A 115343-nucleotide genomic window follows, 5' to 3' on the forward strand; every position below is an offset into this window, starting at 1 on the left:
CAAAATCGAAAGATGACGTATACGGTGTGACGCCTGCCCGGTGCCGGAAGGTTAATTGATGTGGTTATCGCAAGAGAAGCCATTGATCGAAGCCCCGGTAAACGGCGGCCGTAACTATAACGGTCCTAAGGTAGCGAAATTCCTTGTCGGGTAAGTTCCGACCTGCACGAATGGCGTAATGATGGCCACGCTGTCTCCACCCGAGACTCAGTGAAATTGAAATCGCAGTGAAGATGCTGTGTACCCGCGGCTAGACGGAAAGACCCCGTGAACCTTTACTACAGCTTGGCACTGAACATTGAGCCTACATGTGTAGGATAGGTGGGAGGCTTTGAAACGGCGACGCCAGTTGTCGTGGAGCCAACCTTGAAATACCACCCTTGTATGTTTGATGTTCTAACTTAGCCCCCTTATCGGGGGTGAGGACAGTGCCTGGTGGGTAGTTTGACTGGGGCGGTCTCCTCCCAAAGAGTAACGGAGGAGCACGAAGGTGGGCTAATCACGGTCGGACATCGTGAGGTTAGTGCAATGGCATAAGCCCGCTTAACTGCGAGAGTGACGGCTCGAGCAGGTACGAAAGTAGGTCATAGTGATCCGGTGGTTCTGAATGGAAGGGCCATCGCTCAACGGATAAAAGGTACTCCGGGGATAACAGGCTGATACCGCCCAAGAGTTCATATCGACGGCGGTGTTTGGCACCTCGATGTCGGCTCATCACATCCTGGGGCTGAAGTCGGTCCCAAGGGTATGGCTGTTCGCCATTTAAAGTGGTACGCGAGCTGGGTTTAGAACGTCGTGAGACAGTTCGGTCCCTATCTGCCGTGGGCGTTGGATGATTGAGGGGAGCTGCTCCTAGTACGAGAGGACCGGAGTGGACGAACCGCTGGTGTTCGGGTTGTGTCGCCAGACGCATTGCCCGGTAGCTAAGTTCGGCACAGATAAGCGCTGAAAGCATCTAAGCGCGAAGCTGGCCCCGAGATGAGTCATCCCTAGAGCTTCGAGCTCTCTAAAGGGTTGTCGTAGACTACGACGTTGATAGGCAGGGTGTGTAAGCGCTGTGAGGCGTTGAGCTAACCTGTACTAATTGCCCGTGCGGCTTAACCATACAACACCCAAGAGGTTTTGGGTTGGACTCGAAATAAGCCAGTTGATTGTGGCGAGAACGAACAGCTTTCTAGATTACCGAATTTGCTTGGCGACCATAGCGCTTTGGACCCACCTGACTCCATGCCGAACTCAGTAGTGAAACGAAGCAGCGCCGATGGTAGTGTGGGGTCTCCCCATGTGAGAGTAGGACATCGCCAGGCTTTGATTATAAATTGCGCCTATTGCTTGCGATTTTTGATAGCTGCGATGCTCATGTATTGGCATACATTGTGCGTCTCGCTTCAAAACTCACTGCGCATAGCTCGCAATTTGAGCATCAAAGCTGATTGACGTAAGACTTTGATGAGAAAACACCAAGCCCTGACCTGACGGTCGGGGCTTTTTGTATTTGGAAGGTCAATCAGCGCTGTACGCCTTGCTTCAAAACGCTGCCTGCCAGTAGACACCATACCTACCTAATAATACCTAATAAAAAGCCCCGTCTTGCGACGGGGCTTTGTCTTTTCAGCTGTGTACTAGCTCGATTATTGAATTTTACTGACTCGGCTTACTCGCTCACCTGAAATGGTACGTAGCTGTACTGGAGCACTGACATGAGGGGCGTTCGCCGCATCATAACTCTGCCAGCTGGCGCCATTATCGGTTGAGTACTCAATGGTGAGCCCAGGGAATGGCGAGTTCGCTTTCAATATGCCACTTTCTATCACCCCTCCCGGAACCGGTAAGCGGAAGCCAATACCCTGTTGCTCAAGTTGTGGGAACCAGTAGTTCGCTAACTGATTGGCAAAGAGGTTGTAATCAATGTTGCGCTTGGTTTGATTCGCCTCTTGTCCGGTTTGTGTGCTCGCTTCCCACCCTGCTCGGTGCCAAGCTCGCTCTGCCATGGCGAAGAGACGAGGGAAGGTCATTGATTCAAATTGGCCATCGGAGCGAATGGTTTCACTCCAAATAGATGCCTGTAAACCGAGCACATTTTCTGGACGCGTCAGTGTTTTCACGGTTGCAGCGTCTAGTACCTCTTGTTTGGTGATAGGTGCACCATTGCGCTTTGCATCTGCATTAGCGTAGAGGTCATCGGGCATAAAGCTAAACGTCTTACGCGTATCGGTGAAACGCGGTGCCCAATAGTAGCCACGCTCACTGGGATCAGGCTCATAGGGGTGGTCAAAGTAAAGGTGTGTAGCTTGGTTATAGATAACGCCATAACCATTGTTGGCGAGGTTGTAGGCACGATCGGCAACGCCCCACTCCCAGATATTTTGCCACGCGTTGCCATAGACGTGCTCATTGGAAAGTTGTGCGCGCGGATAGACTTTATTGTTGTGCATTAGGCCATCTTCCCAACCACCGAGATCCAGCTGATGCCGTTGGGTAATATGCGAAATACGCTCAACAAAGTATTGACTCAGATCGTCGACACTGTTTACGCCTGCATCGTTGTCTGCAATAAAGGACTGACATACTGGGGAATCTTTCCAAGCACCGGCAATTTCATCCCCACCAAAGTGGAATGTATTGAGCGGCTGGATGTCTCGATGGATATCCACTAACGCGTTAACCACCGTATCGACGAAGCGATAACTGGATTCCATACAGACATTCATCGCGTTGTCGGTAAACATTTGTACGGATAGGTATTGCGTATCGTCTTCAAAGTCAGTGAGCAAGTATTCTTTGGCTTTTACTTCATCGTCTTGTGCCATGAACTTGTGGTAACGCGCTTCCATCGCTTTGATGGCAGCGTGCGCGTGACCCGGCATATCCACTTCAGGGATAACAGTGATATTGAGTGCATCCGCTTTACGTAAGATAGCTTGATAATCTTCCGTGGTGTAATACCCGTCTGATGCCTCCGTGCCGTCTGGTCCTGCACCTAAGAAGGGCAACACACAGCTCGTTTCTGACACATCATGACAGCGCTTGCTACCGATTTCGGCCAGCTCAGGGAGGGCGGGGATCTCAATACGCCATGCTTCATCATCACTGAGACGTAAATGCAGTTTGTTGAGCTTCAGTGCAGCCATTTGATCGAGTAACTTTAAGACGGCCTCTTTACTACGGAAGTTACGTGCTGCATCCACAGACAGGCCACGATAGGCAAAGCGTGGTGCGTCAGTTAGCGTTACCGCCTTGAGTGTGTTGCCAGCTTTGAGTTGCAGTAAGCTTTGTGCGGCATATAAGGCACCCGCTTCATCAGGGGCGTCAATCTCAATACGTTGTTGCGCAGGCTGGATATCTAAGCGATACGCTTCATGCCATTGGTCATTGTCCTTGAGCGTTACTTTTCCCCAGCCAACATGAATGATTTTTTGGTTGGTGGGTGCCCAGTCAGTTGCTGAGATTCCCAGTTGAGCGGCGAGCCACTGCGCTTGTGCTTGATAACCATTGTCATACACTACTGTCCACTCGCTATCGAGGGTGACATGACCATCTTTCTCCACGCGGCTGGCAGGCGTCGGCAACACCTGTCCTTGCGTATCCACCAACGACAAATCGGCGTTACGTACATAGCGCTGCTCGGCAGTGAAGGGGTCATAGTGATCGGTCAGTGCGCCGCCGTAGCGTTTCCACTGTGCGGGGGAGTCAAAGTCACCGACAAAGGTAAGCTCCTCATCCGGCTTGGTGGGTACCTGGCCATTTTTGTGGTTACTGGTACTGGCAATTAACGCGGTATGAGTACCCGATTCGTCGTCTGACGCTAAATACCAGTTGGGCATAATATCGGATTTAGCTACTTGCCAATCAGAGGCATTAAAGCCAACTACTAATTGGTCACCGGGTGCAAGCGGCACAAAGGCACCTGTGGGTTCGAGTTTAAACAGATCACCGTTAACGTGCGAGACCTTAAGTTGATCGGTGTCGATCGATTTGATCATGCGGATATGGCTGAAATAAATCGCCCAGCCCGTTTTGGGGAGTGTCTGGGCACTTTGGTTAGTAAAGGCGACGTTGCCGGTGAAAGAGCGCCAGTCATCTTGCGTATTATCAAGCACTTGGTATTGAACATCGAGACCATTACCTAGGGCATCAAGTTGAGATGGGGGCATCGCCCAGGCGGTGCTACATAACGATGCGCCGATCAAAAGACCGAGAGTTGTACGTTTGAGCATACTATCCTCCAAACTTATTTTTTATTGTAAAAATAGTTAAGGAGACATTAGAGGATAGAGGGAATTAAACCTAGTAAACTTGACGTTTAAAACGGAGAACTGTCTAGCCGATCAAGCTTATATGTCGATTTATGGGGAATGTTGCATCTAAAGATAGAGTAATATCGCAGCGAATGACTTAGTCTCGCTGCGGTGTGAATTAACGGGGCAGCAAACAGCTAAGAGCAAGTTGATTATCAACAAGTCGGATCCCTACTGCAAGCATTTCATCGCAAGCGGAAGCAATAGTATTCGGGTCAATACCTCGGCATGCAGAAAGATTAACGATTACCTCAAAGCGGCCGCGTTTTTTCAATTGAATAGCGGTGATTTTGACGCAGTAATCGGTTGCCAAGCCCCCGACAATCACGGTGTCGACCTCTTGGCTATGCAGCCACTCGATCAGCCCTGTACTCAGCTTTTCTTCAATATCATGAAAGCAGGCACCGTAAGGATGAAGATCAGGCTCAACGCCTTTCCAAACTACATAGTCGTATTCTGTGACTGAGGGCAAGTCGTCAATGGTTTCAAACCCCTTGGTGCCGGGCACAGCATGCTTGACCCAAGTGAGATCAGCGTTTTTATGTGGCAAAGGTTGCAGCATTTTAGCTGCATCATCAACAACCCAGATAGCATTCGCGGGATGAGCATCTTTTGTTAATACACGCAAATCAGCCAATGTTGCTTGCTCATTCAGTGCCGGTCCAAGGGTATCGCCCTCGGGAACCGGCAGTTCGTTGGGACACTGAGGTGTAAAGGTTCGTTGTGCGTCCACATCAATAGCTGCAATATTGGCCTGTTTCATCGCGGTCGTTACCTAGAGTATCTGATTCAGTAAGTGATCAGCCCGGACACGTTTTATACGCTTTAGCAGACGCTTTACTGGAGCCGGGTAGTCTTCCATCTTTTCGATATGCTTATAGCTACCCACTAACTGGGTATGCGCCAAAATCTTGTCCACTTCTTGCTGCTTCTGCTCTTCGAGTTGGTGGTGTTTATCATGAATTAAGATGGCATTTTCTAAGTCAAGCTTCCACGCGCGTGGGTTAAGGTTATTTCCCGTCAGCAACATATATTGACGATCGACCCAAATTCCTTTCAGGTGGAAGCTGTTGTCATCATGCTTCCAAATATGGATGTTTAACTGGCGTTTCGCAATGGCTGCTTCATTGCGCCGAGCGAAGTTACGCAGATTAACCTCATAGAGGTAAGGTAAGGCCGAAATGGTCTTAAAGGGTGCTTCTGGCGGCGAGTAAAAGTCATTCGCCGTTTTGTCACCCACGATAATACTCACCGTCACGCCACGACGAAGCGCGCGGCGGATTTGGCGAACGACACTGCGTGGTGGATTAAAATACGGGGTACAAATAACCAGTTCATCGTGGGCGCTGGCAATCAGGTGACAGATATAGCGGTTGAGTTTGTTTTTGCGTTTGCCCAATCCGACCATGGGCGTCAGTCCGACTTGGTTTTCGCTAACTGGCTCATCCTCATAGCGGTAACTGGCGCGCTGTAGCTGTCCGCGAAACTCGCGAATACTGGGTTTGAGCGCTTTACTGTTTGGACGGTCAGGTGACGTGAGGCAATTAACTGCGCTATCAGCGATCAGGGTGTTAACAATAAAATCTGCCATCGTATCGGCGAGCTTTTTATTCGCCAGTACATGATAGCGGTCGTAGCGGTATCTATCGTGCTGCGCAAGATAGACATCATTCAGGCTGGCACCGCTGTAGAGTACCTTGTTATCAAAAACAAAGCCTTTTAAGTGCAGCACACCAAAGACTTCTCGGTTTCTGACCGGTACGCCTAACACCTCTATTTTATGGGGATAGCGCTCGGCATAGGCGCGATATAATCCCGCATTGCCGTCAGATTGCTTCGCTCCAATCAAGCCTCTTTGTGCGCGATGCCAGTCGACCAAGACTTTGATATCAAGGGCTGGGTTGGCTTGTTTTGCTTCATACAGCGCATCAAGCACGCTGCGGCCAGCTTCATCATCTTGCAGGTACAGGGCAACCAGATAAATACGTGACGTGGCTTTTTTGATTTCGCTAAGGAGCCGTTCTCTAAACGAGACCGCGTCCAATAAGGTTTCGAGATTGGCTGGCTGATGCGCAATGGTGGGCAAGCGGTCAATAAGCTGCCGATTTGCGTTCGCTGAATCCATTGTTACCTCTTGTTGTTCGACGGCCAGAGTCGAGCGTTTGATGCTAAACCCTGAATTATACCAGACATTGGGTCAAGCCACGGATCTCTACGCGGCGGCTTTGTTGTCAATGTCACGCTTTAGGTGTGTCGCATCGCGACCAAGTCTTTGCCACTTTGACAGTAGCTTCGGTATCGGGAGGCCAAGTCATCAGGTAAATCGTGACTGTCGGCACAGATAAAGCCGTGCTGCGCGTACAACGTAGTCAGTGGTCGAAATGCTAAGCAAAAGCTTGGGCGCTGCGCGAGAATGGGCTGAACGGCGTCGAGAAGATGATGGCTTAACCCCGTCCCTCGCAAATGTGGGTGCAGCAACATGCCCGTGAGTAGTTGGTAGTCTTGACGCTGTTGAAAGCGTACCGCTCCACATATGCCGTTGGGTGCATCAATGACCCAAATCAGCTCGTCCTTTTTCGGTTTACCGGGCGGATAGTGGGTTTTATAAAATCGAGCGACCAGCGGAAACCGTAACGGCTCGAGCGAGTGAATGTGGTAATTATCCATAGCCTAATAGATGCGCAATACGAGCAGGACAGGTAGTATACCTATCCATGATTTTTCTGACAGCGTAATGCATTGATGAAGTGGTTATCTGATGTGTCTTTGACACCCCATCACACCTTTGGCTTACCCGCCCACGCTCATGCGATCGCGGAAGCGCACACTGTGGTGGACTTATATGCTATTTGGCAGCATCCTGACTTCCTTGCGCTCCCCAAGCTAGTGGTGGGAGAGGGCAGCAATCTGCTTTTTTGCCAAGACTTCCAGGGCGTGGTGGTGCTGAATCGCCTTACTGGCGTGTCGGTTGATGACCATGCGGATCATACGATATTACATGTCGGGGCTGGTGAGTCCTGGCACGACTTGGTCGCCTGGAGTATTGATAATGATCTGCCCGGGCTTGAAAACCTCGCACTCATCCCAGGTTGTGTGGGGGCGGCACCGATTCAAAACATCGGTGCATACGGCGTCGAGTTTTGTGAGCGTTGTGCCTATGTTGATATCCTCAACCCTGTGACACAAGAAATGCGTCGCCTGACGCGCGATGACTGCCAATTTGGCTACCGTGATTCGATCTTCAAAACCTCTGCCCTGCAAGGGTGGGTGATCACCCAAGTGGGATTTCGCTTAACCAAAGCGTGGCAGCCGATACTTAAGTATGGCGCTTTAGCGGAGTTAGAGAGCGAACACGCGACACCCCGTGCGATTTTTGATGCGGTTTGTGCCATTCGCCAAGCCAAGTTGCCTGACCCACGTGTGTGTGGTAATGCGGGCAGTTTCTTCAAAAACCCGGTGATTGAGGCGCGCCAAGCAAATGCATTGCAAACCCGTTATCCCGAGATGCCTATGTACCCGGCTGGTGAGGGGAAAGCGAAGCTTGCGGCAGGCTGGTTAATTGAACAATGTGGCTTGAAGGGGGCGAAACAAGGTGGTGCGCGTGTCCATTCTAAGCAAGCGTTAGTGCTGACTAATGCCGATCACGCAACCAGCCAAGACGTCGTTAGACTCGCAAAACGCGTGGTCAATGAAGTGCAGGCTCGGTTTGGTGTGACGTTGCACCATGAAGTGCGCTTTATGGGCGCACAGGGTGAAACTTCCTTGGAGGCGCAATGAGCAGTGCACATAGCGCAAGGTTAGCCCTTATCGGCCGTTTATCCGATGGTGAATTCCACTCAGGCGAAATGCTCGGTGAGAGTTTGGGTATGAGCCGAGCGGCGGTCAGTAAGCACATTAAAGTATTGCAATCCTGGGGGTTAGATATCTATCGGGTGCAAGGGAAAGGATACTGTCTATCGCAACCGATAGAACTCCTTGATGAAGCTTGGCTTTGCCAGCAAACGTCAGCGCCTTCACTTTCTGTGATCCCAGTGATTGACTCGACTAACCAGCATTTGATGGACAGAGTGGGGACGCTCGATGTGGGGAGTGTCTGTCTTGCTGAATACCAGCAGCAAGGACGGGGCCGCCGTGGTCGTACTTGGCAGTCTCCCTTTGGCAGTAACCTGTACCTGTCTATGTATTGGCGTTTAGATGCCGGCCCTGCGGCCGCGATGGGCCTCAGTCTTGTCGTTGGCGTGGCGATGACCCGGGCTCTGCACGAACTAGGTGCGCGGGATGTCAGAGTGAAATGGCCGAATGATCTTTATTATCAGGATAAAAAGCTCGCGGGTATTTTGGTCGAAATGACAGGTCAAACGGGTGATGCTGCTCACCTTGTGATTGGTATGGGGTTGAATATCGGCATGGGCGCACATCTGAATAGCTGTATCGATCAGCCGTGGGCCAAACTGGCAGATGCCTGTTCGCCTATGCCGTCTCGAAATACTCTCGCGGCGACCTTGATACGTTGTCTTAAAGAGGCTCTTATCGACTATGAACAGCAAGGGCTTGGGAGTATCATGGCTGACTGGCCACGGCTTGATAATTTTATCGATCGCCCTGTAAAGCTCTTAATGGGTGAGCGCCAAGTGCAAGGTATCGAACGTGGCATTGATCAGCATGGCGCGTTACTGCTTGAGGTGGATGGAAACATTACGCCCTATTTAGGGGGAGAAATCTCGCTAAGGCGCAATGATTAGGTTTATTTACGGACGCGAACACGCTGAACGGAATGGTTGGCTCCTTTTTCTAATACCAAGCTCGCTCGTTCACGGGTTGGTAAGATATTTTCAAATAAATTTTTACCGTTAATTTCATCCCAAATTGTCGCGGCTTTATCGGCCGCTTCCTCAACGGATAAACGCGTGTAATGATGAAAATAAGCTTGTGGGTCAAGGAAGGCTCCGCGCCGAAACTTCATAAAGCGCTCCATATACCAGTGCTTGAGTAGTGCAGGTTCGGCATCCACATAAATAGAGAAATCGAGGAAATCAGAGATAAACACATGGTGTGGATCGTGAGGATAGTCCATGCCACTTTGCAGCACATTCAGCCCTTCCAAGATCAAAATATCAGGCTTCTCCACGTTTTGTACTTCAGAGGTAATGTCGTAAACAAGGTGGGAGTAAATCGGGGCGGTGACACAGTCTTTGCCTGATTTGACGTCAGCCACAAACTCAACCAGCTTGCGCATGTTATAAGACTGCGGGAAGCCCTTTTTATGCATGATGCCGCGTGATTCTAGCTCAGCGTTAGGATACAAAAAGCCATCAGTGGTCACGAGTGCAACTTTAGGATGGTCAGGCCATCGTGTCAGCAGGGCTTTTAAAAGACGTGCGGTGGTGCTTTTACCCACGGCGACGCTGCCTGCGATGCCAATCACATAAGGCACATGATTGGACACTGGCTGAGAAAGAAACTCGTCAAGCACTTCTGTGCGGCTTTTGCGCGCTTTGACATAGAGATTCAGTAGCCGAGACAAGGGGAGATAGACATCTCGCACTTCGTCCATGGACAAGTGTTCGTTAAGGCCGCGTAAACGGTCAATGTCTTCTTCGGTAAGCGTCATGGGCACTGCATCCCTCAGTTCAGCCCATTGTTGACGGTCGAACGACAAATAAGGCGTTAGCGTTGCGTTCATGATCCGTGTGCCTTAAACCAGTAAAGAGAGTGACGATACCGCAAACTTACAGGAAGGAAAAGCGTTCGCCCGGCTGTAACAAGGCTAGGGTTGGTTACTTTCCCAACAATCACACGAAAAAACACCCAAAAGACGAAAAAATCACCCATTTTTTTAAAATTCCCTATTGCACCCCTCAAATCCATGACATAGAATGCGCAGCACTTGTCGCCGGCTTAGCTCAGTTGGTAGAGCAACTGACTTGTAATCAGTAGGTCGCCAGTTCGATTCCGGCAGCCGGCACCAAAATTTAGGTGGAATTCCCGAGTGGTCAAAGGGATCAGACTGTAAATCTGACGGCTCAGCCTTCGAAGGTTCGAATCCTTCTTCCACCACCATTTTCAAATTGTTTGAATAGCTCTACGAGTAACGATTGCGGGCATCGTATAATGGCTATTACCTCAGCCTTCCAAGCTGATGATGCGGGTTCGATTCCCGCTGCCCGCTCCACTCTTTATAGAGTGCTGATATAGCTCAGTCGGTAGAGCGCACCCTTGGTAAGGGTGAGGTCGGCAGTTCAAATCTGCCTATCAGCACCATCCTCTCCAAGGTAACTTCAAGCCGTTTGATATATACTCAACAAACCTGATTGTTGGTTGTGTGGTCGTAATGCCACCGAAATACCGTGCTTAGAGGGACTGTCATGTCTAAAGAAAAATTTGAACGTACGAAAACGCACGTTAACGTTGGTACTATTGGCCACGTTGACCATGGTAAAACTACGCTGACCGCTGCTATCTGTACGGTACTTGCAAAAGTACACGGCGGTGCTGCGCGTGACTTCGCGTCAATCGATAACGCACCAGAAGAGCGTGATCGTGGTATCACCATCGCGACGTCTCACGTTGAGTACGATACCCCAAACCGCCACTACGCACACGTAGATTGCCCAGGACACGCTGACTATGTGAAAAACATGATCACCGGTGCTGCGCAAATGGACGGTGGTATCCTGGTTGTTGCAGCGACTGATGGCCCAATGCCACAGACGCGTGAGCACATCCTGCTAGGCCGTCAGGTAGGCATTCCAAACATCCTCGTGTTCATGAACAAATGTGACATGGTTGATGATGAAGAGCTGCTTGAGCTGGTTGAAATGGAAGTCCGTGAGCTGCTTTCAGAGTACGACTTCCCAGGAGACGACTGCCCAGTAATTCAAGGTTCTGCACTGGGTGCATTGAACGGCGAAGAGCAGTGGGAGCAGAAGATTGTTGAGCTAGCAGAAGCCCTGGATTCTTACATTCCAGAGCCAGAGCGCGCAATCGACAAGCCGTTCATCCTGCCAATCGAAGACGTATTCTCAATCCAAGGCCGTGGTACTGTAGTAACTGGTCGTGTTGAGCAAGGCATCATCACCGTGGGTGACGACGTTGAAATCGTGGGCATGAAAGACACCACCAAGACCACTTGTACCGGTGTTGAGATGTTCCGCAAGCTTCTAGACGAAGGCCGTGCAGGTGAGAACGTTGGTGTTCTTCTGCGTGGTACTAAGCGTGACGAAGTAGAGCGTGGTCAAGTACTGGCGAAGCCTGGTTCAATCACCCCGCATACCAAGTTCGAGTCAGAAGTCTACGTACTAGGTAAAGACGAAGGTGGCCGTCATACGCCGTTCTTCAAAGGCTATCGTCCACAGTTCTACTTCCGTACAACTGACGTGACCGGTACTATCGAGCTGCCAGAAGGCGTTGAGATGGTGATGCCTGGTGACAACATCAAGATGGTTGTTACGCTCATCGCACCTATCGCGATGGACGAAGGTCTACGTTTTGCTATCCGTGAAGGTGGCCGTACTGTAGGCGCTGGTGTTGTTGCCAATATCGTTGAATAATGATTTGACGAAACACTAGTAAAAAGGGCATCATTTGATGCCCTTTTTCTGCGTTTGACGCTCCTATTGGTGTGATTTTGGCCAGCAGCAGTCAGCAAGCGCAGAGTTTAGTGATCGTATCGTGCTTGATTGCAGCGTTATGATCACCGCGTGCCTTTGCCAAACACCGAGCGTGTTCGGCTGAAAAGGCACTGCCGTCTATGTAGACTTGTTACAGGTAGAATGTATGAAAGCGAACGCTGAGACCCAATCCGGCTCGATGGACATCCTAAAATGGGGTGTTGTTTTTGTCCTATTGGCCGCAGCCGTGGTAGGGAATAGCCTGTACAGTGACGTGTCTGTGGTAGTGCGAGCTGCTGCTGTAGTGGTACTGGTTGCCGCTGCAGGTGGTGTAGCTGCACTCACGATGAAAGGAAAAGCTGCGATCACGTTTGCACGCGAATCGCGTATGGAAGTACGTAAAGTGATTTGGCCAACTCGCCAAGAAACTTTACAAACCTCTCTCATCGTTCTGGCTGTTACTGTCGTTATGGCGCTCATCTTGTGGGGCGTTGACGGGATCATGGTCCGTCTAGTCCGCCTAATCACTGGCGTGTGAGGTAAAAGTACATGAGCGAAGCTCCCAAAAAACGTTGGTATGTGGTCCAGGCTTTCTCTGGTTTTGAAAGTCGTGTCGCACAGTCATTGCGCGAACATATCAAAATGCACGAAATGGAAGACTATTTCGGGGAAGTCTTGGTGCCAACCGAAGAAGTGGTTGAAATGCGCCAGGGACAACGTCGCAAGAGCGAGCGTAAATTCTTCCCAGGTTATGTGCTCGTCCAAATGGTGATGAATGATGAATCTTGGCACTTGGTACGCGGTGTACCACGTGTAATGGGGTTCATCGGTGGCACCTCTGATCGCCCGGCACCCATTTCTGATAAAGAGGCGGATTCTATTCTCAATCGCCTTGAAAAAGCGAGTGAGTCTCCGGTTCATAAAACTGTGTTTGAAGCGGGCGAAGTGGTGCGTGTGACCGAAGGGCCATTTGCAGACTTTAACGGTGTCGTTGAGCAAGTCGACTACGACAAAAACCGAATTAAAGTCTCGGTATCGATTTTCGGTCGAGCCACTCCCGTCGAGCTAGAATTTGGCCAGGTTGAAAAAACCTGATCAAAAAAGCACCGCTAACGGTTGGCAAGGGCGCGAAATTTGACTATAATTTCGCGCCCTTTTGTTAAACGGGAAGTTTATCGAGAGATAAACGTTAGTACCCAAAGTAAGGTAATTGAATAATGGCTAAGAAAGTACAAGCTTACATCAAGCTGCAGGTTGCAGCGGGTGCAGCTAATCCATCGCCACCAGTTGGTCCTGCTCTAGGTCAACATGGTGTGAACATCATGGAGTTCTGTAAAGCGTTTAACGCGAAGACCGAGTCTATCGAGAAAGGTCTGCCGACTCCTGTTGTTATCACTGTATACAGTGACCGTTCTTTCACCTTCGTTACGAAGACGCCGCCAGCGGCGATCCTGCTCAAGAAAGCAGCAGGCGTGAAATCAGGTTCAGGTCGTCCGAACACTGAAAAAGTGGGTACCGTTACTGACGCTCAGATCCAAGAGATCGCAGAAACCAAAGCGGCAGACATGACGGGTGCGGACGTCGAAGCGATGAAACGCTCCATTGCGGGTACTGCCCGTTCAATGGGCCTGAACGTAGAGGGTTAAGACAATGGCTAAAATGACTAAGCGCATGCGCGTAATCCGCGAGAAAGTTGATGTGACCAAAGAGTACGACATCAACGAAGCCGTTGCTCTACTGAAGGAACTGGCAACTGCAAAGTTCGTTGAAAGTGTTGACGTTTCTGTCAACCTTGGCATCGACGCACGTAAATCAGACCAAAACGTTCGTGGCGCGACTGTATTGCCTAACGGTACAGGCCGCGACATCCGTGTTGCTGTGTTCACACAAGGTGCGAATGCTGAAGCAGCAAAAGAAGCTGGTGCTGATATTGTTGGTATGGAAGATCTTGCTGAGCAAGTGAAGAAAGGCGAAATGAACTTTGACGTCGTCGTTGCTTCACCAGACGCCATGCGCGTTGTAGGTCAGCTGGGTACTATCCTTGGTCCACGTGGCCTGATGCCAAACCCGAAAGTGGGTACGGTAACCCCGAACGTTGCTGAAGCGGTTAAAAACGCAAAAGCCGGTCAGGTTCGTTATCGTAATGATAAGAACGGTATCGTTCATACCACTATTGGTAAAGTAGACTTTGACGCAGACAGCCTGAAAGCAAACCTTGAAGCGCTGTTGGTTGCTCTGAAGAAGGCCAAGCCAACTTCAGCAAAAGGAACTTTCATTAAGAAAGTTAGCCTGTCTACCACTATGGGTGCTGGTGTGTCTCTAGACCAGAACTCACTGGAAGCAAGCGTTAACTAATTGCGACAAGCGAGTGAGTAGTTTATACTTGCTCGCTTGACAATTTTATGGCTGAGTTTGTTTCGGCAAACTTCGTCCAAGACCGTAGGCGCTCATAACGAGCTTAATATTTCCTACGTAGACGGTGCCAGAGCATGATCGATTTATTGTCTTTCTTGGATCTGCGCCGTGAAGCTCTCTCCATATGTGGAGAGTGGTGTTAAACAATCCAGGAGCGAATCCAAATGGCTTTAAACCTTCAAGACAAAAAAGCAATTGTTGCTGAAGTCAACGAAGCTGCCAGTGGTGCCCTGTCTGCAGTAGTTGCTGATTCTCGCGGTGTAACCGTGGATGCGATGACTTCTCTACGTAAACAAGCGCGTGAAGCGGGCGTTATCATGAGAGTTGTTCGTAATACACTGGCTCGCCGTGCAGTTGAAGGCACAGACTACGAGTGTCTAAAAGACACGTTTGTTGGCCCAACTCTGATTGCGTTTTCTACTGAGCACCCAGGTGCTGCTGCACGTCTTTTTAAAGACTTCGCAAAGGAAAACAACGAGTTTGAGGTTAAATCTGCTGCATTCGAAGGTACGATCACTGACCCAGAGGTACTGGCGACACTGCCAACGTACGACGAAGCAATTGCTCGCCTAATGATGGGCTTGAAAGAAGCTTCTGCCGGCAAGCTGGTTCGTACTATTGCCGCTGTTCGCGACCAAAAAGAAGCGGCGTAATCGCCCTTTTATATTGGTTGCTTAATCTAATTATTGTTGACTTTAAAGAGAATTGTTATGTCTATCACTAACGAGCAAATCCTAGACGCAGTTGCAGACATGTCTGTAATGCAAGTTGTTGAGCTTATCGAAGCTATGGAAGAAAAATTCGGCGTATCAGCGGCAGCAGCCGTTGTTGCTGGCGGTGCTGCTGAAGGCGGTGCTGTTGAAGAGCAAACCGAATTTGACGTTATCCTAACTGAAGCGGGTGCTAACAAAGTATCTGTTATCAAAGCGGTACGTGGCGCAACCGGTCTAGGCCTGAAAGAAGCGAAAGCGCTTGTTGACGGCGCACCTGCACCTCTGAAAGAAGGTGTTGAGAAAGAAGAAGCTGACGCACTTAAAGCGCAGCTAGAAGAAGCTGGTGCTTCTGTTGAAGTTAAGTAATTTATACTTAATTTCCTAGCCTGAAAGGGCATTGGCTGGTGGCTAAAAAGCCACCGGCCTTTTTGCGCTGTAGGGCAGTAGTGAAATTTTCACCCCGTTTTATCACTGCTGGCCATGCAAAAAAAAATCAAAGCAAGCGCTTTGATTTTCCTACACTAAACGGTGGTTGTTTAGTCACTGTCCCTTGTACTGGACAGTTTGGGTCACTTATCAGCGAGCTGAGGAACCCTATGGTTTACTCTTATACCGAGAAAAAGCGTATCCGTAAGGATTTTGGTAAGCGTCCTCAAGTTCTGGACGTGCCATACTTGCTGTCGATCCAGCTTGAATCTTTTAAGAACTTTATCGAGCAGGATCCAGAAGGGCAATACGGTCTTGAAGCTGCCTTTCGCTCTGTCTTTCCAATTCAGAGCTACAACGGCAATTCCGAGCTGCAATACGTTAGCTATCGTCTCGGTGAGCCAGTTTTCGATGTCAAAGAATGCCAAATTCGTGGCGTAACCTATTCGGCCCCACTACGCGTGAAACTGCGCTTAGTGATGTTTGATAAGGATGCTCCGGCTGGTACCGTTAAAGACATCAAAGAACAAGAAGTCTATATGGGCGAAATTCCGCTCATGACTGAAAATGGTACCTTTGTCATCAATGGTACTGAGAGGGTTATCGTATCCCAGCTGCACCGTAGTCCGGGCGTCTTTTTCGACAGCGATAAGGGTAAAACCCATTCCTCAGGAAAAGTGCTCTATAACGCACGCGTGATCCCATACCGTGGCTCATGGTTGGATTTCGAATTTGATCCTAAGGATATCGTATACGTTCGTATCGATCGTCGTCGTAAGCTACCGGCTTCCATTATTCTGCGTGCGCTGGAATACACAACTGAAGAGATCTTGGACCTGTTCTTCGAGAAAGTCATTTTCGAAGTGAAAGGCAAGTCTCTGGTGATGGAGCTGGTGCCTGATCGTCTACGTGGCGAAACGGCAGGGTTTGACATCGAAGCCGACGGTAAAGTTTACGTCGAGCAGGGTCGTCGAATCACCGCGCGTCATATCCGTCAGTTGACGAAAGATAACGTTGATCACATCGAAGTACCGGTTGAATATATTGCGGGCAAGATTTCTGCACGTGAGTATGTCAATCAGGACACAGGTGAAGTGATTGTCTCGGCGAACCAAGAGGTCAGCCTAGAGATCTTGGCGCAGTTGTCGCAAGCTGGCCACAAACGTATCGAAACCCTGTTTACTAACGACTTGGATCATGGCCCGTACATGTCAGATACCCTGCGTATCGACAACACCACGGATCGTTTGACCGCGTTAGTCGAAATCTATCGCATGATGCGTCCCGGTGAACCACCAACGCGTGAAGCGGCAGAGCAACTATTCGAAAGTCTGTTCTTCTCAGACGATCGCTACGACCTATCATCTGTGGGTCGTATGAAGTTTAACAGCTCTCTGGGTCGTGATGATCTGACTGGCCCAGGCGTTCTGAGCAAAGAAGACATCATCGAGGTAATGCGTAAGCTTATCCATATCCGTAATGGTATTGGTGAAGTGGACGACATTGACCACCTGGGTAACCGCCGTATTCGCTCTGTGGGCGAGATGGCAGAAAACCAGTTCCGTGTTGGCTTAGTACGTGTTGAGCGTGCAGTCAAAGAGCGTTTGAGCTTGGGCGATCTCGATAGCGTGATGCCACAAGACTTAATTAACGCCAAGCCTATTTCTGCGGCAGTGAAAGAGTTCTTTGGCTCTTCACAGTTGTCACAGTTTATGGATCAGAACAACCCACTATCAGAGGTAACGCATAAGCGTCGTATCTCGGCATTGGGTCCAGGCGGTCTGACGCGTGAGCGTGCAGGCTTCGAAGTGCGTGACGTTCACGCGACGCACTACGGTCGCCTATGTCCGATCGAAACACCGGAAGGGCCGAACATCGGTCTGATTAACTCACTGTCTGCATTTGCGCGTTGCAATGCGTACGGCTTCCTGGAAACACCTTACCGTAAAGTGGTTGACGGTAAAGTGACGGACCAAATTGATTACCTGTCAGCTATCGAAGAAGGCCATTATGTTATTGCGCAGGCTAACGCTGCGTTGAACGAAGATGGGTCTTTCACCGATGAGCTGATCACCGCCCGTGAAACCGGTGAGTCAGGCTTGCACCCACGTGACCATGTCCAGTACATGGACGTTGCGACCAACCAGGTCGTGTCGGTAGCGGCCTCACTGATTCCGTTCCTTGAGCATGACGATGCCAACCGTGCCTTGATGGGTGCGAACATGCAACGTCAAGCGGTCCCAACCTTGCGTGCGCAAAAGCCGCTGGTTGGTACGGGTATCGAGCGTAACGTAGCGGTTGACTCAGGTGTGACCGCGGTAGCGAAACGTGGCGGTACCATTCAATCAGTCGATGCTTCACGTATCGTGTTGAAAGTGAATGAAGATGAGCTGGTCCCTGGCGAAGCCGGTATCGACATCTATAGCTTGATCAAATACACGCGTTCAAACCAGAACACCTGTATTAACCAGCGTCCAACCGTGATGCCTGGTCACCAGGTAGCGAAAGGCGACGTGTTGGCTGATGGCCCATCCACCGATTTGGGTGAGCTGGCGCTTGGTCAAAACATGCGTATCGCGTTTATGCCGTGGAATGGTTATAACTTTGAGGATTCCATCCTTATTTCTGAGCGTGTGGCTCAGGAAGATCGTTTAACCACTATTCACATTCAAGAGCTTTCTTGTGTGGCGCGTGATACCAAGCTGGGCAGTGAAGAAATTACCGCGGATATTCCAAACGTCGGTGAAGCGGCATTGTCGAAGCTGGATGAGTCAGGTGTTGTGTATATCGGTGCCGAAGTGAAAGGCGGCGATATCATGGTCGGTAAAGTGACGCCAAAAGGCGAAACACAGCTGACGCCAGAGGAGAAGCTACTACGAGCGATCTTCGGTGAAAAAGCGTCTGATGTAAAAGATTCATCATTGCGTGTACCGAATGGTGTGTCTGGTACGGTTATCGATGTGCAAGTCTTTACTCGCGATGGCGTAGAAAAAGACAAGCGTGCACTCGAAATCGAAGAAATGCAGCTCAAAGAAGCCAAAAAAGACCTGACCGAGGAGTTCTCTATCCTCGAAGGTGGTTTGATGGCGCGTGTTCGTACACTGCTTTCTCAGGCCGGATATACTGACAACCAGCTAGACAGCATGAATCGTCAGAGCATGTTGACACAAACACTGGATGATGAAGCCCAGCAAACGCAGCTTGAGCAGCTTGCTGAGCAGTACGACGAAATCAAAGCGGACTTTGATAAGAAATTCGACACCAAGCGTCGCAAAATCACCCAAGGTGATGACCTGGCTCCTGGCGTGTTGAAGATTGTTAAAGTGTATCTTGCGGTGAAACGTCGTATTCAGCCAGGTGATAAGATGGCTGGCCGTCACGGTAACAAAGGTGTTATCTCTAAGATCAACCCGATCGAAGATATGCCTTATGACGAATCTGGTGAGCCCGTCGACTTAGTGCTTAACCCGCTGGGCGTACCGTCGCGTATGAACATCGGGCAGATCTTGGAAACGCACTTGGGTCTGGCGGCGAAAGGCATTGGTGACAAGATCAACCGCATGCTCAAAGAGCAGCAAGAACTGGCGAAATTCCGAGAGTTCTTGCAGAAGGTCTATGATCTGGGTGAAACCCGTCAGCAAGTGGACATCAGTAAACTGACTGACGAAGAAGTACGCACCTTGATCGGCAACCTGCGCGATGGTCTACCGACAGCGTCACCCGTCTTTGACGGTGCGCCTGAGCCGATTGTAAAAGAACTATTGAAACTGGGTGATCTGCCTGAGTCTGGTCAGCTTGACTTGTACGATGGCCGCACGGGTGAGAAGTTTGAGCGTCCGGTAACCGTAGGTTACATGTACATGCTGAAACTGAACCACTTGGTGGACGATAAGATGCACGCCCGTTCAACCGGTTCTTACAGCTTGGTTACTCAGCAGCCGCTGGGTGGTAAGGCGCAGTTCGGTGGTCAGCGCTTCGGTGAGATGGAAGTATGGGCACTGGAAGCATATGGTGCTGCTTATACCTTGCAAGAAATGCTCACCGTGAAGTCGGATGACGTTAATGGCCGTACTAAGATGTATAAGAACATCGTAGATGGCGACCATCGTATGGAGCCGGGCATGCCGGAATCTTTCAACGTATTGCTGAAAGAAATCCGCTCGTTGGGTATCAACATCGAGCTGGAAGACGAGTAAGCCCCTGGGCGACTCTCTCCGGTAAGAATATGAAGGCGCTGCCTGTCAGCGCCTTTATGGGTCAACTCCTCACAGGAGCCGATTGTGAAAGACTTACTTAAGTTTCTGAAAGCACAACACAAGACCGAAGAATTTGACTCGATCAAAATCGGTCTTGCCTCACCTGACATGATTCGTTCATGGTCATTTGGTGAAGTGAAAAAGCCAGAAACCATCAACTACCGTACTTTTAAGCCTGAACGTGACGGTTTGTTCTGTGCACGTATTTTTGGCCCGGTCAAAGACTATGAATGTCTTTGCGGTAAGTACAAGCGCCTCAAGCACCGCGGCGTCATTTGTGAAAAATGTGGCGTTGAAGTTACTCAGACCAAAGTACGCCGTGAGCGTATGGGTCACATTGAGCTGGCTTCACCTGTTGCCCACATTTGGTTCCTGAAGTCGTTGCCATCACGCATCGGCTTGTTGATGGACATGCCACTACGTGACATCGAGCGTGTGCTTTACTTTGAGTCTTATATTGTTATCGAACCAGGCATGACCAGCCTTGAGCGTGGTCAGATGATGTCTGAAGAGCAATATTTAGATGCACTCGAAGAGTGGGGCGACGAATTTGACGCACGCATGGGCGCTGAAGCAGTCAAAGCACTGCTAGCAAACATGGATCTGTCCGTCGAGACAGAGCAAATGCGCGAACAGCTCGAAGAGACCAACTCTGAAACCAAGCGTAAGAAGATCACCAAGCGCCTGAAGCTGGTTGAATCTTTCTTGCAATCAGGTAACAACCCTGAGTGGATGATCCTGACCGTGCTGCCTGTGTTGCCGCCGGATCTTCGTCCATTGGTGCCGTTGGATGGTGGTCGATTTGCGACATCTGATCTTAACGACCTCTACCGTCGTGTGATCAACCGTAACAACCGATTGAAGCGCCTGCTTGATCTTGCCGCACCAGACATCATTGTGCGTAACGAAAAGCGCATGCTGCAAGAATCTGTCGACGCCATGTTAGATAACGGCCGTCGCGGTCGTGCGATTACGGGCTCGAACAAACGTCCGCTGAAATCATTGGCTGACATGATTAAAGGTAAGCAGGGTCGTTTCCGTCAGAACCTGCTGGGTAAACGTGTTGACTACTCTGGCCGTTCGGTGATCACCGTGGGTCCATACTTGCGTCTGCATCAGTGTGGTCTACCAAAGAAAATGGCACTAGAGCTGTTTAAACCGTTTATCTACGGCAAGCTTGAGACCCGTGGTCTGGCGACCACTATCAAAGCGGCCAAGAAGATGGTTGAGCGCGAAGAAGCTGTGGTATGGGATATCTTGGATGAAGTCATCCGTGAACACCCTGTCCTGCTGAACCGTGCACCAACGCTTCACCGTTTGGGTATTCAAGCGTTTGAACCTGTGCTTATCGAAGGTAAAGCGATCCAGTTGCACCCATTGGTGTGTGCGGCGTATAACGCTGACTTCGATGGTGACCAGATGGCTGTTCACGTACCGCTAACACTGGAAGCCCAGTTAGAAGCGCGTGCGTTGATGATGTCAACCAACAACATTCTATCGCCTGCTTCTGGTGATCCTATCATCGTACCGTCTCAGGACGTGGTACTGGGTCTCTATTATATGACCCGAGAGAAGGTGAACGGCAAGGGCGAAGGCATGTATTTGTCTGGCCCAGGCGAAGCTGAAAAAGTCTATCGCACCGGGCATGCAGAACTGCATAGCCGCGTAAAAGTACGCATCAAGCAAATCGATATCGATGAGATGGGTACACGGACTGAAAAAATGTCATTGGTTGATACCACCGTTGGCCGTGCCATGTTGTGGACGATTGTCCCAGATGGCCTGCCATACGAGTTAGTCAACCAGCCGCTGGGTAAAAAGCAAATCTCAAACTTGCTTAACACCTGTTATCGTAAATTGGGTCTGAAAGATACCGTTATCTTTGCCGACCAAATTATGTATACCGGTTTTGCTTACTCTGCGCTGTCGGGCACGTCTGTCGGTATCGACGACATGGTGATCCCACAAGCCAAGTACGATTTGATCGAAGCGGCAGAAGCCGAAGTTGCGGAAATTCAAGAGCAGTTCCAGTCTGGTCTGGTTACCGCTGGCGAACGCTACAACAAAGTGATCGATATCTGGGCGGCGGCGAACGAGCAAGTAGCTAAAGCGATGATGGATAACCTGTCTAATGAGACAGTGATTAACCGTGATGGTGAAGAAGAGACACAAAGCTCCTTTAACAGCGTCTACATGATGGCTGACTCGGGTGCGCGTGGTTCTGCCGCGCAGATCCGTCAGCTTGCGGGTATGCGTGGTCTGATGGCTAAGCCAGATGGCTCAATCATCGAAACGCCAATCACTGCGAACTTCCGTGAAGGTCTGAACGTACTTCAGTACGTTATTTCCACGCACGGTGCCCGTAAGGGTCTGGCGGATACGGCATTGAAGACCGCGAACTCAGGTTATCTGACGCGTCGTCTGGTTGACGTTGCGCAAGACGTGGTGGTGACTGAAACCGACTGTGGCACCGAAGGTGGTATCCACATGATGGCAGTTATCGAAGGTGGTGATGTTAAAGAAGCGCTGCGTGAGCGTGTACTTGGTCGTGTTGTGGCGGAAGACGTCATCAAACCCGGCACAGAAGAAGTACTGGCGCCTCGCAACACCCTATTAGACGAGAAATGGTGTGACATCTTAGAACACCACTCTGTCGATAAGGTGAAAGTGCGCTCTGTCGTAACCTGTGAAACTGACTTTGGTTGCTGTGCAAACTGTTATGGTCGTGACTTGGCGCGTGGTCATTTGGTTAACCACGGTGAGTCTGTGGGCGTTATCGCCGCGCAGTCTATCGGTGAACCAAGTACACAGCTGACCATGCGTACGTTCCACATCGGTGGTGCGGCATCGCGTGCGGCGGCAGAAAACAACATCCAGGTGAAGAACAAAGGTTCTATGCACCTGCACAATGCGAAATCTGTCACCAACAGCGATGGTAAACTTGTGATTACCTCGCGTGCGACAGAAATGACCATTGTTGATGAGTTTGGCCGTACCAAAGAAAGCTACAAAGTGCCATACGGTGCGTTGCTGAGCAAGAAAGATACGGAAACGGTTGAATCGGGTGATGTGGTCGCCAACTGGGACCCACATACCATGCCAATCATCACCGAAGTCGGCGGTTATGTTCGCTTCGTGGATATGATTGATGCGTCGACCATGCAGCGTCAAACGGATGAACTGACAGGTCTGTCTTCGATTGTGGTGATGGATGCTTCTGAGCGCCCATCGTCAGGTAAAGACAAGCGCCCTGCAGTGAAGTTGGTCGATGCGCAAGGCAATGACGTGATGATCCCTGGTACAGACATGCCAGTTCAATACTTCTTGCCAGGTAAAGCGATCGTCCAATTGGATGATGGGGCAAGCGTAGGTATTGGTGATACTCTGGCACGTATCCCGCAAGAAAGCGGCGGTACCAAGGATATCACTGGTGGTCTGCCACGCGTTGCTGACCTGTTCGAAGCACGTAAGCCAAAAGAGCCAGCCATCTTGGCAGAGATCACAGGGACTGTTTCCTTCGGTAAAGAAACCAAAGGTAAGCGCCGCTTGATCCTCACACCAGAAGAAGGCAAGGCCTACGAAGAGATGATTCCAAAATGGCGTCAGCTCAACGTATTCGAAGGTGAAAAAGTCGAGAAAGGTGATGTGATCGCAGATGGTCCAGAATCACCACACGACATTCTACGCTTGCGTGGTATCCACGCGGTGGCGGAATATATCACCAACGAAGTGCAAGACGTTTACCGCCTGCAAGGTGTAAAGATCAACGATAAGCACATCGAGACCATTGTGCGTCAGATGTTGCGTAAGGTGACGATTAAATCTGCTGGCGATACGGACTTCTTGGAAGGCGAGCAAGTCGAGTACTCCCGCGTTACGATTGCGAACCGTGATCTTGAAGCGGAAGGCAAGCAGCCAGCTACCTTTGGTCGTGACCTATTAGGTATCACCAAAGCCTCGCTGGCGACCGAGTCATTCATTTCGGCTGCCTCGTTCCAGGAAACCACTCGCGTGCTGACCGAAGCGGCAGTGGCCGGTAAACGTGATGACTTACGTGGTCTAAAAGAGAACGTGATTGTGGGTCGCTTGATCCCAGCCGGTACCGGTTTTGCGTATCACAAAAACCGCCAAGCTAAGCGTGCAGAGCCAGAGCAGCCTGTGGCACCACAGGTAGATGCTGAGCAAGCATCGCAAGATCTTGCTGCACTGCTAAATGCAGGCCTGAACGACGATAACTAAGGTCGTTTCAAGGCTAGCGGAATACGCTACGTGTCCCGTCCTAATATAGGTTGACAGTTTTTAGGCCAGCTCCAGTAGCTGGCCTTTTTTATTATGCACCTGATTGGGGGTTGCCATACTTAAACTTAGGTGCGGTCTCATTTCGTTGTATATCGCTATCGATTCTTTTACCAGTATTTTAAGCTCTGTCAGTGTCTTACACCGGTACAGTAAAAACTCATGCTTCAGTATGCCATTGACTCTTTCCGCTAACGCGTTTTGGTAGCAATCATAACCATCCGTCATCGACGGCTGGATTTGACTCTCCTGTAGCGCACTCTGATAAACGGCTGAGCAGTATTGCGAACCTCGGTCTGAGTGATGTACCGCATTGCCGATATAGCGCTTATCTTTGACGGCCATTTTCAGCGCTTTCACTACATTGTCGACTTTCATATCTTCGCTAACGTGATGACCCACTATCTTGCGTGAGTTGGCATCGGTCACCAGTGACAGATAGTGCACACCTTGGTCTGATTCAACATAAGTGATGTCGCTGACCAGTACATGCGCAGCATCATGCAGTCCGTCTTCTTTTAGCAGGTTAGGATGCTTCTTCATCCAGTGCTTACTACACGTAGTTTTTGTGTAGCTTTTCTTGGGTTTAACCAGTAAGCCTTCGCTTCTCAGATAGCTAAAAAACCCGTCTCGCCCTAGCTTAATTTCGTGTTCAGCTAGCTTGGGCTTTACCAACGCGTAGAGCTTACGCGCCCCTAACCTCGGCATATACTTACGCCAGTATTGGACCCAGTCTCTGATGATTGATAGTTCAGCTCTTCGGCTTTCCATTCGAGCAACGGCTTGATAGACACCTTGCCGAGAAATGCCTGTGGCACGACATGCCGCCGCTAACTTTATTTTACTTTTGGCTTTGGCTTGCCAGATGTACCGGATAAGTACTTTTTTCTGAGGCCGGCTCCGTACTCATTGTCCATGATATCGACCATACCATTGAGGATTTGGTTACGCAGTTTCTCTTCGGCTAACTCACGCTCAAGGCGCTTGATAGTTTCGGATGGGGTTTCTTTTGAATGTGGCATAAGGGGATGCTGAAATGGCTTCGACCAATCGAGTCTACCATGTTTTCTGAGCCAGACGAGTACCGTTGAGCGGCCCTGAATGCCAAAACGGGCTTGAGCTTGTTTGTACGTCATTTCGCCTTTTTCAACACGCTCTACAACGCCTAATTTAAAGGCTAAGGTGTAATCACGTTGCGTGCGCTTACGGCTTGAATTACTTGATGTTGTCATAAAGAAGTCCTCTTTATGTCAACGTATTTCAGGACGGGACAACGTTAGATAAAAAGGCACCTCTTCAGAGGTGCCTTTTGTTTTTTCGGCTCGCTGGTTTTTTGTCACGAAGGAGAAAAGACACATAAAAAAGCGCCGCACACAGGCGACGCTTGTCCTATTCATTATAACAACGCAGAGGCATCAAGCGCCTGGTGGATGAGCCAGGCTGTCGGCAATCAGTCGAATCAAGGTATCTTCTAACTCAAAGCGCTGTTCGAGCCATTCACCAATCGCGGAGATGTCTTGATCAAAATCTGTGGCGTCATAATTTTCGTCGTCTAGATCTATGGCACTGAACTTATCGTTAAAGTCTAAGAGTGGGTCAGTGGTGTCGACGATACTGAAATACAGGTTGTCAGTTTCTTTGGTGGCAGCGAACCCTGTGGATTGCCAACGATCCATCACCATGTCATAGATTTTGAAATGACCGGTAGAGATATAATCGACTAAATGGTCGCAGAAACGGTCGAGCTCGGCTTTACTGGGAAGCGCTTGCTTCTTTTTGACTGCGACCCCTGCAACATTGTAATACTCCACCAACAGTTGGCGGCGTAATTCGAGCCAGTAATCGATAACCTCATCGTAACCGCTCCATTGCGCTTTGGTGCGTTCGAGTTTTCTCAGCATGATCGGTGTCCTCGTGATCGATCAGCGAATGAATGGCGCTATAATAAGGCCGGCTGAAAATTAACGGGCTGCTCAGTCCTTTGCATCACGTTATGAAACTAGATTGCCAGTATTCAAGTATAGCTGCAAGGCTAAGGGAGTGACCATGTCTCAGAATCAACAAGCGGTCTATGTATGCGCGATTGCCAACGGGAAACTTTGGCTGCCCAACGGTGATTTGCCATGTATACCCTTGTCGAAACTGCCATTTTCTGGCGGTGAAACCGTGACGGTTGGAGACTATCAGCAGACGCCTGTGGTCGGCGTCTTTAATTGTAACCCGATACTACCTACTGATGAGGTGGCAGGCTTACGCACGTTGTTAGCGGTTCTATCTGCCCCCTTATTTGCCCTCGTAGGACGCGTCATTCAGCTTGATTACATGCGACAGCAGCAAGCGTTTTGTGGCTGTTGTGGTCAGCGCGCTGAGTTTGATGCTGAGGCGATAGCTATGAGGTGCGCTCACTGTCAGCGTCACGATTATCCGCGCGTGTCGCCGTGTGTGATTGTGGCGGTACGTAATGGTGAACATTTATTACTGGCACAGCACCCAAGGCATAAAACCGGGATGTATACCGTGATTGCGGGGTTTGTTGAGCCGGGAGAAACGCTCGAACAGTGTGTGGCGCGCGAGGTCAAAGAGGAAACAGGGATTGAGGTGAAAAATATCCGTTATATGGATAGCCAGCCGTGGGCCTTTCCTTCCAATGTCATGATGGGCTTTTTGGCCGACTATGCCGGTGGTCAGTTAAGGCCAGATTATGAGGAATTGACGGATGCGCAATGGTTTGATTGCGATGCCTTGCCGCCAGTGGCGCCAAAAGGGACGATCGCCCGGCGCTTAATTGAAGCCAGCTGTGCTTTATCCGAACATAAAAAAACCCGGCCGTAGGGAGCCGGGGTAAGATGCGAACATATTGTCTTTCGCAGACCTATTGTCGTTATAAAAAGGTTGTACCATGTGGTTAAATGACCAGCAATCCTTTGCTGGCGCTGGGTGACGGTTTTATGATCGTGTTAACAAAGCTTCGCTTTTGTTGCGACTTGACAGTGATACAATGACGGCCACTTTTCGCACACAGGTTTAACACAATGACCGAATTGAAAAACGATCGTTATTTACGCGCCCTCTATAAGCAACCGGTGGATTGCACGCCCGTGTGGATGATGCGCCAAGCTGGCCGTTACCTGCCTGAATATCGTGAACTACGTGCGCAGGCGGGTGACTTTTTGTCATTGTGTAAAAATGCGGAGTTAGCCTGTGAAGTGACGATGCAGCCATTACGTCGCTTTGATTTGGATGCCGCCATTCTGTTCTCTGATATCCTCACCATCCCTGATACCATGGGATTAGGGCTGTACTTTGAAACCGGGGAAGGACCGAAATTTTCCCATCCGATCACCTCAAAGGCGGATGTGGATAAAATCGGTATCCCTGATCCGGAGGGCGAGCTGCAGTATGTGATGAACGCGGTGCGTACCATCCGTCGTGAATTAAAGGGTGAGGTGCCCTTGATTGGTTTTTCCGGTAGCCCGTGGACCTTGGCCACCTATATGGTAGAAGGTGGCACCTCAAAAGCGTTTACCAAGATTAAAAAGATGATGTATGCCGAGCCACAAACACTGCATGCATTGCTCGATAAACTTGCTGATAGTGTGGTGAGCTACCTTAACGCACAGATCAAAGCCGGTGCCCAATCGGTGATGGTGTTTGACACCTGGGGGGGGGTACTCACACCACGTGATTACCATGATTTTTCTCTGCAGTATATGCAGAAAATTGTCGATGGTTTGATCCGAGAGCACGACGGTCGCCGTGTGCCGGTGACGCTGTTCACCAAAAATGCGGGGATGTGGTTGGAGCGTATTGCGGCCACAGGATGTGATGGTGTTGGGCTTGACTGGACTATCAACATGGCGGACGCCAAAGCGCGAATTGGTGATAAAGTGGCGTTGCAAGGCAATATGGATCCATCGATGTTATATGCTAGCCCAGAGCGGATCCGCCAAGAAGTGTCGACCATCTTAGACGGTTTCGGCGAAGGGACGGGCCATGTGTTTAATCTCGGCCATGGCATTCACTTGGATGTACCACCAGATAACGCTGGCGTCTTCATCGATGCGGTTCATGAGCTGTCGAAGCCCTACCACGGCTAACTCCCACGCTCGCCGGTTGGCGAGCGTTTTTTTATCCTCACGCCAGTAGCTTGATCCGCCGCTTACTGTAAAGCCTGCTGAACCTGGTGTCGTATCGCGGGCACCACCTCTTCTTCAAACCACAGATTGCGGCGCAACCATAAGGTATTTCTGGGCGAAGGATGAGGCAGCGCAAAGGTATGAGGGGCCCATTGTTGCCACTGCTTAACCGTTTCGGTGAGCGTTTTGGGCTTGTTCGCTAAATAATACTGCTGCGCATACTGGCCTATTAGTAAGGTCACGGAAATCTGAGGTAGATGCGCTTTAATGGCTTGATGCCACACTGGCGCACAAATGCGCGCAGGCGGCAGATCGCCCGACTTGCCTTTGCCTGGGTAACACAGGCCCATTGGCATAATGGCAAACAAATCAGGTTGGTAGAACTGATCACGCGTGACCCCTAACCATTTCCGTAGGCGATCACCACTTGGGTCATTAAATGGCAGCCCGCTTTCGTGCACGCGCCGCCCTGGCGCTTGACCGATAATCAACACCCGAGCGTGTGGACTGGCTTGGATCACCGGGCGAGGTCCGTCAGCCAGCCAATGTTGGCACAAGCGGCATTCACGCGCAGCAGACAACGCCGTGTCCAAATCCGGAAAAGTCATTTAGTACCCTTTATCAAAATCGACGCGATGCGCGAGAGGCTGGCCCGCGTGCCAGCGGCGGTAATTATCCGCAAAGAGGGCAAAAACCTGCTCCGGAAAGCTCACGGCAGCAATATGTGGCGTCACTCTCACGTTTGGGTGTGTCCAAAAGGGGTGCTGTTCAGGCAGTGGCTCTTGTTGCATCACATCCAAGACCGCCAAGTGCAGCTTCTTTTCATCTAATGCGCGCACGAGTGCTGGCTCATCCACCGTGGCTCCACGGCCGACATTGATAAAAAAAAGATGTTGCGCATGCTGCCAAAAAACCGCATTCAGGCATTGGTGCGTTTCTGGCGTGGCGGGCAAGGTACTGACTAAGATATCCACCTCGCTTAGCGTTTGCCTTAACGCCGGTAGTGTCAGAGTCTGTTCAAACCCGTCGACTGGACGTCCATCTTGGTTGATGCCAAGTACCGTCATACCAAAAGCACGAGCGACGGTAGAAATATGTTGACCAATAGCACCTGTTCCTAAAATGGCGAGCGTTTGCCCGTGCAATGATCGGTAAGGCTGAGGTTGCCAGCGACACTGAGCTTGCTGTTCCGCGTACTGACCAAGATGTCGGGTGTCCGTGAGTATGTGTCCGAAGACATATTCGGCCATCAGTGCCCCGAATATTCCTCTGACATTGGTCAACTGATAACCGCGTTGAGGGGCGTGGATTAATGCATCAACCCCCGCAAACGTTGACTGTAACCAGCGTAGCTGCTCAGCGTGGGGGAGTTGAGGGGCTGCAAGCGGCGGATCGGCCAACCAGATACTGGCCTCGTCTGCGGATGTAGTGATAGCGAGATCGGGGAGCTGAGCCGCTTTAATCAACTGGTAGTAGGTTTTAGCATGCTCGCTGATAACGTAAACTTTATCCACAAAGGCTCCTTTTTATGGTTGTGGGAATCAAGTACACTGAGCGCATTCAATGAGGACAACACTCCTTCCCGCTATTAAAGATCAACTGGCTATGTTACGAAACCCTTTACAACTACGTTTGGAAAAATGTGAGAATTGGCAGCATATTAGTTTTATGGCTGCGCTGGTGGAACGTATGGTTCCGAACTACGCGCTTTTCTGTGCCCAAACTGAATTTGCCGATCCGCAAGCGTTTCGCAATATTCTTGATGCGGTCTGGGAATCACAAACCGTCAAAACGGCCAAGATTGATTTTGAGCGCCAACTGGAAAAGCTGGAGCCATTGATCCCTGAGGCCAATGATCATGGTATTTACCTGACTTATCCGGCGATTGATGCTTGTGTTGCGCTTTCTCAGCTTCTTCATGCATTACTTGATCGTGATGAAATGTTACCTATTACCCTAAAGGTGTCGCAGCAATCCATACACAGCGTGGCCCAGCTTGAAGAAGCGCAAACAGGTCTTGTGGTAACGGATGAGAATCAAAAGTCCATCGAGGCGATTTGTGAGGAGTGGGATGCCCAATGGGCTATCTTTCGCGTGCTGAAAAGCGCTGAAAGCCGTGATGTGGATATGATTAAAGGGATCCGTCAGGAGTTGCGAGAGGCAGGCGTCAGCAATCTCGGACTGAGTGTTGAGTAAGCTCACCTCCTCCCCTCAGAAAGGGCGGCTTTAGCCGCCTTTTCTGATCATGACTCATCGCTATGTCGTTGCACCGGTGGTTCATCGTCATCTTGGCTTTCAATCATATTGTGCTGCTTCTTCCAGGCATCCCAACGCTGATAAGCCAGTTGTTGCATATCAGTCACCGTGTCCGCCTCATCGATAATTTCTCTTCCGGTTAGGTACTCAAAAATGTCTTCGAGCGTGATAATGCCTTGCACCGTGCCATACTCGTCGACAATCATCGCCAGCTGAGCGCGACGGATCATTAATATATCAAATGCTTGCAACACACTGTTGCCGGGTAAGATCACCGCGAGTGGACGCATTAAATGGCCTAATGGGGTCTGTCCTGCGCCTTGTGTTTTGGCTTCATAGATATTGGATTTGTGAACAAAGCCTAAAATATCGTCGCGTTGTTCACCATAAACTAATGGACGAGAGAAAGGGCAGTCACTGTGCTCGTCGAGGAAGGTATTCACATCCATCTCGGCAGGAATGCGAAACAGTACCGGGCGCGGTGTCATCAGCTGCGTGGCGGGAAGATCACGTAACTTCAGCATATTATTGAGCATCTGCGTTTCATCTTCGCCCATCTCACCACTTTCTGACGCCAGCATTGCCATCGCTGAAATTTCATCACGCAGTTTGACATGGGTGGTGTCCGCGCTGAGACGCTTAGTAATCTGCTCAGATAGCCACACGAACGGCGTGAGCGCCCACACCATCCATTTGAGCACCAGCGCCGCCCCAGGTGCCAATTGCGGCCAGAAGTTCGCGCCAATGGTTTTGGGAATGATTTCTGAGAGAAGCAGAATCGCGAGTGTGAGCACGGCGGAGAATACGCCGACCCACGCATCACCAAAGACATGCGCCGCTTGTGCACCGGCTCCTGCCGCCCCCACAGTATGGGCAATGGTATTGAGTGTCAGAATAGAGGCCAGTGGCCGGTCAATATCCTTTTTGAGCGCATTGAGACGCTCGGCGGCAGGGTGACCTTGATGGCGAAGGTTCGCAATGTAGCTGGGTGTGATGCTAAGCAAAATCGCTTCGAGCACGGAGCACACAAAAGAGACACCAATAGAAAGCGAAATAAAAAGGACCAGAATGAGCATAGGTTCCCAGAGTTAAAAGTCAGTCAACATCCTAAAGATCAGGCCATTGGCGGGCTTTTACAACCATTCAACTGAGAAAAAACGCAACAAATTGTGAGATCGCGCTCAGTTTGTGGTTAAAGAGCCTCCATACAACCACACAGAGCGCCACAAACCTTTGCCAGCCGGGCTTCTTTTGAATTAGAGTGACTTCGTCTCTAAAAAACCTAGAAGGGAAGACATAATGAACAAAACCCAACTGATCGACCTGATCGCAGAAAAAGCGGAACTTTCAAAAGCACAAGCGAAAACAGCCTTGGAAGCGACTTTGGGCGGTATTGAAGGTGCCTTGAAAGAAGGTGAACAGGTACAACTGATTGGCTTCGGTACGTTTAAATTGAACCATCGTGCAGCACGCACCGGTCGTAACCCACAAACGGGTCAAGAAATTCAAATCGCTGCGGCAAACGTGCCAGCGTTTGTGGCGGGTAAAGCGCTAAAAGACGCGGTTAAGTAAGCGCTATTCTCATATCGCCATAGCCTTCGCTATGGCGTTTTTGTATCTGGATTCGCGATGCGCTTCAAATTATGGGTCGTTGCCCTGCTGATGGCTCTTGTCGGGTGCTCTAGCGGTAAGCCGCCAAAGCCTGTTACACACACCACTGCTTTCGCAGCGGGAGACTATCGCGCCGTTTATTGGTTAGATAGCCAACAGGGGCAAGTCATCGGCCTTGCTGAGAAAACGTGGCAAGGAGACTACGGTCAGTATCGTAGTGAATATGCTTGGCGAGCAGGCAGCCTTCGTGCGCTAAAGCGTGAGGGGGAAAAGCTGGTTGATAACCGCTTGGTGCCTTTTTCGACTCATGTACGGTTTGACGCCAATGGCGAGCCGGTTTTTCAGCGTTATCATCAAGGTGATGCCCTCTTGCCTTTAGACAGTGCGACCCTGTCCCGCCTATATCAAGAAGCCAATCAAATCCAGCGCCAAGCGCAGGCGCAATTAGCCAATAATGTCTCTGTGCTGCAAGCGCAGCGACAAGGCGAGTACTGGGTGGATTGTGACAATGACCGTCAGCGCTGGGCTTTCTCCGAGGCGATAGGGCCGAGTGTGATTCAACGCCTTAATCAGCCTGGCACATTTGTGATAGCTGGTGGTAGTCCGAGCATTGGTCGCGATCACATCGCATTTGTGGTGCATGTTGAGGATGGGAAGCTGTGTTTGCAGCGCCCCCGCTTGCTCGACGAATAAAAAATGCGCCCTGTTGGCGCATTTTTAGTTTAATACGCTCACACTCATGTGAGTGTTTGCTCGCGTGATACCGCACGGTGAGCGATGTCATTGCGGTAGAAGCAGCCAGGCCAATAAATCAAGGCGGCGAGCGCATCAGCGCTTTGTTTGGCGACGGTAACGCTGTCGCCTAATGCGGTAGCGCAGAGTACACGTCCGCCAGCGGTCACCACATCGCCGTTTTTCAGCGCGGTACCGGCATGGAACACCTTGGCGTTATCGCTATCGGTAGGAAGTCCAGTGATACGATCCCCTTTACGGTATTCACCTGGATAACCGCCTGCGGCCAATACCACACCAACCGCTGCACGCGGGTCCCATTTAGATTCTACTTTATCAAGGCGTCCTTCGCTGCCAGCGAGGCAAAGCTCAACCAGGTCGGATTGCAAACGCATCATGATAGGCTGGGTTTCGGGGTCGCCAAAGCGGCAGTTAAACTCAATCACTTTGGGCGTGCCATCGGCGGCGATCATCAATCCGGCGTACAAAAAGCCGGTATAGGGCGCACCATCCGCATGCATCCCTTTGACGGTGGGCATAATCACCTCGTCCATCACCCGTTGGTGAATGGCGTCGGTGACCACGGGGGCGGGTGAGTATGCGCCCATGCCGCCGGTATTGAGGCCGGTATCGCCTTCACCGACCCGTTTATGGTCTTGGCTGGTGGCCATCGGTAGCACATGCTCGCCATCCACCATGACGATAAAGCTTGCTTCTTCGCCTTGTAGGAACTCTTCTATCACCACACGGTGACCGGCTTCACCAAATGCATTGCCCGAGAGCATATCATGCACGGCGTCGGTCGCTTCTTGCTCGGTCATCGCCACAATCACTCCTTTCCCGGCGGCAAGGCCATCGGCTTTGACCACAATAGGCGCGCCTTTTTCTGCGATGTAGGCCAGTGCGGGCTCAACCTTGGAAAAGGTTTGGTAGTCGGCGGTGGGAATACCGTGACGCGCCAGAAAATCTTTGCTGAATGCCTTCGAGCCCTCAAGCTGCGCGGCGGCTTGGGTAGGGCCAAATATCGCTAAGCCGTGCTCACGGAAGGCATCAACCACGCCTAAGACCAGTGGCGCTTCTGGACCGACAATCGTCAGGCCAATCTGTTGCTCACGGGCAAAGGCCAGTAACCCCTCGACGTCGTCGGCGGCGATAGCGATGTTGCTCAACTTGGCCTCATGCGCGGTGCCGGCATTTCCCGGTGCGCAGTAAATGGTCTCGATCTTTGGGGACTGAGCGGCTTTCCACGCCAAGGCATGCTCGCGGCCACCACCACCAATCACTAATACCTTCATGTTTTCTCCTTCATCGCCTGCTTAGTGGCGGAAATGGCGCATACCGGTAAAGACCATCGCCATGCCGTGCTCATTGGCAGCGGCAATCACTTCGTCATCACGCATTGATCCACCCGGTTGGATCACGCAGGTGATCCCCGCGTCAGCTGCCGCATCAATGCCGTCACGGAAGGGGAAGAAGGCATCAGAAGCCATCACGCTACCGGCTACTTCCAGATTTTCATCGGCCGCTTTGATGCCGGCAATTTTCGCTGAGTAGACGCGGCTCATTTGGCCGGCGCCCACGCCGATGGTCATGCTGTTTTTGGCATACACAATCGCATTGGATTTCACGTATTTTGCCACTTTCCAGCAAAATAGCGCATCGTTTAGCTCTTTGTCTGTGGGCTGGCGCTCAGTGACAATGCGTAAATCGTCCAAGCCGACCATGCCTTGGTCGCGGGCTTGGATCAACAAACCTCCGTTCACTCGCTTGCTGTCCCAGCCAGTGGTACGCGCTTGCCATTGACCACATTCTAGCAGACGAACGTTTTTCTTGGCCGCGACTGCGGCTTTGGCGGCTTCACTGATCCGTGGCGCGATGATCACTTCAACAAATTGACGTTCGACAATGGCTTGCGCCGTGTCGCCGTCCAGCTCACGGTTAAAGGCAATGATGCCACCAAATGCCGAGGTCGGGTCGGTTTGATAAGCGCGTTGGTAGGCGCTGAGTAAGTCTTCGCCAATGGCGACGCCACAGGGATTGGCATGCTTTACAATCACACAGGTAGGTTGTTCGAACTCTTTCACGCACTCCAATGCCGCATCGGTGTCGGCGATATTGTTATAAGACAGCGCTTTGCCTTGGAGTTGAGTGGCTGTGGCCACCGAGGCTTCTTGCGGGTGGGCTTCGCTATAAAAGGCGCCTGCCTGATGGCTGTTCTCACCATAGCGCATGTCTTGTTTTTTCACCCAATGCTGGGTCAGGGTGCGCGGGAATGGCGAGTCTTGGCTGTCTTCTGCGTGATGATAGGCAGGCACTTGAGTACCAAAGTAGTTGGCAATCATCGCATCGTAGGCCGCGGTGTGCTCAAACGCGGCAATCGCCAAATCAAAGCGGGTGGCATGCGTCAGAGATTGCTGGTGCTGATCCATTTCGGTGAGCACGCGATCATAGTCTTGGCTGTTCACCACAATGGTGACGTCGGCATGGTTTTTCGCCGCTGAACGCACCATGGTCGGGCCGCCAATATCGATATTCTCGATGGCTTGCTCGCGAGTGCAGTCTGGGTTGGCAACGGTTTGTGCGAACGGGTAGAGATTTACCACCACCATATCAATCGGCGCGATCTGATGGCGTTCCATCACCGCGTCGTCTTGACCGCGTCGGCCCAAAATGCCGCCGTGAATTGTCGGATGGAGGGTTTTCACTCGGCCATCCATCATTTCTGGGAAGCCGGTATGCTCGGAGACTTCGGTGACCGCAAGGCCGTTTTCTGCGAGTAAACGGGCCGTACCGCCGGTCGATAGCAGTTCGACACCGCGTTGGGCGAGTGCTTGGGCAAACTCGACCACACCGGATTTATCAGACACGCTGATTAACGCGCGACGAATAGGACGCAGATTTTCCATGGCTTAGTTCTCTTCACTGACAGATTGAATGCTTATCAAAGCTCTCCATGTATAACAATAGGGATGAGCTTTATTAAACCGCCAATTGCCAAAGCGGCGTTATTCTATCTGATTTTATTTGCGCAATCGATTGCTATTTGAGGATGGCGACATTTTTATCGCTTTTACACGTCGTCAAATTCTTGTGTTCGTGCAATGCTGGTCATAACGCCTCGCCTTTGCTACAAAAAGAGTCATCCAATGGGGTCAGGAAGAGGAGCGGTGATGACCAAGTTGCTGCAAATAGGTGAGCTTGCCAAGCATTGTGGTGTCTCCACCGATACATTGCGTTTTTATGAAAAGTCAGGTTTGCTGGCGCCCAGTGCGCGCACCGAAGGCGGATACCGGCTCTATGCTGATGATGCCATTAGCCAGGTAATGTTTATTTTACGTGGCAAAGAGATGGGGTTATCGCTCGATGAGATCCACGAGCTGTCTGATATTCGCGAAGAAGCCACCTTACACACTTGCGCGGAAGTGAAAGGGATCACCCAGCGGCGCTTAAACGAGGTCTCAGAGAAGATTGCGGCGCTTGAGCGGGTCAAACATGCCCTCACACGTTTAAACGCTGCCTGCTGCGGTATGGAGGACGATGACGCGACCCATTGCTCGATATTAGAAACCCTGGCGGACAGTGAAGACTCGAATTCGTGTTGCTAAAGCCGCAGTGAGAGCCAGTGAAATCAGCGGCAGACAAAAACGGGCTAACCGGTTGACGGCTAGCCCGTTTGACATCAGCCAAACTAATGGTTGATTAGTTCATGCCGTATTTTTTCAGTTTCTTACGCAATGTACCGCGGTTGATGCCCATCATGGTGGCTGCGCGGGTTTGGTTGCCGCGGGTGTATTGCATGATGGTATCCAGCAGTGGCTGCTCAACTTCTGCGAGGACAAGCTCATACAGATCGTTGACTTCCTGGCCATTCAATTGCGCGAGGTAGTTCTTCAAGGACGCTTTTACAGAGTCACGAAGTGGCTTTTGCGTAATTTGATCTTGTGAAGTTACAGTTGTTACTGTCAATGTTTCGGAAGTCAGGTTTTGTTCGAACATATTCTGTCAGCTCTTCTCGTATTTATGCAACGTTGTCGAAGTAGCCTTGCAGCGCATCGATCTGCTGGTGTGCATCCTCGATTGCGTTGAAGGTGCGGCGAAAGTCGCCTATTTGATCATGCTCTTTCAGGTACCAGCCCACGTGCTTACGGGCGATACGTAATCCTTTAAGCTCCCCATAAAACTGATGAAGCTCGTGAACATGACCCAACAAAATTGTCCTCACCTCTTCTAACGAAGGGGCAGGCAAGTGCTCACCTGTGGTGAGATAGTGGTGGATTTCGCGAAAAATCCACGGGCGTCCCTGAGCAGGGCGACCAATCATTACGGCATCTGCACCTGTGTAGTCGAGGACATACCGGGCTTTTTCTGGTGAGTCAATGTCGCCATTGGCGATCACCGGAATCGATACCGCTGCTTTCGCAGCTTTAATGCTGTCGTACTCTGCCTCGCCTTTGTACATGCAGGCACGCGTACGGCCGTGCAGTGCAAGGGCTTGGATACCACAATCTTCCGCCATCCGGGCGATCGTTACACAGTTCTTATTATCCGGATCCCAGCCTGTTCGAGTTTTCAGTGTTACCGGAACATCCACCGCGTTAACCGTGGCTGTTAGGATTTGCTCAATGAGATCAGGCCGAGTTAGCAAGGCAGAGCCTGCTAACTTTTTATTGACCTTTTTCATCGGGCAACCCATGTTAATGTCGATAACTTGTGCCCCGTTCTCGACACAAAACCGTGCCGCCTCAGCCATGAGCTCTGGTTCGGCACCAGCAATTTGCACCGAGCGCAAACCGGATTCGTCAATATGAACCATGCGCTTTTGCGATTTGCTCGTTCCCCATAAAGCTGGATTGGATGACATCATTTCACTGATAGCCATGCCCGCACCATGCGCGAGACATAACTCACGAAATGGTCGGTCTGTCACGCCGGCCATTGGGGCGACGATCAAGGGGACATCCAGGGTGTAAGGTCCGATACGCAAAAGCTCTAAATCCTCTTCAGCCGCTCTGAGTCAGCAAGGGCGCGCATTTTACGCATTTTTTCAGCATCTGAAAAGGACAATATTTGAGCATTGATGGCTTGATTTTTACAGCACTTTTTGTATCAGGTGCGTTTCGTCGATTAATCAAGCAGTTCGAGTAGCACATTGATAATGGCTTACCGATAATTGCCTAGGTCACGGTAAGCCCGTTGGAAAGTAATCTAGCCAGTTATACTGACAAGTGACCACTGATCCGGCACCACTCTTCACGCTCGACAATCGGATCCAGCGTCAATGTGTCGCGATAATAACTCGCCACGTCATTGGCTTGCGTTTCCAACACCCCTGACATCGCTAATTGGCCTGTCGGCTTGATCAGCCCTTTGATCACATCGGAGAGATCACGCAGTGGCTCAGCGAGAATATTGGCCACGACCACATCGGCTTTGAGATCGGCCGGTTGGTCTTTAGGAAGATACAGCTGCAGTTGGGCAGCCACACCATTTCGCTCAGCGTTATCTTTTGATGCCAGTAACGCTTGAGGATCGATATCAATGCCAATCACACGCTCGGCACCGAGTTTGATCGCAGCAATGGCGAGAATACCCGAGCCACAGCCAAAGTCGATCACGGTTTTACCGCTAAGCTCTAAGCTGTCTAGCCATTCTAGACACAGGGCGGTCGTAGGATGAGAGCCGGTACCAAATGCCAGTCCTGGGTCGAGCATTACGTTAACCGCGTTGTCATCAGGTACCTCACACCAGGTTGGACAGATCCATAAACGTTCACCGAACTGGATGGGCTTAAAGTTATCCATCCAAGCGCGTGTCCAGTCTTTGTCTTCCAGTTGTTCGATTTTGTATGCGAAGTCGTCGGAAAGTAGTGGGCTGGCTTTTAAAATGGCAAGCACATCGCTCATCTCAGCTTGTGCGTCGTACAATGCCATAATATCGGTTTCGCCCCACAGTCGTGTCTCTCCGGGGAGAGGCTCAAACACAGGCGTATCTTTGGCGTCTAAAAAGGTGACAGAGAGCGCACCGGCTTCTTCCATCAGTAGGTCGCCAATTGCCTCAGCATTGTTGGCCGTCGCATTGAGTTTAAGTTGGATCCAAGGCATGGTGAATCTCGTGTCGAAAAAGGAATCAACAGCATTTTATCAGATCAAGCTTGAACACGCTGCATACAAAAACGACCTACAAATATGCAGGTCGCTTTATTCTCGGGTGGTTATACGCGTTCGCGTATTTTTACGATAAGCCGAGCTTTTTCTCGAGGTAATGAATGTTGGCACCGCCATGTTGGAAGTGTTCGTCATTCATAATATCGATCTGTAGCGGGATATTGGTTTTGATTCCGTCAATCACGGTTTCTGCTAGGGCATTACGCATACGTGCAATCGCCACGTCACGATTTTCACCGTAGCAAATCAGTTTGCCGACCATGGAGTCATAGTGGGGCGGCACATGATAACCTGTGTAGATATGCGATTCCCAGCGCACGCCCATCCCCCCAGGGGAATGAAAGCGTTGGATTTGTCCTGGGCTTGGGATAAAGCGCTCAGGATCTTCCGCGTTGATACGGCATTCCACCGCGTGGCCACGGATTTGAATATCTTCTTGAGTAAACGACAGTGGCTGGCCCGCGGCAATACGGAGTTGCTCTTTGACCAAGTCGACGCCGGTGACCATTTCGGTGACAGGATGCTCTACTTGGATACGGGTGTTCATCTCAATGAAGTAGAACTCGCCATTTTCGTATAAGAACTCAAAAGTACCGGCACCGCGATATCCAATCTCGACACAAGCTCGGCAGCAACGATCGCCGATGAACTTACGCATTTCCGCGGTGATACCTGGCGCAGGGGCTTCCTCGACCACCTTCTGATGACGGCGTTGCATCGAGCAATCGCGTTCACCCAAGTGAATGGCGCCACCTTGGCCGTCAGCCAAAACCTGAACTTCAACATGGCGTGGGTTCTCGAGGAACTTCTCCATGTAGACCATATCGTTGCTAAAGGCTGATTTGGCTTCCGCTCGGGTCATGGCAATCGCGTCAACGAGCTCACCTTCGGAACGCACCACACGCATGCCACGGCCGCCACCCCCCCTGAGGCTTTGATGATCACCGGATAGCCGATACGTTTGGCAATGGTTTTGTTTTTTTCTTGATCGCTACCCAACGGGCCGTCAGAGCCTGGTACGCATGGCACACCCGCTTTTTTCATGGCTTCTATTGCCGAGACTTTATCCCCCATGAGGCGAATGGTGTCTGCTCTTGGGCCCACGAAAACAAAACCCGACCGTTCGACTTGCTCGGCGAAGTCGGCGTTTTCTGACAAGAAACCGTATCCCGGATGAATCGCCACGGCACCGGTAATTTCCGCGGCACTAATAATGCGTGGGATATTCAGGTAGCTTTGGTTACTTGGCGCTGGACCAATACAGACGGTTTCATCGGCCAACAGGACGTGTTTTAGGTCACGGTCGGCGGTGGAATGCACCGCGACTGTCTTAATACCTAGCTCTTTACAAGCACGCAAAATACGCAGTGCAATTTCACCGCGGTTAGCGATTACAATTTTATCTAACATGCGCCCTCGCTTATTCGATGATCACGAGTGGTTCGTCGAACTCAACAGGCTGACCGTCTTCACACAGAATGGCTTTCACCACACCACTTTTGTCGGCTTGGATCTGGTTCATCATTTTCATTGCTTCCACGATGCATAACGCATCGCCTTCATTGACACGGCTTCCCACTTCGACAAACGCCGAAGACTCAGGGCTTGGTGCACGATAGAAGGTACCGACCATCGGGGAAAGGACTTGATGCCCCGTTGGTTGAGGTGCGCTTGCAGGCTCGGCAGCCGGTGCTTCAGGCGCGGGTGCAGGGGCTGGCGCTGCCGGTGCTGCATACTGAGGCGCGGCCATTTGTGCATGAGCGACCGGTGAAGAACGGCTGATTCGCACCGACTCTTCGCCTTCGGCGATTTCTAGCTCCGAGATGCCGGACTCTTCGACAAGTTCGATCAGTTTCTTAATCTTACGGATATCCATGATAGGTCTCTTCTTATGTTTTGTTTTACTCAGCCGCAAGCGCTAAATGTCGTGCGGCAGCTGTTAGGGCGAATTCGTAACCATCAGCGCCAAGCCCACTGATCACGCCTACCGCTTTATCCGACAGGTATGAATGGTGTCGAAAAGATTCGCGGGCATAGACATTGGATAGATGCACTTCAATAAAGGGGATGTTGACCCCGAGTAGTGCGTCACGCAGTGCCACTGAGGTATGAGTCAGGGCGGCTGGGTTAATAATGATAAAAGCCACTGAGTCCATTGCTTGGTGGATTTTATCGATTAAGCTGGCTTCGCTATTGGATTGAAAGTGCTCAAGAGCCAACGCCAAGGTAGCAGCTTGCGCCTCTAAAGCGGCCATGATCTGGTCTAACGTTTGAGAGCCATAGTGTTCAGGTTCACGTTGGCCGAGCAAATTAAGGTTAGGGCCATTTAGGACTAAAACTTGGTTTCTTGTAGGCATCTTGACGCTTACTTCTCCTATTTGCTGACATTGTTCAGCTTTGTGCGGATTCCAGCTAGAGAGCATGCTGTGACGGTACACAGTACGCAATTTTGTCCTTAGTGAGGTCAATTATAGAGAATTCACCACAAATCGCAGCAAAATACTGGTCTAATCAGCACACTTTGCCTTTATGGTGTAGCAAAGTTGGGCTCTGATGTCGATTTGTCGTTGGTTGAGACATTTTGTGATTGCTTTTTTGTGTGATTGCAGGGGGGAGAAAGAGTTCATTTTGCTCGCCGATCGGGATCAAAAAAGCCGCCCGAAGGCGGCAAGGGTTGCTAAGCAAGCGAATGTGTTACACCACACTTTCTTTTTCTGCGATGAGTTTATCGACCACACTGGGATCCGCCAGTGTGGAAGTGTCGCCTAAGCTACCGGTATCGCCAGTGGCAATTTTACGCAAAATGCGACGCATGATCTTACCGGAACGGGTTTTCGGTAATGCGTCGGTCCAATGAATAAAGTCTGGCGTCGCAATGGGGCCGATTTCTTTACGTACCCACTCTTTCACCTCTTTGTACAACTCGGCACTTGGGAGTTCCCCTGCGTTGAGGGTGATATAAGCATAAATGGCCTGTCCCTTAATATCGTGCGGGACACCGACAATGGCAGCCTCTGCAATTTTATTAAAGGCCACCAGTGCCGATTCCACCTCAGCGGTGCCCATGCGGTGACCTGAAATATTGAGTACGTCATCGACGCGGCCGGTGATCCAGTAATAGCCGTCTTCATCACGACGGGCGCCGTCACCGGTAAAATACATCCCTTTAAAGGTAGAAAAGTAGGTTTGTTCGAAGCGGTCGTGATCGCCAAATACGGTACGCATTTGTCCTGGCCATGAGTCCAGCATCACCAGGTTACCTTCAGCCGCGCCATCAAGCAGGTTGCCCATGTTATCGACCAATGCAGGTTGGACCCCAAAGAAAGGACGCGTGGCTGAACCCGGTTTTAGCGCGGTGGCGCCAGGCAGTGGTGTAATCAAGATCCCACCGGTTTCCGTTTGCCACCACGTATCGACGATCGGGCAGGCTTGGTTGCCAATGGTGTTGTGATACCACTCCCAAGCCTCAGGGTTGATGGGCTCACCCACCGAGCCCATGATCCGCAGTGAGTCGCGTTGGGTGCCAGCGACCGCTTCGTGGCCTTTTGCCATTAATGCGCGAATCGCGGTGGGGGCGGTGTAAAGGATATTAACTTGGTGTTTATCGACGACCTCACTCATACGGGCCGTGGTTGGATAGGTGGGGACGCCTTCAAACAAGATGGTTTTGGCGCCATTAGCGAGGGGGCCATAGACTAAGTAACTGTGGCCGGTAATCCAGCCAACATCGGCGGTACACCAAAAGACGTCGCCGTCTTGATAGTCAAACACATACTTGAAGGTCATGGCAGCGTAAACAAGATAGCCACCAGTGGTATGGAGCACGCCCTTTGGTGTGCCCGTTGAGCCGGAGGTGTAGAGAATAAAAAGCGGATCCTCCGCATTCATTTCTTCGGCGGGACAATCCACCGACACATTTTCGGTTGCATCGTGCCACCAAACGTCACGGTGGCTATGCCAATCAATATCGCCACCTGTACGCTTATACACCATGACTTTTTCTATCGATTTGACGTTGGGATTCGCTAGGGCCTCATCCACGTTTTTCTTCAGTGGCACGGCACGTCCCCCGCGGACACCTTCATCTGCGGTGATCACGATTTTCGCATTAGAGTCGACAATACGACCGGCCAAGGCTTCTGGTGAAAAGCCCCCGAAGACGACAGTATGAACCGCACCAATACGGGCACAGGCAAGCATGGCAACGGCCGCTTCCATGACCATTGGCATGTATAGACAAACCACGTCGCCTTTCTTGACGCCTTGCGCTTTTAGCGCATTGGAAAACCGGCCAACGTGCTCGTACAGAGCTTGATAGGTCAGGGTTGCATCGTCTTTTGGATCGTCCCCTTCCCAGATCAGTGCCACTTGGTCGCCTTTGTCTTTGAGGTGGCGGTCAATACAGTTGGCTGCGACGTTCAGGCTTCCGTCTTCAAACCAACGAATAGCTACATGGCCGGTGTCAAAGGAGGTATGTTTGACCTGGGTATAAGGTTTGATCCAATCAATTATCTGCCCTTGCTCGCGCCAAAAGCCTTCAGGGTCGGTGATTGACTGCTGATAGAGCGCTTGATACTTGGCTTCATCAGCGTGTGCCTTTTGCGCAATTGAAGGCATGACGGGGTATACGTGACTATCGCTCATCCTGTTTCTCCTCGTGTCCGCGATGCTCCACGCGGCGCTTCCATGTCATGATATGTCAGGCGTTACCGCTGCCTGGAAAATGAAAACCATGCTGTAAAGGTGTGATATAAAAAGTTATCCGGCAATTAGACTTTAGGATGAGCACATTGATTTTTAAGCGGTTTATCCAGTTGTCGGGCCAGATAGTGAGGGAGGGATCTCATTTTACGTGTGCCGAATGGTGACGATGACTACTTAGATTGTGGGATGGGCATGTCTCCTTGGGTCAGACGGACATAAATCAGCGCCGCAGCCAATGCATCATCCAAGGCATCATGGCGCGCGGGGAGTGGGAGATCAAGATGACGGCTGATAGCCTCCATGCTGATGTCGTGATAAGCATTGGGAAGCAGGCGCTCGAGCTTACGTTGGTAGATATCACTGACTTCGATCAGTGGATTGGGAAGCGGAAAGCCAAGATGTTGACGCGCGTAACGGTCGAGAATGCTTTTATCGTAGCGAATATGGTAACCAACGAGGGGGTGGTTACCGATAAATGCAATCAGTGACGTCATTGCTTGCGCGGCACTGACGCCATGAGAGAGATCTTGATGGCGTAATTGGTGAATGCGCACCGAACCGGCGTTTAAGCTTTGGGGGGCGACGAGTGTGAGCGTCAATGCTTGGCTGGTCAGGATGCGATGCCCTCTAATAGGCGTTGCTGCGATGGTTACCAGCTCTGCACGCGCCGGATCCAAGCTGGTGGTTTCGCAGTCGAGCGAGATCAGGGTACGCTTGTCCGGTGGCAAAAAGAGTGCACGGTAAGGTGAGTGCCTCAAACGGTAGCGATGCCACTGACGGGTGAACCAATTCATGTTAATCCCTCACGTGATAATGGAACGCGAGCGATTCTTTAAACTTTTTCACCACATGAAGCCCGTGGCGCAGAAGGTCCCGTTCACTTGAGGGTAAGCGTGCAACATCCAGGCAGTTGTTTTGTGGTTCACCATTGAGTTGCTGACGCAGGCGCAGACGAATAAACAGCTTTAAAGCCTCGGAGAGGTTCTCTGCGGTCTCTTCCGCGAGTGTGCCCAACTTGGCAAGCTGTTCGAGGCGGTCAAAGGTATTAGTTTCACGGATGCCTTTTTCCATGCTCATGGTGCGTACACCATGCACAATGGGGAAAATCCCGCCTTTTTTAATGTCTAGTCCCTCTTTGCTGCTTTTGAGAGAGCCAAATACGGTTAGAGGAACACGAAAGGCTAAGGCGGGACGCACAAAGGTATTGAGCGTTAACATGTTGTCGGTCAAGGTGTCACTGAGTGGTACTTGGATGGCGTTGATCAGGGTAAGATCACCGGCGATGGGATGGCTGTCAGCAAGAATAGCCAAATCCATGACACTTTGATAGTTGGCGCTTTGAGCGAGATTACGCACGGTTTGCTGCCATTGTACGGCGGTTTTCACCCATTTAGGGTTGCTAACCATTACATTGCCCGGGCAGGGTGGATAACCGAGCTGATACAAGGTGTGTGAAAAGGTCTCCATCACTTGCTGACAATCAGGCCAGTCTAGATTGTCTGCCAGGATCAATGCGTTGTCTTGGTCCGTTTTTAGCACCTGTTCGCCGCGCCCTTCAGAGCCCATCACCACCAAGCAGCACTGGTTTTGATAGGCCTCAGGCACCAGTAACCGAAAGGCTTTTTCCATGATTTGTTCATTGACGGTAGCGATAAGCTGCATGACAAAGCGAGTGTGGATACCATTATTAAACAGGGTATGAACCAATTTACTTTGGCTGTTTGCCGCCACCACCAATTCATCAATCGTTTGGGCGCGTGCGATTTGTAGATTGAGTACGTGTGAATGGGTTGAGAATAGACTTAACACTTGGGGGAGATCGAGCATGCCGACGGTGTGTCCTTGGCCATCGATCACGCGGACCCGTTTTACCCGTTGGCGGGTCATGCTGATCATGGCATGAAAAAGGAAATCACCTCGCTCGACACTGATCACCGGTTGGGTGGCAACCTCTCCGACTGGCACTGATTGATCGTGACCTTCTAGGACTAATGCGTGTAATAAGTTAGTACGCGTAATGATCCCACACTCTCCCTCGTCAAAATCGACCAAAGCGCAGTCGCAGCGCTCGGCTTTCATCTGGGCTGTCGCGTCTTTGAGTGGCAAATGGGGAGAGACACAAAGTGCGGGTTGGATGTTGCTATCATCAATCCTTGTGAGCATAAACTCGGCGAGATTTTGCTGTTGGCGGGCTTGTACCATCAGCGCTTGCCGGCGTTGTAAATTGGTATCAAAGTAACCGCGGAAGTCTTGATTATTATGATAGATAGCAAGAAACACCTCGGCGGGTAGTAGGTGACAGAGCGTATCCTCTAGTGCGCGGTATTGATGCTTGGCGGTGCCATGCAGGAGTGAGGGTACATCAAATAGATCGTCGGTCGTGTAGTGAGACAGCACTTCCTTACCATCTTCGGAGGCTTCTTCAACACTCCCTTTGATAATAATAAAGAGTTGTTCTCCCGTATCTCCCGCCTGTATCAGGGTGTCGCCACGGCGAAAGTAGCCCACATCAAGCGCTTGCCGACATTGTTTCACTTGTTGCTGGGTCAGGCTGTCAAAGGGCGCATGAGAGGTGTCAAAAGGTTCAGGCATCGTCGCACTCCTCACTGTGATAATGACAGTGTGTCCTACCCCAGCGGATCCCGCTAGCCGACTTTAGTCTAGCCAGCGGGCAACATGAAACGGATAAGATTAAGACGTTGGCGTGAATAAGGTGAGGAGACGCCTTTTTTTCCAGTCATATTGCTGCGACACTTAGCGCGGTATGTATCTTAATATGAAGTAATGATATGGCTTTCACTCACTGTTCTCCCTTTCGTTGGCTGTCAACGTATTTTGGCGGCTTCTTTTTTTCATATGGCGTGTACCTCCCGTTTTGGGCGGTATGGTTTGAGTATCTCGGCCTCAATTCAGGGATGATTGGCACTCTGATTGGCCTCGGTTTTGCGACGCGGTGTGTTGCCAACTTAGTGTTTACTCCGCGTGTTCAACAAGTCGAAGCTTTATTGCCAGCGCTACGTATCCTGACGTTGATGGCGCTAGTCACCTGTGCGTTGCACCCATTGATGGGAGCAAATGTATGGTGGTTGGCCTTTGTGACCATCTTGTTTAATTTAGCGATCGGTCCGTCTGTTCCACTGTCGGATGCTTTGGCTAATTACTACGCCCGCCATCGATATATCGACTATGGTCGAACGCGTCTTTGGGGATCGATTGCGTTTATCGTTGGCTCTAGTTTTACCGGTTGGTTAGTGACCGAGCAATCCGCGGCGATTATTCCTTGGGTCGCAATCGGTGGCTTATCGGCGTGTTTACTGCTGACATTGCGTCGTGTGACAGTGATGCCAAAGAGTGAGCATGACATGACTCATGCTAAGGTATCGATGCGGCAGCTCTTTCGCGATCGTCAGGTGCTCGTTTTCTTGCTGATTGCGTCGCTACTGCAAGGTAGTCATGCTGCTTACTACAGCTTTAGTGCCATTTACTGGAAGCAGTCGGGCTATAGCGAGAGTATCGTGGGATATTTATGGAGTTTGGGCGTGGTGTCTGAAGTGGCCGTCTTTGCGCTTGGCGCTCGGCTTTTCAGCGGTTGGTCGTCTAAATCCCTTTTCCAGTTGGCGGCACTGGGAGTGCTCATACGCTGGGGGGTCACCGGCACAACCACGGCTGCGATCCCTGTTGTATTGGTTCAGTTGCTTCATGGTGTCACCTTTGCGGGGGCTCACCTTGGTGCGATGCAGTATATTCAGCGTGAATGTGGTAGCCGCTTAGTTGCCACTCAAGCGGCTTATAATGCGTTGCCGATGGGGGCTGTCGTGGCGGCACTAACTACGGCCAGTGGGTGGATTTATGCCGCATCTCCGTCGGGTACCTTCTATGCCATGGCATTGCTCGCCTTACCGGTATTCATTTTACCCTTGCGTGAACCAGAATACCGACGTCTAAAACATGCGCGTGTGTAATTCATCCTGTGTAGGCTTGCAATAAAGTTAGCTAAGGTGCCCACAAAGCCTACATCGCATGATTGAGTGGGCGCCTAGGCCGTGTTAAACCCAGCCAAAGGATTCGCCAAACGACTGCGTCAGGAAGGGAGTCATGACACAAGGTTGGGTAATTGTCTCTGTATCACTGCTTTATATGGGCGCGTTATTTGCGATTGCTTGGTACGGCGATCGTCAGCCGCGTTGGCTACGCACTTGGCGTCCCTGGATTTATAGTCTCTCTATCGCAGTTTACTGCACCTCTTGGACCTTTTTTGGTACGGTGGGGCAAGCATCGAGTTCACCTTGGTCATTCCTCCCCATTTATCTAGCGCCAATCTTGGTGTTTACTTTAGGTTGGCGCTTTCTTGCTCGTTTAATCCTCATCGCCAAACGCGAACATATTATCTCTATTGCTGACTTTATTGCCGCGCGTTATGGCAAGTCGCAAGGTTTGGCGGTGATGATCACCTTGATCGCCGTTGTTGGGATATTGCCGTATATTGCGCTGCAATTACGCGGGATCGCAATGGGGCTCGATGTGCTTTCTCCGCAAATGGGAAAAGGTGTTGGCTTAGATCAACCGCAAATTGCTTGGTTAGTGTGCGTGTCACTGGCCGTTTTTACGGTCTTATTTGGCACGCGGCATATTGATAGCACAGAGCATCATCGCGGCATGATGATGGCGGTGGCGTTTGAGTCTATCGTGAAGCTGGTGGCGTTTTTGGGCGTTGGTATCTTTGTGGTGTGGTTATTGTTTCAAGCGCCCAGTTTACCGATTAGCTTAGAAGCATCGGGAGTGATCGGGACACCCGATATGGGTAGTTTAATCATCCACACTTTTTTAACTGCGGCGGCGATCATCTGCCTACCTCGCCAATTTCACACCATGGTGGTGGAAAATACCCGAGCCAGCGATCTCAACACGGCTCGCAAGGTCTTCCCAACCTACTTGCTCTTAATGTTGATTTTTGTTCTTCCGCTCGCCTATGCCGGACAAGCGCTATTACCTGGCATGCCTGCGGATACCTATGTGATCCGCTTGCCCTTATCGGTTGGAGCAGAAGGGGTGGCGCTGTTGGCCTTTATGGGCGGTGCATCAGCAGCCAGTGGTATGGTCATAGTCTCTACGATCGCTTTAGCTATCATGGTCTCCAACGACCTGGTCATGCCTTTACTATTGCGTCGCATGAAGCTGAAGTCACGTAATTTTGCGCAGTTCTCCGGCCTTTTGCTCAACGTGCGTCGGGCACTTATCTTTTTGATCTTGGTTGCTGCATGGGGGTTTTATCATCTGATCCTCACGGTACCAACGTTGTCGGAAATTGGCTTTCTTTCCTTTGCGGCGATTGCGCAATTTTCGCCTGCGATGGTAGGGGCGCTGTACTGGCGTCACGGGAACAAAAAAGGCGTGTATGCGGGCTTGATGATTGGCTTTTCGCTCTGGTTAGTGACCATGATGACCCAAACTGGGATGCTCGCGGGGAATGGACAATCTAATCCCCTGATTGGCTTGATTACTCCGCCTGAGATAATGCCCTTTACGGGGTTAAATCCCATTGACTGGGGGCTGGCTTTTAGTGTGTTAATGAATGCGGCAGGCTTTATCCTTGTTTCTTTATTGACGCGCCAGTCGCTCAGTGAGCGCTTGCAAGCGGCGGCGTTTGTTGGGATGCCACTGCCGGAAAACGATGATGCGCGCTTGTATCAAAGCCGCGTGACCGTGGCGGAGCTGGAAATGCTCGCGGCCCGCTTTGTGGGTCGTCGGCGCATGCGTCAGGCATTTAGCCAATTTGCAGAGCAGCGTGGTGAAGAGCTGATGCCTCAGCAGCAAGCCAGTGCACCGCTGATCCGTCATACCGAGCGGGTATTGGCTGGGGTCTTTGGCTCCTCCTCGGCACGCCTAGTCCTTTCATCAGCCCTCCAGGGGCGCAATATGCAGTTGGAAGAAATTGCCACCATTGTCGATGAAGCCTCAGAGCTGTTTGATTTCTCACGGGGGTTACTGCAGGGAGCGATTGAGCATATCAACCAAGGGATATCGGTGGTGGATAAGCAATTGCGGCTGGTGGCATGGAATCAACGTTACATTGATATGTTCCAATTTCCACCCGGGCTTATCCAGGTTGGGCGACCGGTGGCGGATTTGATCCGATTCAATGCCCAGCGCGGACTTTGTGGACCGGGTGATTTGGAAGACCATGTCAGCAAGCGGGTCATGCATTTAACGCGACGAAAACCACATACCTCTTCACGTGTGCATCCAGACGGGCGGGTGATTGAGTTGCAGGGCAATCCGATGCCGGGCGGCGGCTTTGTGATGACATTTACAGATATCACTGCGTTTCGGGATGCGGAAGCGGCACTCAAGCAATCTAACGAAACCCTCGAAGCGCGAGTCATGGAGCGGACACGTGAATTAGAGCGCCTGAATAGCCGTTTGATTGATGCGACCCGCAAAGCGGAGTCCGCTTCTCAGTCAAAAAGCCGTTTTTTAGCAGCGGTGAGTCACGATTTGATGCAGCCGCTTAACGCGGCGCGTTTGTTTGCATCATCGCTGAGTGAAATGGCGGCAAATCAAGAAACGGAAACGATGGCTCAACATATTGAAAGTGCCTTGGAAAGTGCGGAAGTGTTGATTGGTGATTTACTCGATATCTCCCGTCTGGCGTCGGGGAAAATGACAGCGAGAATTGATACGTTTCCATTGAGTGAAGTCTTTGATGCGCTTAGCGCTGAATTTGGGGTACTGGCCCGTCGCCAAGGCCTGGATTTTCATGTTTGTCCCAGTCAGGTTTTTGTTCGTTCAGATAAAACCTTGTTACGGCGTGTACTACAAAACTTTTTGACCAATGCGTTTCGTTATAACGCCCAAGGACGGGTACTAATGGGCGTTCGGCGAACAGGTAACGACTACCGAATTGAAGTCTGGGATGATGGAGACGGGATCCCGGTGGATCGTCAGCAAGATATTTTTCAAGAGTTTACTCGCATTGATCGCCAAGGCGCTGAACAAGGTCTTGGACTCGGGTTAGCCATCGCTAAAGGGATTAGTTTGATTTTATCCCAACCTCTCGGACTACGCTCATGGCCAGGTGAAGGCACCGTGTTCTCTATTACCGTTAAGGGCAGTGATGCGAGTGAAGTCTCCCCAAGACAGCCTGTCACGATGACAAGTGCTGAGCGTGAATTGGATGGATGTCGGGTGTTATGTGTTGATAATGAACAGGATATCTTGACCGGGATGGCCCAGCTTTTAGTGCGTTGGGGGTGCGACGTTCGCTGTGCGCCGGATGTCAGTGGAGCCATGCAGCAGATCAGTGCTCAATGGCGGCCTGATTTTGTGTTAAGTGACTATCACTTAGCGAATCAACAAACGGGACTGCAAGTGTTACAGCAATGCCAACTAAAATTGGGACGTTGTTTTCATGGGGCGATCATCAGTGCCGATCGCAGTACTGACACGCAAAATATGGTGACTGGGCTAGGCTTTACCTATATCTCTAAGCCCGTGAAGCCGCTCAAGCTGAGAGCCCTATTACAACAGCGAGGAAAATGATGACGCCTTTTACATTATCGCGCTTTGAGACCGATGTGGGTATCGTCAAAGTCGAGGGACAATTTAACCCTATGAATGGGCATATTGAGGTTGATGAACTGTCCCATTTAGACGGTGACGGTTGGGCCGATGTCAGTTACTGGCTGACCGAACAAGCCTATGAACATAAAATCGCTACCATAATGGCAGCGATTCGCGAGACGTTTATGGCGTTGGATACGTGAAGGCAATCAGCAATAAAGGAACGTCGCCCATCGTCTTACCTATGAGGCATCTTGCATTTTTTGGTGCTCAGTATAAAAGGTCTTGTGCTCGATAAAGGTCACGGGGGTCTCTGCAAAATAACGACTGCCTTCCATACTGACGGCTAGGCGGATTTGCGCCTCGTCACTGGTCGGGGCAGGGAGTGATACTTGCCAGACAGTACCATGGCTATCGGTGACCTGCATGGCTTGCGGTGAGGTCTCTGCGAGGCTTATTTGCGCGCCTTCCAAGGGTAATTCGCTGACCAACCGTAGGGTCAGACGACTATCCTCGACGCCTTGCGACTCCAGCTTGAGTTTCATGTCACCATTTTCTAGCTGACAAAAACCACTGGTATAGCGACAGTTTGAACGGACGGCAAGCGGGTAGCTCTGGCCAGGCTGGGCCGCTTTCGGCGGCTCAGACACACTGGCATCGACTGCAAAATACGCGATCACGGCTAAAACAGGCGCGACCAGCATGGCAATGACCACATGCTTGTTGGTTAATAAACGCGTTACCGTTGACATCATGCCTCTCCCTGGCTGGAAATAATAAACCATTGAAAAGCCCCCGCAGGGGCTTGGTTGTTTAGCTCGGTATTAATGTGATTGCGCATCACCTGCTCCCGATGGCATACGAACGTGCTCGACCAAGTCTTGCACCTCTTGAGGTGTTTCTTTGGTCATGCGCGAGACAATGACTGCCACCACAAAGTTACATAGCGCCCCCACCGCACCGAACGCGTTTGGTTCAATGCCGAGTATCCAGTTACTGCCTAAGCTTTCTAGGTAAGTCCAGTCAGAGATAAACAAAATCCCTTTATGTTGGAATACATAGAACAGCGTGACACTGATACCAGCTACCATGCCTGCAATTGCACCTTCTTTGTTGATGGTCTTGGTAAAGATCCCCATCATGAGTACCGGGAAAATCGATGACGCGGCGAGACCGAATGCCAGTGCTACCGTCCCAGCGGCAAAGCCCGGCGGATTAAGCCCCAGGTATCCCGCCCCCGCAATGGCTAATGCCATGGCAATACGACTGGCGAGTAGTTCGCCTTTTTCACTGATATTCGGATTGACGACCCCCTTAATCAAGTCATGAGAAATAGCGGAAGATATTGCTAACAAGAGCCCGGCGGCGGTCGACAAGGCAGCCGCAAGCCCACCGGCAGCCACCAGCGCAATCACCCAGTTAGGTAGCTTGGCAATTTCTGGGTTAGCGAGCACCATGATGTCGCGGTCAACGCGCAGCTCATTGGTTTCTGGGTTTGACGTGTATTGGATTTTTTGGTCACCGTTTTTATCATCAAAACCGAGTAGTCCAGTGGTTTCCCAGTTTTTAAACCACTCTGGACGCTCGTCATAGACCAAGTTATCGCCATTAGGTAGATTCACCGTATCCATTAAGTTCAAGCGCGCCATCGCGGCAACGGCAGGAGCGGACGTATAAAGGATTGCGATGAAAAATAGCGCCCAGCCTGCGGATGTACGCGCATCCCGCACTTTAGGCACAGTGAAGAAGCGGATGATTACGTGGGGTAGCCCAGCCGTACCAATCATCAGTGACATGGTATAAGCAAACATGTTGAGCGTACTGCCACGCACCGCGGTGGTGTATTCGACAAAGCCGAGTTCGGTCACCACCTGATCAAGCCGGTCGAGCAAGTACTGATCCGTGCCTGCCATGGTGCTCCCCAAACCGAGTTGTGGAAATGGGTTACCGGTGAGTTTGAGGGAGATAAAAATTGCGGGAATAGTGTAAGCCAAAATGAGCACGCAATACTGGGCGATTTGGGTATAGGTAATGCCTTTCATTCCCCCCATCACCGCGTACATAAAGACGATAAACATCCCAATTAATAACCCCGTCGAGTAATCGACTTCAAGGAAGCGTCCAAACGCCACGCCAACCCCTTTCATTTGACCAATGACATAGGTAACCGAGGCGATAATGAGACAGACTACTGCCACAATACGCGCGGTTTTTGAGTAGAAGCGCTCACCGACAAACTCGGGGACGGTAAACTTGCCGAATTTACGCAGGTAAGGCGCGAGCAGCAGGGCGAGCAGCACGAAGCCACCGGTCCAGCCCATCAAGAAGACTGAGCCGCCATAACCCATGAAGGCGATCAAGCCTGCCATGGAGATAAAAGAAGCGGCTGACATCCAGTCGGCGGCGGTTGCCATCCCATTGGCGATGGGATTAACGCCACCGCCTGCGACATAAAACTCTTTGGTTGAGCCTGCTCGTGCCCAGATCGCGATACCGAGATACAGCGCGAACGTGAAGCCGACCACAATATAGGTAATGGTTCTTAAATCCATGCATTTATCCTCTTACTCGTCGTCCACACCGAACTCGCGATCGAGTTTGCGCATTTGTTTGGCATACACATAAATAATGCCAAGGAAGGTGTAAATTGATCCCTGCTGAGCAAACCAGAACCCCAGTTTATAGCCGGCAATTTGAATAGTGTTGAGGGCATCAACGAATAAGATCCCGCAGCCGAATGAGACAACAAACCAGACAATCAGTAGGCTGATCATCAGTTTGACGTTTCTATCCCAGTAGGCTTTCGCGTGTTCCTTGCTTTGAAACGCCATCGCCTTCTCCTTGTTTAGCACGTTAATGGAATGTTACATGAAGACGATAGCAGGGGATGGGCGAAGCGACATTGCAACTTTAGTCGAGCGTAGTTGCAGGCAATCGTTGGAAAACGCAGGTTTTTTGTGAAGTAGGTTGGGCTGGCTCGTGTTGAGCCAGCTAAGACTTGCGCCAAAGGTCTAACTGAGGTGATAGAACTTTTGGATGCCTTCGAGTAAATTTGCGACGGCGACAGAGGCTAGGATCAGTCCCATCACGCGACTGATAATGGAAGCGCCCACATTCCCAATGACTTTATGAATCACATTGGCTCCCAGGAGTAAGACCAAGGTCGCGACTAAGACTAAAAACATCACACCGGCGGTTATCGCTTGCTCAACAATCGCGTACCGATTGTTATCCGTGAGCATCACTACGGCCATCATCGCACCCGGGGAGGCGATGGAAGGGACAGCCAACGGATAGACAGCCGTTGCCGAAATTTCAGCTTTACCTACATTTTCGCTCAGCATTTTCGCTTCTTGGCTGGGTTTACCTTCACCGAAAATCATGGTTAAGGAAAATAACAGCAACACCAGTCCCCCCGCTGCTTGGAATGCTGGCAAGGGGATTTGCATGGCTTCAAGTAAAATCTGACCGACAATTAAAAAGAACAGCAAAATGGCAAAGGCAATTGCCACGGCCTTAACCGCGACACGGCGCTTTTGTTTGCTAGACATATGGCTGGTTTGCGAGAGATAAATGGGCACGCTACCGATGGGATCGATCACGGCCCATAAAATCACGAATTGCGTAGCAAGAATACTTAACATAGGCGTTCCATAGTCGGCATTTGAGCGCTAGCGTATCAAATTTCGATATTGGATTGCTGCAATAAAATCACTGCTTGGGTACGATTTTTTACCCCTAGCTTGCGAAAGATAGCGGTCATGTGCGCTTTAATGGTCGCTTCTGAGACCGCTAAGTCGTAGGCAATTTGTTTATTTAGTAGGCCATCGCAGAGCATCCGCAACACTTTATACTGTTGGGGAGTGAGTGCGGCCAATCTGCTAGATAAGCTTTCGCTCTCATCCTCTTCGCCCAGATCATCGGGGAAACAGGGTGTCCCTTCGAGCACCAAGGTTAATGATTGCACCAATGCGCGCATATCGCTGGATTTAGGAATAAAGCCAAAGGCACCGTGCGCGCGTACTTGGCGGATCACACTGGCCTCCTCGCTGGCAGAGACCACCACGATAGGCAGAGTGGGGTATTGGTTGCGCAGCGCAATTAAGCCAGACATGCCATTGGCGCCAGGCATTTTAAGATCGAGCAGCACTAAGTCGATCTCTGCATCTCGGGCTAGGATCTGATTTAAACTGTCTAAGCTGTCTGCCTCTAGCAGGTTGGCACCGCTGATCGCCATATGCACGGATTGAAAGAGGGCATTCCGAAACAGTGGATGATCATCAGCGATAACGATGGTGTGTTGCGCTTCCATATGCGGCTATCTTCCCTTTGTTTTCACTAAAGCTACCACCAGGTATGGGGTTTATCAATTTTGTAACAAGAGAACTAAGAGATTGATCATTGCTCGCTTTTTATCTCACGCTGTAAGCCATGCTGGTTGAGATGAGTAATGAAATCTTGCGGGGATAAAAAGCCGGTTATACGTGCGGTCGCATCACGCTCACCACTGGGTAACCAAAAGTCGATGGTGGGTAACCCAGCGACGTCTTGGCGGCGCATTAAGGCGAAATCGTCCGGACGATTTTCACTCAGATTTACCTTAATCCGATGCATGTGGCTAAGTTGCTTGGCCACTTTTGGGTCGGTGAACGTTTGTGTGGCGAATTGCTTACACGGAATACACCAGTCAGCGTAATAGTCGACAAAGGCGATTTGTTGATGACTGGCAGCGTTAGCGAGCTCTGCCTCAAGCGCTTCTTGCGAGCTGACGGTGATAAAGGCAGGAGCGGTATGAGATGCTGTCGGTGGCGTTGCAGCTTGCTGCGTTCGCGTAATATAAAGCGCACTGGCCCCCAAGGCGGCAATCAATAATCCAATAGTAAGCGCGACGCGGCGACCCTGTCTCATACTTTTTCCTTTTCATACTAATAGGATGAGTATACACAAATACCATGGTTACACGGCATGGGCGCTCGATTGGATCAACTGACCAGGGGTGATACCAAATTGACGTTTAAAGGCGGTGGCAAAATTAGAGGGGTGATGGTAACCCGCCCAATACGCGGCCTCGCCAATTGAAATGGCTTCATGTAGCAGTTTGTCTTTGACCCTCTCCAAACGGCGGCGACGTATGTAATCTGAGACAGATACGCCCAGATGGGTGCGAAAACGTCGCTGCAGTGTGCTGCGACTCAGGCCGCACGCCTGCGCGATGGTCGATAAGGTTAATGCAGTATGCAGTTTGGTTTCAATATACGCGACGGCTTTTGCGACTTGTGGTTCATGGGTGGTAGGGATGTGTTCGACAACAGGCTCAATGATCCGATGAGCGGCTTGGTCACACAGATGCTTGATGATGGTGAGTGCATGTAGATGCTGGGTCAGGGGATCAGCCTCATGTTGCCTATTAATACTGGGTAATAAGGCGCGAATGGAGTCAAGTATGGAGGTACTCGGTTGCCAGCGTACACAGCCTAAATGATGGCGATGCAAGGTACTAAGCAGTGGCAAGGCTTGCTCGTCTGCATAGCCATTAAGCCATTCGGGTGGTAGCAATATGTTCACTTTTTTCAGGTGGTTCCCTTCAATTAAGCGACGACGAAAGGTGCTGTCACGGCACACAGAGACGGCAAGGGCTTGTGGTTGGTGGCGCGCATCACACCGATAGGTGTGGCCATCGTAAGCAAACTCCAGTAAGCCCTCGAGCACCACAACCAGCGTGATCCCCTGATTCGCGCGGTGGAGCACATTGGCATCACATAATTCATCTGTGATGCCACCATCAATATGTAACCCGCCCGGACACCGCGCACGTAAAAATTGTCCTCGTACGAGCGATTGGGTTGGTTGGGTATGTTTAGTCATGATCTCGGCTTGACCGTCTGCGGCGAATTCTCGACGTGTGCAAACGACGGATGGTGGTGTCGCCATGGTGTCCCCCTTAACAAGCAGCGTCGCGGCAAGCTCTGCGCATAAAAGTTCTGCGCATAAAAGTTCTGCGCATAAAAGCTTGGTGCATACGCATAATCCTTTTTTCTTCCTGAAAAGCACTTAAACAGTAACATAAATGCGAATTAGTATCATTTAGTTGTTTGGGCTATCCAAGAAGGAAATGAATCATGATGTTGTTACTTCCCGCCAAGGCGCGTCCGGCCTTGCTCGCGCTGAGCATTGCCAGTGCTTTATGTACCTCTGCGATGGCTGAGAGCCCCGAAGATGAAAGCATAGAAACCGTCTCCGTGTGGGGCACGAAAGTGTCTAGTTCCTCCCGGTATCTGGGGGAGGCCGATCTGACTGTAAAGCAACCCGATCACCTCTCGGACTTGTTACGTGATATTCCCGGTGTGGATGTGGGCGGCACGCACTCGCTTACCCAGCGTATTAATATCCGTGGCTTTACCGAACAAGATTTGGATATCACCGTCGATGGCGCCTCACAAGGCGGTAAAATGTTCCACCACATCAGCAACCTCACTTTAAATCCTGACATTTTGCAGCGTGTTGATGTCGCGGTGGGCGCATCGTCGATTCTCACCAGCGAGCTGGGGGGTGCAGTCGCGTTTGAAACAAAAGATCCGTACGACCTCTTGCGTGCCAATGAGACCTTTGGGGCACGCCTGAGTGCGGGCTGGGGCAGTAACGATTACCAGAAAGGCTCATTGACCGTGTACGGATTGTTGAGTGATGAACTGGATGCGATGGCGTATATCAGCCGTTTTGATCGCGACAATTTTAAAGCCGGTGACGATCATCGTACCTTTGGTGGTGAAGGCGCGGTCACCAATGGTTTGGTCAAAGCGGGGTGGGAGCCTGCGAGTGGGCATCGCTTTGAACTCAGTTATGACAAGTATCGCGATAAGGGCGATTACCTGCCGCGTCCTGATATGGGCGTGAGTTTCAACCGCAACCGTACGGGTGAAATGACACTGCCAGTGACCTACGATCGCGATACCGCGACAATCAACTACGAATACACACCGTCACAAGCCTTCGAACTGAAAGCACTGGCCTATTATAACCAACTGTCACTCACCCGTGATGAAACCGAATTTGCGACCCACCCATTTCTGGCTGACCGCAAAGGCGTCAACGTGGCAGAAGACAGCAATGTTGGGGTAAAACTCAGTGTATCGCAGCGTATTGGCGATCATCAGCTCGCGTACGGTGCGCACTATGAAAACCAAGACAACGACACCCAATTTGCCAAACCGGGTGTACAGATTTTGGAATCGGCCGACAAGATTGCGCTGTATGTAGAAGACAAGATAGCGCTGACCTCACGTTTTTCGGTGACTCCAGCGGTGCGTTATGACAGCTTCGATCGCCGAGCGACCAGCTCGAGTCAGCGTTATGATGATGTGTCGTTGGCCTTGGGTGCAGAGTTTGTCGCTACCGACTATCTCACCGTGTTTGCCAACAGTCGAGAGCTGCACAAAGCGCCGCCATTGAATGAATCATTTACCACCACAGCACTGAGTGAAAGCGCGGATAAAGACTTGAAAGCCGAGCATGGCCGGACCGATGAAATTGGTGTGCGCCTCTCGAATGCCGCGGCGCAAGAAGACTACTTGTTAACCGCCAATCTGACGATGTTTCGCACCGAGCTCGATGATGAAATTGTGGTGCGTAGTTACAAAGATGGCAGTGGTCACTGGGCTTATGAAACCACCAACCGTGGCGATGTCACCTATCGTGGCTTTGAAGCCAGTACCTATTGGGCATGGCAGCAGTGGACGGCGTCAGCCAGTTACAGCCGCACGGATGTGAGTTATTCAGAGGCGTATCAACTGGATCAAATTTTTGGTCGCGCCCGCCACCTCGGTGATACCGTTGCCTTGAATGCGGATTACGCGTTGAACCGTTGGGATGTGCTGCTGGGGTGGAACACTCACATTCAGCGCTCGACCACTGTTCCTGATAGCAACTTGACCAAACCGGGCTACACAGTACACAACGTGTTCGCTCAGTGGCAACCAATGACGGTAGACGGGTTCACTTTGACGGCAGGGATCGACAACTTGTTTGACAGTCGCTATCGCTCGCATGCGTCAACGTCAGGTGAACGAGGCGCAGAAATCCTCGATTACGAGCCTGGCCGCAATATTAAATTGACGGCGTCCTATCAATTTTAACGTGATGAGGCTGGCATCCATGCCAGCCTACTAAGGAGCACTTATGCCGAGTATGACAACGATGATTGAGTCCGAGCATGCCCCGCGTTACTTGCAGACTTTGTGTCGTCACTTTGGTCGCAAAGTCGAGGCGAGTTGGGATGAGCAGACAGGACGCGTGCATTTTCCTGCGGGTGTGTGTGATATGCAGGTGCAAGGGACCCAGTTGCGTTTTACATGCCATGCAGACGATGAGGCGAGCTTGACCTTGGTGACGGAAACGGTAAGTAGCCACATCGAGATGTTTGCCCGCCGAGAAGCACTGCCCCATCAGTGGCAGTGCGTCGCCGACGCTTAGGCGCGTTTTTTCGCGCGCCCTTGCACCGCCTTAAAACGTGGATTGGTTTTGCAAATGACGAACATGCGCCCGCGACGCCGAACGACCTGACAATCAGGGTGACGCTGGCGGGCGCTTTTCAGTGAGTTCACGACCTTCATGACGATTCCTTTTGACTGCGACCCACTTGGCCAAACTTGCGCGCAAAGTGTGCCGCACGCCCTTCTTTATTGGCGACTCGCTGCTTACCCGTATACACCGGGTGCGACGCACTCGACACATCGAGAGGATAATAGGGATAAGTGTTACCGTCGTGCCACTCAATGGTGCGCGACGTGTGCAAGGTTGAACCGACGATAAAATAGGTATCGACACTGGTGTCATGAAAAACGACCTGTTGATACGGAGGATGGATATCTTTTTTCACCGCGAAGCGCCTCTTGTCGTTGCTTATAATTGTTATGTTATATCATAACAATTATAAATGATAAAGCGGTGATGTGACTAATAACCCGACAGGACTTGGCGAAACAATCTGCGTTAAAGATCTCATTCCACGAACTTTTTGTTGAGAAGGGGGCAAAAGTGTTACTTTTTATTACTTATATCAACAAGCGTGTTACCGCACATGGGTAATCTGTTCCCATGATGCTGCGCATGCTTGCACACATCCCCATCAAGGAAGGCAAACATCATGACGATGCGCAGACAAGGAACTGTCTCGATACTCATACCCCAATAACACTGGTTAACGTTGGCAACGCTAGAGCGAAATGGCAAACGATCATGGCGTTGGCGAGTAAGGATATTGGGTCCAACTATCCAGAGTAGGAGAGAATTATGTTTTTGGTTGAGTTATTAGTGGTACTCAGCTGCATCTTAATTGGTGCCCGTATTGGCGGCATTGGTTTAGGTGTGATGGGCGGGGTTGGCCTCGCGATTTTAAGTTTTGGGTTTGGAATGCAGCCGACCCATCCACCGATTGATGTGTTGTTAATGATCATGGCCGTCGTGGCCGCGGCGGCAACCATGCAGGCGGCAGGCGGTTTGGATTTTTTAATTAAAATTGCTACCAACATTTTACGTAAAAACCCACGTCACATTACCTTTGTTGCCCCGTTAGTGACCTATGCCTTCACCATGATGGCGGGGACAGGGCACGTTGCCTATTCGGTATTGCCGGTGATTGCTGAAGTCAGTCGCAAAAGCGGCATTCGTCCGGCTCGCCCCTTGGGTATGGCGGTCATTGCCTCGCAATTTGCGATTGTGGCCAGCCCCATCGCGGCAGCGGTGGTTGCATGTGTGGCCTTTTTAGAGCCGCAAGGCATTACCCTTACCGATGTGCTGTCGGTCACCATTCCTAGCACCTTTATCGGCCTTGCGTTGGCGTGTGTGATCGTCAATAAGCTAGGTAAAGAGCTTAAAGACGATCCTGAATATCAACGTCGCCTGCAAGACCCCGACTTTCGCCGAGAAATGGAAGCGGATTTGGCCGTTGAAGATATCGACGTCACGCCGGCGGCGAAAAAATCGGTTGGCTTGTTCTTATTTGGTGCTTTAGCGGTAGTCGTCATGGGGGCATTCCCAACCCTGCGCCCGGCCTTTGATGGCGAGCCAATGGGGATGGCGCATACCATTGAAATCGTGATGTTGTCAGTCGGTGCACTGATCATTTTGACCTGTAAGCCAGATGGCAATGCGATTAGCCAAGGCTCAGTATTCCATGCGGGGATGCGTGCCATCGTTGCTATCTTTGGTATCGCTTGGCTGGGGGATACCTTAGTCGCGGGTCATCTCGACATGGTGAAAGACGCGGTGTCAGGCTTGGTTGAAGTGGCTCCTTGGACATTTGCCTTTGCGCTGTTTGCATTGTCGGTGATGGTGAACAGTCAAGGTGCAACCACTGCCGTGTTGGTGCCTGTGGCCATTTCGCTTGGCCTGCCAACATCAATGATCATTGCCACCTTTGTGGCAGTTAATGGTTACTTCTTTGTCCCTAATTACGGTCCCATCATTGCCTCTATTGACTTTGACCGAACCGGTACCACGCGGATAGGTAAGTATATTTTCAATCACAGCTTTATGCTGCCAGGCTTACTGAGCATGGGCTTTAGTATTGCATGCGGCTTGCTGATTACGCAGGTGTTATAGCTGCCGATTAACAATCATGAAAAAAGGGCGCTATTAGCGCCCTTTTTGTATTTATTCGTGTTGTTTTTATAGGTAGGAAACGAGGGTTGTAACCTGTGCCTATCTAAGCGTTAAAGCGTTTACCTCGATAGGTTGGGTGCATGAGGTTCTCAACCGAGAAAATGTCATCAAGCTCAGCTTCTGTCATCAAGCCACGCTCGAGTATCACGTCTTTGACACTTTTCCCTGTTTCGGCACAAATCTTACCGACAATATCGCCTTCATGATGGCCAATAAAGGGATTGAGATAAGTGATAATGCCAATCGAGTTAAGCACGTAATGTTCGCACACCTCTTGGTTAACGGTGATTCCGCTTACGCACTTCTCACCCAAGTTACGGCAGCCATTCGCCAGAATGGAGATAGACTCAAACAGCGCCTGCCCAATCACTGGCTCCATCACGTTAAGCTGAAGTTGGCCAGCTTCGGCGGCAAAGGTAATGGTGGTGTCATTCCCCATTACCCGATAGCAAACCTGATTGACCACTTCAGGGATCACCGGGTTGACCTTGGCAGGCATGATGGATGAACCGGCCTGCATTTCGGGCAAGTTAATTTCATTGAGCCCCGCACGCGGGCCAGAGGAGAGTAGACGGAGGTCGTTACAGATCTTCGACAGTTTTACCGCAAGGCGTTTGAGCGCGCCATGCACCATCACATAGGACCCACAGTCTGACGTGGCTTCAATCAAATCTTCTGCCGGGATACAGGGTAGGCCGGTGATTTCAGCCAGGCGTTTTACGGCGAGCTGCTGGTAACCTTCTGCGGCGTTCAACTTGGTGCCAATCGCGGTAGCGCCTAAATTGACTTCCAACAACAAAGCTGCCGTGTATTTGATGTTTTTGATCTCTTCACGTAACAGCACAGAGAACGCTTTGAACTCTTGCCCAACCGTCATCGGCACCGCATCTTGCAGCTGGGTGCGGCCCATTTTGATCACGTGTGCGTACGTGTCGGCTTTGACATCGAATTCTTTTTGTAAGTAATCAATCGCATCCATCAGTTTGAGAATGCTGTTGTAAACGGCAATTCGAAAGCCGGTGGGATACGCACAGTTAGTCGATTGGCTCTTATTGACGTGATCGTTAGGATTTATCACATCATAATCGCCTTTCTCGTGACCCATTAGCTCAAGGGCGAGGTTAGCAATCACTTCGTTAGCGTTCATATTGACCGAGGTGCCCGCGCCGCCTTGGAATACGTCTGAGGGGAACTGATCCATACATTTACCGGTTTCCAGCATCTGGTCACAGGCTTTGATAATGTAATCGCCGACGTCGGCTGGGATCACGCCAAGCTCTTTGTTGGCCATCGCGGCGGCTTTTTTGGTGTAAACCATGCCGCGGACGAAGTCTGGAATATCAGAAATACGGGTACTTGAGATGGTAAAGTTTTCGACCGCACGTAGGGTATGGATACCGTAGTAGGCATCGGCAGGTACCGCGCGTTGACCGAGTAAATCTTCTTCTAAGCGGGTTGCGGTGGTTAGGGTTGGGGTTTCATTGGGTGTTATAATCGTCTGAGACATGCGTTGGCCTTAACATCAAGTTATTATAATGATTAAAACGTAGCCACAAATTTTGCTGTAGAATCCATTCCTCAGAGATTTTGGCTGGATGTATTATCTCTTACATCCTTTCAGCCGCTATTACAGCATATGATGCGGTGAAAAGGGCTGACTCCGGTCACAGCTGCAACATAGCGCACAGACAAAATGCGCTTTCTTGCGCGTGGATTCAAGCACTAAATCTGGTTTCGTTATTCGGCTTTTGGCTGATTTTGATGTTAGGATGAAAAGTCCATTTCCAGCGCGAGGTGAATCGTGTTTCCAATCTTATTGCTGCTATTTATTCTGGTCCCAGTGATTGAAATCGGCCTGTTTATTCAGGTAGGTGATTGGTTGGGATTGTGGCCAACACTGGCGCTGGTTTTGATCACCGCATTTGTTGGTGCCTCCTTGGTGCGTAGTCAAGGGCTGATGACCCTGGCTTCGGTGCAAGACAGGCTTAATCGTGGCGAGTTACCTGCCCAGCAAATTCTTGAAGGCGTGATGCTGGCGGTATCAGGCGTCCTACTACTGACCCCAGGCTTTATGACCGATGCGATGGGCATGTTAGTGCTTCTACCCGGACCGCGAGCGGCATTGGCTAAACAAGTGATGAAACGAGTGACTGTTTCGCAGAGTGGATTTACTCAAGGCGGCTTTCACCAAGGTGGCACACAAGGTCCATTTGGCCCTGATCCTTTCCGCCGTGACTCGCATGATGACAATGGCAGCACCTTTGAGGGGGAGTACGAGCGCAAAGATGAGGACGATGATGATCACCGTCTGCGCTAGGCGATTCACGGGTAAATCCATCAAAAAGGCCGCATGATGATGCGGCCTTTTTCGATCATGGCGTCAGCTTACTCGGTGAGCTCGGGGCGCTGACGGTATTGGTCGAGTGATGCTGGGTTATCCAGTGCGCTTAACTGTGCCACGTCTTGGCCATGGACCACATCGCGTACCGCCAACTCGGCAAGTTTCCCTGACTTGGTGCGCGGAATATCGCTCACCTCGGCAATCACAGCGGGAACATGACGCGGCGTGCACTGGGTGCGGATGGTTTTTTTGATGGTTTGCTTGAGTGGCTCATCCAGTGTCACACCGGCGGCGAGTTTGACGAATAGCACCACGCGGACATCATTTTGCCATTGCTGACCGATGACCACCGAATCCATGATCTCGCTAAGCTGATTCACATGGCGATAGATTTCCGCCGTACCAATTCGCACCCCACCTGGGTTTAATACCGCGTCAGACCGACCATAAAACACCATGCCACCTTGTGCGGTCAGGCGCACATAGTCACCATGAAACCAGATATCATCAATCTTGTTCCAATAGGCATTGTGATAGCGACTGCCATCGGTATCGTGCCAAAAGCCAACCGGTTGGTTGGGGAAGCTATTACAACACACCAGCTCCCCTTTCTGCTCCTCGACCGCTTGGCCTTGGGCGTTAAACACTTGTACATCGAGCGCCAAGCCCCGCTTTTGGCTTTCGCCGCGATAAACCGGTGACAGCGGGCTACCAAGAACAAAACAGCCACAAATGTCGGTGCCGCCCGCAATGGAGCTTAACTGCAGATCGGACTTTATCTTTTGATACACATAATCAAACTGCTCGGGCGCAAGTACCGAGCCGGTCGAACATAGGACACGTAACGACGCCAGCGAGTAATCATCTTTTGGCGCCACACCTTGTTTTTCCAATGCCTCTAAGTATTTCGCCGCCGTGCCAAAAAGGGTGAGCTGGTGCCGCTCGGCCAGTCGCCAAAGTACCCCTGCATCGGGATAAAACGGCGAGCCATCATAAAGCACCAAGGTCGCGCCACTTGCTAAAGCGCTGACTTGCCAATTCCACATCATCCAGCCGCAGGTGGTGAAATAGAAAAAGCGATCGCCGGGGCGCACATCCGAATGGAGCTGATGCTCTTTTAAATGATTGAGCAATATCCCCCCCACCGAATGAATAATGCATTTGGGCTTACCCGTGGTGCCGGATGAGTAAAGCACAAAGAGTGGGGCATTGAACGCCACGCGGGTAAAGCGAAGCGGCGGCGCGTCGTTGGCTAATAAATCTTGCCAATTATCCATGCCAGCAGGTAAGGAAGATCGATCGCCATCAAAGGGGATCACCACTAAGCGCTCAATGGCCGGCACCTTATCCACTACCTGCTGCGCTTTACTCAGGCAGTCATAGGTTTTGCCGTTGTAGTGATAATGATCGGTGGTAAACAGCACTTTGGGCTCGGTTTGACCAAAGCGGTCTAACACACTGTCGACGCCAAAGTCCGGTGAAGTTGAGGTCCAAATCGCGCCCAGTGCCGCGGTGGCAAGCATCGCAATCACGGTTTCAGGCAGGTTGGGTAAATAGCCGGCAACCACATCGCCTGGTTGAACGCCTTGCGTATCTAGGTAGTGACGGATGGCCGCCACCTGATCGACGAGCTCACGCCAAGTGAGGGTGCGTGCTACCTCATGCTCACCGCTAAAAATCATCGCCGGTTGGTCGGCATACTGCTCTGCGTGCTTGAGCAGGTTTTCGGCATAGTTCAGACGTGCGGTGGGAAACCACTGGCTATCCCGATTAGGGTGCTCGGGGTCGATATCGCACACTCTCTCGCCCGGATCGCCGATCACGCCAGCAAATTGCCATAACTGTTGCCAAAAATCGCCGCTTTGGCGTACTGACCATGCATAAAGATCGTCATAGCCATTCAGCTGGGTGTCGTGATCTTGATTCACGGCACGGATAAACGCGGCGAGTAAGGTGTGGGTTTGACGTTCCTTATCCGGCGCCCACAACAATCCGTCTTTCATGTCCTCTCCTTAGCTCTTATCAGGGTGTGCCTGTATAAATGCATCCAGCGTTTGGCATTGTGATTCAATGCGCGTCAGGGTTGGGTAGGCCGTTAAATCAAACGCAAATCGGCGTGCATTAAATAGCTGCGCGACCAAACAAATATCGGCCAAATTGGGCGCTTCTCCGCCAATAAAGGGGCTGTCTAATCCTTGTAATTTGGCTTCCAAGCCATCGAACCCTTGTTTTAGCCAATGGTGATACCAAGTGATTTTATCGTCATCACTGTGGCCAAAGGGGCCGGTTAAGTATTGCAGAACCCGCAAGTTATTGAGTGGATGCACATCACAGGCAATGTCGAGCGCCAGTGATCGACACTGGGCTTTTTGCACTGGATCACTGGGGAGCAGTTTGACCTGTGGGTAGCGCTCGTCGAGGTATTCGATAATGGCGAGCGATTGACTCAAGGTGACATCGCCATCGACCAAGGTAGGCACTAAACCGGCGGGGTTGAGCGAGCGATAGGCGTCGCTGTGCTGGTGTTTATCCAGCAGGGATACGGTTTCTCGTTGGTAGGTGAGGCCTTTAAGGCCAAGGGCGATGCGGACGCGGTAGGCCGCGGTCGACTTACTGTAATCATAAAGCAGCATACAAGCTCCTAGACGGCGTCAACGTCAAGCGCGCCCAGAGGCACCAGGCGCGCATCAAGGTTACTCCGGGATGTAACGGGTCACGGTTTGCTCTATGGCACCGAAAATAGATGCCTCTTGGCTGTCGCGCATATCGATGGTGACGCTATCGCCAAAGGTCATAAAGGGCGTTGTTGGCTCACCTTTGTCGATGATTTCCAGCATCCGTTTTTCAGCTAGGCAGCATGAGCCTTTACTGCGATCGGTGTTGGATACCGTGCCTGAGCCAATAATGGTGCCAGCACTGACATGGCGGCTTTTCGCCACATGCGCGACCAGCTCGGCAAAATCAAAGGTCATATCCACACCGGCGTCGGGCGAACCGAACCATTCGCCGTTGAGGGTGACATGCATCGGTAAGTGGACTTTATGATCGCACCAGTGATCGCCCAGCTCATCTGGGGTAACCGCCACTGGTGAAAATGCAGAAGCCGGCTTGGATTGGAAAAAGCCGAACCCTTTGGCAAGCTCGCCGGGGATCAGGTTGCGCAGTGAAACGTCGTTGACCAGCATCAGCAGTTTAATGTGTTGGCCCGCTTTGTCAGCACTAAGGTGCATGGGCACATCATCGGTGACGACGGCAAGCTCGGCTTCAAAGTCACAGCCCCACGCATCATCGACTAATTCAATCTCGTCACGTGGGCCGAGAAAGCCATCAGACATGCCTTGATACATCAGTGGGTCGGTCCAAAAACTCTCAGGCATTTGTGCGCCACGTGCTTTGCGCACCAGTTCAACGTGGTTAACGTAGGCGCTACCATCCGCCCACTGATAGGCGCGAGGCAGTGGTGAGTCGCAGACACTTGGGTCAAAGGCAAAGGACTCACTGACTTGGTTGTCATTGAGCGCGTCGTAGCGCTGAGTCAGTTTGGGCGCAAGTGTGGCCCAATTATCGAGTGCCGCTTGTAGTGTGGGCGCAATATCGTCGGCGTGGACGGCGCGAGTAAGGTCACGAGAGACCAAAATCAATTTGCCATCACGTCCGTGTTTGAGTGAAGCCAGTTTCATTGCTTTCTCCTTCGCTATTCTGCGTCACTTGGCGTGCGCCAAGAGTAAACATAATCGGTCAGTTCGGTGGCTTTCGCCGCGTCTCCCATATCAAGTGGCATGCGGGTATCTATCATCACCGCCACTTCATCGGTCTCTTTTTTCTGATGCTTTTTGCCCGCGGCAAAGGCTTTTGGGTGAGGACCATGTGGGAAGCCACAAGGGTGTAAGGTCACCATACCGGCATCAATATTATCGCGGCTGAAAAAGTCACCTTGGTGATAGAAAAGCACTTCATCATAGTCATCGTTATTGTGGTAGAAAGGCACCTTCAGTGCGCCAGGATCGGACTCGATCGGGCGGGGGACAAAGGTACAAATCACAAAACCTTGCGCGACAAAGGTGGTGTGCGCCGATGGCGGCAAGTGATAACGATGGCTCATTAACGGGCGGATATCTCGCCAGTTGAGTCGGAACACGGTGAGGTTACCCTTCCAGCCCACCGCATCGAGTGGGTTATAAGGATAAGTGACACGGTTAAGCTGCTGGCGCGATTTGATCATCACCTGCCAGCTTTCGCTGTCGGATTGCTGGGCCTTAAAGCTATCGTCAATGCGTGCATGTTCTAACACTGCGGGGTCAAACACCGCATGTTCGCCGACAATGCCTCGTTCGGCGCTCATGTAGGAGCCGTGTGTCGCTTCAATCATCAACAAGGTGGTGGCCTCATCCGGCACCAGTCGCCAGCTGGTGGCGCGAGGAATGATCAAATAATCGCCTTTGCTGTAGCGCAAGTGGCCATAATCGCAATACAGCGAGCCTTCGCCCTGATGGACAAACAAGCAATCGTCGCCATCGCTGTTGCGCACCAGATAAGACATGGCGGTATCGGTGCGCCATAAGCGAACCTGAACGTTGGCATTGGATAACAGCACCGGTGCATCCATTGGCGACGTGCCTTGGGTTTCAACTCGGTTGGTGTCAAAAGCATGCGGTCGCAATGGCCCTTCCCACTCGCTCCAGCCCGTCGGGGGATGGCGGTGATACATATGACTGGCCGGGCCAAAAAAGCCTTCTTTGCCACACTCGCGCTCGTAGGTTCCCTCGGGAAAGTCGCAGTGGGCTTGACGAGAGGCATCCCCTTCACGAATGGGGAATGAAAACCACTTTCGCATAACTCGCTCCTTGTGCTGGGCGGCCGAGCTCACTGGGACCGCCAAATAGTTTCAAAAGAAACAATCTATCTGTTTATACTAGCGATCAGAGATGAGAAAAAGCAACGTGGTGTTAACAAATATTTTACCTTGTGTGTTCAGTATTTTTGCCGCTTAAAAACCTTAAGTGTAAACAAAGCACTACCTTTGCATCTTATCGAAGCCTCTCGTAAAGTAGGTTATATGATTTCACTTGAAACTAATTGATATGACCCTTCCTCATTTAACGCTTGATAGCTTTTTGCCTTATAAGCTGGTTCACACGGCGGAGTTGGTGGCCGATAGTCTTGCGGCACGTTATGAAGCAGAGTTTGGATTATCGCGTCCAGAATGGCGCGTGCTGGCCTCTTTGGGGGCACGGGATGGCGTGATGGCGAAAGATTTAGCCGCAGAAACGCGGCTGGATAAAGTAAAAGTGTCGCGCTTGCTTACCCGTTTAGAGCAGCACCAGCTGGTAGAGCGACGCGCGTGCCAAGGTGATCAGCGCGCCGCGTTAGTCCATTTGACCGACAAAGGGCGCACCCATTATCAGACCATTGTCCCCAAGGTATTGGAGTGGGAAAAAGCCATGCTCGAGGGACTCAGTGCCGCGCAGTATCAAGCGCTTTATCAGGCGTTAGATGCGTTGCAGCACCGTGTCCATGAGCTGGATCAGGCGGGCAATGACGCCGCGAGTGTCTGACGACGCAACACTACGGCATACAGGTACGCCATAATACCGGCTAGCAGATTGGCAATCGCGATGCCCGCAAACAAGCCATGGGTGCCGTTGACCATGCCGCCCAGCCAAGCACAGGGTACCAAAAAGACAAACAAACGGACTAGGTTGCAGGCGAACGAATGCAGTGAGCGTTTCATGGCATTCAGGCCGCCCACCAACAACATCAAGGTGCCCTGTAAGCCGTAGCTAGCCGGGACGACCATCAAATAGTGGGCAATTTCTTGTTGAACCCGCACATCGTCACTGAATACATCCGCAATCAGATCGATAAAAGGCCACAGCGACAAGTACAAGGCAAACTGGAACAAAATGGCAAAGCGCATCGCGCTAAACAGCGCTTGAAACGCCCGCTGGTGGTAATTGGCCCCAAAGTTCTGAGACATCAAGGGGGTCAATGAAGAGGTCATGGCCATCATCACAATCAGTAAAATCGCTTCAATACGTTGGGCGGCACCGTAGGCAGCGACACTTTCCGTCCCTTGCGAAGCCAACATTATCATTAAGATCGCCGCCGCCGCTGGATTGAGCGCATTGGTCATCCCTGCGGGCATACCGATTTTTAGAATTTGGCGTACGTCGGTCATGATGTGGTGCCATTGAGGTGCGATCAATAAGTGTTCGCGCTTAATCAAGATAGCGAGAGCGGCAAGCATGGCGCCGCCCCAGCTGACCGCACTAGCGATAGCGGCCCCTTGCACACCCAGCTCGGGAAAAGGGCCCAAGCCAAAAATCAGTAAGGGATCGAGCGCACCATTAATCAGGCCGGAGACCATCATGATCTTTGCCGGTGTTTTTGTATCGCCCGTGGCGCGGATGGCCGCATTTCCCGCCATCGGTACCACCAGTAATGGAATAGTGAAATACCAGACCTGCATGTAATCGTGGATTAACGGCAATAAGTTATCGCTTGCCCCGAGTGCGGAGAACACCGGATTGATGGTGGCGGCCCCTAACCAGCCGACGGCCATTACCATGAATACCGCCAAGATCAAACCGTGACTCGAGACCCGCGCGGCATCTTGATGATCGCCCTGGCCGAGTAATCGCGCGACCAAGGCAGCAATACCCACGCCTAATCCGAGCGTGATGGAGTTGACCGCAAAGGTGATGGGAAAGGTGAAGCTCACCGCAGCGAGTGCTTCCGTGCCAAGCAGTGAAATAAAGAAGGTATCCACCACATTGAACATGATGATCGCGAACAGCCCAAATACCATGGGTACGGTCATCTTACGCAATGTGAGGTTGATCGGGGCGGATAACAGCCCGTGTTTGTCGTTCATAGTCTCTGATCACTGGTTTGGGACGGGTCACCCTAGCGGATCCTCATAAAGGGAGGAAGTTGCTAGTCTAAAAAAACAAAAAAATTGCTGTAAAACCCTTGGGAAAGAAAAGGCCCGTCCCCACATAGGAGGTTACATCAGGAGCCGGACACATGTACGGCCTGTGTGCATACTTATTTCATCAAACGGAACATCATTACTAATTCAGGAGACGACCGATGAACATTCGTCCACTACATGATCGCGTTATCGTAGAGCGCCAAGAAGCTGAGTCTAAATCAGCAGGCGGCATCGTGTTAACTGGTTCTGCTGCAGAGAAGTCTACCCGTGGTAAAGTGCTGGCGGTAGGCAAAGGCCGTGTTCTTGAAAACGGCAACGTGCAGCCTATGGACGTTAAAGTGGGTGACACTGTTATCTTCTCTGAAGGCTTCGGCACCAAAAGTGAAAAGATTGAGGGTCAAGAAGTTCTTATCCTATCTGAAAGCGACATCATGGCAATCGTTGAATAATTCATTTCACCTCCAATCAATAACGTAAGAAAGGAATAAAATCATGGCTGCTAAAGACGTTAAATTTAGTGACGACGCACGTGCAAAAATGCTCGAAGGTGTGAATGTTCTAGCGGATGCGGTGAGAGTCACACTGGGCCCTAAAGGTCGTAACGTAGTATTAGATAAATCATTTGGATCACCAAGCATCACCAAAGATGGTGTGTCTGTGGCGCGTGAGATTGAACTGGAAGATAAATTCCAGAACATGGGCGCGCAAATGGTCAAAGAAGTGGCGTCGCAATCAAACGACGCGGCAGGTGACGGCACCACCACAGCGACCGTACTGGCACAGTCTATCATTAGCGAAGGCCTAAAAGCGGTGGCAGCGGGTATGAACCCAATGGATCTGAAGCGTGGTATCGACAAAGCAGTGGTTGCCGCAGTGGAAGAGCTGAAAAACCTGTCTGCACCTTGCACCAGCAACAATGCGATTGAGCAAGTTGGTACGATTTCTGCGAACTCTGACCACACCGTTGGTAAGATCATCGCTCAAGCGATGGAAAAAGTCGGTCGTGACGGTGTTATTACCGTTGAAGAAGGTCAATCACTGCAAGACGAACTGAGCGTCGTAGAAGGCATGCAGTTCGATCGTGGCTACTTATCGCCTTATTTCATCAACAACCAAGAAGCCGGTAATGTTGAGCTGGATAATCCATTTATCCTGCTGATCGACAAAAAAGTGTCTAACATCCGTGAACTGCTGCCTACGCTAGAAGCGGTCTCTAAAGCCTCTCGCCCTCTGCTGATCGTAGCAGAAGATCTTGAAGGTGAAGCGCTGGCAACCTTGGTTGTCAACAACATGCGCGGCATCGTCAAAGTGGCAGCGGTAAAAGCGCCAGGGTTCGGCGATCGTCGTAAAGCGATGCTGCAAGACATCGCGACTCTGACGGCAGGGACTGTGGTTTCTGAAGAAATTGGCATGGACCTAGAGAAAGTCACGCTAGAAGATCTTGGTCAAGCTAAGCGTGTGACTGTCACTAAAGACAACACCACTATCATTGATGGCGTAGGTGAAGAAGCGGCTATTGAAGGTCGTGTGGCTCAAATTCGTCAACAAATCGAAGATGCGACATCGGACTACGACAAAGAGAAGCTGCAAGAGCGCGTCGCCAAATTGGCTGGCGGTGTTGCAGTGATCAAAGTCGGTGCAGCGACCGAAGTTGAAATGAAAGAGAAGAAAGATCGCGTTGAAGATGCATTGCACGCAACCCGTGCTGCAGTCGAAGAAGGCGTAGTTGCCGGTGGTGGCGTTGCACTTATCCGTGCCGCAAGCAAAGTCGGTGAGTTGAAAGGTGATAACGAAGAGCAAAACGTCGGTATCCGAGTGGCGCTACGTGCGATGGAATCACCACTGCGTCAAATCGCGACCAACGCGGGTGACGAAGACTCTGTCGTGGCGAACAAAGTGAAAGCTGGCGAGAACCACTTTGGTTATAATGCATCAACCGGTGAATACGGTGATATGATTGAAATGGGTATCCTAGACCCAACCAAAGTAACGCGTAGCGCACTTCAGTTTGCGGCATCGGTTGCTGGTCTGATGATCACCACCGAAGCGATGGTTACGGATCTGCCACAGAAAGACGGCGGTGCTGATATGGGCGCTGCTGGAATGGGTGGCATGGGCGGAATGGGCGGCATGATGTAGTTGCCTTTCCCCTTAAAGATAAAAACCCAGCCTCGGCTGGGTTTTTTTGTTCGAGCACGCTGTTAACAATGCAACTCAATGTGAAGACACAGAGGAAAAGATATTCATCACCGCCACACCGGCAACAATCAGTACCATGCCAATAATCGCGGGCGTATCCAGTTTCTGGCCAAAGACCAACCAACCAATTAAAGCGATTAATGTCACGCCAGCGCCTGCCCAAATGGCGTAAGCAATTCCCACTGGAATCGCACGTAAAGTGAGGGCAAGTAGATAGAAAGAAAAACTGTATCCCACTACCACTAATACCGAAGGAACGAGCTTTGAAAAGCCGTCACTGTTTTTGAGTGATGCAGTTGCGATCACCTCTGCCACAATAGCAAACCCCAGAAAAAGCCAGTGCTTCATATCGATGACTCCCAAGCGAGAAACAGGCAAGCTATGCTACCAGCCCCTTTTCATGATGTATGCCTCATTTTTTCTAGAAAAGGGTGAAAACTTCGACTATATTTGTAAATCCACGCAAACGGAAGCCTGATCTGAGCGTAAAAATAGACAAAAAAAACTGAATTGTGTGTTTTTTGTTCGGGTGGTTTTTTTTTTGCAAAAAGGGGTTGCGGTAAAAACTGAGATCTCTATACTGCGCTTCCTGTCGACGGGGCAAGCGAGACGCAAGTCACGAAATGCCGACCACGAAATCGACACGCTCTTTAACAATTTGACCTATGCAATCTGTGTGGGCACTCGTTGAGAATAGACAAAAAGATTTATTCGATGAACTGAGTGACCAAACGATAACTTTTAGTTATTCGGCACAGTCAATTCGTTTGTCTCTTAGGAGACGAACAAAACAGTATTTATCGAGCCGTTTGTCTTTCCTTATGGGAAAGCGAACAAAAGAACTTAAATTGAAGAGTTTGATCATGGCTCAGATTGAACGCTGGCGGCAGGCCTAACACATGCAAGTCGAGCGGAAACGGCAGTATTGAAGCTTCGGTGGATTTACTGGACGTCGAGCGGCGGACGGGTGAGTAACGGCTGGGAACCTGCCCTGACGAGGGGGATAACCGTTGGAAACGACGGCTAATACCGCATAATGTCTACGGACCAAAGGTGGCCACTACATGTAAGCTATCGCGTTGGGATGGGCCCAGTTAGGATTAGCTAGTTGGTAAGGTAAAGGCTTACCAAGGCGACGATCCTTAGCTGGTTTGAGAGGATGATCAGCCACACTGGGACTGAGACACGGCCCAGACTCCTACGGGAGGCAGCAGTGGGGAATATTGCACAATGGGGGAGACCCTGATGCAGCCATGCCGCGTGTGTGAAGAAGGCCTTCGGGTTGTAAAGCACTTTCAGCAGTGAGGAAGGTAATGTACTTAATACGTGCATTGCTTGACGTTAGCTGCAGAAGAAGCACCGGCTAACTCCGTGCCAGCAGCCGCGGTAATACGGAGGGTGCAAGCGTTAATCGGAATTACTGGGCGTAAAGCGCATGCAGGCGGTTTGTTAAGTCAGATGTGAAAGCCCGGGGCTCAACCTCGGAACCGCATTTGAAACTGGCAGGCTAGAGTCTTGTAGAGGGGGGTAGAATTTCAGGTGTAGCGGTGAAATGCGTAGAGATCTGAAGGAATACCAGTGGCGAAGGCGGCCCCCTGGACAAAGACTGACGCTCAGATGCGAAAGCGTGGGTAGCAAACAGGATTAGATACCCTGGTAGTCCACGCTGTAAACGATGTCTACTTGGAGGTTGAGGTTTTAGACTTTGGCTTTCGGCGCTAACGCATTAAGTAGACCGCCTGGGGAGTACGGCCGCAAGGTTAAAACTCAAATGAATTGACGGGGGCCCGCACAAGCGGTGGAGCATGTGGTTTAATTCGATGCAACGCGAAGAACCTTACCTACTCTTGACATCCAGTGAACTTTCCAGAGATGGATTGGTGCCTTCGGGAACACTGAGACAGGTGCTGCATGGCTGTCGTCAGCTCGTGTTGTGAAATGTTGGGTTAAGTCCCGCAACGAGCGCAACCCTTATCCTTGTTTGCCAGCACGTAATGGTGGGAACTCCAGGGAGACTGCCGGTGATAAACCGGAGGAAGGTGGGGACGACGTCAAGTCATCATGGCCCTTACGAGTAGGGCTACACACGTGCTACAATGGCAGATACAGAGGGCAGCGAGACAGCGATGTTAAGCGAATCCCTTAAAGTTTGTCGTAGTCCGGATTGGAGTCTGCAACTCGACTCCATGAAGTCGGAATCGCTAGTAATCGTGGATCAGAATGCCACGGTGAATACGTTCCCGGGCCTTGTACACACCGCCCGTCACACCATGGGAGTGGGCTGCACCAGAAGTAGATAGCTTAACCTTCGGGAGGGCGTTTACCACGGTGTGGTTCATGACTGGGGTGAAGTCGTAACAAGGTAGCCCTAGGGGAACCTGGGGCTGGATCACCTCCTTACTGACGCTATTCTTGCGAGTGTTCACACAGATTGTATAGGTTGAAGTTATAAGAGGATATGTTCCCAAACATATCAGCGTGTCCCATTCGTCTAGAGGCCTAGGACACCGCCCTTTCACGGCGGTAACAGGGGTTCGACTCCCCTATGGGACGCCAATGGGTTGTTAGCTCAGTTGGTAGAGCAGTTGACTTTTAATCAATTGGTCACAGGTTCGAATCCTGTACAACCCACCACACTATTGTGGGCGATTAGCTCAGTTGGGAGAGCACCTCCCTTACAAGGAGGGGGTCACTGGTTCGAGCCCGGTATCGCCCACCACGCTTTAAAGGTTTTTGTTTGAGAATCTTTAGAACGTGGTTTATTTAGCAATAAACGACATGCTCTTTAACAATCTGGAAAGCTGACAAGTCATTCTTTAAGAATGACAGTAAAGTTCTCAATCAGTGACAGAAATGTCACTCACACAATCAAGTGTGCTTGGGCTTTGTCTTATTTGATAAGCAAAGTCTCTATTTTGAGTCCGGCAAAAACAAAACCTTAGTTGTTTTCATACAAGACCTTTTGGGGTTGTATGGTTAAGTGACTAAGCGTAGACGGTGGATGCCTTGGCAGTCAGAGGCGATGAAGGACGTATTAACTTGCGAAAAGCCCAGATAAGGCAGTAAAAGCCATTTGAATCTGGGATGTCCGAATGGGGAAACCCACCTGCATAAGCAGGTATCTTAGCGTGAATACATAGCGCTAAGAGGCGAACTCGGGGAACTGAAACATCTAAGTACCCGAAGGAAAAGAAATCAATTGAGATTCCGGCAGTAGCGGCGAGCGACCCCGGAGCAGCCCTTAAGCAGACTTGGCGTTAGGTGAACAGGTTGGAAAACCTGGCAACAAAGGGTGATAGCCCCGTAACCGACGGCGCCATATCTGTGAAAACGAGTAGGACGGGACACGTGATATCTTGTCTGAACATGGGGGGACCATCCTCCAAGGCTAAATACTCCTGACTGACCGATAGTGAACCAGTACCGTGAGGGAAAGGCGAAAAGAACCCCTGTGAGGGGAGTGAAATAGAACCTGAAACCGTCTACGTACAAGCAGTGGGAGCCTCCTTTGTGGGGTGACCGCGTACCTTTTGTATAATGGGTCAGCGACTTAATGTAAGTAGCAAGGTTAACCGCATAGGGGAGCCGTAGGGAAACCGAGTCTTAACTGGGCGTACAGTTGCTTGCATTAGACCCGAAACCGAGTGATCTAGCCATGGGCAGGTTGAAGGTTGAGTAACATCAACTGGAGGACCGAACTCACTAACGTTGAAAAGTTAGGAGATGACCTGTGGCTAGGGGTGAAAGGCCAATCAAACTCGGAGATAGCTGGTTCTCCCCGAAAGCTATTTAGGTAGCGCCTCGGACGAACACTACTGGGGGTAGAGCACTGTTAAGGCTAGGGGGTCATCCCGACTTACCAACCCTTTGCAAACTCCGAATACCAGTAAGTGCTATCCGGGAGACACACGGCGGGTGCTAACGTCCGTCGTGGAGAGGGAAACAACCCAGACCGCCAGCTAAGGTCCCAAAGTTATCGCTAAGTGGGAAACGATGTGGGAAGGCTCAGACAGCCAGGATGTTGGCTTAGAAGCAGCCATCATTTAAAGAAAGCGTAATAGCTCACTGGTCGAGTCGGCCTGCGCGGAAGATGTAACGGGGCTAAGCGATACACCGAAGCTGCGGCAATGCGATTTATCGTATTGGGTAGGGGAGCGTTGTGTAAGCCGTTGAAGGTGTGCTGAGAGGCATGCTGGAGGTATCACAAGTGCGAATGCTGACATGAGTAACGATAATGGGGGTGAAAAACCTCCACGCCGGAAGACCAAGGGTTCCTGTCCAACGTTAATCGGGGCAGGGTAAGTCGGCCCCTAAGGCGAGGCCGAAAGGCGTAGTCGATGGGAAACGGGTTAATATTCCCGTACTGCTGCTTACTGCGATGGGGGGACGGAGAAGGCTAGGTGGGCCTGGCGATGGTAGTCCAGGTTCAAGGGTGTAGGCTGTAATCTTAGGCAAATCCGGGATTACACACGGTCGAGACCCGATGTCGAGCCACCAAGGTGGTGAAGTCATTGATGCCATGCTTCCGGGAAAAGCCTCTAAGCTTCAGGTAAGTAGGAACCGTACTCCAAACCGACACAGGTGGTCGGGTAGAGAATACCAAGGCGCTTGAGAGAACTCGGGTGAAGGAACTAGGCAAAATGGTACCGTAACTTCGGGAGAAGGTACGCTGCCCACGGTGAAGTCCCTTGCGGATGGAGCTATGGGCAGTCGCAGATACCAGGTGGCTGCAACTGTTTATTAAAAACACAGCACTGTGCAAAATCGAAAGATGACGTATACGGTGTGACGCCTGCCCGGTGCCGGAAGGTTAATTGATGTGGTTATCGCAAGAGAAGCCATTGATCGAAGCCCCGGTAAACGGCGGCCGTAACTATAACGGTCCTAAGGTAGCGAAATTCCTTGTCGGGTAAGTTCCGACCTGCACGAATGGCGTAATGATGGCCACGCTGTCTCCACCCGAGACTCAGTGAAATTGAAATCGCAGTGAAGATGCTGTGTACCCGCGGCTAGACGGAAAGACCCCGTGAACCTTTACTACAGCTTGGCACTGAACATTGAGCCTACATGTGTAGGATAGGTGGGAGGCTTTGAAACGGCGACGCCAGTTGTCGTGGAGCCAACCTTGAAATACCACCCTTGTATGTTTGATGTTCTAACTTAGCCCCCTTATCGGGGGTGAGGACAGTGCCTGGTGGGTAGTTTGACTGGGGCGGTCTCCTCCCAAAGAGTAACGGAGGAGCACGAAGGTGGGCTAATCACGGTCGGACATCGTGAGGTTAGTGCAATGGCATAAGCCCGCTTAACTGCGAGAGTGACGGCTCGAGCAGGTACGAAAGTAGGTCATAGTGATCCGGTGGTTCTGAATGGAAGGGCCATCGCTCAACGGATAAAAGGTACTCCGGGGATAACAGGCTGATACCGCCCAAGAGTTCATATCGACGGCGGTGTTTGGCACCTCGATGTCGGCTCATCACATCCTGGGGCTGAAGTCGGTCCCAAGGGTATGGCTGTTCGCCATTTAAAGTGGTACGCGAGCTGGGTTTAGAACGTCGTGAGACAGTTCGGTCCCTATCTGCCGTGGGCGTTGGATGATTGAGGGGAGCTGCTCCTAGTACGAGAGGACCGGAGTGGACGAACCGCTGGTGTTCGGGTTGTGTCGCCAGACGCATTGCCCGGTAGCTAAGTTCGGCACAGATAAGCGCTGAAAGCATCTAAGCGCGAAGCTGGCCCCGAGATGAGTCATCCCTAGAGCTTCGAGCTCTCTAAAGGGTTGTCGTAGACTACGACGTTGATAGGCAGGGTGTGTAAGCGCTGTGAGGCGTTGAGCTAACCTGTACTAATTGCCCGTGCGGCTTAACCATACAACACCCAAGAGGTTTTGGGTTGGACTCGAAATAAAGCCAGTTGATTGTGGCGAGAACGAACAGCTTTCTAGATTACAAAATTTTGCTTGGCGACCATAGCGCTTTGGACCCACCTGACTCCATGCCGAACTCAGTAGTGAAACGAAGCAGCGCCGATGGTAGTGTGGGGTCTCCCCATGTGAGAGTAGGACATCGCCAGGCTTTGATTATAAATTGTGACTGTTGCTTGCGATTTTTGATAGCTACGATGCTCATGTATTGGCATACATTGTGCGTCTCGCTTCAAAACTCACTGCGCATAGCTCGCAATTTGAGCATCAAAGCAGATATGCGTAAGACTTTGATGAGAAAACACCAAGCCCTGACCTGATGGTCGGGGCTTTTTTGTATCGTTAAAACCGTGATGAAAAACCAATGAAGCCCTGGCCTGACGGTCAGGGTTTTCTTTTTTGATCGTGTGTCCCGGCCTGAGCGTATCTATTTATTTAGGAGGTGCCTTTATGGTCACGGTGTTCTACGACAGTATGTGTCCCTTGTGTGTGAAAGAAATGCGTAAACTCTCTCGTTGGGACAGCGAAGGGGCTCTCAATTTGGTTGATATTCATCAGGCTGATTTCTCTGATCGTTTCCCTGACGTCGATCCCAGCGCTGCGAATCGTATTTTGCACGCACAAGATCACAACGGCAAGATGGTGTATGGTTTAGATGCAACCTATGTGGCTTGGCATGCGGTCGGAAAAGGTGTTTGGGTGAGTTGGTTACGTTGGCCTATGATTGCTTGGTTTGCGGACAAGACCTACCTTTTCTTTGCGCGACACCGCTATCGGATCTCTGCGCTACTGACGGGCCAAGCACGTTGCCAACAATGCCAAATTATATAAGGAAGCGTATGTCCCTCAGTGTATATGAAAGAGACGATATTTTGGCGATGGAAAAGCGCTATCGTGCGGCTTTTGTTAACAGCTTATCCGGTTTTAAGTCGGCGAATTTGTTGGGGACGAGTGATACAAGCCGACAGACTAACCTTTGTATGGTGAGCTCTGCTTTTCACCTTGGATCCGATCCAGCCCTCATGGGTATTATCATTCGCCCTGATGTTGTCCCTCGCGACTCGCTAGACAATATTAGAGAAACAGGTGTTTATACCCTGAACCATGTTCAAGAGGCGATGGTCTCGGCGGCCCACCAAACCTCGGCACGTTATCCGCGAGGAGTGTCTGAGTTTGAGCAAGTCGGCTTTACCCCTTTATGGCGTGAGCGCATTAACGCCCCTTATGTACAAGAAGCAGCAATACGCTTAGGGTTAATTCTTAGAGAAGAGCATACTATGGCGATCAATGGCACCCATTTATTAGTGGGTGAAATAATTGAAGCCCATATACCAGACTGCTGTATTGGAAAAGATGGCTTTATCGATATCGAGCAAGCGGGCACGGTTGCGTTAAGTGGCTTAGATAGCTATCACACGACTAAAAGCGTGGGTCGGCTTAGCTATGCCAAGCCGGACACCATGCCTGAATGGCTTGATTAGCGGGTACGCGCCATATAGTGGGCATCGACAAACTCACCGTTGCGGAAAGCAAATTGTTTAGCTGTCCCTTCGACTTCAAAACCAAAGCGTTGATAGAGGTGGATAGCCGCTAGATTGTCGGTGTACACGGTTAACTCTATCCGTGTCACATTCAGCCAGTTTTCGGCTAAGTCGATGGCCTTTTCCATCAGGGCGCTACCAATGCCGCGGTTTTGATAGGCATCGTGAACGCCCATGCCCATATCTGCAACGTGGCGGCGGCGCGGGTTAGCGGCGATGATCAAGCCGAGGTTACCGACCACTTTACCCTCTAGCTCGGCGACCAATGGGTACACGCCATCTGGGACATTATTGAGCCGTTTTTCCCACATCGCGAGGCTTGGCATCGGCAATTGCAAGGTGCCCGCTTGGGCCTTGGGTTGCGCATAGATATCACGTATCGCCGGAATGTCGTCGGCGTGGTATTGACGAATAATCAGAGACATAACACATCCTTGTGGTGAGCTTTCTTTTTAATAAGCCATTAAATTAAAGATAAATCAATAGGTTATTTAAATAAAAAAGGCGATAACTACTCTAAATGAAGGTCAAGTGGCGTTTTACTTGATCGCCCCCCAATTTCTCGGGTTAGCCGAGGGACTAAATAGCCTGAAAGCTGACTGATAATTTCTTGCATTAATGTGCGCGCCTCATCGTCTGAGACTAAAAAGTGGGCGGCACCTTGGACTTTATCCAATATATGCAGGTAGTAAGGCAACACGCCAGCATCGAACAGCCGTTGGCTCAGTACCACCAACGCATCCGCACTATCATTCACCCCTTTGAGGAGCACGCTTTGGTTAAGCAGCGTGATACCGGCTTGTCGTAGTGCGTGGAGTTTGTCGCTTAATTCGGTATTGATCTCATTGGCATGGTTGATGTGCGTAACCATCACGATTTGTAAACGTGAGTACGATAGGCGCTCGAGCAGCGTTGAGGTGATACGCGCGGGGATCACAACAGGCAGCCGAGAGTGAATGCGCAGCCGTTTAACATGCGTGATCTGCTCTATGGCGGTTATCAGCCAATCGAGCTCCTCGTCTTTGGCCATCAGCGGATCACCACCAGATAAAATCACTTCATCAACTTCAGGGTGTGCGTCGATATAGTCAAGTGAGCCTTGCCACACGCGTTTGCTACCTTTGTTGTCCTGATAAGGGAAATGGCGGCGGAAGCAGTACCGGCAATTAATCGCACAGCCCCCTTTGACGATCAGCAACACTCGATTGCGGTATTTGTGCAACAGTCCCGGTGTATCGTTGTCTTGCTCTTCAAGCGGATCAGCGCTGAAGCCCTTTACCTGGTTAAATTCTTCCGCAACCGGTAATACCTGTTTGAGTAACGGGTCATGCGGGTTGCCTTTTTCCATTCTGGCGACAAAACTACGCGGTACACGCTGTGAAAATAAACGGCGCGCCGTAAAGCCGGACTCCCACGCTTTTGGTGAAATATCGAGCAGTTGCAGCAGTTCACTGGGATCTGTGATCCCCTCTGCGAGTTCTTTGATCCAGTTTCGCTCAACAGCAGGCTGGATTCGGGTTATGATATGCGACATTTGTGAAAACTCGAAGATGTTAAGAGGATCAAGATGGCGTCTTTCAGCACTAATGAATTCCGCGGCGGCATGAAAATTATGCTCGATAACGAGCCGTGTGTCATTACCGAAAATGAATTTGTGAAGCCAGGTAAAGGTCAAGCCTTTAACCGTGTGAAAATCCGTAAGTTGATCTCCGGTAAAGTTTTGGAGAAAACGTTTAAGTCCGGTGACAGCGTTGAAGCCGCTGACGTGATTGATGTGGATATGGATTACTTATACACCGACGGTGAATTTTTCCACTTTATGAACAATGAGACGTTTGAGCAAATCGCCGCCAACGAGAGTGCGGTGGGTGAGAACGTTAAATGGTTGGTCGAAAACAATAGCTGTACGCTCACGCTTTGGAATGGTGATCCGATTGTGGTGATGCCACCAAACTTTGTTGAGCTGGAAGTGACCGAAACCGATCCGGGCTTGAAAGGGGACACTCAGGGAACTGGGGGAAAACCTGCCACCTTGACTACCGGAGCGGTGGTCCGTGTGCCGCTATTTATCCAAATTGGTGAAGTGATTAAGGTCGATACGCGTAACGGCGAATATGTTGGACGTGTAAAATAATGACCCACAATAAAAAAGCCCTGAGCGATTCGCCAGGGCTTTTTTGTTTCATTGCGTGTGACACGTTAGATCATCAACACTAAAAGCGCGGCAACGACACTGATCGTGAAGGCTAGGGCGTAACAGACCACTTTACCTGCTAGACCGATATGCAATTTGAGGTCGTGCATGCCATGGTGAATACGGTGCATTGCATGCCACATCGGCAGCGCGAGCGTGGCGAGGATCAGAAGCTTGCCTAGCCAGTGCTCAGCAAACATCATTACACGCTCATAGCTCAGTGCTGATGGGTCAATAACGCCAAGCGGGATGAGTACGCCTAAGATTAAGACGGTCACCGGCGTGAACATAGCAAACCAGGTCCCCCCGGCGCCAAAGAGACTCCACCAAATGGGCTCATCGGAACGTTTTGGTTTGGGATCGATCATAACACCTCCTAAATGAGCACCAGAGCGATCAGTGATACCACCGCCACAGCGGCCCATTGCGCACCAATCACCCATTTACCATCGAGTAGCTTGCCTTTGATTCGAATCGGCATCACTTGTGGCATCATGCTGAAAAACGTGGTGGCATGAAAAAGACTTGCTACCAAGGCAACCAGATTCAACACGATCACCACTGGATGAGCCATATAAGCGAGCCAGCTTTGCCAAGCTTGTGGGCCTTGTACCAAGCAGATTAATCCTGCTGTTAGACTAAGCGTGAAGAAGACCAAAGGCAGTACCGTGGCTTCGCGCACCATATAAAAGCGATAGAACGGATGCTCTAGCCACCAAGTACGAGGCATGGGACGTACATAGGGTTTGCGGTTACTCATCCTCTTACCTCCTGCCCATCTTTATTAGGATTAAACATAGCAATCACCATATCTTGGGTGGAAGCCACCTTGCCTTGGTTGACCGCGCCCGCAGGATCGACGCCTTTTGGACAGACTTTTGAGCAGTAGCCAACGAAAGTGCATCCCCATGCGCCGTTCTCACTGTTAATCAGCGGCATACGTTGGGCTTTACCCTTGTCTCGACTATCAAGGTTATAGCGGTGCGCCAAGGCGATAGCGGCAGGGCCTAAAAAGTCTGGGTTAAGTCCAAATTGCGGGCAGGCGGCGTAACATAAACCGCAATTGATACAAGCGGCGAATTGTTTGTATCGCGCCATTTGTTCGGGCGTTTGCGTATTGGGTCCGTCCTCGGGGCGGCGGTCATTACCCAAAATATAAGGTTTGATCGCTTCAAGGCGCTCAATGAAGGGCGTCATATCAACCACGAGATCTTTTTCGATCGCAAAGTTAGCTAAGGGTTCAATCAGCACCCCTTTGGGGTAGTCACGTAAAAAGGCTTTACAGGCCAGTTTAGGCACACCATCAACCATCATTCCGCACGAGCCACAAATGGCCATGCGACACGACCAGCGATAAGACAGGGATTTATCTAAGTTATCCTTGATATAACCTAGCGCATCCAGAACTGACATGGTTTCGTCACCCGGCACCACAAATGCTTGCGTATAAGGGGCATCATCAGTGGCGGGATCGTACCTGAGCACGGAGACCTGATAGGTAGCTTGCGTCATTTTGCTTGCTCCTCTTGTTGGTCGGCGCTGTCACGATTCGCTTTCTCTGCCGCATCGCCATACAGCCGCGCTTGAGGTTGTGACTTGGTAATCTTGACATCGCCATAGTTGATGCGAGGGCTGCTTTCGGCCTGGTAAAACGCCAAAGTATGCTTAAGGTAATTTTCATCGTCACGTGTAGTACAGCCTTCGTCGAGACGCTGGTGAGCCCCACGAGACTCTTTGCGCTGTATCGCGGAATGTGCCATGGCTTCGGCGACTTCAAGGCCGTAGCCTACCTCAATCGCATACAACAGATCCGTGTTAAAGACACTGCCTTTATCTTGAATGCTGATATTTTTGTAGCGTGCTTTCAGTTCGGCAATTTTATCAATTGTGGTTTGCATTAAGTCTTCGCTGCGATAAATACCGCAGCCGGCTTCCATGGTTTCGCCCAGCTCTCGACGAATGTCGGCCCAGTTTTCTTCGCCCTGATGACTGAGCAATTGATCAATGCGTGCTTTGACCTCTTTCACTTGGTCGTCGATAGCCGTTTGATTCCAATCATTGAATTCACGTGCGCGTTGGGCGGCACCTTCACCCGCTAAACGGCCGAAAACGGCCAGCTCGGCAAGTGAGTTCGAGCCAAGACGATTGGCGCCATGTAAACCAACTGACGAGCATTCACCCACGGCAAACAAACCCGCCACACGTGTTTCCGTCTGCGCATCAGTTTCTATCCCGCCCATGGTGTAATGAACGGTTGGCCGGATAGGGATGAGTTCTTTGGCTGGGTCAACGTTGACGTATGCTTTGGCCAATTCACAAATAAAGGGCAGGCGCTCTTGAATATACTCTTCGCCGAGGTGACGCAAATCGAGATGCACGACATCACCTAGCGTATGCTTGATGGTGTTACCTTTTTGTTGTTCGTGCCAGAAAGCTTGTGAGACTTTATCGCGTGGCCCAAGCTCCATGTATTTGTTTTTCGGTTGGCCAACAGGTGTTTCTGGACCCATACCGTAATCTTGTAAGTAACGGTAACCGTTTTTGTTGACAATAATGCCGCCTTCACCGCGGCAACCTTCGGTCATTAATATCCCCGTGCCAGGTAATCCGGTAGGATGATATTGCACGAACTCCATATCGCGTAGTGGAATACCGTGACGATAGGCCATGGCCATTCCATCACCGGTGACAATGCCGCCGTTGGTATTGCAGCTATAAACGCGTCCTGCACCACCTGTTGCTAGCACCACGGACTTGGCTTTGATACAGACCAGCTCGCCCTCGGCCATATGTAAGGCAATGAGCCCCTGTATCTGTCCATTATCAACAATTAAATCAACAACAAAATACTCATCGAGACGTTGGATCTGAGGGTATTTGACTGAAGTTTGAAACAAAGTATGCAATATATGAAAGCCAGTTTTATCGGCGGCAAACCACGTTCGCTCGACTTTCATGCCGCCGAACCGACGAACATTAATACTGCCATCGTCTTTGCGGCTCCAGGGGCATCCCCATTGTTCTAATTGCACCATTTCGCGGGCGCAATTTTTAACAAAGTAGTCGACGACATCTTGTTCACATAGCCAATCGCCACCGCTAACGGTGTCATTAAAATGGTTGTCTAGGCTGTCTTCATCCTTGATGACGGCAGCCGAGCCACCTTCAGCGGCCACAGTGTGTGAGCGCATTGGGTAGACCTTAGACACCAACGCTATATTGAGAGAGGGATCTGCCTCAGCGGCCGCAATGGCCGTGCGTAGCCCGGCACCGCCGGCGCCGATAACTGCAATATCTGTGGTGAGGGTCTGCACGTTCATCCTCCAGTGTCATAGGGAAAGCCAGTGCTTGGCTTGTTTATTGTTCTGCTGTCATGGTAGGCAATCTAGGCATCGTAAAAATTGACTCAGTCGGGGAATTACCGCGATTTTGCGAGCATGAGTGTTAAATTGCATAAAAATGTGAGGTGAGTCGTTAAGTGCCCGAGAGCACTGTAAAAAAGGCGTATAACTTGCAATTAAAATGCGCCATGTAACACGTTATCATCGCGCGACAATGGCCGCCCTAACTTGCCATTCTTCGTTGTGGCGATAGACTGACGCCATTCGTGCTAAGAGAGAGTTTGACGATGAACCAAGCTAATCCATGGCAGCCAACTGCGACGTTAGCGCAGCTAAAAAAGCGGGCCGATATTATTGCCTGTATTCGTCAATTTTTTGCTGACCGTCAGGTGTGGGAAGTCGATACGCCCGCTTTAAGCCAAGCGGCGGTCACCGATGTGCACGTGCACAGTTTTCGCACTTCACTGATCGGGCCAGGTTTTGCGGACGGACTTCAGTTGCATTTGATGACAAGTCCTGAGTTTCATATGAAGCGATTACTGGCGGCTGGGAGCGGTGCTATCTATCAAATCAGCAAAGCCTTTCGTAATGAAGAGGCCGGGCGTTACCACAATCCGGAATTTACCATGCTGGAGTGGTATCGTCCTGACTATAACCACCATGACTTGATGGATGAGGTGGATGCCTTTTTGCACAAGACACTAGGTTGCGAAGCAGCAAATCGTATGACCTATCAAACGGCGTTTCAAACCGTGACGGGACTTTGCCCATTGAGTGCGGATATTCAGTCATTACGTAATTTAGCGGCAGAGCAGGGGTTAGCTGATATCACGCAGCAAGAGACGGATAAAGACACCTTACTGCAATTGCTTTTTTCGGTAATGGTGGAGCCGGTAATAGGTCAAGATGCCCCTGCATTTGTGTTTGATTTCCCTGCCTCACAAGCGGCACTGGCTAAAATTAGCCAAACCGATCCAAGGGTGGCACATCGCTTTGAAGTGTATTACCAAGGGGTCGAGCTGGCGAATGGCTTTTACGAGCTGCAAGATGCCAAAGAGCAGCGGCAGCGATTTGAGGCGGATAATGTCGCGCGAAGGGGTCGAGGATTAGCCCCGCAACCTATTGATACCTATCTACTCGCCGCATTGGACGCTGGCTTGCCCGATTGTGCGGGAATAGCGCTTGGTGTTGATCGCTTAATGATGCTGGCACTGGGTTGTGACCATATTGAGGCAGTGACCGCGTTTCCCGTTTCGCGCGCTTAGCCATGCTGTGCCAATAAAAAACGCCGCCCGTGGGCGGCGTTTGGGTATACACCTGTTTAGACTTTAAATTTAGATAAGTCTTGATGCATATCTTGAGCGGCTTGTGCCATGCTCTCACCTTGATCGCCTGTCGCAGTAGCTTGTTGATGGATCTCATACGAGAGGTCTTTTACTGCCTGAGTATTGCGATTGATATCGTCGGTGACTGCGCGCTGCTCTTCCGCGGCGCTGGCAATTTGTATCGCCATTTCTGAAATGGTGCCAATGGCTGTGGTGATTTGGTTGAGGCGATCGCTGGCCGCTTCGGCCCGGTCGACACTGGATGTCGCCATTTCATTACTTTGAGTCATATCATCCACAGCACGTTGTGTGGTGTGTTGCAAAGTCTCAATCATATTGCGAATTTCTTCAGTGGAGTCATGGGTGCGCTGGCTGAGTACACGCACCTCATCAGCAACCACGGCAAAGCCTCGGCCTTGATCGCCTGCGCGAGCAGCCTCAATCGCCGCATTGAGCGCAAGTAGGTTAGTTTGCTCCGCTACCCCTTGAATAGTGGCAATAATTTGGTTAATACTTTGCGCGTTTTCATCCAGCTCACGGATCACATTGGTCGCACGTTCTACCTGCTCAGCGAGCTGAGTAATGGCGTTGCGGTTATCGCTAACCACACTTAACCCTTCTTGGCATGATTGCTCAGCTTGTTGCGCAGATGTGGCCGTGTCTTCAGCATGGCTAGCGACTTCATTCGCCGTGGTAGACATTTCGTGGATCGCGGTAGCAATTTGGTCGACATCATTTTGCTGCTTGTCGACTAATTGACTCGATTGCAACGCATGAGTTCGGCATTCTTCCGCACTTTGCGATAATGTCATGCTTTGATTGACCGCCTTACCGACCATTTGCTGCAGTTGCGCGAGAAACGCATTGACATATTCTGCTAGCTCACCGATCTCATCTTGGCGAGCAATATTGATGCGTTGAGTTAAATCCCCTTCACCGGCAGAGAGCGTACGTACTGCCCCGGTTAATTCACCCAACGGCTTAAGTAATTGTTTAATTAACGCACCCGCGACAAATGCAATGACGATAAATAGGATAACAGAGGCAATAACGACAAAAGTGATTTGCTCTGAGACGGATGCGTAAGCTTGGGCTTTATCTTCTACAATCCCTAGCGTCCAGTCGGTGTTCGGAACGTCGATTGCAGCAAGCAGTTTATCTTTTCCATTGAGCTCAAACGTGGTGAGTTGGCGTTGTGCACTGGCATTGGCCATAAAGTTGCGAGTCAGCTCATTATCCAGCTCGGTGAGCGGTTGGCGACTTAAGTCTGTATCACGATAAGCGACTATGCGGTTTTCACCGTCGACCAAAAAGGCAAAACCATTGCTGAGTTTCAGATTGAGCACCTGCTCGACAATATCCGTCACGGTGACATCGGCAGCCAGCACGCCTTGATATTGGCCATTAAAGCCCTTGGCTAAACTGACTACTAGGCTGCCGTCAAAATCCTGATAGGGTTCAGTAATGATAAGATCATTAGACCCACTCGCATTTTTATACCAAGGTCGTGTGCGCGGATCGTAGTCAGCGGGCCAGTCTTCACTTTTATCACCGTAGGCAATGCGCCCATCACTAAACCCAGCATAAACGGATAAAAAGTGTCCCGCACGCTTCGTCACCAGCAGCTCGCGATCGACATTGGCGTTGTTCGCAATGAGCGTCTCATTCGCTAGGAGCATATCGGCACGCGTGTTTAACCAGCTATCAATAAACTGGGTAGTGGCATCACCGACATCATGCATTTGTTTGGTGATGCTAGTGGTGGTCTCGTGTTGGAGTTGACGCACAGAAATGCTGGCAAGCACCGCGCTGACCAACGCTACGATAAAAGCAATGGCAACAATGATTTTCAGCTTAATTGTTGGCTTGGGCATAGACACATTTCCATCTCATTGAAAAGCCTTTGAGTGTATACGCAAGGCTTTCATTAAAATTGGATCAATGAGGCAATTTGTGCCGATAAAAAGCATAAGGGAGCGGTAAAACGTGGAATTTGTGATCTTTCTGCCAACAGACGGGCGACCTATTGGATAAGGCACCCGTCTGCTTGATGCGTTCAATCGCGTTTAAACTTTAAATTTAGAAAGATCACTGTGCATGGATTGGGCATCTTGTGCCATTTGTTCGCCTTGTTCGCCTGTTTCACTCGATTTCTGGTGGATTTCTAGCGACAAGTCTCGTACTGCTTGGGTGTTACGGTTGATGTCTTCGGTAACGGCACGTTGTTCTTCGGCGGCGCTGGCAATCTGTGCTGCCATTTCAGAGATATCGCCAATCCCACGTGTGATTTCGTTTAATTTCTCACTGGCTGAAGCGGCGCGATCGACACTCGCGGTTGCCATCTCGTTACTTTGGGTCATGCCGTCCACCGCGCGCTGGGTCGTGTTTTGCAAGGTCTCGATCATATTGCGGATTTCTTCGGTCGAATCGTGTGTGCGCTGACTTAAAACTCGGACCTCATCGGCAACCACCGCAAACCCTCGACCTTGCTCGCCAGCCCGCGCAGCCTCAATCGCGGCATTGAGCGCCAGTAAGTTGGTTTGTTCCGCAATACCTTGAATAGTAGAGATAATTTGGTTGATGCTTTGTGAGTTAGTATCCAATTCGCGGATCACATTTGTCGCTTGTTCGACTTGTTCAGCCAATTGTGTGATTGCGTCACGGTTACTTTCTACGACCTCTAACCCATCCCGACAAGAGCTTTCGGCCTCTTGGGCTGAGCGGGCCGTTTGTTCCGCGTTGCTGGCGACTTCATTGGCGGTGGTCGACATTTGGTGAATCGCGGTGGCGATTTGATCGACATCACCTTGCTGTTGACCCACTAAATCGGTCGATTGATGCGCAAGGTTACGACATTGATCCGCCCGTTCGGATAAGCCGACGCTTTGGGTGACGCTACGACCAATCATGGCTTGCAGCTGGGCCAAAAAGGCATTGACGTGGCTGGCTAACTCACCAATTTCATCCTGGCGAACAATATCGAGCCGTTGAGTGAGATCGCCGCTCCCTTGTGATAATGAGCTAACCGCTTGGGTGAGTTGAGTTAACGGTGCCAGCATACGGTGGATGAGCGCGCCGGCAATCAGTGCGATGATGACAAATAAAATCACGGAGGTAACCAACGTTGAGATAATTTGCTCGGAGACTGACGCAAATGCAAGCTGTTTGTCCTGAACCACCCCAAGGCTCCAATTTGCGCCCTCAACTTTCGTCACAGCAATCAGTTTTTCACGTCCATCGCCATCAAAGGTAATGGTGGCAAGCGACTGGCTATTACGGGCCTGTTGAATAAAGGCGGGGGTAAGTTCATCATCGACTTCAGTGAGGGCTTTTGCGCTGAGCGCGGTGTCACGGTAGGCAACCACCTTGTTGTTACTGTCGACCAGAAATGCGAAGCCTTCGTTCGGTAAGCGAACGTTCAGGACTTCTTTAACAATCGCGTCAACGGATAGATCCGCTGCAATGACACCTTTGAAGCGCTGATCAAAGGCTTTTGCAAAACTGATGACCATACCGGCGCCGTTGGCATCAACATAGGGGGGCGTAATAATTAAATCGTTTGCCGCCGTGGCTTGTTTGTACCAGGGACGTGAGCGAGGATCATAATTTGTGGGCCAGCTTTCGGTCTTGTCACCGTAGGCAATCGAGCCATCGGCAAAGCCAGCGTATACGGTGAGAAAATCACCTTGGCGCTTAGTCAGTAACAATTCGCGATCAACATTCGGTTGGCTAGCAATTAAAGGCACATTCGCCACTAGCATCTCACTACGGATGTCGAGCCACTCTTCAATAAAATTGCTAGTGGAAAGCCCGACATCACGCATCTGTGTGGTCACATTTTGCTGTGTCTCTGTTTCAAGTTGATTGACTGAAAACCATGCCTGTACTGCACTCACTAAGGCCACGACCAAAGCAACCGCAAGCAATATTTTGGTCTTGATGGTGAATTTCATTAAAGATCCCTCGTCCTGTCACGGTATGATACTTTCTTATTGAGTATCTACTTAATTATAGAAAGCTTGAGCCCAGAGTGATAAATAATTTTAAAGAGGTTGTTTACGCTCGGGCTCTTTAACGCAATGTATTACCGGTGTTATCCCATTTTTAACCGATGAAAAATATCAACTGATTGAATATGGGGCTGATAGATTGATTTTATTTCTCAAATATTAAACGCATGTCACGTTAGTAAGCCGACAGCGCCATAGACTAGGCCCAGCCCACTCATCCCTAAAACGACCCCCACTTTGACTAAGTCCTGAGTATTGATAAAGCCGGTTGAGTAGGCGAGAGAATTGGGTGGGGTCGATACGGGTAAGATCATGCCGAGAGAAGCGGAAAATGCGACCACGATCAATAAGCCTTGCATACCACCGATACTCACTAATGCAGGCATTGAGGATGCAATCGCGGCGGCAATCGGCATTAACAAGTTCGCGGTTGCAGTATTAGACATAAAGTTGGCCATTAACCAGCAAATAACCGACAAGGTGACCAGTACCGTCATGGCGTTTAGCACGCTGTAATCCACCGCGTGGGCTAGCGCTGCGGCAAGGCCGGTTTGGTCGAGTGCGATGCCCATGGCGATCCCACCCGCAACAAGCCATAACACATCCCAATTGATCTGTTTGAGCTCTGGCTTACCGATAATTCCAGTCAGAGTAAATATGGCCAGTGGGATCACGGCAACAACATAGGTGTTCATGCCATGTACCCCCGTCGTGAGCCATAAAGCAATGGTTAGAGCGAAGGTGATGTAGACCGTATAGGCCTGCCAGCTTTGTAGGAAGCTGCCCTCTAACGCGAGCTGTACACGAGTATGCTGGCTACGAAACAATCGTTGCAGTAGCCACCAGGCAAAGGTGAGCTGTATGACCACGAAGGGCAGGCCCATCTTCATCCAGTCTAAAAAAGAGACTTTATATTCCCCCGTCAAATACTGTAAGGCGATCGCGTTAGGGGGCGTGCCGATGGGAGTCGCAATCCCGCCTGTGTTCGCGGCCACTGGGATACAAAGCACTAAGGCCTTAATTAATGGGTCGCCTTTAGGTAAGACACTCACAATGGGAGCTAATAAGGCTAGCATCATCACCGTGGTAGCGGTATTTGACATGAACATTGAAAACACTGCGGTGATCAACATCAACCCTAGCATGATGAACTTTGGGTGTTGGCCAAAGGGTTTAAGCAATACGCGGGCGAGGTTGATATCGAGTTCATATTTCGACGCGGCAATGGCTAATGAAAACCCACCCATAAATAGGATGATGATAGGTGAAGAAAACGCGCTCAAGATATCGGTGTAGGGGATTAATTCTCCGCGAGGGTGATGCGGGGTGATACCGCGAAACCAGTGTAAGCCTTTATCTGAAATCATCACCAGCTGCAGTGTGATGATCAATAAGGACGTGGAAAAAACGGGAACCGGCTCGAGTACCCACAGCAAAGCGGCCATTAAAAAGATCGCCAATAAACGGTGTTGAACAATGGTGAGGTTGGCGATAGGTAACCAAGTGGTCGGCATGAATAGCAATAACAGCGGTAACCCGAGTGCGACGAGCAGTTTGATACAACGAGCATTAACCACAAATACGCTCCTTCGTCATTAGTGGGCGATAACGTCACGTCTTTGCTGTTGAAAGCGGACAGGCGCGTTATCGGTGATGGAATACCACCAATAATACGAGGCCTGCGGCTTGATTAACGGGAAAAATCTCCGAATTTCGATATAAAAAAGGGGCACAAATGCCCCTTATCTCACAATTTTTAGCGATTACGACTGACGATGGGCATAAGGTTGCCCTACTTGTGTGACTTCCCCGGGGGCGACCTGATCGTCGAAGCGAAGTATCCCTTTCGGGAAGAGATTAATCACGGTAGAGCCCAGTTTGAAACGGCCCATTTCATCGCCTTGCGCAAAACAAATCGCTTGTTCGCCTTCGCGAGAATAGTGCCAGCGACGTATACTACCACCGGTGGGCGGAGTGACTGTACCTGCCCAAGTCGTTTCTATGCTACCGACAATGGTTGCGCCCACCAAAATTTGCACCATCGGTCCAAAGTCAGTATCAAACACACAAACTACGCGCTCATTGCGTGCGAATAAATTCGGGACGTTCTCTGCGGTGAGTGGATTAACCGAAAACAGATCGCCAGGAATATAAACCATCTCACGAAGCACACCTTCGCACGGCATGTGCACACGGTGATAGTCACGCGGAGAGAGGTATAAGGTTGCAAAGTCTCCATCGTTAAATTGGCTGGCGAGAGCGTCATCGCCCCCGACGAGTTCAGTCAATGAAAAGCTGTGTCCCTTGGCTTGGATTAACCGCCCTTGGTTGATACGTCCAGCTTGGCTCACACAGGCATCTGCCGGATAGACCAAAGTATTGCTATCGCCTTCAATAGGGCGAAGTGCGGGCTTTAGCTCACGGACAAAAAAGTCATTGAAGGTACGATAGTAGTTGGGATCGCTCACTTTCGCTTCGCTCATATCGACGTGATATTTTTTGATAAACCACTTAATGACCGACGTCGTGAGCCAGCCACCTTTTAAGCTAGCGAGTTTGCCCATGACTCGGGTTAGAGCGTGTTTCGGCGCAATATATTGCAGCCCGACTTTTAAATCGTCTCGCACAATGTAGTCCTGACAAGTTATAGAGTTCTGAATACGCTTTTAAATGCGCGTTATTGCTGCTGCGCAGTGTAGCGAATCTGTGATTGAATCGACAGCCAATCAATGTTGCTTGTTGCGGGAGAACTGTCGGTTGTCTTTTGCTTCTTTCATGCTTTCAATAATGCGGTGATAACTGTCAAATCGCTCGACACTGATATGCTCTTCTTCAACAGCTTGGCGTACCAGGCAGCCTGGGTCATCGCCGTGTTTGCAGTCACGGAACTTACACCCGCCTAAGTAATCACGAAATTCGACAAAGCCATTAGCAATTTGTTCCGGCTCTAAGTGCCATAGACCAAACTCTCGTACCCCAGGCGAGTCAATCAAATCTCCCCCCTGATCGAAATGGTATAAGCGTGCGGCGGTGGTCGTATGCTGGCCCAGCCCTGAGTTCTCTGAAACTTGGTATGTGTGTGCATGAACATCGGGGAGCAAGGTATTGACCAAGCTTGACTTACCCACTCCTGATTGACCTACAAAGACGCTGACATGTTGATCCAAGTGCTGTACCAACGCTGACATACCTTCGCCAGAATCGGCACTTACCATCACGAGGGGATAACCAATGTCTCGATAGATATCGAGAAGATCGTCAACCATTTCTCGCCCTTCGTCATCAAGGAGGTCTACTTTGTTGACGACGATCAGTGGCGAAATATTAAGTACCTCGCAAGCGATCAAGTATCGGTCAATAATATTGAGTGATAACTCGGGTAAAATTGCCGCTACGATCACAACTTGATCAATGTTTGCGGCAACCGGTTTAACGCCGTCGTAATAGTCCGGGCGCGTAAGGACAGAGTCACGTTCATGCACCGCTTCAACGACACCAGCAAAGCCGGCTAAGGCTTCTTTGCCAGGACGCCATACCACGCGGTCGCCCGTTACGAGGCTATGGACAGAACGACGAAGATTACACCGATGTATTTCACCAGTTTGTGGATCTTCTATGTCGGCATGTTGTCCAAACCGAGTGATAACACGGCCTTCACGTGAGGCGTCTAGGGCAGAATCTTCCCATTGCACGTCATTATCTTGCTGTTTGATCCGACGCTGTTGGTTGGATCGAACCCGCCGTAGTTGGCCTTTGGTAAGCTTTTTCTTTTTTGCCACGTTGACTCTTATCGGTTAAGTTGGCTTTCATATCAAGCACAGTATGATACATGGTTTACCCATAAAAAAGGCAAGTTCAATGGCGTTCAGTGAAAACAATTTAATCTGGATCGATCTCGAAATGACAGGGCTCGATCCTGAAGCCCATAAGATCATTGAGATAGCAACGATTGTGACGGATGCGCAGCTGAATATATTGGCTGAAGGGCCGGTATTGGCAATACATCAGCCGCAAGATGAACTCAATAAAATGGATGATTGGTGTACGCGAACCCATACCCAATCAGGCTTGGTTGACCGGGTACAACAAAGCGAAATCAACGAGCAAGATGCAATCGATCAAACCATCGCATTTTTATCGCAATGGGTCCCGGCGGGCGCATCACCGATTTGTGGTAACAGTGTAGGACAAGATCGCCGTTTTCTTTATCGTCATATGGCAGCGCTTGAACGTTACTTTCACTACCGCACCGTGGATGTTAGCACCTTGAAAGAGCTGACACGTCGTTGGAAGCCGGAGGTGCTAGACGGTTTCTCTAAGCGAGGGACGCACTTGGCGCTTGACGATATCCGTGAATCAATTGCAGAATTGCAATTCTATCGCGAGAGGATCCTAACGATCTGATTTTACTTTCATCGATCTGGTGCTCTTTTGAGCGATTGGAAGAAAAAACCGAAATTTTGCTTACCAGCACTTGCAAGCCGGTTTTTTCTTCGTATAATTCGCAGCCCTGACGACGTGAAACGTCTGTTGAAAGCGACATTAGCTCAGCTGGTAGAGCGCAACCTTGCCAAGGTTGAGGTCACGAGTTCGAACCTCGTATGTCGCTCCAGTTTAATGAACGATCAGATGATGATCTGATTGATCTATGCGACACTAGCTCAGCTGGTAGAGCGCGACCTTGCCAAGGTCGAGGTCACGAGTTCGAACCTCGTGTGTCGCTCCAATTTAAATCGGTAAAATGCATCGATGATGCGACATTAGCTCAGCTGGTAGAGCGCAACCTTGCCAAGGTTGAGGTCACGAGTTCGAACCTCGTATGTCGCTCCAGATTACAATTCGGTATAAGCGACACTAGCTCAGCTGGTAGAGCGCGACCTTGCCAAGGTCGAGGTCACGGGTTCGAACCCCGTGTGTCGCTCCAATCACTTGGTTAACCACAAGTGTAGCGTTACATTTAGCGCTGTCTTTAATGCTGTGAAGCATCATTCGTAGTAGCAAATCTATCTTTCGCGTCCTGTCCTTAAAAGCGGCGTGCTAGCGCATTTTTATGGATTACTGCACAGACTTATCCACAAAAAACGATTTGTGGATAACTTGGTTAATGAATTCTTTACAGTCCCTCAGGCTGGTGATCTTATCATCAGGCACAGTGTTAATGTTGTACACTAAAGATAAATACATTTCTCCTCTAACTTGCTGTAATTTAGAGTGAATTAAGAGATTTTATCCAGGTTAACTAATGCTTTTCCACAGTGTTATTCACTATCGTGATCTTGCTCGCTTAATACACCACCAGTGTGTTTAACTATCAAAAAGCGCACCATAAATAAGTGTTGCGTAACAGTTTTCCACATTATGTGAATACCGTCATCTTTCTGGCATTACGGTGGGTTAGGCGTCGCGGGGTAAGCCTTTTTCAATGATGCGAACGAGGCGACGTGTGCCCGTGGGTAAGGGTTCGATATTGATACGTTGCTGCTTATTCTTCTGTTCCTTGAGCGCCCACTCTATATGCTCATCAACTAGCGCATCCTCCCCCTGCCGGGCTTTCAAGCTGGTGACGATATTTTCATCATAAGGCGCGTTACCCATCGCGATAGCAAGGTTGCGTCGCCATTTTTTGATCCCAATACGACGAATTGCCGATCCTTGAGTCAGAGATAAAAAGGTGTCCTCATCCCAATCAAAAAGGGTAGTGAGCGATTGTTGCTCAAGGCTCGGGCGACATTGAAAATCAGACTCTAGCGTGATTTCTGCTTCGCGGTTAAATGGGCAGACTAGCTGACAATCGTCACAACCATAAATACGATTACCGATGGCATGACGGAACTCCATCGGAATAACGCCATCATATTCAATCGTGAGGTAGGAAATACAGCGTCGGGCATCGACGACGCCTTCTGCGACGATCGCCTGAGTGGGGCAACTTGTCATGCAAGCGACACACTTACCGCACTGATTGTCGACCGGGGTGTCGATCGGGAGAGGAAGATCAACCAACAGCTCGCCGAGGAAAAACCAGGATCCGGTGTCTTCGTTAAGGATCAATGAGTGTTTCCCTGTCCATCCCAACCCCGCTTTCTCTGCCAACGGACGTTCTAGGATCGGTGCCGAGTCGACAAAAGGGCGATAGCCATAGGGACCAACTTCGGCTTCGATTTGCTGACCCAGCTTTTTCAATCGGTTGCGGATTAATTTATGGTAGTCACGCCCTAATGAATAACGGCTTACATAACCCAGTTTAGGATTGGCTAGGGTTTTAGCGAACCCAGCCTCGGGCGGCAAGTAGTTCATGCGTACGCTTATCACCCGCACGGTACCGGGAAGCAGTTCGTGGGGACGTGCGCGCATCATGCCATGTCGTTCCATCCAATCCATCTCGCCGTGATAGCCGTTGTCGATCCAGCGCTGCAATTGCGCTTCATGTTGTTTGAGATCAACATCCGTGATCCCCACATGCTGGAAGCCTAGCGCTTGTCCCCATTGCTTGATACGTTGGGCTAATTGGTCGAAATCAATGGATGCATCGGGCGTGGGTTGCGACATAGCGGTAGATCCTGAGGCCTTAGGTGGTGCAGTAAATCAAATGGAGGCGTTTGATGGCGACAAGTTTACCACAGAGTTTCTATCGTGCAGAGCAAGTTCGTGAAGGCGAACAGGCGGTCGCGCAGACACTAAACATCCCCATGTATCAACTCATGCTGAGAGCGGGGCAAGCGGTTTTTGACAGTATTAATCAGTATTACCCTAATGTGGCACGCTTACTGATTGTCTGTGGGGCTGGGAATAATGCAGGTGATGGATATGTGATTGCTCGATTGGCAAAATCGTCCGGTTTAAATGTCACAGTATGGTCGTTAGTAGACCCCAACAAGCTCAGTGGTGATGCTGCAACAGCATGGCAAGAGTGGACAGATTGTGGCGGGGATTACACTAAGAGCCAGCCTGTGGTAGCGCAATTTGATGTTATTGTGGATGCCATTTTGGGAACCGGATTATCGCGTACGGTCGAGGGCGACGTTGCCGAAGCGATAACCGCAGTGAATCAATCTCAGGTGCCTATTGTGGCCGTCGATATACCATCAGGGCTTTGCGCTAACAGTGGCTATGTAAAAGGTGTCGCGGTCAATGCAGATATTACTGTGACCTTGATCGCGCTGAAACAAGGCTTGTTAACCGGCCAAGCCGTTGCCCATCGAGGAGAGCTTATCTTTGCTGGTCTCAATGTTGCAACGGCCTTTGCGCGCCAATCTGAACCGGCCGGACAGTTAATTCGCGATGATATTAATGATCAATACTTACCTACCCGATCACGCAGTGCGCATAAAGGGCTGTTTGGTCGAGTACTGTGTTTAGGAGGAGATCATGGCATGGCTGGGGCGATTACACTCTCGGCTCAAGCAGCGTTGCGCACTGGTGCGGGGCTTGTCAAAGTGGTGACACAAAAAGATCATACGCTGATGTTAGTCACTCGCCAGCCTGAACTCATGACACAAAGCTGGGCGCCCGGGCAGTCATTGAGTGAAGCACTATCGTGGGCCACTCACCTAGTCATTGGACCTGGACTGGGTAATAGTGCTTGGTCGGAGGCGTTATGGAAAATTGCTATCGCGTCACGGCGCCCCAAGGTGATTGATGCGGATGGATTGAATAAATTGGCTCGCCAGCCGCAACAGCGTGATGATTGGATCCTCACTCCGCACCCCGGTGAGGCAGCTCGCTTATTAGGCTGCGATGTCGACGATGTGGAACTCGACCGCTTTGCTGCCGTCAAAGCGATACAAACGCGTTATGGTGGCGTTGCTGTACTTAAAGGTGCGGGAACGATCGTATATGATGGCACAAATTATGCTGTTGCAAATGTTGGCAACCCTGGTATGGCGTCCGGCGGTATGGGCGATATCTTATCAGGCGTGATCGCTAGCTTGCTCGCGCAAGGCGTAGATTTGTTCTCGGCTGCCGCGCTAGGCTGTTATCTTCACGGAAAAGCGGGTGATCACGCAGCCCGTGCGGGAGAGCGAGGCTTGCTAGCAAGCGATTTATTACCCCATTTGCAGCAGTTAGTGGATTAAATAACCATAAGAGACGAGATCCGTAAGTAGTATGACCCAGACTTTTATCACCCAGTTGGCCGATGCGGATCGCACGGTGGCCTTCGGCGCGGCACTGGCCCGTGCTTGTACACAAAGCACCACCTGTTATTTACATGGTGATCTTGGCGCAGGCAAAACTACCTTCTGCCGTGGTTTTGTCCAAGCCATGGGACATGCCGGTAACGTCAAAAGCCCCACGTACACCTTGGTCGAGCCGTACCAGCTGACCCCTTGGCAAGTGTATCATTTCGATCTCTACCGCCTTGCTGATCCGGAAGAATTGGAGTTTATGGGGATCCGAGATTACTTTAATGAACAGGCGCTTTGTTTAATTGAATGGCCAGAAAAAGGGGAGGGATGGTTACCGTATGCCGACCTTGATATTACCCTGCGCTATGATGGTGAGCAGCGCGAATTGGTCATTGACGCAAATACCGACGTTGGGATGACAATTATCGACCGTCTAGAATGGGAAGACTAGCATGATGTGGCAGCGACTTTGCGTCTTGATGATCGCCAGTTTGTTGAGTGCAACAAGTTGGGCCAATAAAATTGAAAATATTCGGGTATGGCCAGCGCCCAATGAAACCCGTGTTGTGGTTGATCTGTCTGAACAGGCTGAATTTAGCTATTTCTCTTTAACCCGTCCAGATAGGCTGGTGGTGGATGTTAAGCAAAGTCAGCTAGCCATGCGCTTACCAAAGCGGGTTAAAGGCAGCGACATTCTCACCAAAATCCGCAAAAGTAGTCCGCCTGAGACATCAACCTACCGCCTGGTTTTTGAATTAAAAGACAGTGCCAAACCACATATTTTCTCCCTTGAACCGGGGGGGGAATATGGCCACCGTTTGGTGGTTGACCTACCCCATCCTAAAAAGGTGGATAAAAATCAGCCTGAGCTCTCGGTGGCGGAAAAGAAGCGGCGTGAAACCGTGGCGGCATTGCCGTTTGGGACCGAAGATATCGTGGTTGCAATTGATGCGGGCCATGGGGGGAATGATCCTGGGGCGGTTGGACCGAGTCGCAAATTTGAAAAATATGTCACTCTGGCGATTGCGAAGCAGGCGGCGTCGCGAGTGAATGCCGTGCCTGGGATGCGTGCGGTCTTGACTCGGACAGGCGATTATTTTGTTGATTTGAACCAGCGCTCAGAGATTGCGCGCAAGCATAAAGCACACCTATTGGTGTCGATTCATGCTGATGGCTTCCATAAACCGCAACCACGTGGGGCTTCGGTATGGGTGTTATCTCGCCGCCGAGCCAACAGTGAAATCGGTCGTTGGATTGAAAAACATGAAGAGCAATCTAATTTATTAGGCGGTGGCTCTTTGTTGGGGCAAAACAACGAAGATGAATACTTAAGCCGTGCGGTATTGGACTTGCAGTTCAGTAATTCGCAAAAAGAAGGCTTTAATGTGGCAACACGGGTATTGAAGGAGCTCGGTAAAGTCACTAAATTACACAAATCGAGCCCTGAACATGCGAGTCTTGCCGTACTAAAATCCCCTGATATCCCCTCTTTGTTGGTGGAAACGGGCTTTATCTCCAACCCGCAAGAAGAGCGGCTTTTATTCCAGCGAGATCACCAGCGTCGTTTAGCGAATGCGATTTATCATGGTATCCGCAATTATTTTGAACGTTTTCCTCCTGACGGCACCTTGTTTGCTGCGCGCAAAAACGGGGTGAAACACAAGGTGCGTGCTGGCCAATCTCTCTCTGTGATTGCCAAGCAATATCAAAGCTCAGTGGCGGCAATAAAGTCTGCGAACGGCTTAACCTCTAATACCTTGCATGTTGGCCAAGTGTTGTCGATTCCAAACGTTGATGTGGCGAAGTTAGCGGGTAAAGCCGACACCTCATCAACACGTACCCTGACTCACACCGTGAGTCGTGGCGAATTTCTCGGCAAAATTGCCGATCAATATCAAGTCTCAATTTCAACCCTTCGTCAGGCAAACAACCTGACGTCGGATACGCTCAGGGTGGGGCAAAAACTCAAAGTACCAGGTGCGACGTCACCGGCGATTAAGCACAAAGTGAAACGCGGTGAGTACCTTGGCAAGATTGCCAGTAACTATGGCGTAACCATTGAGAGCCTTCGTCGTGCCAATGCGTTACGTTCGGATACACTGGCGGTCGGACAAACCTTGATTATTCCAGGAAGCTAATATGGCGATTGAGATACTACCCGCTCGACTCGCCAACCAGATAGCAGCAGGCGAAGTGGTTGAGCGACCGGCGTCTGTGGTCAAAGAGCTGGTGGAAAACAGTATTGACGCTGGCGCGACCCGCATTGATATCGATATTGAAAAAGGCGGCAGCAAGCTGATCCGCGTCCGTGATAATGGTAGCGGGATCAGCAAAGCGGATCTGCAGCTAGCTTTAAGCCGCCATGCTACGTCAAAGATCCACTGCCTAGATGATTTAGAAGCGATCATGAGCTTAGGCTTTCGTGGTGAAGCACTGGCCAGTGTCAGTTCAGTCTCGCGCCTAACGATCACCTCTCGCCCAGCTGAACAGCCAGAAGCGTGGTCAGCATTTGCGGAAGGGCGCGATATGGCAGTGAATGTTAAACCCGCTGCGCATCCGGTGGGTTGTACCGTGGAAGTGGTGGACTTATTTTTCAATACCCCAGCACGGCGCAAATTCTTGCGTACGGATAAAACCGAGTTTAGCCATATTGATGAATTGTTACGACGTATTGCTTTAAGTCGGTTTGATATCACCATCAACCTTCGTCATAACGGTACACCGATCCGGCAATATCGGCGGGTGCCCGACAATGGCGACCCGCTACGTCGCCTTAAAGCGGTTTGTGGACAAAAGTTTGTCGATCATGCTCTGAGGATTGATCTGACTCACCATGATATGGCCCTTAGAGGTTGGATTTGTACACCTGATGGTGCTCGACAGCAAAATGATATGCAGCATTGCTTTGTCAATCAGCGGATGATGAAAGATAAATTGATCAATCATGCTATTCGACAAGGCTATGAACAAAGCCTCGCGCATGATCAGTACGCGGCATTTGTGCTTTATATAGATGTCGACCCTCATCAAGTCGATGTCAATGTGCATCCTGCGAAGCATGAAGTCCGTTTTCATCAAGCACGCTTAGTGCACGACTTTATTTATCAAGCGATCTATGACGGGCTGCAACAATCGCAATCAACGATAGACAATACGGTTAACCCTGAAACCGGAGAAGTGCGAGAGACCGTCTCATATCAGCCTCGTGCATCGGCCGTTGCAACGGCAACCCCCTACCAGCAAGCGATGGATGCGTTCCCAGACTATCCAGGTAAGCAGCAACCCCCAGTGTGTTCACACTCAGGGCGGGAGCCGCGTCCCGCGCATTCTAGCGTGCCTTCCAAACAAGCGACACAAGCTTATCAAGCGTTAATGACGCCTCAGCAGTCTGAGCCTAACACGATCAGTGATCCAGCGTCTTCAAAGGTTGAAACCAGTATTTGCTCTGCGCCAACGAAGACGGCAAACGCTCAAACTGGGTTAGGGAAAGTTTTATCCGTAGTGGAGCAACACTATATATTGATGGCCTGGCAGGAAGGTGTGTGGTTGGCGGACTATTATGCGCTTGAAAATTGGCGTCACCGAGGCGCGTTACAGCCCGCCTTGAGCGAGGGATTAGTCACTCAGCCTTTATTGATCCCACAGCGCTTATCGGCCTCCTCCTCTGAGTGTGAATTTGTCAGCCACTATCAGGCATTGTTGGGGCAGTTCGGTATTCACCTTCGGGTTAAAGGGCAGCAATTAATGGTGATGTCTGTGTGTCAGCCATTACGGCAACATAACTTGCAAGCCTTTATTCCGGCATTACTCCACTTTTTGAGTACGTTAGATCCCGAGCAATCCCACGAGGATCACAGTGCGAGTTTATGGAGTTGGCTGGCAAAGCAGTTGACAGTAGCATCGGATCCAGTCAGCCTTGCGCAGGCGGTGCAGACCGTATCGGATATTGAACAATATTGGCAAAGCGAGGCGTTAGAGCAAGGGCGTCAGCGCTACTTTAAACGGCTCGATTTGACCTCAGTGATAGAAGCATTACAACATGACTAATCCGCTGCCCAAGGCCATTTTTTTGATGGGGCCAACCGCCTCCGGGAAAACGGATCTGGCCATTGCATTACGCAACACCATGCCGGTTGACATTATCAGTGTCGATTCGGCATTAATTTATCGAGGCATGGATATTGGTACCGCCAAACCAACCGCTGACGAATTGGCGCAGGCGCCACATCGTTTGATTGATATTCGCGATCCATCGCAAGCTTACTCGGCGGCAGACTTTCGTGAAGACGCCCTCACAGAAATGGATAAGATCGTGTCGAATGGCAAGATCCCGCTGTTGGTTGGCGGCACCATGTTGTATTTTAAAGCATTGCTAGAAGGGTTATCACCGTTACCGAGTGCAGATCCTGATGTCCGTGAGGCGATAGAAAAAGAGGCGAAGCAACACGGTTGGGAGGCATTACATCAGCAGTTATGCCACATTGATCCGGTTGCGGGCGCGCGGATCCACCCTAATGATCCGCAGCGTATTTTGCGCGCCCTTGAGGTGTATCGCATCAGTGGACAAACGCTGACCACATTGACGGAAAAAAAAGGTGAACCTTTGCCGTATCAGGTACACCAATTTGCAATAGCGCCTCAGGATCGAGGTGAATTGCATCACCGCATCGAGCGCCGATTCGATAAAATGATCGAAGCGGGTTTTGAAAAGGAGGTACGCGCGCTGTACGAGCGAGAAGATTTGCATCCAGATCTTCCGTCTATTCGGTGCGTTGGGTATCGCCAGATGTGGGATTATTTGGCCGGACGTTGTACCCATGATGAAGCCGTTTACCGTGGGATTTGCGCGACGCGCCAGTTAGCCAAACGTCAGATTACTTGGCTTCGCGGCTGGGAAAATGTGACGTGGCTTGATAGCGACACACCGTTGCTATCTTTACAAACGGTGACAAAAGCGTTGGCGGCAGGGACGGAAACTTAATGTATACTGTCACTGACAAGGACGCTGCTTAACCGCGACATTGACTACAATTACAAACAAATAAGGAAAAGAAATAATGGCTAAGGGGCAATCATTACAAGACCCATTCCTGAACGCGTTACGTCGTGAGCGCATTCCTGTTTCCATTTACTTGGTAAATGGTATTAAGTTGCAAGGCCAAATCGAATCGTTTGATCAGTTTGTGATCCTGCTGAAAAACACGGTGAACCAAATGGTGTACAAGCATGCCATTTCTACCGTTGTGCCGGCACGAGCTGTGAGCCACCACAACAATAACCAAGGGGCTGGAGAGCGTCCACAGGGCGACCGTCAGCAAGAAAAACCTGAGGAGTGAGCATTCAATTGCTAAGGAGTCTTTCGCTTGTTTGACCGTTACGAGGCCGGTGAACAGGCTGTACTCGTTCATATCAATTTTACCCATGATGGCGAGTGGGATGATCTCAGCGAGTTTCAAATGCTGGTGTCATCCTCGGGTGTCGATGCCTTGCAAGTTGTTGTCGGCAGCCGTCAGTCCCCTCACCCGAAGTATTTTGTTGGAGAGGGAAAAGCCCAAGAAATTGCAGACACCGTGCAGCAAGTGGGCGCTGATATTGTGATTTTTAATCACACTTTATCCGCCGCCCAGGAGCGTAATCTGGAGCAGCGATTTAAATGTCGAGTGTTAGACCGTACTGGGCTCATTCTCGATATATTCGCTCAGCGCGCCCGCACCCACGAAGGTAAGTTGCAGGTTGAGCTGGCACAGTTGCGCCACCTTTCTACGCGGCTGGTACGTGGCTGGACTCACCTTGAGCGTCAAAAAGGTGGGATTGGCTTGCGGGGTCCGGGGGAAACCCAGTTAGAAACGGATCGTCGATTATTGCGTGATCGGGTAAAAGCGATTTTGCGCCGGTTAGAAAAAGTGGCGAAACAGCGTGAGCAAGGTCGTCGAGCACGTGCGCGTGCCGAAGTGCCGACTATCTCGTTGGTTGGGTATACCAATGCGGGGAAATCTACGTTGTTTAACCGTATTACCGAAGCCGGTGTTTATGCGGCTGATCAGCTGTTTGCCACACTCGATCCCACGTTGCGTCGGATTGAAGTCGAAGATGTTGGTACCGCGATTTTAGCTGATACGGTTGGGTTTATTCGCCACTTGCCGCATGACTTGGTCGCGGCATTTAAAGCGACACTGCAAGAAACGCAAGAAGCGAGCTTATTGTTACATGTGGTTGATGCCAGTGATGATCGGTTGAGTGACAATATTGCCGCTGTTGACAGCGTACTCGAAGAGATTGAGGCAGCTGAAGTGCCTCGTCTACTTATAATGAACAAGATAGATAGTCTAGATCAGGCTGAGCCTCGTATTGAACGAGACGAAGAGGGCGTCCCGAAAGCAGTGTGGGTCTCGGCGCTGTCTGGTCAAGGCATCGCGCTTATATTTGAAGCCCTTACCGAGCGTTTAGCAGGAACCATGGTACGGCATCAGTTACGGTTGCCGCCCACCATGGCCGGCCGGATGCAAAGTAAATTTCACCAGATGCGATGCGTTATCAGTGAAGAGTATCAAGATGATGGGCATCTGTTGGTCGATGTCAGGCTGCCACAAACAGACTGGTATCGATTAGAAAAAAGAGAAGGCAACCAACTTGGCGACTTTATCGTCAGTGAATAGGCTGCTAGAGTAAAAAATTATCGTCAGATCAATTTGATGGAGTGCGCGAATGGCGTGGAATGAGCCAGGAAACAATGGCGGTCCCGACAAAGACCCCTGGGGGAATCGTGGTGGCCGTAGTAATCAAGGGCCACCGGATCTTGATGAATTGTTTAATAAACTAAGCCGCAAATTGGGTGGCTTTGGCGGCCGTAAAGGCAAAGGCCCATCGTTTGGTGGCGGCATGGCAGGGCTAGGTGTTCTAGCGCTTATCGGTGTCATCGTGTGGGGTATTTCAGGATTTTATACCATTGGCGAAGCCCAGCGTGGTGTGGTACTTCGGTTCGGTCAATATGATCGTATCGTTCAGCCAGGTCTTAACTGGAAACCGACTTTTGTCGATACCGTTAGCACCGTGGATGTGGAGTCGATTCGTTCGTTAAACAGTTCGGGCCTAATGTTGACCAAAGACGAGAACGTAGTGAACGTTGAGATGGATGTTCAGTACCGTGTCATGGATCCACAACAGTATCTTTATAGCGTGACCAATGCCGATGACAGCTTACGTCAAGCGACTGACTCAGCGTTGCGTGCCGTTGTGGGTGACTCATTGATGGACGATATCATCACCCGTGGTCGTCAAGAAGTGCGTGAGCGGACACAAGTTGAGCTGAACCAGATCATTGACAAGTACAATATGGGCTTGTTGGTGGTTGACGTGAACTTCCAGTACGCACGTCCACCTGAACAGGTGAAAGATGCCTTTGATGATGCGATTGCAGCGCGTGAGGATGAGGCCCGCTTTATCCGTGAAGCGGAAGCGTATCGTAACGATGTGTTGCCGAAAGCGACGGGTCGTGCAGAAACGCTGAAAAAAGCCGCATTAGGTTATAAAGAGCGTACGGTTAACGAAGCGCAAGGTGAAGTGTCTCAATTTGAAAAGCTGTTGCCTGAATATCGTGAAGCGCCACGTGTAACACGTAACCGTCTGTATATTCAGACAATGGAAGAAGTGTACAGCAATACGAGCAAGGTCATGGTGGATTCGCAAAGCGGAAACAGCAACCTCTTGTATCTCCCTCTGGATAAACTGATGGGAGGCGCAGCCGTCGGGCCTAATCAGCGTAAAGAAACGTCGAGCAGCCAGTATGGTATTGAGCTTGAACAAAGCGCACAGCCTAAGCAGCAAGAATCGGCGCCGCGCTCTGATTCATCACGTGAAGGGAGATACTAAGCATGCGTAAGATGATGATCCCGGTTATAGTCTTAGCGGTCGTGATCTTTTTGATGTCGATCTTCGTGGTGAGTGAAGGTGAACGCAGCATTGTGATCCGCTTTGGACGCGTCCTAAAGGCGGATAATGATATTGCCAAAATTTATCAGCCAGGCTTGCACTTCAAACTGCCGTTGTTTGACCGTGTGAAGACATTAGATGCACGCATTCAAACCATGGATGACCGCGCGGATCGCTTTGTCACCGCTGAGAAAAAAGACGTCATTATTGACTCTTATGTGAAGTGGCGAATTAAAGACTTTGGCCAGTATTACCTCTCCACAGGTGGCGGTAATAAACTAACGGCTGAATCTCTGTTGCAACGTCGTGTCGCCGATGGCCTCCGTGCCGAAATTGGTAACAAGACCATCAAAGAGATTGTGTCTGAAAAGCGTGATCAAGTGATGAAAAGTGTCCTTGAGCGCGCTGCCAGCGAAGGCTCTCGCGACTTAGGGATTGAGTTGATTGACTTGCGTATCAAGCGTATCAACTTACCTAGCGAGATCAGTGAATCGATTTATGCCCGTATGCGTGCTGAGCGTGAAGCCGTGGCCCGCCGCCACCGTGCGCAAGGCCGAGAGCAAGCTGAAATCATTCGCGCCCAAGCAGAGCTGGAAGTGGCCACTATCTTGTCTAAAGCAGAGCGTCAAGCGCGTATAACGCGTGGTGAAGCAGACGCTGAAGTGGCGAAGCTATTCGCGAGTGCTTTCAAGAAAGAGCCCGAGTTCTACAGCTTTGTGCGCTCGCTGCAAGCCTATCGTAAGAGCTTTGACAGTAAGAGCGATATGCTGATTGTTGATCCAAAAAGTGACTTCTTCAAATATATGAAGCAGCCCGATGTGATTAACCAGTAACGCTCGGCGCTTGTAAAACGGATAAAGACAAGGCTTTGGCCTTGTCTTTTTTTATGCACTAAAAGGCTACCTTCTGGCCTTATGTAGGGAGGGGATAACACAAATGAATATCTTATGGGGCGCCCTTGCGCTTGTGCTTGTTGTTGAGGGATTAGGGCCTATGCTATTTCCAAAACAGTGGCGACAGATGGTGACCGAGCTCAGCCAGCAGCCAGACTCTCAATTACGTCGCATAGGGGGCTGCCTCGTGGTGATTGGAGGGGTTCTGGCCTACCACCTATTGGCTTAGATCCTGCTGTGTACACGAGGCCAATAACGAGGTGTTAGCACGTCGAGGGTCGTTGAAAATGGCAATACGGTTAAAAAATAACTGCAACCGATTTTTTAAGGTGCTAGAATCCTTTTTTAACTAGCTGCATATCGAAGAAGATGGGTAATAACGTAGTCGTTCTCGGCACCCAATGGGGTGACGAAGGTAAGGGAAAGATCGTTGATCTTTTGACTGAAGATGCAAAATACGTGGTTCGCTATCAAGGCGGTCACAACGCAGGTCATACTCTTGTCATTGACGGTGAAAAGACCGTCCTACACTTGATTCCTTCTGGTATCCTCCGCAACAACGTTAAATGCATTATTGGCAACGGTGTGGTGCTGTCTCCTGATGCTCTGCTGAAAGAAATGGGTGAGCTGGAAGCACGTGGTGTTCCTGTGCGTGAGCGCCTATTCCTGTCAGAAGCTTGTCCGCTTATCCTGCCTTATCACATCGCGTTAGATGCCGCGCGTGAACAAGCGCTTGGCAAAAAAGCCATTGGTACGACAGGGCGTGGTATTGGACCTGCGTACGAAGACAAGGTGGCTCGCCGTGGTTTACGTGTTGGGGATCTATTCGATAAAGAAGCCTTTGCTGAAAAGCTGAAAGAAGTAATGGAACTCCATAACTTCCAGCTTGAGCACTTCTACAAGGTCGAACCCGTAAGCTATGAAGAAACCTTAGCGAAGGTAATGGAGCAAGCTGACATCCTGACCGGTATGGTTATTGATGTAACACAAGAGTTGGACGATGCACGTAAACGTGATGATAAAATCATGTTTGAAGGCGCGCAGGGAACCTTGTTAGATATCGATCATGGCACGTATCCCTATGTCACGTCATCAAACACCACGGCTGGTGGTGTGGCGGCAGGCTCTGGCTTTGGTCCTCGTCATCTTGGCTATGTATTGGGTATTGCGAAAGCCTACTGCACCCGTGTCGGTGCAGGTCCATTCCCCACTGAACTGGATGATGAGATTGGTATGCACCTAGGAACCAAAGGTGCGGAGTTTGGTGCGACGACAGGTCGTAAACGTCGTTGTGGTTGGTTTGATGCGGTAGCGATGCGTCGCGCTGTGCAGATTAACTCTGTATCGGGTTTCTGCTTAACCAAGCTGGACGTCATGGATGGCTTGGAAGAAATCAAGATCTGTACGGGTTACAAGATGGTAGACGGTTCCACCGTTGAGGTATCACCATTGGCCGCCGATGCGTACGAAAACATCGAGCCTATTTACGAAACCATGCCAGGTTGGAGCGAAAATACCTTTGGGGTGAAATCGCTTGATGAGCTGCCGCAGGCCGCGCTTGATTATATCCAGCGCATTGAAACCTTGACCGGCGTGCCGATTGACTTGATTTCAACGGGTCCTGATCGTAATGAAACCATTATTAAAGTTCATCCTTTTGATTGCTAATGCTTGAGCTGAGATGAGCCATAAAGGCCAGCGTTTAACGCTGGCCTTTTTTATGGTTAATCGACTGTATTGGAAGCCAGATCGCGCCAAAGCGGAAAAAACTTGCCGCCTTTGCTAAAGTCAGTATGCATGGTGCCGATACAAAAAAGCACACGGCGAACGTGCGCGTTGCTGTTGGGTTCCTTGGTTGAATAGCGAGTAGGCATGAAGTTTCGGACGCTGATTTTTTCACTTTTACTAACAACAGCAACGGCTAAAGCAGACGTCGGGGCTGCTGTGCCTTTGTATGAGGAAAGTGAACTGATCGCGTTATTCGAGACCAATTCACATCTTGAGCGTGTCAAACAAGACGAATGCCAGTTGGTACAAGATATTGAAGCACGCGCTACCCGTGTCGGGTCACCCGCCTATGAGTTTTTATATGGCGATATGCTGGCCTGGGGGGTGTGTGTCGAGCAAGATGCCGAACTGGGTGTGTATTATATGGAACAAGCGGCACAACAAGGGTTACCTGCCGCATTGGAGCAGCTAGGACGCTATTACGTTACTGGCACCTTAGTACAACAAGATCAACGTCGCGCCATTCCCTATCTACGCGAGGCCGCTTCTTTAGGTCACACGCGTGCTCGGATACAGCTGGCTGAATTGCTGGTGGATGACGTGGGCTCGCCGCTCGATTATGAAGATGCGTATCGCTGGTTATATCAAACCATCACGGCTGATTCTCGTACCCGTAACCGCATTGCCCAGCTGCGATCAGCGCTCGAGGCGCGAATGCCACAAAACATTATTGCTCGGGCCAAAAGACGCACCAGTTACTGGTAACGGCCTTGACCTGACAGCAGGCGATTTTATCGTCTAAATCCGCTATACTCCCAACACTCATCTGTTCCCAATCTGATTTGATATGGCCAGTTCGCCATGTTCCTCTCGTTGCCTACAAGCAAGGCGCTGAAACAAAACGTCAAACTGCGATCATCGCGGCGCATTCGCGACAGTTAACAGATATAATGAAATTAACATACGCCAATAGGAAAAGGTCTATGTCGCAAGACACAGGTTCGACAAATAACTCTCAAAACAGCATCGCTGCCGATCCACACCAGGCCCGTGAAGCTGAAAAATATGAAAATCCGGTCCCCAGCCGTGAGCACTTGCTGGAAGTGATCCGAAGCTTTAAGGCGCCAGTGAGCCGCGATAATCTGTTTACACATCTCGGTTTGGAAGGCGATGAGCAGTATGAAGGTTTGCGTCGACGCCTGCGTGCAATGGAGCGCGATGGGCAGCTCGTGTTTACTCGGCGTAAATGTTATGCCTTGCCTGAGCGACTCGATTTAATCAAAGGGACTGTGATTGGTCACCGTGATGGGTTTGGCTTTTTGCGCCCTGAAGGGAAAGGCAATCATGATGACTGGGTATTGCCTCATCATCAAATGCGGAGCGTGATGCACGGCGATATGATTTTGGCGCAAGGCGTGGGCACGGATAAGCGTGGCCGCAAAGAAGCACGAGTCGTCCGTGTTCTGGAAGCGCGTCAGGGTCAGATTGTCGGCCGCTACTTTGTTGAAGATGGCATGGGTTTTGTGGTGCCGGATGATAGCCGCTTAGGTCAAGACATCGTGATCGATAAAGATCATACCCAAGGCGCGCGCATGGGTAACGTAGTAGTGGTTGAAATCATGCAACGTCCCACACGCCAAACCAATCCAGTGGGTAAAATTGTTGAAGTGCTGGGCGAAAATATGGCGCCGGGCATGGAGATCGAAATCGCGATGCGCACCCACGATATTCCCCATCAATGGCCGGATGCTGTGCTTAAGCAAGTGAAAAGCTTGAGTGAAGAGGTGCCGGAAAAAGCCAAAGAGGGGCGTGTCGATCTGCGCGATTTGCCGCTGGTGACCATCGACGGCGAAGATGCCCGCGACTTCGATGATGCGGTGTATTGCGAGCGTAAACGTTCAGGCGGCTGGCGCTTATGGGTGGCGATTGCGGACGTGAGCCACTATGTTCGCCCTCAATCTGCCTTGGATAAAGAAGCGCAAAATCGTGGTAACTCGGTGTACTTCCCCAACCAAGTGGTGCCCATGTTACCGGAAGTGCTGTCCAACGGCCTATGTTCGCTCAATCCACAGGTTGATCGTCTGTGTATGGTCTGTGAAATGACGATTTCGGACTCTGGCGCGCTATCGGGCTACAAGCACTATGAAGCGGTGATGAATTCTCATGCCCGTCTCACCTACACCAAGGTGTCCCATATCCTGGAAGGTGATGAGGAGCTGCGTGAGCGCTATCGTTCACTGGTGCCGCATTTAGAAACCTTGCACGATATGTATAAGGTGCTCAGTGGTGCGCGCCAACAACGCGGTGCGATTGAGTTTGAGACGGTGGAAACCCAGTTTATCTTTAACGCGCAACGTAAAATCGATCGCATTGTGCCGGTGGAGCGTAACGACGCGCATAAGATTATCGAAGAATGTATGATCCTGGCCAACGTCGCTTCTGCGCGCTTTGTCGAAAAGCACAAAGAGCCTGCATTGTATCGTGTTCACGAAGCGCCGGGTGAAGAGCGCCTCAGTGGCTTTAAAGACTTCTTAGGGGAGCTAGGGTTGAGCCTGAACGGTGGGCTTGAGCCGACGCCGAAAGACTACGCGGCACTGATGCATGTGGTGCATGGTCGTGCTGACAGTGAACTGATTCAAACCATGCTGCTACGCTCGATGAAGCAAGCGGTGTATCAAGCGGATAACCAAGGACACTTTGGTTTGGCGCTCAAGCAATACGCGCACTTTACCTCGCCCATCCGTCGTTATCCGGATTTGCTGTTGCACCGTGCACTCAAATACTTGATTGCCAAACAAGCGGGTAAAAACCAAGACCGTTGGACCCCGACCGGTGGCTACCACTACTCGTTTGATGATATGGATGTGCTCGGCGAGCAGTGCTCAAAAACCGAGCGCCGTGCCGACGATGCGACTCGTGATGTCGCGGACTGGCTCAAATGCGAGTACATGCAAGATCATGTGGGTGATGAACTGGAAGGTGTGATTGCCAACGTCACCGGTTTTGGCTTCTTTGTTCGCCTCAATGAGCTACATATCGATGGTTTGGTGCATATTTCTAACCTCGATAACGACTACTATCGCTTTGATATGGTGGGCCAACGCCTAGTAGGCGAAGGATCAGGCCGCGTATTCCGACTCGGCGACCAAGTGACCGTCAAAGTATTAGCCGTGAACCTGGATGAGCGACAAATTGACTTTGAACTGGTAGGCTCTGAGCGCAAAGCACGTCGCCCGGGTAAAACCGAACGCGATAAACGCAAAAAAGGCCGTGCGGAGTCGAATAAAGATCCGCAAGCACGCCGTGAGCGAACCTCTGTTCGCCAACAGCTTAAACGCGGCGCGGTGCCCAATGTTGACGCTGATAAGGCGCCTGCGGATAAAAAAGGCAAGAACAGTAAAGTGAAATCGCCAGCGGAAAAAGCACGTAAGAAAAAGGCGAAGAAACAAAAAGCCAAAGCGGGTCAGAAAAAGAAGTAAATCATGAGTAATGAAGTTATCTATGGCATTCATGCCGTTAAAGCGATTCTAGCAACAGACCCTTCTCGGTTTATCGAGGTGATGGTTTTAAAAGGCCGTCAAGACGAGCGCTTGGTACCGGTGCTGAATGAGATCGCAATGTTGGGGGTTAGCATTCAGCAAGTGGGTCGCAAGGCCTTGGATGATAAAACTCAAGGTGCCTCGCACCAAGGGATTGTGGCCCGTGTAAAGCCAGGCCGTCAGTACAACGAGAATGACCTAGAAGTGATCCTCGCCAATACCGAGAATCCATTGCTGCTGGTGCTTGATGGTGTCACCGACCCACACAACTTAGGCGCTTGCCTGCGTACCGCCGATGCGGCGGGAGTGAGTGCGGTGATTGTCCCGAAAGATAAATCAGCCCAGCTCAATGCCACAGCACGAAAAGTGGCCTGTGGCGCGGCTGAAGTGGTGCCTTTGGTGCGCGTGACCAACTTAGCGCGTACCATGCGTGCGCTCAAAGAGCAGGGCGTGTGGTTTGTGGGCACCGCGGGTGAAGCCGATCATGATGTCTATGACACCAAATTGGTGGGGCCGCTCGCCTTAGTGATGGGCGCAGAAGGAGATGGCATGCGTCGTTTGACCCGTGAAACCTGTGATGAGCTGATCCGGATCCCGATGGCGGGCAGTGTGTCGAGCTTGAATGTGTCTGTGGCGACGGGCGTCTGCTTGTATGAAGCGGTGCGTCAGCGTCGTTAACTGCAGTGTCTCTTGTTCACCGTTGAAGAAAAACGCCCCAGCTTGGGGCGTTTTTTATTTGGGAGGAAAAGCAGTTCGTTACAGCAATTGCCAGACTGCGGCGCTGCCCGGCTTGTCGCCTTGCGTCCACCACTTGGCTTGGTAGCGTTGGCTATTGTATTCAACTTCAGCGCCGCCGGAATAAGCGACGGTCGCTTGCCATTCACTGCTTTGGTTGGCTTGGCTATCCCCGACGCGCTCCCATGGGCCGCCTTGGTCTGGGCGCTGGCCTTTGGTCCACCATTTGGCGCGATACTCAACCCCTTGATGCATCACGCGATCGCCGCCAACGTACACGGTGTTTTCATCCCACGCTGGCAAGCCACTGGCCGGCGTCACCGTTACCGTGAATTGCGCTTGCGTGGTTTTGTCGCCATCGCTGACCTCGACCGTGACCACATAGTCGCGATTCTCAGTCACGGTGGGCGCAGTGAGCGTCAGCTGGTTGCCTGTCCCTGATACGGCCAGATCACCGGATGCACGGTAGGCGTAGCTCAGTGTATCGCCATCGGGATCGTTCGCCTCAACCGTCACGCGGGTTTGCTCACCGCTTTTTAGGCTAACTGGGGCGATAGGTGCCACAGTAGGGGCTTGGTTTTCACCCGGTACCACCACCTTAATGATGGCGCTGGCCTCGGCATTAGCTTGGCCATCCGACACCGTCACCGATAGGGAATAATCGGTGCTGGTACTCACATCGGGGGCGGTTACTGTGACCGAATCCGTGTCGCTATTGGTCAGGGCCAACGCCGCATCGCCTTGCCAGCGATAGG

Annotated in this window: 95 protein-coding genes, 11 tRNA genes, 5 rRNA genes and 2 pseudogenes (2 of these 113 running past the window's edge); 62 read left to right on the forward strand and 51 right to left on the reverse strand. The window is 50.7% G+C overall.

Annotated features, from left to right (window positions below; genetic code table 11):
- A 23S ribosomal RNA gene (locus BUQ98_RS11770) occupies positions 1 to 1105 on the forward strand; it begins 1785 nt to the left of the window's first position.
- An 86-nt stretch (positions 1106 to 1191) separates the two neighbouring features.
- Positions 1192 to 1307 (forward strand): 5S ribosomal RNA (gene rrf / locus BUQ98_RS11775).
- Positions 1308 to 1631: 324 nt separating this feature from the next.
- On the opposite strand, the gene BUQ98_RS11780 is transcribed toward rrf (BUQ98_RS11775), so the two are convergent.
- The 4 genes from BUQ98_RS11780 to BUQ98_RS11795 form a co-directional block, all read right to left on the reverse strand.
- A complete protein-coding gene (locus BUQ98_RS11780) occupies positions 1632 to 4217 on the reverse strand; it encodes a family 20 glycosylhydrolase (RefSeq protein WP_074213994.1) in 2586 nt (861 codons plus the stop codon).
- A gap of 199 nt (positions 4218 to 4416) precedes the next feature.
- The gene (locus BUQ98_RS11785) at positions 4417 to 5061 is read right to left on the reverse strand and encodes a nicotinamidase (RefSeq protein ID WP_074213995.1); all 645 of its coding nucleotides are present in this window, start codon (positions 5059 to 5061) and stop codon (positions 4417 to 4419) included.
- Between the two features lie 12 nt (positions 5062 to 5073).
- Positions 5074 to 6423 (reverse strand): CDP-diacylglycerol--serine O-phosphatidyltransferase, encoded by a 1350-nt coding sequence (gene pssA, locus BUQ98_RS11790; protein WP_074213996.1) that lies wholly within the window; start codon positions 6421 to 6423, stop codon positions 5074 to 5076.
- A gap of 119 nt (positions 6424 to 6542) precedes the next feature.
- Complete coding sequence (locus tag BUQ98_RS11795) at positions 6543 to 6965, reverse strand: GNAT family N-acetyltransferase (RefSeq protein ID WP_074213997.1); 423 nt, start codon at positions 6963 to 6965, stop codon at positions 6543 to 6545.
- Positions 6966 to 7040: 75 nt separating this feature from the next.
- Here BUQ98_RS11795 and murB point away from each other — a divergent pair, with 75 nt between their 5' ends.
- Entirely contained in the window at positions 7041 to 8075 is a 1035-nt protein-coding gene (gene murB, locus BUQ98_RS11800) for a UDP-N-acetylmuramate dehydrogenase (protein ID WP_074213998.1), read from the forward strand.
- Positions 8072 to 9040 (forward strand): bifunctional biotin--[acetyl-CoA-carboxylase] ligase/biotin operon repressor BirA, encoded by a 969-nt coding sequence (gene birA, locus BUQ98_RS11805; RefSeq protein WP_074213999.1) that lies wholly within the window; start codon positions 8072 to 8074, stop codon positions 9038 to 9040. The genes murB and birA overlap by 4 nt, the downstream gene beginning before the upstream one ends.
- Positions 9041 to 9042: 2 nt before the next feature.
- On the opposite strand, the gene coaA is transcribed toward birA, so the two are convergent.
- Positions 9043 to 9981 carry a type I pantothenate kinase gene (gene coaA / locus BUQ98_RS11810; protein WP_074214000.1) on the reverse strand — a complete coding sequence of 313 codons (939 nt, stop codon included), beginning with the start codon at positions 9979 to 9981 and terminating at the stop codon, positions 9043 to 9045.
- 209 nt (positions 9982 to 10190) lie between these two features.
- On the opposite strand from coaA, the gene BUQ98_RS11815 reads away from it, so the two are divergent.
- The 13 genes from BUQ98_RS11815 to rpoC all read left to right on the forward strand — a co-directional run bounded on the left by BUQ98_RS11815 (position 10191) and on the right by rpoC (position 23957).
- Positions 10191 to 10266 (forward strand) — tRNA-Thr (locus BUQ98_RS11815).
- A 7-nt stretch (positions 10267 to 10273) separates the two neighbouring features.
- A tRNA-Tyr gene (locus BUQ98_RS11820) sits at positions 10274 to 10358 on the forward strand.
- A 37-nt stretch (positions 10359 to 10395) separates the two neighbouring features.
- Positions 10396 to 10470 (forward strand) — tRNA-Gly (locus tag BUQ98_RS11825).
- Positions 10471 to 10483: 13 nt separating this feature from the next.
- Positions 10484 to 10559, forward strand: a tRNA-Thr gene (locus BUQ98_RS11830).
- 104 nt (positions 10560 to 10663) lie between these two features.
- Complete coding sequence (gene tuf / locus BUQ98_RS11835) at positions 10664 to 11848, forward strand: elongation factor Tu (protein ID WP_074214001.1); 1185 nt, start codon at positions 10664 to 10666, stop codon at positions 11846 to 11848.
- Positions 11849 to 12074: 226 nt separating this feature from the next.
- A complete protein-coding gene (secE, locus tag BUQ98_RS11840; protein WP_025744448.1) occupies positions 12075 to 12446 on the forward strand; it encodes a preprotein translocase subunit SecE in 372 nt (123 codons plus the stop codon).
- A gap of 11 nt (positions 12447 to 12457) precedes the next feature.
- A complete protein-coding gene (nusG, locus tag BUQ98_RS11845) occupies positions 12458 to 13003 on the forward strand; it encodes a transcription termination/antitermination protein NusG (RefSeq protein ID WP_074214002.1) in 546 nt (181 codons plus the stop codon).
- A 122-nt stretch (positions 13004 to 13125) separates the two neighbouring features.
- Entirely contained in the window at positions 13126 to 13554 is a 429-nt protein-coding gene (gene rplK / locus BUQ98_RS11850; RefSeq protein WP_025674743.1) for a 50S ribosomal protein L11, read from the forward strand.
- A 4-nt stretch (positions 13555 to 13558) separates the two neighbouring features.
- Entirely contained in the window at positions 13559 to 14263 is a 705-nt protein-coding gene (gene rplA / locus BUQ98_RS11855) for a 50S ribosomal protein L1 (RefSeq protein ID WP_074214003.1), read from the forward strand.
- 224 nt (positions 14264 to 14487) lie between these two features.
- Entirely contained in the window at positions 14488 to 14976 is a 489-nt protein-coding gene (gene rplJ / locus BUQ98_RS11860; RefSeq protein WP_074214004.1) for a 50S ribosomal protein L10, read from the forward strand.
- Between the two features lie 57 nt (positions 14977 to 15033).
- Positions 15034 to 15402, forward strand: coding sequence for a 50S ribosomal protein L7/L12 (gene rplL, locus BUQ98_RS11865; protein WP_074214005.1), 369 nt, complete (start codon positions 15034 to 15036; stop codon positions 15400 to 15402).
- Positions 15403 to 15632: 230 nt separating this feature from the next.
- Complete coding sequence (gene rpoB / locus BUQ98_RS11870; protein WP_074214006.1) at positions 15633 to 19658, forward strand: DNA-directed RNA polymerase subunit beta; 4026 nt, start codon at positions 15633 to 15635, stop codon at positions 19656 to 19658.
- 84 nt (positions 19659 to 19742) lie between these two features.
- On the forward strand, positions 19743 to 23957 hold the full coding sequence (gene rpoC / locus BUQ98_RS11875; protein ID WP_074214007.1) for a DNA-directed RNA polymerase subunit beta': 4215 nt from the start codon (positions 19743 to 19745) through the stop codon (positions 23955 to 23957).
- Between the two features lie 60 nt (positions 23958 to 24017).
- On the opposite strand, the gene BUQ98_RS16835 is transcribed toward rpoC, so the two are convergent.
- Positions 24018 to 25246 (reverse strand): IS3 family transposase gene (locus tag BUQ98_RS16835; protein WP_139294740.1). Its coding sequence is split into 2 segments (ribosomal slippage): positions 24018 to 24895 and positions 24895 to 25246, totalling 1230 coding nucleotides; the frame shifts between segments, so codons are not numbered across the junction.
- 183 nt (positions 25247 to 25429) lie between these two features.
- Positions 25430 to 25915, reverse strand: a complete 486-nt coding sequence (locus BUQ98_RS11890) for an Rsd/AlgQ family anti-sigma factor (RefSeq protein WP_074214009.1) — start codon at positions 25913 to 25915, stop codon at positions 25430 to 25432.
- Positions 25916 to 26060: 145 nt separating this feature from the next.
- Here BUQ98_RS11890 and nudC point away from each other — a divergent pair, with 145 nt between their 5' ends.
- Complete coding sequence (gene nudC / locus BUQ98_RS11895) at positions 26061 to 26846, forward strand: NAD(+) diphosphatase (RefSeq protein WP_074214010.1); 786 nt, start codon at positions 26061 to 26063, stop codon at positions 26844 to 26846.
- Positions 26847 to 27046: 200 nt separating this feature from the next.
- Entirely contained in the window at positions 27047 to 28111 is a 1065-nt protein-coding gene (gene hemE / locus BUQ98_RS11900; RefSeq protein WP_074214011.1) for a uroporphyrinogen decarboxylase, read from the forward strand.
- A 62-nt stretch (positions 28112 to 28173) separates the two neighbouring features.
- Here the strand turns inward: hemE and BUQ98_RS11905 are convergent, their stop codons facing one another.
- Together BUQ98_RS11905 and BUQ98_RS11910 are read right to left on the reverse strand one after the other, a co-directional pair.
- The gene (locus BUQ98_RS11905; RefSeq protein WP_074214012.1) at positions 28174 to 28758 is read right to left on the reverse strand and encodes a uracil-DNA glycosylase family protein; all 585 of its coding nucleotides are present in this window, start codon (positions 28756 to 28758) and stop codon (positions 28174 to 28176) included.
- Positions 28759 to 29664, reverse strand: a complete 906-nt coding sequence (locus tag BUQ98_RS11910; protein ID WP_074214013.1) for a D-2-hydroxyacid dehydrogenase — start codon at positions 29662 to 29664, stop codon at positions 28759 to 28761.
- A 91-nt stretch (positions 29665 to 29755) separates the two neighbouring features.
- Here BUQ98_RS11910 and BUQ98_RS11915 point away from each other — a divergent pair, with 91 nt between their 5' ends.
- Entirely contained in the window at positions 29756 to 30346 is a 591-nt protein-coding gene (locus BUQ98_RS11915) for a YjaG family protein (RefSeq protein WP_074214014.1), read from the forward strand.
- A 47-nt stretch (positions 30347 to 30393) separates the two neighbouring features.
- On the opposite strand, the gene BUQ98_RS11920 is transcribed toward BUQ98_RS11915, so the two are convergent.
- Positions 30394 to 31482 (reverse strand): CNNM domain-containing protein, encoded by a 1089-nt coding sequence (locus BUQ98_RS11920; protein WP_074214015.1) that lies wholly within the window; start codon positions 31480 to 31482, stop codon positions 30394 to 30396.
- 223 nt (positions 31483 to 31705) lie between these two features.
- Here BUQ98_RS11920 and hupA point away from each other — a divergent pair, with 223 nt between their 5' ends.
- Both hupA and BUQ98_RS11930 read left to right on the forward strand, forming a co-directional pair.
- A complete protein-coding gene (hupA, locus tag BUQ98_RS11925; protein WP_021024119.1) occupies positions 31706 to 31978 on the forward strand; it encodes a nucleoid-associated protein HU-alpha in 273 nt (90 codons plus the stop codon).
- A gap of 57 nt (positions 31979 to 32035) precedes the next feature.
- Positions 32036 to 32710, forward strand: a complete 675-nt coding sequence (locus tag BUQ98_RS11930; protein ID WP_074214016.1) for a DUF1481 domain-containing protein — start codon at positions 32036 to 32038, stop codon at positions 32708 to 32710.
- A 44-nt stretch (positions 32711 to 32754) separates the two neighbouring features.
- Here the strand turns inward: BUQ98_RS11930 and purD are convergent, their stop codons facing one another.
- Together purD and purH are read right to left on the reverse strand one after the other, a co-directional pair.
- On the reverse strand, positions 32755 to 34044 hold the full coding sequence (purD, locus tag BUQ98_RS11935) for a phosphoribosylamine--glycine ligase (protein WP_074214017.1): 1290 nt from the start codon (positions 34042 to 34044) through the stop codon (positions 32755 to 32757).
- 21 nt (positions 34045 to 34065) lie between these two features.
- Positions 34066 to 35655 carry a bifunctional phosphoribosylaminoimidazolecarboxamide formyltransferase/IMP cyclohydrolase gene (purH, locus tag BUQ98_RS11940; RefSeq protein ID WP_074214018.1) on the reverse strand — a complete coding sequence of 530 codons (1590 nt, stop codon included), beginning with the start codon at positions 35653 to 35655 and terminating at the stop codon, positions 34066 to 34068.
- Between the two features lie 240 nt (positions 35656 to 35895).
- Between purH and zntR the strand changes: the two genes are divergently transcribed.
- Positions 35896 to 36354: a Zn(2+)-responsive transcriptional regulator gene (gene zntR / locus BUQ98_RS11945; protein ID WP_254813925.1), complete on the forward strand. Its 459-nt coding sequence runs from the start codon at positions 35896 to 35898 to the stop codon at positions 36352 to 36354.
- Positions 36355 to 36448: 94 nt separating this feature from the next.
- Here the strand turns inward: zntR and fis are convergent, their stop codons facing one another.
- The 9 genes and pseudogenes from fis to BUQ98_RS11990 all read right to left on the reverse strand — a co-directional run bounded on the left by fis (position 36449) and on the right by BUQ98_RS11990 (position 46209).
- Positions 36449 to 36745, reverse strand: a complete 297-nt coding sequence (fis, locus tag BUQ98_RS11950) for a DNA-binding transcriptional regulator Fis (protein WP_021024113.1) — start codon at positions 36743 to 36745, stop codon at positions 36449 to 36451.
- A 22-nt stretch (positions 36746 to 36767) separates the two neighbouring features.
- The gene (gene dusB, locus BUQ98_RS11955; protein ID WP_074214020.1) at positions 36768 to 37733 is read right to left on the reverse strand and encodes a tRNA dihydrouridine synthase DusB; all 966 of its coding nucleotides are present in this window, start codon (positions 37731 to 37733) and stop codon (positions 36768 to 36770) included.
- Between the two features lie 229 nt (positions 37734 to 37962).
- Positions 37963 to 38850, reverse strand: coding sequence for a 50S ribosomal protein L11 methyltransferase (gene prmA, locus BUQ98_RS11960; RefSeq protein WP_074214021.1), 888 nt, complete (start codon positions 38848 to 38850; stop codon positions 37963 to 37965).
- 130 nt (positions 38851 to 38980) lie between these two features.
- Positions 38981 to 40323 (reverse strand): annotated as a pseudogene (accC, locus tag BUQ98_RS11965) (acetyl-CoA carboxylase biotin carboxylase subunit).
- A gap of 10 nt (positions 40324 to 40333) precedes the next feature.
- Complete coding sequence (gene accB / locus BUQ98_RS11970) at positions 40334 to 40789, reverse strand: acetyl-CoA carboxylase biotin carboxyl carrier protein (RefSeq protein ID WP_074214022.1); 456 nt, start codon at positions 40787 to 40789, stop codon at positions 40334 to 40336.
- Positions 40790 to 40814: 25 nt separating this feature from the next.
- Positions 40815 to 41270 carry a type II 3-dehydroquinate dehydratase gene (gene aroQ, locus BUQ98_RS11975; RefSeq protein ID WP_074214023.1) on the reverse strand — a complete coding sequence of 152 codons (456 nt, stop codon included), beginning with the start codon at positions 41268 to 41270 and terminating at the stop codon, positions 40815 to 40817.
- A gap of 337 nt (positions 41271 to 41607) precedes the next feature.
- Positions 41608 to 43557 carry an acetate--CoA ligase gene (gene acs, locus BUQ98_RS11980; protein ID WP_074214024.1) on the reverse strand — a complete coding sequence of 650 codons (1950 nt, stop codon included), beginning with the start codon at positions 43555 to 43557 and terminating at the stop codon, positions 41608 to 41610.
- A gap of 230 nt (positions 43558 to 43787) precedes the next feature.
- Positions 43788 to 44411, reverse strand: coding sequence for a 3'-5' exonuclease (locus tag BUQ98_RS11985; protein ID WP_074214025.1), 624 nt, complete (start codon positions 44409 to 44411; stop codon positions 43788 to 43790).
- A gap of 1 nt (position 44412) precedes the next feature.
- On the reverse strand, positions 44413 to 46209 hold the full coding sequence (locus BUQ98_RS11990; RefSeq protein WP_074214026.1) for a DUF294 nucleotidyltransferase-like domain-containing protein: 1797 nt from the start codon (positions 46207 to 46209) through the stop codon (positions 44413 to 44415).
- A 197-nt stretch (positions 46210 to 46406) separates the two neighbouring features.
- On the opposite strand from BUQ98_RS11990, the gene BUQ98_RS11995 reads away from it, so the two are divergent.
- The 3 genes from BUQ98_RS11995 to BUQ98_RS12005 all read left to right on the forward strand — a co-directional run bounded on the left by BUQ98_RS11995 (position 46407) and on the right by BUQ98_RS12005 (position 51380).
- Positions 46407 to 47579 (forward strand): 3-phenylpropionate MFS transporter, encoded by a 1173-nt coding sequence (locus BUQ98_RS11995; protein ID WP_074214027.1) that lies wholly within the window; start codon positions 46407 to 46409, stop codon positions 47577 to 47579.
- A gap of 133 nt (positions 47580 to 47712) precedes the next feature.
- Complete coding sequence (locus tag BUQ98_RS12000; RefSeq protein ID WP_074214028.1) at positions 47713 to 51156, forward strand: PAS domain-containing hybrid sensor histidine kinase/response regulator; 3444 nt, start codon at positions 47713 to 47715, stop codon at positions 51154 to 51156.
- Positions 51153 to 51380: a hypothetical protein gene (locus BUQ98_RS12005; protein WP_139294742.1), complete on the forward strand. Its 228-nt coding sequence runs from the start codon at positions 51153 to 51155 to the stop codon at positions 51378 to 51380. Before BUQ98_RS12000 ends, BUQ98_RS12005 begins: the two co-directional genes overlap by 4 nt.
- A gap of 39 nt (positions 51381 to 51419) precedes the next feature.
- Here BUQ98_RS12005 and BUQ98_RS12010 read toward each other — a convergent pair whose 3' ends face one another.
- From BUQ98_RS12010 to BUQ98_RS12040, 7 genes are all read right to left on the reverse strand, one after another.
- Positions 51420 to 51932, reverse strand: a complete 513-nt coding sequence (locus BUQ98_RS12010; protein ID WP_074214030.1) for a hypothetical protein — start codon at positions 51930 to 51932, stop codon at positions 51420 to 51422.
- Between the two features lie 69 nt (positions 51933 to 52001).
- Positions 52002 to 53729: a sodium:solute symporter family protein gene (locus tag BUQ98_RS12015; protein ID WP_074214031.1), complete on the reverse strand. Its 1728-nt coding sequence runs from the start codon at positions 53727 to 53729 to the stop codon at positions 52002 to 52004.
- 12 nt (positions 53730 to 53741) lie between these two features.
- A complete protein-coding gene (locus BUQ98_RS12020) occupies positions 53742 to 54008 on the reverse strand; it encodes a DUF4212 domain-containing protein (RefSeq protein ID WP_074214032.1) in 267 nt (88 codons plus the stop codon).
- Positions 54009 to 54188: 180 nt separating this feature from the next.
- Positions 54189 to 54821 carry a MarC family protein gene (locus BUQ98_RS12025; protein ID WP_074214033.1) on the reverse strand — a complete coding sequence of 211 codons (633 nt, stop codon included), beginning with the start codon at positions 54819 to 54821 and terminating at the stop codon, positions 54189 to 54191.
- Between the two features lie 35 nt (positions 54822 to 54856).
- Positions 54857 to 55489: a response regulator gene (locus tag BUQ98_RS12030; RefSeq protein WP_074214034.1), complete on the reverse strand. Its 633-nt coding sequence runs from the start codon at positions 55487 to 55489 to the stop codon at positions 54857 to 54859.
- An 86-nt stretch (positions 55490 to 55575) separates the two neighbouring features.
- A complete protein-coding gene (locus tag BUQ98_RS12035) occupies positions 55576 to 56085 on the reverse strand; it encodes a thioredoxin fold domain-containing protein (protein WP_074214035.1) in 510 nt (169 codons plus the stop codon).
- A gap of 48 nt (positions 56086 to 56133) precedes the next feature.
- Positions 56134 to 57108, reverse strand: coding sequence for a helix-turn-helix transcriptional regulator (locus BUQ98_RS12040; RefSeq protein WP_074214036.1), 975 nt, complete (start codon positions 57106 to 57108; stop codon positions 56134 to 56136).
- Between the two features lie 188 nt (positions 57109 to 57296).
- Between BUQ98_RS12040 and BUQ98_RS12045 the strand changes: the two genes are divergently transcribed.
- Both BUQ98_RS12045 and BUQ98_RS12050 read left to right on the forward strand, forming a co-directional pair.
- On the forward strand, positions 57297 to 59309 hold the full coding sequence (locus BUQ98_RS12045) for a TonB-dependent receptor domain-containing protein (protein ID WP_074214037.1): 2013 nt from the start codon (positions 57297 to 57299) through the stop codon (positions 59307 to 59309).
- A 43-nt stretch (positions 59310 to 59352) separates the two neighbouring features.
- Positions 59353 to 59646, forward strand: coding sequence for a DUF2218 domain-containing protein (locus BUQ98_RS12050; RefSeq protein WP_074214038.1), 294 nt, complete (start codon positions 59353 to 59355; stop codon positions 59644 to 59646).
- Here BUQ98_RS12050 and ykgO read toward each other — a convergent pair.
- Both ykgO and BUQ98_RS12060 read right to left on the reverse strand, forming a co-directional pair.
- The gene (ykgO, locus tag BUQ98_RS12055) at positions 59643 to 59786 is read right to left on the reverse strand and encodes a type B 50S ribosomal protein L36 (RefSeq protein WP_074214039.1); all 144 of its coding nucleotides are present in this window, start codon (positions 59784 to 59786) and stop codon (positions 59643 to 59645) included. The two genes, BUQ98_RS12050 and ykgO, sit on opposite strands and share 4 nt — an antisense overlap.
- Positions 59783 to 60052: a type B 50S ribosomal protein L31 gene (locus tag BUQ98_RS12060; RefSeq protein ID WP_074214040.1), complete on the reverse strand. Its 270-nt coding sequence runs from the start codon at positions 60050 to 60052 to the stop codon at positions 59783 to 59785. The genes ykgO and BUQ98_RS12060 overlap by 4 nt, the downstream gene beginning before the upstream one ends.
- Positions 60053 to 60465: 413 nt before the next feature.
- Between BUQ98_RS12060 and BUQ98_RS12065 the strand changes: the two genes are divergently transcribed.
- Complete coding sequence (locus tag BUQ98_RS12065; RefSeq protein ID WP_074214041.1) at positions 60466 to 61776, forward strand: anaerobic C4-dicarboxylate transporter family protein; 1311 nt, start codon at positions 60466 to 60468, stop codon at positions 61774 to 61776.
- Between the two features lie 103 nt (positions 61777 to 61879).
- Here the strand turns inward: BUQ98_RS12065 and aspA are convergent, their stop codons facing one another.
- Positions 61880 to 63343, reverse strand: coding sequence for an aspartate ammonia-lyase (gene aspA, locus BUQ98_RS12070; RefSeq protein ID WP_074214042.1), 1464 nt, complete (start codon positions 63341 to 63343; stop codon positions 61880 to 61882).
- Positions 63344 to 63637: 294 nt separating this feature from the next.
- On the opposite strand from aspA, the gene BUQ98_RS12075 reads away from it, so the two are divergent.
- Positions 63638 to 64153 carry an FxsA family protein gene (locus BUQ98_RS12075; protein ID WP_074214043.1) on the forward strand — a complete coding sequence of 172 codons (516 nt, stop codon included), beginning with the start codon at positions 63638 to 63640 and terminating at the stop codon, positions 64151 to 64153.
- A gap of 68 nt (positions 64154 to 64221) precedes the next feature.
- Here BUQ98_RS12075 and BUQ98_RS12080 read toward each other — a convergent pair whose 3' ends face one another.
- Genes BUQ98_RS12080 through BUQ98_RS12095 form a run of 4 tightly spaced genes read right to left on the reverse strand, consistent with a single transcriptional unit; the run spans position 64222 to position 69011 of the window.
- Positions 64222 to 66180: an acetoacetate--CoA ligase gene (locus tag BUQ98_RS12080; protein WP_074214044.1), complete on the reverse strand. Its 1959-nt coding sequence runs from the start codon at positions 66178 to 66180 to the stop codon at positions 64222 to 64224.
- 9 nt (positions 66181 to 66189) lie between these two features.
- Positions 66190 to 66810: a maleylacetoacetate isomerase gene (gene maiA / locus BUQ98_RS12085; protein ID WP_074214045.1), complete on the reverse strand. Its 621-nt coding sequence runs from the start codon at positions 66808 to 66810 to the stop codon at positions 66190 to 66192.
- A gap of 60 nt (positions 66811 to 66870) precedes the next feature.
- Positions 66871 to 67857 carry a fumarylacetoacetate hydrolase family protein gene (locus tag BUQ98_RS12090; RefSeq protein ID WP_074214046.1) on the reverse strand — a complete coding sequence of 329 codons (987 nt, stop codon included), beginning with the start codon at positions 67855 to 67857 and terminating at the stop codon, positions 66871 to 66873.
- 14 nt (positions 67858 to 67871) lie between these two features.
- A complete protein-coding gene (locus BUQ98_RS12095) occupies positions 67872 to 69011 on the reverse strand; it encodes a homogentisate 1,2-dioxygenase (RefSeq protein WP_074214047.1) in 1140 nt (379 codons plus the stop codon).
- Positions 69012 to 69243: 232 nt separating this feature from the next.
- On the opposite strand from BUQ98_RS12095, the gene BUQ98_RS12105 reads away from it, so the two are divergent.
- Entirely contained in the window at positions 69244 to 69732 is a 489-nt protein-coding gene (locus tag BUQ98_RS12105) for a MarR family winged helix-turn-helix transcriptional regulator (RefSeq protein WP_371515116.1), read from the forward strand.
- Here BUQ98_RS12105 and BUQ98_RS12110 read toward each other — a convergent pair.
- A complete protein-coding gene (locus tag BUQ98_RS12110; protein WP_074214050.1) occupies positions 69702 to 71051 on the reverse strand; it encodes an MATE family efflux transporter in 1350 nt (449 codons plus the stop codon). The genes BUQ98_RS12105 and BUQ98_RS12110 overlap by 31 nt on opposite strands.
- Positions 71052 to 71269: 218 nt before the next feature.
- Between BUQ98_RS12110 and BUQ98_RS12115 the strand changes: the two genes are divergently transcribed.
- On the forward strand, positions 71270 to 71560 hold the full coding sequence (locus tag BUQ98_RS12115) for a co-chaperone GroES (protein WP_074214051.1): 291 nt from the start codon (positions 71270 to 71272) through the stop codon (positions 71558 to 71560).
- Between the two features lie 43 nt (positions 71561 to 71603).
- Positions 71604 to 73250 (forward strand): chaperonin GroEL, encoded by a 1647-nt coding sequence (gene groL / locus BUQ98_RS12120; RefSeq protein WP_074214052.1) that lies wholly within the window; start codon positions 71604 to 71606, stop codon positions 73248 to 73250.
- Between the two features lie 75 nt (positions 73251 to 73325).
- Here groL and BUQ98_RS12125 read toward each other — a convergent pair whose 3' ends face one another.
- On the reverse strand, positions 73326 to 73658 hold the full coding sequence (locus tag BUQ98_RS12125; protein WP_074214053.1) for an SMR family transporter: 333 nt from the start codon (positions 73656 to 73658) through the stop codon (positions 73326 to 73328).
- Between the two features lie 497 nt (positions 73659 to 74155).
- Here BUQ98_RS12125 and BUQ98_RS12130 point away from each other — a divergent pair.
- The 8 genes from BUQ98_RS12130 (at position 74156) to BUQ98_RS12165 (ending at position 80708) form a co-directional block, all read left to right on the forward strand.
- Positions 74156 to 75710: ribosomal RNA gene (locus BUQ98_RS12130) — 16S ribosomal RNA — on the forward strand.
- An 80-nt stretch (positions 75711 to 75790) separates the two neighbouring features.
- Positions 75791 to 75866 (forward strand) — tRNA-Glu (locus BUQ98_RS12135).
- Between the two features lie 2 nt (positions 75867 to 75868).
- Positions 75869 to 75944: transfer RNA gene (locus BUQ98_RS12140), tRNA-Lys, on the forward strand.
- Between the two features lie 9 nt (positions 75945 to 75953).
- Positions 75954 to 76029 (forward strand) — tRNA-Val (locus tag BUQ98_RS12145).
- Positions 76030 to 76284: 255 nt separating this feature from the next.
- Positions 76285 to 79174 (forward strand): 23S ribosomal RNA (locus BUQ98_RS12150).
- Positions 79175 to 79262: 88 nt separating this feature from the next.
- Positions 79263 to 79378: ribosomal RNA gene (rrf, locus tag BUQ98_RS12155) — 5S ribosomal RNA — on the forward strand.
- The 16S, 23S and 5S rRNA genes sit together here with 3 tRNA genes alongside, the layout of an rRNA operon.
- Before the next feature lie 299 nt (positions 79379 to 79677).
- Complete coding sequence (locus BUQ98_RS12160; protein ID WP_074214054.1) at positions 79678 to 80058, forward strand: thiol-disulfide oxidoreductase DCC family protein; 381 nt, start codon at positions 79678 to 79680, stop codon at positions 80056 to 80058.
- An 8-nt stretch (positions 80059 to 80066) separates the two neighbouring features.
- Positions 80067 to 80708, forward strand: coding sequence for a flavin reductase family protein (locus BUQ98_RS12165; RefSeq protein ID WP_074214055.1), 642 nt, complete (start codon positions 80067 to 80069; stop codon positions 80706 to 80708).
- Here the strand turns inward: BUQ98_RS12165 and BUQ98_RS12170 are convergent.
- Both BUQ98_RS12170 and epmB read right to left on the reverse strand, forming a co-directional pair.
- Entirely contained in the window at positions 80705 to 81193 is a 489-nt protein-coding gene (locus BUQ98_RS12170) for a GNAT family N-acetyltransferase (RefSeq protein ID WP_074214056.1), read from the reverse strand. The genes BUQ98_RS12165 and BUQ98_RS12170 overlap by 4 nt on opposite strands.
- A gap of 86 nt (positions 81194 to 81279) precedes the next feature.
- Complete coding sequence (epmB, locus tag BUQ98_RS12175) at positions 81280 to 82302, reverse strand: EF-P beta-lysylation protein EpmB (RefSeq protein WP_074214057.1); 1023 nt, start codon at positions 82300 to 82302, stop codon at positions 81280 to 81282.
- 33 nt (positions 82303 to 82335) lie between these two features.
- Between epmB and efp the strand changes: the two genes are divergently transcribed.
- On the forward strand, positions 82336 to 82902 hold the full coding sequence (gene efp / locus BUQ98_RS12180; protein WP_074214058.1) for an elongation factor P: 567 nt from the start codon (positions 82336 to 82338) through the stop codon (positions 82900 to 82902).
- Between the two features lie 65 nt (positions 82903 to 82967).
- Here the strand turns inward: efp and frdD are convergent, their stop codons facing one another.
- Genes frdD through frdA form a run of 4 tightly spaced genes read right to left on the reverse strand, consistent with a single transcriptional unit; the run spans position 82968 to position 86276 of the window.
- Positions 82968 to 83330, reverse strand: coding sequence for a fumarate reductase subunit FrdD (frdD, locus tag BUQ98_RS12185; protein WP_074214059.1), 363 nt, complete (start codon positions 83328 to 83330; stop codon positions 82968 to 82970).
- Between the two features lie 8 nt (positions 83331 to 83338).
- Positions 83339 to 83722 carry a fumarate reductase subunit FrdC gene (gene frdC, locus BUQ98_RS12190; RefSeq protein ID WP_074214060.1) on the reverse strand — a complete coding sequence of 128 codons (384 nt, stop codon included), beginning with the start codon at positions 83720 to 83722 and terminating at the stop codon, positions 83339 to 83341.
- On the reverse strand, positions 83719 to 84474 hold the full coding sequence (locus BUQ98_RS12195; protein ID WP_074214061.1) for a succinate dehydrogenase/fumarate reductase iron-sulfur subunit: 756 nt from the start codon (positions 84472 to 84474) through the stop codon (positions 83719 to 83721). The genes frdC and BUQ98_RS12195 overlap by 4 nt, the downstream gene beginning before the upstream one ends.
- Positions 84471 to 86276 (reverse strand): fumarate reductase (quinol) flavoprotein subunit, encoded by a 1806-nt coding sequence (frdA, locus tag BUQ98_RS12200; protein ID WP_074214229.1) that lies wholly within the window; start codon positions 86274 to 86276, stop codon positions 84471 to 84473. The genes BUQ98_RS12195 and frdA overlap by 4 nt, the downstream gene beginning before the upstream one ends.
- Before the next feature lie 314 nt (positions 86277 to 86590).
- Here frdA and epmA point away from each other — a divergent pair, with 314 nt between their 5' ends.
- Positions 86591 to 87568 (forward strand): elongation factor P--(R)-beta-lysine ligase, encoded by a 978-nt coding sequence (epmA, locus tag BUQ98_RS12205; RefSeq protein ID WP_074214062.1) that lies wholly within the window; start codon positions 86591 to 86593, stop codon positions 87566 to 87568.
- 56 nt (positions 87569 to 87624) lie between these two features.
- Here the strand turns inward: epmA and BUQ98_RS12210 are convergent, their stop codons facing one another.
- The 5 genes from BUQ98_RS12210 to rsgA all read right to left on the reverse strand — a co-directional run bounded on the left by BUQ98_RS12210 (position 87625) and on the right by rsgA (position 95417).
- Positions 87625 to 89502: a methyl-accepting chemotaxis protein gene (locus tag BUQ98_RS12210; RefSeq protein WP_074214063.1), complete on the reverse strand. Its 1878-nt coding sequence runs from the start codon at positions 89500 to 89502 to the stop codon at positions 87625 to 87627.
- 192 nt (positions 89503 to 89694) lie between these two features.
- Positions 89695 to 91581, reverse strand: coding sequence for a methyl-accepting chemotaxis protein (locus BUQ98_RS12215; protein ID WP_074214064.1), 1887 nt, complete (start codon positions 91579 to 91581; stop codon positions 89695 to 89697).
- A gap of 227 nt (positions 91582 to 91808) precedes the next feature.
- Positions 91809 to 93215, reverse strand: coding sequence for an SLC13 family permease (locus BUQ98_RS12220; protein ID WP_074214065.1), 1407 nt, complete (start codon positions 93213 to 93215; stop codon positions 91809 to 91811).
- Positions 93216 to 93401: 186 nt separating this feature from the next.
- Positions 93402 to 94202, reverse strand: coding sequence for an archaetidylserine decarboxylase (gene asd, locus BUQ98_RS12225; RefSeq protein ID WP_371515120.1), 801 nt, complete (start codon positions 94200 to 94202; stop codon positions 93402 to 93404).
- Positions 94203 to 94364: 162 nt separating this feature from the next.
- Positions 94365 to 95417, reverse strand: coding sequence for a small ribosomal subunit biogenesis GTPase RsgA (rsgA, locus tag BUQ98_RS12230; protein WP_074214067.1), 1053 nt, complete (start codon positions 95415 to 95417; stop codon positions 94365 to 94367).
- Between the two features lie 79 nt (positions 95418 to 95496).
- Here rsgA and orn point away from each other — a divergent pair, with 79 nt between their 5' ends.
- The 5 genes from orn (at position 95497) to BUQ98_RS12255 (ending at position 96562) form a co-directional block, all read left to right on the forward strand.
- Positions 95497 to 96042 carry an oligoribonuclease gene (orn, locus tag BUQ98_RS12235; protein WP_074214068.1) on the forward strand — a complete coding sequence of 182 codons (546 nt, stop codon included), beginning with the start codon at positions 95497 to 95499 and terminating at the stop codon, positions 96040 to 96042.
- A 132-nt stretch (positions 96043 to 96174) separates the two neighbouring features.
- A tRNA-Gly gene (locus tag BUQ98_RS12240) sits at positions 96175 to 96250 on the forward strand.
- Between the two features lie 38 nt (positions 96251 to 96288).
- Positions 96289 to 96364 (forward strand) — tRNA-Gly (locus BUQ98_RS12245).
- Between the two features lie 28 nt (positions 96365 to 96392).
- Positions 96393 to 96468, forward strand: a tRNA-Gly gene (locus BUQ98_RS12250).
- A gap of 18 nt (positions 96469 to 96486) precedes the next feature.
- Positions 96487 to 96562 (forward strand) — tRNA-Gly (locus BUQ98_RS12255).
- A 470-nt stretch (positions 96563 to 97032) separates the two neighbouring features.
- Here the strand turns inward: BUQ98_RS12255 and queG are convergent.
- Positions 97033 to 98160: a tRNA epoxyqueuosine(34) reductase QueG gene (gene queG, locus BUQ98_RS12260; protein ID WP_139294754.1), complete on the reverse strand. Its 1128-nt coding sequence runs from the start codon at positions 98158 to 98160 to the stop codon at positions 97033 to 97035.
- 80 nt (positions 98161 to 98240) lie between these two features.
- On the opposite strand from queG, the gene BUQ98_RS12265 reads away from it, so the two are divergent.
- From BUQ98_RS12265 to rlmB, 14 genes are all read left to right on the forward strand, one after another.
- Entirely contained in the window at positions 98241 to 99713 is a 1473-nt protein-coding gene (locus BUQ98_RS12265) for a bifunctional ADP-dependent NAD(P)H-hydrate dehydratase/NAD(P)H-hydrate epimerase (protein WP_074214070.1), read from the forward strand.
- Positions 99714 to 99744: 31 nt separating this feature from the next.
- The gene (gene tsaE / locus BUQ98_RS12270; RefSeq protein WP_074214071.1) at positions 99745 to 100215 is read left to right on the forward strand and encodes a tRNA (adenosine(37)-N6)-threonylcarbamoyltransferase complex ATPase subunit type 1 TsaE; all 471 of its coding nucleotides are present in this window, start codon (positions 99745 to 99747) and stop codon (positions 100213 to 100215) included.
- A 1-nt stretch (position 100216) separates the two neighbouring features.
- On the forward strand, positions 100217 to 101902 hold the full coding sequence (locus BUQ98_RS12275; RefSeq protein WP_074214072.1) for a LysM peptidoglycan-binding domain-containing protein: 1686 nt from the start codon (positions 100217 to 100219) through the stop codon (positions 101900 to 101902).
- Between the two features lies 1 nt (position 101903).
- Positions 101904 to 103811 (forward strand): DNA mismatch repair endonuclease MutL, encoded by a 1908-nt coding sequence (mutL, locus tag BUQ98_RS12280; protein ID WP_074214073.1) that lies wholly within the window; start codon positions 101904 to 101906, stop codon positions 103809 to 103811.
- The gene (gene miaA, locus BUQ98_RS12285) at positions 103804 to 104745 is read left to right on the forward strand and encodes a tRNA (adenosine(37)-N6)-dimethylallyltransferase MiaA (RefSeq protein ID WP_074214074.1); all 942 of its coding nucleotides are present in this window, start codon (positions 103804 to 103806) and stop codon (positions 104743 to 104745) included. The genes mutL and miaA overlap by 8 nt, the downstream gene beginning before the upstream one ends.
- A gap of 76 nt (positions 104746 to 104821) precedes the next feature.
- Complete coding sequence (gene hfq / locus BUQ98_RS12290; RefSeq protein ID WP_021023479.1) at positions 104822 to 105100, forward strand: RNA chaperone Hfq; 279 nt, start codon at positions 104822 to 104824, stop codon at positions 105098 to 105100.
- A 27-nt stretch (positions 105101 to 105127) separates the two neighbouring features.
- Positions 105128 to 106420 carry a ribosome rescue GTPase HflX gene (gene hflX / locus BUQ98_RS12295; RefSeq protein WP_074214075.1) on the forward strand — a complete coding sequence of 431 codons (1293 nt, stop codon included), beginning with the start codon at positions 105128 to 105130 and terminating at the stop codon, positions 106418 to 106420.
- Between the two features lie 49 nt (positions 106421 to 106469).
- The gene (gene hflK / locus BUQ98_RS12300; RefSeq protein WP_074214076.1) at positions 106470 to 107633 is read left to right on the forward strand and encodes an FtsH protease activity modulator HflK; all 1164 of its coding nucleotides are present in this window, start codon (positions 106470 to 106472) and stop codon (positions 107631 to 107633) included.
- Between the two features lie 2 nt (positions 107634 to 107635).
- Positions 107636 to 108526, forward strand: a complete 891-nt coding sequence (gene hflC / locus BUQ98_RS12305; protein ID WP_074214077.1) for a protease modulator HflC — start codon at positions 107636 to 107638, stop codon at positions 108524 to 108526.
- A 103-nt stretch (positions 108527 to 108629) separates the two neighbouring features.
- On the forward strand, positions 108630 to 108815 hold the full coding sequence (locus BUQ98_RS12310; protein WP_074214078.1) for a DUF2065 domain-containing protein: 186 nt from the start codon (positions 108630 to 108632) through the stop codon (positions 108813 to 108815).
- Between the two features lie 140 nt (positions 108816 to 108955).
- The gene (locus BUQ98_RS12315) at positions 108956 to 110254 is read left to right on the forward strand and encodes an adenylosuccinate synthase (RefSeq protein WP_074214079.1); all 1299 of its coding nucleotides are present in this window, start codon (positions 108956 to 108958) and stop codon (positions 110252 to 110254) included.
- A gap of 204 nt (positions 110255 to 110458) precedes the next feature.
- Positions 110459 to 111079 carry a flagellar protein MotX gene (locus BUQ98_RS12320; protein WP_074214080.1) on the forward strand — a complete coding sequence of 207 codons (621 nt, stop codon included), beginning with the start codon at positions 110459 to 110461 and terminating at the stop codon, positions 111077 to 111079.
- 218 nt (positions 111080 to 111297) lie between these two features.
- Positions 111298 to 113793: a ribonuclease R gene (gene rnr, locus BUQ98_RS12325; protein ID WP_074214081.1), complete on the forward strand. Its 2496-nt coding sequence runs from the start codon at positions 111298 to 111300 to the stop codon at positions 113791 to 113793.
- 3 nt (positions 113794 to 113796) lie between these two features.
- Positions 113797 to 114531: a 23S rRNA (guanosine(2251)-2'-O)-methyltransferase RlmB gene (gene rlmB, locus BUQ98_RS12330; protein ID WP_074214082.1), complete on the forward strand. Its 735-nt coding sequence runs from the start codon at positions 113797 to 113799 to the stop codon at positions 114529 to 114531.
- A gap of 78 nt (positions 114532 to 114609) precedes the next feature.
- Here the strand turns inward: rlmB and BUQ98_RS17270 are convergent, their stop codons facing one another.
- Positions 114610 to 115185, reverse strand: a complete 576-nt coding sequence (locus tag BUQ98_RS17270) for a carbohydrate-binding protein (protein ID WP_371515121.1) — start codon at positions 115183 to 115185, stop codon at positions 114610 to 114612.
- A gap of 66 nt (positions 115186 to 115251) precedes the next feature.
- Positions 115252 to 115343: pseudogene (locus tag BUQ98_RS12335) on the reverse strand (glycosyl hydrolase family 18 protein); its annotated part runs 1897 nt beyond the window's last position; the annotation flags it as partial.

It is taken from the genome of Salinivibrio sp. ES.052 (assembly GCF_900141775.1).
GTDB lineage: Bacteria > Pseudomonadota > Gammaproteobacteria > Enterobacterales > Vibrionaceae > Salinivibrio.

Bases quoted from the DNA above. Each gene is read 5' to 3' on its own strand.
- murB (WP_074213998.1), top strand. From the start codon at position 7,041: ATGAAGTGGTTATCTGATGTGTCTTTGACACCCCATCACACCTTTGGC.
- frdC (WP_074214060.1), bottom strand. From the start codon at position 83,722: ATGAGTAACCGCAAACCCTATGTACGTCCCATGCCTCGTACTTGGTGG.
- nudC (WP_074214010.1), top strand. From the start codon at position 26,061: ATGTCTCAGAATCAACAAGCGGTCTATGTATGCGCGATTGCCAACGGG.
- BUQ98_RS12015 (WP_074214031.1), bottom strand. From the start codon at position 53,729: ATGGATTTAAGAACCATTACCTATATTGTGGTCGGCTTCACGTTCGCG.
- rplA (WP_074214003.1), top strand. From the start codon at position 13,559: ATGGCTAAAATGACTAAGCGCATGCGCGTAATCCGCGAGAAAGTTGAT.
- BUQ98_RS12090 (WP_074214046.1), bottom strand. From the start codon at position 67,857: ATGAAACTGGCTTCACTCAAACACGGACGTGATGGCAAATTGATTTTG.
- secE (WP_025744448.1), top strand. From the start codon at position 12,075: ATGAAAGCGAACGCTGAGACCCAATCCGGCTCGATGGACATCCTAAAA.
- ykgO (WP_074214039.1), bottom strand. From the start codon at position 59,786: ATGAAGGTCGTGAACTCACTGAAAAGCGCCCGCCAGCGTCACCCTGAT.
- BUQ98_RS11920 (WP_074214015.1), bottom strand. From the start codon at position 31,482: ATGCTCATTCTGGTCCTTTTTATTTCGCTTTCTATTGGTGTCTCTTTT.
- BUQ98_RS11795 (WP_074213997.1), bottom strand. From the start codon at position 6,965: ATGGATAATTACCACATTCACTCGCTCGAGCCGTTACGGTTTCCGCTG.
- orn (WP_074214068.1), top strand. From the start codon at position 95,497: ATGGCGTTCAGTGAAAACAATTTAATCTGGATCGATCTCGAAATGACA.
- BUQ98_RS11780 (WP_074213994.1), bottom strand. From the start codon at position 4,217: ATGCTCAAACGTACAACTCTCGGTCTTTTGATCGGCGCATCGTTATGT.
- BUQ98_RS11985 (WP_074214025.1), bottom strand. From the start codon at position 44,411: ATGAATTGGTTCACCCGTCAGTGGCATCGCTACCGTTTGAGGCACTCA.
- epmB (WP_074214057.1), bottom strand. From the start codon at position 82,302: ATGTCGCATATCATAACCCGAATCCAGCCTGCTGTTGAGCGAAACTGG.
- BUQ98_RS12160 (WP_074214054.1), top strand. From the start codon at position 79,678: ATGGTCACGGTGTTCTACGACAGTATGTGTCCCTTGTGTGTGAAAGAA.
- BUQ98_RS12030 (WP_074214034.1), bottom strand. From the start codon at position 55,489: ATGGAAGCGCAACACACCATCGTTATCGCTGATGATCATCCACTGTTT.
- purD (WP_074214017.1), bottom strand. From the start codon at position 34,044: ATGAAGGTATTAGTGATTGGTGGTGGTGGCCGCGAGCATGCCTTGGCG.
- BUQ98_RS12315 (WP_074214079.1), top strand. From the start codon at position 108,956: ATGGGTAATAACGTAGTCGTTCTCGGCACCCAATGGGGTGACGAAGGT.
- rnr (WP_074214081.1), top strand. From the start codon at position 111,298: ATGTCGCAAGACACAGGTTCGACAAATAACTCTCAAAACAGCATCGCT.
- BUQ98_RS12040 (WP_074214036.1), bottom strand. From the start codon at position 57,108: ATGGCGACACCACCATCCGTCGTTTGCACACGTCGAGAATTCGCCGCA.
- tuf (WP_074214001.1), top strand. From the start codon at position 10,664: ATGTCTAAAGAAAAATTTGAACGTACGAAAACGCACGTTAACGTTGGT.
- BUQ98_RS12110 (WP_074214050.1), bottom strand. From the start codon at position 71,051: ATGAACGACAAACACGGGCTGTTATCCGCCCCGATCAACCTCACATTG.
- hemE (WP_074214011.1), top strand. From the start codon at position 27,047: ATGACCGAATTGAAAAACGATCGTTATTTACGCGCCCTCTATAAGCAA.
- BUQ98_RS12165 (WP_074214055.1), top strand. From the start codon at position 80,067: ATGTCCCTCAGTGTATATGAAAGAGACGATATTTTGGCGATGGAAAAG.
- BUQ98_RS12215 (WP_074214064.1), bottom strand. From the start codon at position 91,581: ATGAAATTCACCATCAAGACCAAAATATTGCTTGCGGTTGCTTTGGTC.
- BUQ98_RS11905 (WP_074214012.1), bottom strand. From the start codon at position 28,758: ATGACTTTTCCGGATTTGGACACGGCGTTGTCTGCTGCGCGTGAATGC.
- BUQ98_RS12020 (WP_074214032.1), bottom strand. From the start codon at position 54,008: ATGGCGTTTCAAAGCAAGGAACACGCGAAAGCCTACTGGGATAGAAAC.
- BUQ98_RS12080 (WP_074214044.1), bottom strand. From the start codon at position 66,180: ATGAAAGACGGATTGTTGTGGGCGCCGGATAAGGAACGTCAAACCCAC.
- birA (WP_074213999.1), top strand. From the start codon at position 8,072: ATGAGCAGTGCACATAGCGCAAGGTTAGCCCTTATCGGCCGTTTATCC.
- BUQ98_RS11890 (WP_074214009.1), bottom strand. From the start codon at position 25,915: ATGCTGAGAAAACTCGAACGCACCAAAGCGCAATGGAGCGGTTACGAT.
- BUQ98_RS12005 (WP_139294742.1), top strand. From the start codon at position 51,153: ATGATGACGCCTTTTACATTATCGCGCTTTGAGACCGATGTGGGTATC.
- zntR (WP_254813925.1), top strand. From the start codon at position 35,896: ATGGGGTCAGGAAGAGGAGCGGTGATGACCAAGTTGCTGCAAATAGGT.
- BUQ98_RS12210 (WP_074214063.1), bottom strand. From the start codon at position 89,502: ATGCCCAAGCCAACAATTAAGCTGAAAATCATTGTTGCCATTGCTTTT.
- BUQ98_RS12050 (WP_074214038.1), top strand. From the start codon at position 59,353: ATGCCGAGTATGACAACGATGATTGAGTCCGAGCATGCCCCGCGTTAC.
- BUQ98_RS12065 (WP_074214041.1), top strand. From the start codon at position 60,466: ATGTTTTTGGTTGAGTTATTAGTGGTACTCAGCTGCATCTTAATTGGT.
- aroQ (WP_074214023.1), bottom strand. From the start codon at position 41,270: ATGCCTACAAGAAACCAAGTTTTAGTCCTAAATGGCCCTAACCTTAAT.
- BUQ98_RS11995 (WP_074214027.1), top strand. From the start codon at position 46,407: ATGGCTTTCACTCACTGTTCTCCCTTTCGTTGGCTGTCAACGTATTTT.
- BUQ98_RS12115 (WP_074214051.1), top strand. From the start codon at position 71,270: ATGAACATTCGTCCACTACATGATCGCGTTATCGTAGAGCGCCAAGAA.
- BUQ98_RS12000 (WP_074214028.1), top strand. From the start codon at position 47,713: ATGACACAAGGTTGGGTAATTGTCTCTGTATCACTGCTTTATATGGGC.
- hupA (WP_021024119.1), top strand. From the start codon at position 31,706: ATGAACAAAACCCAACTGATCGACCTGATCGCAGAAAAAGCGGAACTT.
- BUQ98_RS12035 (WP_074214035.1), bottom strand. From the start codon at position 56,085: ATGAGACAGGGTCGCCGCGTCGCGCTTACTATTGGATTATTGATTGCC.
- prmA (WP_074214021.1), bottom strand. From the start codon at position 38,850: ATGCCTTGGATCCAACTTAAACTCAATGCGACGGCCAACAATGCTGAG.
- BUQ98_RS12010 (WP_074214030.1), bottom strand. From the start codon at position 51,932: ATGATGTCAACGGTAACGCGTTTATTAACCAACAAGCATGTGGTCATT.
- rplJ (WP_074214004.1), top strand. From the start codon at position 14,488: ATGGCTTTAAACCTTCAAGACAAAAAAGCAATTGTTGCTGAAGTCAAC.
- BUQ98_RS12265 (WP_074214070.1), top strand. From the start codon at position 98,241: ATGGCGACAAGTTTACCACAGAGTTTCTATCGTGCAGAGCAAGTTCGT.
- asd (WP_371515120.1), bottom strand. From the start codon at position 94,202: ATGGGCAAACTCGCTAGCTTAAAAGGTGGCTGGCTCACGACGTCGGTC.
- BUQ98_RS12095 (WP_074214047.1), bottom strand. From the start codon at position 69,011: ATGCGAAAGTGGTTTTCATTCCCCATTCGTGAAGGGGATGCCTCTCGT.
- BUQ98_RS12125 (WP_074214053.1), bottom strand. From the start codon at position 73,658: ATGAAGCACTGGCTTTTTCTGGGGTTTGCTATTGTGGCAGAGGTGATC.
- hflC (WP_074214077.1), top strand. From the start codon at position 107,636: ATGCGTAAGATGATGATCCCGGTTATAGTCTTAGCGGTCGTGATCTTT.
- rpoB (WP_074214006.1), top strand. From the start codon at position 15,633: ATGGTTTACTCTTATACCGAGAAAAAGCGTATCCGTAAGGATTTTGGT.
- BUQ98_RS11785 (WP_074213995.1), bottom strand. From the start codon at position 5,061: ATGAAACAGGCCAATATTGCAGCTATTGATGTGGACGCACAACGAACC.
- BUQ98_RS12195 (WP_074214061.1), bottom strand. From the start codon at position 84,474: ATGACGCAAGCTACCTATCAGGTCTCCGTGCTCAGGTACGATCCCGCC.
- acs (WP_074214024.1), bottom strand. From the start codon at position 43,557: ATGAGCGATAGTCACGTATACCCCGTCATGCCTTCAATTGCGCAAAAG.
- fis (WP_021024113.1), bottom strand. From the start codon at position 36,745: ATGTTCGAACAAAACCTGACTTCCGAAACATTGACAGTAACAACTGTA.
- rplK (WP_025674743.1), top strand. From the start codon at position 13,126: ATGGCTAAGAAAGTACAAGCTTACATCAAGCTGCAGGTTGCAGCGGGT.
- purH (WP_074214018.1), bottom strand. From the start codon at position 35,655: ATGGAAAATCTGCGTCCTATTCGTCGCGCGTTAATCAGCGTGTCTGAT.
- efp (WP_074214058.1), top strand. From the start codon at position 82,336: ATGGCGTCTTTCAGCACTAATGAATTCCGCGGCGGCATGAAAATTATG.
- BUQ98_RS12045 (WP_074214037.1), top strand. From the start codon at position 57,297: ATGATGTTGTTACTTCCCGCCAAGGCGCGTCCGGCCTTGCTCGCGCTG.
- frdD (WP_074214059.1), bottom strand. From the start codon at position 83,330: ATGATCGATCCCAAACCAAAACGTTCCGATGAGCCCATTTGGTGGAGT.
- rlmB (WP_074214082.1), top strand. From the start codon at position 113,797: ATGAGTAATGAAGTTATCTATGGCATTCATGCCGTTAAAGCGATTCTA.
- aspA (WP_074214042.1), bottom strand. From the start codon at position 63,343: ATGTCTCAGACGATTATAACACCCAATGAAACCCCAACCCTAACCACC.
- epmA (WP_074214062.1), top strand. From the start codon at position 86,591: ATGAACCAAGCTAATCCATGGCAGCCAACTGCGACGTTAGCGCAGCTA.
- coaA (WP_074214000.1), bottom strand. From the start codon at position 9,981: ATGAACGCAACGCTAACGCCTTATTTGTCGTTCGACCGTCAACAATGG.
- BUQ98_RS11930 (WP_074214016.1), top strand. From the start codon at position 32,036: ATGCGCTTCAAATTATGGGTCGTTGCCCTGCTGATGGCTCTTGTCGGG.
- BUQ98_RS11915 (WP_074214014.1), top strand. From the start codon at position 29,756: ATGTTACGAAACCCTTTACAACTACGTTTGGAAAAATGTGAGAATTGG.
- maiA (WP_074214045.1), bottom strand. From the start codon at position 66,810: ATGCTGCTTTATGATTACAGTAAGTCGACCGCGGCCTACCGCGTCCGC.
- BUQ98_RS12025 (WP_074214033.1), bottom strand. From the start codon at position 54,821: ATGTTAAGTATTCTTGCTACGCAATTCGTGATTTTATGGGCCGTGATC.
- accB (WP_074214022.1), bottom strand. From the start codon at position 40,789: ATGGATATCCGTAAGATTAAGAAACTGATCGAACTTGTCGAAGAGTCC.
- BUQ98_RS12170 (WP_074214056.1), bottom strand. From the start codon at position 81,193: ATGTCTCTGATTATTCGTCAATACCACGCCGACGACATTCCGGCGATA.
- BUQ98_RS12310 (WP_074214078.1), top strand. From the start codon at position 108,630: ATGAATATCTTATGGGGCGCCCTTGCGCTTGTGCTTGTTGTTGAGGGA.
- hfq (WP_021023479.1), top strand. From the start codon at position 104,822: ATGGCTAAGGGGCAATCATTACAAGACCCATTCCTGAACGCGTTACGT.
- mutL (WP_074214073.1), top strand. From the start codon at position 101,904: ATGGCGATTGAGATACTACCCGCTCGACTCGCCAACCAGATAGCAGCA.
- BUQ98_RS11990 (WP_074214026.1), bottom strand. From the start codon at position 46,209: ATGCCTGAACCTTTTGACACCTCTCATGCGCCCTTTGACAGCCTGACC.
- groL (WP_074214052.1), top strand. From the start codon at position 71,604: ATGGCTGCTAAAGACGTTAAATTTAGTGACGACGCACGTGCAAAAATG.
- tsaE (WP_074214071.1), top strand. From the start codon at position 99,745: ATGACCCAGACTTTTATCACCCAGTTGGCCGATGCGGATCGCACGGTG.
- nusG (WP_074214002.1), top strand. From the start codon at position 12,458: ATGAGCGAAGCTCCCAAAAAACGTTGGTATGTGGTCCAGGCTTTCTCT.
- hflK (WP_074214076.1), top strand. From the start codon at position 106,470: ATGGCGTGGAATGAGCCAGGAAACAATGGCGGTCCCGACAAAGACCCC.
- rplL (WP_074214005.1), top strand. From the start codon at position 15,034: ATGTCTATCACTAACGAGCAAATCCTAGACGCAGTTGCAGACATGTCT.
- BUQ98_RS12275 (WP_074214072.1), top strand. From the start codon at position 100,217: ATGATGTGGCAGCGACTTTGCGTCTTGATGATCGCCAGTTTGTTGAGT.
- miaA (WP_074214074.1), top strand. From the start codon at position 103,804: ATGACTAATCCGCTGCCCAAGGCCATTTTTTTGATGGGGCCAACCGCC.
- pssA (WP_074213996.1), bottom strand. From the start codon at position 6,423: ATGGATTCAGCGAACGCAAATCGGCAGCTTATTGACCGCTTGCCCACC.
- BUQ98_RS12320 (WP_074214080.1), top strand. From the start codon at position 110,459: ATGAAGTTTCGGACGCTGATTTTTTCACTTTTACTAACAACAGCAACG.